A 115,343-nucleotide genomic window follows, 5' to 3' on the forward strand; every position below is an offset into this window, starting at 1 on the left:
CCTTCATCGAAGGCATTAAAATTATCAAATTGGCTCCCTTGTTGGCGTCCAATGATAATTCGATTAATTAACGTAGCAGCGTAAATATAAAGAATAGCAGAAGAATTAATCTGTGTTGTATGAAAAATATAGGCCACACCGCCTAAAATAGCAGCCACAAAAACAAAGAAAAAACCACGTTGTAACACTGCCATCATCGTGCTCATATGCACTAAAATAAATTCGAACAGCAGAATCAACACCATATTGTAAACAACTTCAACCCCCGACCAATCGGGGAAAAACCATAAAGACAATAAAAAACCGATATAAAAAATAGTTAAGCCGTGATCCACTAACTCAGGTAAAAAACTCATCATTCCTTGCTGTTTGTCTGATGCAACAAAATGACGTTTCCCTTTCGCTGTAAATGATGTCGAGCGTTTATTGGCATGTTTTCTATTTCTGATCTTCCTTGCCACAATATTACTTCTCTTTTTTTTGGTAAATAGAGTGCCCTTTACACAAAAAATGCATTAGGCAGGCCATAAATAACGGCATTCCAAAGTAAAGAACACCAAAAGCAAAAGCCACATGAGGTTTTTCTGGAAATTCACCGCCTGAAGAAATACTGGAATAATAATCAATGGACCTTAAATACTCTGGCGTTAATCCACCATAAGGAACAAGAAAAGACAAAATAATTACAAAGAAAATACAAAACATGAAATTTAATGCCATCAAAGCCGAATAGCCCATATTTTCTCCGCGTTCTTGTTCTGTACGACTACTGATACCAAAAAGCATTCGGTTCGCCACAGTAGCACTATACAAGTATAAGATTAGCGGAGAGTCACCTAATACTGCCATATTAATTGCTAATGCAAATAAACCATATAGCAACGCAAATAGCATTAATATCCGCCAATCACGAAATACCGCCATAAATACACCGGAGTGAACTAAAATAAATTCAAAGATCAGGATCAGCGTTAGGTTATAGATAATTTCCACCGTGTAATACTCAGGAAAAAACCACACTGATAAAATAAAGCCAACATAGAAAAGAGAGAAACCATAATTAATTAGCTTTGAAAAAACGCGAATAAGACTAAAAGAATGTGAACTTTCTTGCACACTTTTTACTGCTGGTTCTTTTGGGAAAAAACCTTGGTTTTTATTTGTTTTGGTTTCCACTTGTCCATTCCCTGACGACTTCGCCATTATCTTACTCCGTTTTCAACAATATATTTTTTCTTTATAAGCTACTTGATAATACAAATAATAAACAGTGCATTAAATCTGAATAACAAACTTAGCGTAAGAACAACTGTAATAAATTAAGACAAGATGACATGGAATGAACCTCCATGCCATTAATGAAAAATTACCTATTGTGATTAAACCAATTTGGCAATTAATGTATCTAAGTCACCTTGCAGGAAATTCACTGGTGGGATTTCAATCACAGTATAAGCACCCGCAGCTTGCTTCATGGTAGCTCGAGCAGCAGAAACCATAAACTGTGAGGTTAACGCCGGGTTATTAATGCGCATTGAGTATTCAAATAACTGATTATGTGTTGCCCCTGAAACCCCTTTGTGGGTCATATGAACGCCATGACCAACATCTTTTAGTGCATCAATACTATCGACTTGGCGAATATGCGTCTCATCTGATGAAAAATAACTATCCGCTTTAATGGCTTGAGCCACATCATCAAACTTTGCACCCGCTTCAAGTTCAATGTATACCATGCGGCGGTGAACCCCTGTTCCCAACGGAATAGTCACAGATAGAGCATCTTTTACCCCATCAATGGCTTTGGCTGCCACACTGTGCCCCATGCTCATACCGGGACCAAAGTTAGTATAAGTCACACCTTTTGGCGCCATAGCTAACATTAAAGTACGCATGATAGAATCTGAGCCGGGGTCCCAGCCAGCAGAGACAACCGCCACACTATTATGCTGTTTAGCCACGTCATCTAAACGGTGTTTTAACGCCACAATATCTGAGTGAACATCAAAGCTATCAACAGTATTAATCCCCTTGGCCAGTATTTTTTCTGCTAATGGCGCGATCGCACGCGTTGGCGAACACAGTAGAGCAACATCTACCTTCCCTAGCTTTTCAATATCATCAACCACTTTATAAGCGGAAAGTTCAGCAGGAATATCTTGTGTATTACGACGCACGATGCCAACCAGCTCAAAATCTTCAGCGGCTAGAACAGCTTCTAGTGCATAGCGACCAATATTGCCATAGCCCACTATTGCTGCTTTAATTTTTGTCATTTTTACTCCTATACAGTTCTGATGTTGCTTATTAATTAATTTATAGCGAAATTAAATCTAACAGAATAAGTAAAAGTAAACAAAACATTAGCTTTATTCAGATGGAAGCATTTTAACCCTATTTTCATTGTTGGAATCCATGTAGAATTAGCGGTTCAGAATACTTTCCCAAATACTTATGAATATAAAGGTTCTCAATGCATCAATCCGATGTGACTGAGCGATCACTCTTTTCGCTCAGCTGGCCAATTTTTATCGATATTTTTCTCCATTTGGCCACTTTATTAATTAATACCTATATGGTCAGCCACGTTTCTACTGCCTATTTAGCTGCAATGGGTGTAGGTAACCAAGTGTTTGACCTTTTTATTACTATTTTTAACTTTATTAGTGTGGGGTGCAGTGTTGTTATTGCTCAATATTTAGGGGCTGGACGCCGTGAAAAGGCAAGCCAAGCGATCCATATTTCTATCGCATTTAACTTTATTCTTGGCTTTTCTAGTGCCCTCGTCGCTTTATTTTTTGGTTACAGTATTTTAACCATTATGAATATGCCATCACATTTGATGGCTGACGGTTATACTTATTTACGTATTTTAGGTATTTGCTTAATACCTGAAGCCATTTCCATTATTTTAGCCGCATGCTTGCGGGTTTATGGAAAGGCTCAGCCAGCCATGTGGGTTACATTGATTGCCAACGTAATTACTGTTTTTGGAAATATTATTGTACTTTATGGTTTCTTTGGCTTACCTCAATACGGTCTTGAAGGCGTTGCATGGTCGACAGTTGTCGGTCGTGTTGTTGCCGTGATCCTACTCTTTTGCCTGCTGTTTTATGGCCTACGTATCAAATTTGTGCCGATAATGTTGGTCCACTGGTCACGTAAAATGCTGGGCAAAATCTTGCATATTGGTCTCCCCTCTGCAGGGGAAAACCTTGTCTGGATCCTACACTTTATGACGGCTTCTGCCTTTATTGGTTTAATGGGCGAAACCTCACTAGCAGCGCAGACACTCTATTTTCAATTATCCTTATTTATCATGCTATTTGGTATTTCTATCAGTATTGGTAATGAAATTATGGTTGGTCACCTTGTTGGTGCAAAACGTTTTGAAGATGCCTTTAATCGGGGAGTGAAAAGCCTCAAGATGGGGTTCTACGTCACTATTGGTGTGGTGATCGCCTTTTGGTTATTACGTGACCCTATCCTAAATAACATTACTGATGACCAAGGTATTATTGAACTACTATTGCCACTGTTCTTACTGTCTGTCTTTTTAGAACCAGGTAGGACCATTAATATTGTGATGGTGAATGCATTACGCGCATCAGGAGATGCCCGTTTTCCACTGTGCACTGCAATTATCTTTATGTGGGGTGTCGCTATTCCGTTAGGTTATTTCTTAGGCATTAAAATGGAAATGGGCTTACTCGGTATTTGGCTCGGTTTCTTCGCCGATGAATGGTTACGTGGTTTAACCAATGCATGGCGCTGGCGTTCACGCAAATGGCAAAGCAAACGCCTAGACCTTGAAAGTTAGTAACCTACTATGATCACTTTGTCTTGCTCATTTTTAAGCAGCAGGGCAAAGTGAGCGAGTTCAACATTGGGAAAATTTATTCTTTATAAATTAAATTAGGGAAAATTTTTCTCTTTGCATCTTATATCCCCCCAAACATAGCGAAGTTTTTCTCCAGCGTGTTGTTTAAAATAACAAAATCAAAAAAGATTTTATTAAGGGGGACTTGCCATGCATGCTCAATCACAACCATTACTTTGGCAATATTTTATCAATGCGGTAAAACAAGAAGTCAAGCCAGCCTTAGGTTGTACTGAGCCAATTTCATTGGCATATGCAGCGGCTAAAGCGGCGTCCCTCCTTGATGGGCAAGTTATTCGTGTTTGTGCCTTCGTTTCACCAAACTTAATGAAAAATGGTATGGGTGTCACCATTCCTGGAACCGGTATGGTGGGTTTGCCTATCGCAGCAGCATTAGGCGCCATTGGCGGTGATGCAGAAGCGGGTTTAGAAGTTCTAAAATCCGCATCAGCGCAGGCCATTGCGCTAAGTAAAACGATGTTAGAACAAGGAGCTATCACCGTTGATATTAAACATCCATGCAGTGACGTTATATATTCAGAAGCAACGGTGTATACACAAACGGGTTCAGCTACCGTTATTATTGCGGGTTCTCACACAAATATCGTTAAAATCATTCATAACCAGCAAATATGCTTCGATGCTACATTAAACAAACCTCAATCCGATGATGCTGCTGACTGTGCAGCAGATGTTGCCCTTCCCCCTGTCACCGCGAAGTCAGTTTATCAATTTGCGACCCAAGCACCACTGGAAGATATTCGTTTCATCTTAGAAGCCGCACATTTAAATGAAGCGTTATCTCAAGAAGGGCTACGTAATGTCTATGGTTTACATATTGGTAAAACACTGCAAACTCAACGTGACCGTGGCTTGCTGTCAAAAGATCTAATGTCAGAAATTATGATCCGCACCTCCGCAGCCTCTGATGCGCGTATGGGAGGGGCCGTTTTACCCGCGATGAGCAACTCAGGTTCGGGTAACCAAGGTATTGCCGCAACCATGCCTGTTGTTGTCACCGCCGATTATTTACAGTCCTCTGAGGAGCAACTGGCTCGTGCATTAATGTTGTCGCACCTAATGGCAATTTACATCCATAATCAACTCCCAGCCCTGTCGGCGCTATGTGCAGCAACTACCGCTGCAATGGGTGCTGCCGCGGGGATAGCCTGGTTATTAGAATCCCGCTATGAAGTTGTCGCTATGGCAATTTCTAGCATGATTGGCGATGTCAGTGGGATGATTTGCGACGGTGCATCAAACAGTTGTGCAATGAAAGTTTCCACGAGTGCAAGTGCAGCCTATAAAGCCGTACTCATGGCGTTAGATAATAGCTGTGTCAAAGGGTCTGATGGGATTGTTTCTGACGATGTTGACCAATCTATCGCTAATTTATGCTCACTTGCTGCTGGTTCAATGAAATATACGGATGTGCAAATCATTGAGATTATGGCTGCTAAAGCACGTTAATTCTTCATCTTGAACGCTGATGGTACCTTAAAGTTCATTGCTCCCCATCAGCGCTAATGACTTTTCGTTGAAATAAACCGCTTTAAATCCGTTTTTCAGCCATGCTTTATTTGGCTTCTAATGCCGCAAATTTTTCACGGATCATCGCTTCAGGAAGGTCGATGCCAATAAAGACTAACACACTGCTACGTTGTTCACCCTCTTCCCAATCTCTATCCCAATCTGCACTATAAAGACGCTGAACCCCTTGAAATAAGAGCCGCTTAGGTTCATCCTTAATGGATAAAATACCTTTATACCGCAATAGATTATCAGCAAAACTGAGCAACAAATCTTCCATCACTTGGGAAACTTCCATCAGTTCAACAGGGTAATCAAATTCAAGTACAATCGACCCCACCTCGTTTTGTTGTTTAGGTGCAAAACGGAAAGTAGGTTGTTTCACATTCAGTGTTGAATCGAGTAAAAAACCTTCAATATCTAATAATAAATTTAAATTGATGTCCCCATGAATAACAGGGTAAATCGGAGCTCTCGCATTGATCCGTTGTAGGCGTTCAATTAAAGCTTCAGTATTCGGCTCAATATCTGTTTTGGTGAGTAAAATGCGGTCAGCATAACCAATTTGCGCTTGAGCAATAGCAAAATCATTCAGTTGTTTCTCTGCATGAACGGCATCCACTAAAGTAATAATACCATCTAACAAATAACGTTCACACAATACCTCATGGGAAAAAAACGTCTGAGTAATTGGCCCTGGATCTGCCATGCCAGTACATTCAATCACTAAACGGTCAAAGTCTAATTTCCCACTATCCAACCCATCTAATAGGTCTAATAATGCATTTTCTAATTCATTGGAACGACTGCAACAAATACATCCATTACTTAATGTGGTAATTTGTGTCGCTCGATCGCCAATTAATGCATTATCGATAGGCACTTCACCAAATTCATTTTCAATCACCGCTATTTTATGGCCATGCTCTGTATGAAGAATATGACTAAGGAGTGTCGTTTTACCTGCACCGAGAAAACCGGTTAAAATTGTGACATTAATTGGTTTCATTATTACCCCCACCGCATTCATTTACCGAAGTAATCATTAACAGCAGCGAAACCCGCCTTTGCCACTGCCACCATATCGTGCATCCTGCCTTTCACGAAAAAACTCGTTATACGTCATCACCGGTTTATCGGAATGATTATCTTTCATATGCTGCACATAAGTATCATAGTCAGGGATACCGATTAACATACGCGCAGCTTGCCCAAGGTACTTACCTGTTTTGCCGAGGTTTCCAAACATCAGTCTCTCCAATGTAAATGCCCTACATTATGAATACACAATGTAGGGCGACCTTTCAGTTGCCGAGTACCTTTCGGTAACTCAGCATGATTGAAGGGTGACTTAATGTGAAGATGAAACTTTCACGCCCTCTTTCGGTACAGGAACATAAGGTGTTTCTTTATCTGTACGCTGCGGATTTTTGTGTGCTTTCATCCCGACGCGGATACCATAGAAAATGATACCGTAAACAACCACTAAGAATAGAACACTCAAGCCAGCATTGGTGTAGTTATTAATAATAATGTGATTCATATTAGTAATTTCTTGTGCCGTTAATTCCGCACCACCCGCTGCAATCTTATCTTTATAAGATTTAGCTAAATACATGAAGCCTTCTAATTGTGGATTATCACTGAATAGTTTCAGACCTAGCGCCCAAGTAGTACAGATTAATAACCATACTGCTGGTAATACGGTAACCATTATATATTTACTGCGCTTCATCTTAATCAGAACAACTGTACTTAAGACTAATGCAACCGCAGCTAACATCTGGTTGGAGATACCGAACAATGGCCATAAGCTCTTAACACCACCCAGAGGGTCAACAACGCCTTGATACAGTAAGTAACCCCATAGACCAACACACCCTGCGGTACCGATAATACCCGCAACCAATGAGTCCGTTTTCTTCAGGAATGGAACAAAGTTACCTAACAAATCTTGCAGCATAAAGCGGCCAGAACGAGTTCCTGCATCAAGTGCAGTTAAGATAAACAGCGCTTCAAACAAGATCCCAAAGTGATACCAGAAGCCCATATTTGCCGCTGGCATAATTTCATGGAATACAAATGCAATACCGACAGCTAAAGTTGGCGCACCACCCGCACGGTTCAAAACAGACGGCTCACCAATATCTTTCGCCGTTTGCATAATTTGTTCAGGTGAAATTACGAAGCCCCAAGAGCTGACTGTTGCCGCCGCATGAACAGAAACATCTTTCAGTTGAGCCATAATAGCTGCGCCGTCAGGCCCACCGAGTTCGTGCAAGTTAGGCATTGTAATACCTAAAGCCGCTGGCGGTGTATTCATAGCAAAATACAGACCAGGCTCGATAATTGAAGCAGCAACCAGCGCCATAACAGCAACGAAAGATTCCATTAACATGGCACCATAACCGATATAGCGCGCATCTTTTTCGTTTGCTAATAATTTCGGAGTTGTTCCCGAAGAAATTAATGCGTGGAAACCAGATACGGCACCACATGCAATGGTAATGAACAAGAATGGGAATAATGTTCCTTTCCAAACTGGGCCAGTTCCATCAACGAATTGTGTTACTGCTGGCATTTTCAGTTCAGGGTTAAGAATAACAATACCGATGGCTAAACCCACGATGACCCCAATTTTTAAGAAGGTCGCTAAATAGTCACGTGGCGCTAAAATTAACCAAACAGGTAATAATGCAGAAATGAATGCATAGCCAACTAATGCATAAGTAATAGTTGTATCTTTAAAGGTCAGTGCAGGTCCCCAATATGGGTCATGAGCAATCACCCCACCGAACCAGATTGATGCGACAAGTAATACAATACCAATAACCGAAACTTCACCCACACGTCCCGGCCGGATATATCGCATATATATCCCCATAAACAATGCGATTGGTACTGTAGAACAAACAGTGAATACCCCCCATGGACTTTCCGCTAGAGCTTTCACCACAATCAATGCTAATACAGCAAGAATAATGATCATAATAAGGAAGCAACCAAAAAGTGCTAGAGTACCAGGGATTGGCCCCAACTCTTCCTTAACGATCTCCCCTAATGATGCCCCATTACGGCGTGAAGAAATAAACAACACCATAAAGTCTTGCACCGCGCCCGCAAGCACAACCCCGGCCAATAACCATAACGTACCGGGTAAATAACCAACTTGAGCAGCAAGCACCGGTCCAACTAATGGCCCCGCCCCTGCAATTGCGGCAAAGTGGTGACCAAAAAGAACGTTTTTATTTGTTGGTACATAATTTAATCCATCATTATTAATGACGGCGGGTGTTGCACGAGTTTCATCCAACTTCATCACTTTTTTAGCGATGTATAAACTGTAATATCGATATGCAATGAGATAGACCGCTACAGAAGCAACAACTATCCATAGCGCACTGATGTGCTCGCCACGTCTAAGCGCGACTACACCTAAACAGACTGCACCAATAATTCCAAGGATCATCCACGGAATATGCTTTAAAATGCCATTTTTGTTCATAGAACACCCTTCTGAGGTAAAACGAACATGCCTTTGATTTTGTATTTACCATCAGTGAAAAATGGATAACTATTTATTGCTAGCGTGTCATTCATCACTGATGATTTTTTATTGGCAGTGGTTGAACGGTAAAAATAAAAATGAGTTCTGCCATGGGGTCTATGGTAATAAATTATACGCCGTCATTGTTTAAAGTTATGCTAAGCGGTGTTATACAGACTTAAGCGGTTTATTTTTTGCTGTGAATGGTTTTTAGGGGGGGTAAACAAGATAAAAACTGTGATCTAAATAACAATTACAATTAGTTTTCAATTAGTTAATTACTATAAATTAATTAACTAAAATGAGTATTATTGTAAATAAATGGCAAATAAAACGTAAAAACAGCCAATCATTCGTAATTAATGTGTTTAAATATCAAAACACGTTACTAGTGAGTAATTGTTGTCCATTTACCACCTGTCCACCAATTGTGCTCGCCATCCGTTTGTGTTTCACAACCAATACCGACTTTCGCTTTCCCACCTTTAAAAGGGTAAGCACAATCATAAATAGCATCGAATACAATTTTCCCTGTGACTTCGTCTGCAAAACCTATTTTGTTCCCTTTACGAAACCGATATAACCCCTCTTGAGGTTCATCAGGCCAATTATCAAAATAATAAAGTTGATAAACCTCATCCCCCTTCTTATCGACCACAACTAACCCCTTATTCGGTAGTTTGCGTAAGCAATATTGAAAATAAGATTGGTTGTCAAAACACTGAATATTGTCTTTCTCACCAGAAACCCATAAACGAAATTGTTCATCAAGACCTTGCCCAACAGACAAAAAAGAGACAAAAACTAATGAAAGAACACTTATAAAATAATGCATCATGGTTTTCCCTTGTTTTAAGTCAGCCTGTATCAATTGTTCTTTATGATAATCAGACACTATCGCTTAGTGATTTCACTTATACACTAGATACTATAACGAGTATCTCCCCGTGTGAAACTCAGAATAAACAGAAATAGCAAATTTTTATAAGAATAATCCCAGAGAGAAAATAGAAAAAACATTGTTTTCACATTTCCCCCTATTTCGATGAGGCTAACAACTATCTTCTTTTAATTAATGGTGTTCTATGTACGTTACTAAAAAATGATCAAGATTAATTTAAGTGTTAATAGAAAATCAATAAAAGGTATTTTTATCACACCTCGTAGTTATTCGTAACATTTAGCCCGCATACGCATCTTGTGTGTTATTTTTAGCGACAAATTATGTACAAATATTAATTTCGGTATTTATATCTGAATAAACTCAACAATGAACGCATTCTTGGTATATAACACTGAAATACCTCTCTAAATATCAGTTAAGTTACATATAAAACACATAACTTATTGATATCAGATGAAAATAACAATTTGAAAACTATTTGAAAACCATAAAAATGGATTTCCCACCGGTTTGACAACCTATATGAGTAGAATTAATATTATCCACGAACTCTGGTAGACAAGAGTTAATTAAATAGACATAAAGATATTTTAAAATTAAGTTTTTAACCCTAAGCTAATTTAATTTTTTATTAAATAGCCAAATAAATGTATTTATTTTTTGGATTTAATAATGAGATAAATCATATTAAATCTTCATTAATAAAATAAAAACTTAATCTGTAATTCTAAAATTTATATACCCATTAATTTAATCTTTAAATTAAGACGTTCTCACATACTTAGGAATGATTATTATGAAATTGAATAAACTTGCTTTAGTTGGTGCATTCGCGGTTGCTACTCTTTCTTCTCAAGCTTTTGCTGCACAAGATGCAACTGTTAACTTTAATGCACGTTTAGTTGCTGCAACTTGTGATATCAGCGCTTCTAAAGATTTAGTTAGCTTAGGTACACACTCAACTGAAAACCTAGACACAACTAAAGCATTATCTGAAGCAAACTTTAACTTAGTTTTAAATAACTGTACTAAAGTTTATGACGATTCTGCAAACCAAACTGCTGATGCAACGACTGTTTCTATCTTAGCAACAGGTGAAGCATTAACTGGTCACTCAGATATGTTTGCTGACGCTCAAGCATCACAAATCGGTGTTAAATTAGCTGCTGGTAAAGCAAAAACTGAAGTTAAACCTAACATTGCAACTGAAATTACTGACCTGAAAATAACCGGTAAAAATGACTACATCATCCCAGTTGTTGCTGGTCTGTACGCAACGGCTTCTGATGCTGTCGCACAAAACTTAAATGTGCCAGTAACATTCAGCGTAGCATACGACTAATCACCGTCGTGCGTTAATTTAGCTAGTAAAGCAGGCAGTTATTTATTACTGCCTGCAAATTATAAGAGAAAAAAAAGAATGCTAAAATTAAAATCCTTACTTTTTATCTTATTTGCTTTTTCGTTTTCTTCTCAAGCGGGTGTCGGTTTAAGTCAAACCCGTATTGTTATTGATGAAGCAACAAACTCTGCTTACTGCACGAAATGAAGACAGTAAATCGTATTTAGTCGCCAGTTTTATTACACAAAAATTAGATAGCAAAACACCTTCTGAAGGTTACTTTGTCATTACGCCTTCTATTTTTAAATTAGCGCCAAAACAACGTAATATTATTAAAATAAAAGCGCTCACACACAAGTTTCCAAAAGATCGTGAAAGTATGTATTACTTTCACTCAAGAAATGTCCCTGAATCCGATAAAGCGGATGGGGTAAAAGTCGGGTTAGAAAGTGTTATTAAAATTTTCTATCGACCGGCTAATCTGCCGATGCAGCAAGAAGAAGCATTTAAAGGCATCAAAACTAAAAGTACCTTCCAATGGCGTTAAGGTAGTCAATAACTCGCCTTAATATATCAATTTGGCTGGTTTATCTGTTAATAACAAAGCGATTAAGCTTAATAAACAAAATAATGTTATTGCCCCATTTGCTGAAATGAACTTTGTTTCTCAATCAAAAGTGGGCGCTGTTAAGTGGGCTGTTATCAACGACCTTGGAGGATACAATGAATATCATGGGACTGTTGAGTAAAGGGATATTAGCGCTAAGTGTCATTGTATTCTCAGGCTCAATTATTGCTCAGAATGGGCAAATACAGTTCAAAACCAAAATCATAAAAGGAACTTGTGAGTTTGATGATAACAGTGAGTTAGATAAATATATTGATTTTAATAAAAGTGGAATGCTAACAGCATCTGATGTTGACGAAAGCTCAATTAATCAACCGATAAAAACTGAAAGTTTTTCTTATACCATTACTTGTCAGAATTTCCCGGCAGGTACTGAAAAGAAAATTAAAATAAAATCTAAATCGGCCGCATCAACAACATTTAATAATGGTATTTTTTTTGGATTAGCAGATACAACTAAAACGGGTTTTTTACTTGAATCCTGCGACAATAACAACCAAAATTGTCAGGCGGTGAAAGATGAAGGGATTTCCACATTTCCTTCCACAACCAGCGATTCAATTGTTGTGAATTACCAAGTTAGCCTTGTCAAACGAGAGAATAACGTTAAGCCAGGCGATGCTAATGCTGCGGTTACTTTTGAATATTATCAGGATTAAGAGCCATGAAAAAAATAAAACAGGGGTTACTGACTTTTTTAATGCTCCTCATGCATTACCCCGTGATGGCGGCAGATGATTACAAAGTAGAATACCAATTTTCTGTTTTATTTTTAGCTAAGACCTGTGAAATTGATGTCCCAAATGAAATTATATTTGGTAATGCATCTGGTGTCACAACCGTCAGTGAAATTAAAAAGGATACGGTGGCAAAGAATTTCTCGATTGGTTTAAGAAATTGTACTACGACGGATCAAAAAACGGCGGCGGTTTATTTAGCATCAGGTAATACATTAAATGGCAGCAAAAACTTCTTCAATGATAACCCAAATGGTGTCATCGGTGTTCAGTTATTAGAAGGAAATCGGGTTATTGATGTTAATCAGAACTCATTATTAAAGCCAGATGCAGCCTCAATAATTTGGGATAATATTCAAAGTGTCAGTGAAACAAAAATGGTGACAGCCAAATTACGTTGCGCTGAAAGCAATTGCAACCCTAGCGATGGTGATTTCTCTGCAACATTAACTATTGGCTATTATGCCGATTAATATATAGATAACATTTATTGAATATAACCATTTATAATTATATTTCATTATAAATTTCCATTAAGAAATAATCTTGTTATTAATAATAAATTAAAATAGAAAATAGATTTTAACTCGACATTAATTTCTATTTTAAATATCCATATCGCCTTAAATCGATTAAATAAACAAAAAAACTATTTAGCGAAACAAATGAAGTTCACTCGCAAGCTGGAAAAATAGAATGGCGATTTACCGATGAATATTTAATGGAATTACCTCCTCAATCCATAGAATAAACATCGATTGAAACATAAATAACAAGAATAAATAACGAAAGGTGATGCAGTGAAAGGGATAAAAATAAAATTAATTGCATTAGAGGTCTTTATTTGTTGCTATGCAATGGCCCCCTCTTTTATGCATGCCGAATCGTATTTTGACCCCGGCCTATTAATGCACGGCAGTGGGATAGACGTTTCTCAACTCGATTTAAATGACTTTGCGGATAACAATACATTAACGCCCGGCGTCTATGACGTGGTCGTTAATGTTAACATGATCCCGTCAGGGGAATTTAATCTCGCATTTGAAAAACAGCAAGATGGTCATGTTGCCCCCGTCTTTACAGTCGGCGAACTGAAAAAACTGGGTGTTAATACGGCATCTCTGCCCAAGTTAAGAGATTTGAGTGAAGACACGAAGATTGAAAACTTATCCAGTTACATTGCCGATGCTGCCATCACCTTTGATGTACAAACGCTGACGGTGAATTTATCCGTCCCTCAAATTGCCATGGTGCCAAACTTTGCAGGCTATGTACCGCCTGAATTGCGCGATGATGGTGTTACTGCGTTAGTGATGGACTATGTCTTTAACTACAGTAATAACCGCCAACTGGGCAAATATCACCAAAAAGCAGGAACCAGTGATTCTCTGTTTAGTAATATCAATGCAGGGATCAACATGGGGCCATGGCGCCTAAGAACGAGCTATTTATATAACTACAGTAAAAGCAGTGGGTCTTCCAGCACAAGTGACTCCAACTTTTCCAATACTTATATCTATCGCACCATTAATGCGATTAAATCAACGCTAAAAGCCGGGGAAATCTCGACCGGTGGGAATATTTTTGACGCCATTCCTATGAAAGGCGCCACGCTAAAATCAAACCCTCAGCTTGACCCTAGCAGTATGCAAGGGTTTGCACCTATAGTGGAAGGGGTGGCGAACACCAATGCGACTGTCACCGTGCGCCAGAACGGCAGTGTGGTCTACCAAACTTTTGTGGCGCCTGGGCGTTTTATTATTCGTGACATCCCTGCCAGCGGCTTAGCCGGGGACATGGAAGTCACGGTTGAAGAAGAAAATGGCAAACAAACTGTTTTCACTCAGGCTTATTCCTCGCTGCCAATGATGGAGCGCCAAGGCGCTTATAATTATGAAATTTCCGCGGGTCGTTACAATGGCGGAATTGCCGTGGACTCTGAGCGGAAAAACTTTACGCTTGGTTCCTTCAGCATCGGGCTACCACATAACATTACCACCTATGGTGGGGTGTTAGTTTCTAATGGGTATAACTCCTTTGTGGGTGGGGTCGGCTTATCGTTGGGTGTATTAGGGGCGTTATCTACCGATATTACCCACTCGGATGCTCGATTTTCAGGGAAAAGCCTCAAAGGGCAATCCTATCGTATCCGTTACTCAAAAAGTTTGTTGTCAACAGGGACCTCATTTGACTTAACGGCATTACGTTATACCTCTGAGAACTTCTATTCGTTCTCAGATTACAATAATGCCGGTTATGCGATTAAAGATGACTTAGCGCCTTGGACGGGAGCGCGTCAACGTTATAGTTTCCAAACCTCAATTAACCAATCTTTTGACTCTTATGGTTCCCTTTCTTTAAGAGCGTCAAAAAATACTTATTGGGGCGGCCAAAACTCAAATACCTCGGTTGGGATGTCTTATAACAATAACTATAAAGGGGTTTCTTATAGTCTCAGTTATATGGTTGACCGCGTGAAGAGCTATAACAATACTTGGCCTGAGAACCGCGTGGTTTCCTTTGATGTGTCTGTGCCGCTCAGCTTATTGACGAACAGTGAAATGGCACAAACCATGAGCGCGCGTTATGGGGTCAGTGTAGATCAGCACGGTGAAACTCGTCATCAAGTAGGGTTAACTGGTAGCGCGATGAATAGCCGCTTTAGTTATGGTCTTTATCAGAACTATGACAGTTATAATAACAATTACGGGGGAAGCCTGAATGGGACTTACTCCGCGAATAATGCAACATTATCAGCTGGTTACAGCTATTCAGATATGAGTCGCTCAATGAACGGTACCCTAAGTGGCGGTGTAGTTGCGCATTCAGATGGGGTCACATTATCGCCAAACGTGGGGGATACGATTGCGATTATCACCGCAGAGGGGGCAAAAGGGGCGTCATTATCCTCTGGCGCGCAATTTGACCGCTTTGGGAATGCCATTATTCCTCAGTTATCCAGTAACACGGCTAACCAAATTGCGGTTAATGTGAACACATTACCGGATGATACGACCTTTAAAGACACCTCGATGATGGTATATCCAACGGAAGGGGCGGTTATTAAGCGTAAGTTTAAAACCAAAATTGGTTATCAAGCGATTATTAATCTGAAAGCCACGGGGAAAATCCCACCTTTTGGGGCGATCGCGACGTTAGTATCAGAAGACGATGAAAACGATATCAATACCGGAATTGTGGGTTCAAATGGCCAACTTTACATGAGTGGGTTACCAAATACTGGTCGTATTAACGTTAAATGGGGTGGTCAATCGGGTCAGTGTACCATTAACTATTCTGCATTAGACACGATTGCAGTTACTGCAGATTCGCCAGTAAGAACTTTAACGGCGGAATGCCAGTAGTCGCCTAAAATAAAAAAGTATAACCTAATGCAACAATTAAATTCTTTTTTAAAATTATGCAGGTACCGTCATATTAGTGCAAGCTTATGACTTATACCATTTATCAGAGAGATAACCACTGCTGCTTTACAACAAAATTTTTTCTTGAATAACCCTTCGTTATCATTTTAATTCTTAATAGTTAAAAGCTCATTCATATAATGTGAATGAGCTCTTTTTATTAGAAATCAACCTGATACTTTAACTTTATCAGCCGCAGTCTTAGCCATTTCCAATGCTTGTTCAATAGAATCAGCAACAGCTAAAGCAACCCCGAGTCGACGAGTTCCTGCAATTTCAGGTTTACCAAATAAACGTAACTGGATATCCGACCCAAATGCAGTATCAATATGACCAAATACCACATCGCTGCTATGCAATTCAGGTAAAATAACCGCAGAAGCACTTGGCCCATATTGACGAATTGCGCCTATTGGGTACCCTAGGAAAGCCCGAACATGTAAGGCAAATTCAGATAAATTTTGTGAAATTAACGTCACCATTCCTGTATCGTGAGGGCGAGGTGAGACTTCATTAAAAATGATCTCATCTGCGCACACAAATAACTCAACACCAAATACCCCATAGCCTCCCAATGCGCTAACTATTTTTTGGGCAACCTCTTGTGCTTTCCTCAATGCAATATCACTCATTTGTTGAGGTTGCCAAGACTCACGATAATCCCCTTTCTCTTGGCGATGACCAACAGGAGCACAAAAATGAATGCCATCAACTGCACTGACTGTTAACAAGGTGATCTCAAAATCAAAATTAACCATTTTTTCAACAATAACGCGGCCCTGTCCCGTGCGCCCACCTTGTTGAGAATATTCCCATGCTTGTTCTAATTCTGCTGCCGAGCGGATAACACTCTGCCCTTTTCCTGACGAACTCATGACTGGTTTTACAATACAAGGAAAACCGATTTTCTCTGCTGCAGTAATAAAATCCGCTTTATTTTCAACAAATCGGTAATCAGAGGTCGGTAAATGAAGTGTTTCCGCTGCCAAGCGACGTACCCCTTCTCTGTCCATGGTAAGAAAAACGGCTTTCGCAGATGGCACGACTCTTTGCCCTTGTTCTTCCAGTTCAACTAAGGTTTTTGTCGCAATAGCTTCAATTTCAGGGACAATAAAATCAGGTTTTTCTAAGGCAACAAGCTGTTTTAATGCTTCGCCATTAAGCATGTTAATTGTGTAACTGCGGTGAGCAATGTGCATAGCTGGCGCATTATCGTATCTATCAACAGCAATCACCTCAATGCCTAAACGTTGGCATTCAATAGCGACTTCCTTACCCAGTTCACCCGCCCCAAGCAACATGACTTTGGTTGCTGAAGCGCACAGCGCAGTACCCAATTGATTCATGATTAATGACCTTATCCGCAAAAATAATAAATGTGATTATATACGCAATCGTTTGCTTTTACTATCAGAGGAAACAAAGTTCATGAATGCTGAGCCTAGTATCTAGCCTAATGGTGTCTTATCACGCCCAGTAATAAAGGGATCTTTATGAGAGAACTTAGTATATTGCTTGCGCAAAATCGCTAAAATACAGAACATCAAACCAATCCATATTAATGAGAAGCTGACACCTTTTACCCAATCAAATAGCTCATTAAATAAAAATACCGCAAGTAAAAATTGGATTGTGGGTTCTATATACTGTGCTAAACCAATTACAGTCAATGAAGTTCTTTTAATTGCAGCCGTGAAAAATAGCAATGGGATAATCGTTACCGGAGCCGCTAGCATATAAAGAATTTTAACTTGCCAATCCCCTTCTGCTACCGCACTTAAACCATTTGAGTTTAACCACCAAGTTATTCCTATTGCTATTGGCAATAACCAAAGAGCTTCTAAAAATAAAGAAGTAATGACATCAAACCGAATAAATTTACGTATTAATCCATATATCGCAAATGCGCTCCCCATCACTAACGCTAGAATAGGTAGTTCGCCATACTGCCATATTTGATAACCGACACCGGCACATATAAAAATAACGGCCATTTTTTCAGAAAAGACAAGTCGCTCTCTGAGAAAGATAACCCCGAGTAAAATTGAAAATAAAGGGTTAATAAAATATCCCAAACTTGCCGCTAGAACTTGTCCATGAGTTAACGCATAAGTGAATGCAGTCCATGAAATAGCCATAATCGATGAGCTAAAGAAACATAAAACAATTGATTTTTTGTCAGCCCAGACTTGGCCCCATAAAGATTTATTCTTAATAATTAAACGAATAAAAAAAAGTATTGGTACTGACCAAATAAGACGTTCAGCAAGTAGTTCTAAAGGTTCGGCGCCAGGAAGTAAACGGTAAAATAACGGTGTTATACCCCATAGAATATAAGAAAAAATGGCAAGAGCCACTCCTGAACGCAGCAACATAGTTTACCCGCAATAAAAACTAATTAAGTGAAATTAGCTTCGTATCATACGCCAAAATATAGAAAATAAAACTGATTGCACCTCCAATATTGGTCGATTTATATCGAAGTAAATATAAATAAAAGTGGATTAGGCAACCATCTTCTATTTACCTTCCATATAGATACTTTTCAAAGGATTTCTCTTTGGGATAATAGTGGTTGCTGTTGTATAAATTCGATTAATTCTTGTTGCGTTGGCGCTGCTGAAATCGCCCCTTTTTTAGTCGTTGCCAAAGCTCCACAAGCTGACGCTTGAGAAATAATTTTCATTAAGCTGTCGCCAGTATTTGACAAACCATATTGAGAAACTCCCGCAAGTAAACCCGCCATAAAAGCATCGCCAGCCCCTGTTGTATCAATGCTATCAACTAAATAGGCACTAACTGCTATAGATGTGTAGGACGTAAATACTTGGCAACCTTTAGCGCCTTGAGTGACTATTTTTAAACTGGCAGGATACTTTTGTAATTTAGAAATCGCATCATCAAAACAGCTCTCCTTTGTTAGCCACAATAATTCATCATCCGATAGTTTTAAAATATCTGCTTGCGTTGCAAAAGTATCGATAACACAATGCATTTCATCGGGATCAGCCCACATTTGTGGGCGAATATTGATATCAAAACTCAGTAATCCCCCTGTTTGCTGTATATTTTTTATTGCTGTTGATAACGATGCCCGACAGGTTTCATGTACCAATGCTAATGAGCAAAAGTGCAAAATATCATTACCAAATTTAGGTAAGTTTTTTGCAGTTAAAAATTGATCTGCTGAAGGGGAAACTAAAAAAGAAAATTCACGTTCACCATTTTCATGTAATGATACTAAAACGGTACTCGTTTTATATTTGTCATCAAACTCCATCGCACTGGTATCCACTCCTAGTTCAAATAAGGTTTTCTGCATAAAATGCCCAAAAGCCTCTTCCCCTACCCTGCCAATAAAACCACTGTTTTGCCCTAAACGTGCAACGCCAGCGGCGACATTAACGGGGGCTCCACCAGCACAAGCTTCATATTGCATCCCTTTAAGGGGGAGCAAATCAATTACTGCATCGCCTAAAGCCCAGACTTTCATCATATCTCCTTTACTGACTACGTGTTTTTATTATCTATTAATGAATATATACATTACCTACTAATGAAATTTTCACTAGCAAACTGTTAACGTTAACATTAGTATAAATACATCATTAAAGAAACGCACGAGTTATCTCATCTTATTTATCCATTTCGGTATGGGGAAATAACTAAGGAAGCACAATGAAAAATCAACTTGAATTAGCGAATAACACCATTCAAACATCAAGAAAAAACCTAGATTTTCAATTCTATCCTCAATATCATCTCGCTCCTTTTGCTGGCTGGATGAATGACCCAAATGGGTTGATTTATCACCAAGGTCAATATCATGCTTTTTATCAACATCATCCATTTAGCGCTAGCTGGGGGCCTATGCATTGGGGGCATGCAACAAGTACTGATATGGTCCACTGGCAGCACCAACCTATTGCATTAGCACCTAGTGAAGAGTATGACCGTGATGGCTGTTTTTCGGGTTCCGCAGTTAGCCATAACGGTGAACTCTATCTGTTCTACACGGGTCATATTTGGTTGGGTAATCAAGGTGATGACAGCCAAATTATTCAGTCTCAATGCGTTGCGATTAGTACAGATGGTATTCATTTTGAAAAAAAAGGAGTTGTCATTCCGCCAATTGAAGGGTTTATGCATTTCCGTGATCCAAAAGTTTGGCAGCAAAACAATAAGTGGTGGATGGTGGTCGGTGCAAGAGATCCCCATAATCATGGTCAAATACTCTTATTTAGCACTTCAGACTTATTAAATTGGGATCAAAACTACCAAGTGCTGGCTAAAACTGATGATAAGGGTGTTTATATGTGGGAATGCCCTGATTTTTTTCCTCTAGGGAAACATTTTATTGCTTTATTTTCACCTCAAGGGAAAAAAGCTGAAAAGTACCAATATCGTAATCTTTTTCAAAATGGTTATTTAGTCGGGAATTGGTCACCAAACTCCCCTTATACAATTACTCACCAATTTACCGAATTAGATTTTGGGCAGGATTTTTACGCACCACAAACTTTTTTATCGAAAGATGGTCGCCGTATTGCAATAGCTTGGATGGATATGTGGGAAAGTCATATGCCATCCCAAAAAGATGGGTGGTCAGGTTGTTTTACTTTACCCAGAGAGCTTACTCTTAATGAACAAGGCAAAATTATTTCTAGACCTATTGAAGAATTAAAGTCTTTACGGCAATCCACTACGCACTTATCCACAATAAATTTAGAAAAGAACACAACGGTTTTAGTGAATGAAGATGCCTCCAGTTGTGAACTAGAACTTATTTGGGATTTACAACAGAGCCCCGCGGAGAAATTTGGTTTTTGGATTGGTTACGGAGTGCAATTTTATATTGATAACCAAAACCAACGATTAACCTTAATGCGCCATTATCCTGAATATACAATTAGTGATAGCCGCAGTGTTCCATTACCTGAAACCCAGCAGCTAAAAATACATGCTTTTGTTGACCGCTCCAGTCTTGAAATATTCATTAATGATGGTGACATTAATTTTAGTTGCCGTATCTACCCACATGAGGGGGAGCGAGATTTAAAACTATTTGCAATAAATAACCAAGCAAAGTTAGAGAAAGCAACCTATTGGCATCTCGAAAAGGCTATCGTATAAGTAGAGAAGTTCTGTTGGAAATATTAAGAAGCTGTTACTACACCACTAGCCAACAACCTCTTGAAATAGCTAAATATTTTCATATTAAAATGAGTTACGTTCTAACAAGTCGCATGCAACGTATTGAACCCCATCTAACTGGCGTTCTTCTATAATATGTAAAGCGGCTTGTTGCCCCAATTGATAATGCGGTAATACCACAGTGCTTAATGGTGGGTAAAATAATTCCCCAACACCAATCATATTATCATAACCAAGCACCGCAATATCTTGAGGGATGCGTAATCCACGGCTAAGCAACACTTGATATGCTAAGAATGCAATGCGGTCGTTTCCACAAATGACGACATCAAAATCTGGTTTCTTATTTTTAAAGTGGCGATTGATTAAATTTATAACATCCAAATAATGTTCATCACCTAGTTCTAAATGATATTGTTTTAAAGATTGTTTAGGTAAATTAGCATTATTCCACGCCGCCTCAACTGCTTCACTGCGAATTTTCCCAGCCAATGTTTCTTGTGGGATATAAAGACACAATGGATGGCGATATCCCTTATCAATTAAACGCTCAACTGCATTATATTGGCCATTAAAATCATCTGGTATATAGGCCGGAAATTTATTTTCTTTATCTACACAATTAGCTAAAACAAGACGGTTATTATGTAGCGTTTCTGGAATAGAGACTTCTCGAAGCCCCATTGTGGTATAAATAATACCATCAGGACGTTGGGACAATAGTTGGCGAACCGCTCTTTCGCTGTCTTCACTTGATGTGATATTAACCACAAAACTGCTCCAACCAAATTGCCTTGCTGTTTGTTCTATTGAAAGGATCATTTCTACTGAAAATGGAGTTGTCGCTGTGTCGAGCGCTAAAACACCTACTGTAGAAATTTTTGAACTTTTCCCCCTTATCTTCCGAGCAGAAAAATCTGGGACATAATTAAGTGACTCAATAGCTTGTTGAACCTGTTTCAATGTTTCAGGTTTGAGTAAGCCAGGGCTATTAATTGCCCTTGATACCGTCATCAATGAAACATTTGCTAGTCGCGCTACATCTTTTAAAGAAGCCATTAAGTATATTCACTCATTAAAAAAGGTCGAGGATAAATTTTAGCATGTTAGATATAAAAAGCACCCACTGTTAATCAATCTAAAACAAGTATAAATACTTAACAGAACTTCGCTCAGCCCCACATTTTAAACTTTTTATGATTAGCTATTTGCGATATTATTGGAAGAACTTATAAATTTTTTATATATTTTGTTAGGGAAAAAACTCGTTAAACAAGTAAAACCACCTAATATGTTACATAACATTAATCGAATCTTACGCATTGACACAAACTTTAACCATTGTTTCTATTTTTATATTAAATTTAACTAGATGATATTTTTAATATAAATTAAGGTCAGTAATACATTAATAAAAAGAACAACGATCAGTAGAAAATATTACCGTGAAATTCATTTTTCGGTTTATTTATCTACGTATTTTATCAAATTAATATGAATATCAAATCAGTTTAACAGGAGTATGGTGATGAATAACACCATTCACGTAATCATAGATAGTGATAATGTCTTTAAGAATAAGCTGAAATTAATGATGGAATCTTTTGGTTTTATCTTTAAATTTTATAATAACGAAGAAACATTTATGAGTAATTATACTTACCCTTTCGAGAGCAATGTGAAAGAATGTATTTTATTATTCTTAAATAATGATGAGAACCGTATTAATAGATTAAACAATATAAGTAGCAATTTCGGTATTGTGCCATTTATTGTTCTTACTGAAGAGCCTTCTATCAATCTGTGTCGCGAAAGCTTTAAATCTGGAGCTTTTGATTTTTTCCCTTTTCCTTTCAAAGATATTGAAATTTTGAATGCTATTAGTAATGCAACAGAACTGTTCGTCTCTATGCATGAAGAGCACAAAAAATATACCTACCTATCTGATAAGTTTGCTCGCCTCTCGACTAGAGAAAGAGAAATCATGGATATGATATTAGAAGGTAATACGAGTAAAGAAACGGCAGAAAAACTCTCTTTATCACCTAGAACTGTAGAGGTTCATCGCTCTAATATTTATACAAAACTAGGTATTAAATCACTTCCTCAGCTTATTCAAGAATACGACTATATCAATACCTATCCTAAACATATTTAATCTATATGATATGTTTCCTTTCTTATGTAAATTATTATTTCTGATGGTTTAATATTAAACCATCAGAAATTCTCTCCCTTAAAAATGATTAATCTATATAATCTAAGATAAATATAGATTAAAATCCTGTATATTTAAAAATAATAACTAAAATTCATAAATTACAGAAAAAATACAAATACACTATATTTGACTAAAGAGCCACTTAAGTTAATTAATAATTTCAGTCGTAATGATAACCTTCCGAATTTATCTAATAAGATGATAGAATTAAGCTTTATTAAGCTACTGTTCAAAAATATTTTATATAACATATTTTTATGAAATCTGTTGCTTTTTGCTAACAATTCCTTCGAGCGAAAATATAAAAAAATAAGGCTTTTTACAACATACATACCTCATCTACTTCGTCATAATGAGCTTACTTTTTCATTTCTCTTTATTCCAATACATCTGATAGCAGTACAGAGAGGTAAGCCAAATCTGCCTTTCCATACGACCGATCACAATATTGGCTAATTCTTTTGCGCTTCACTATTTTTATGGCTCATGACTGGCCATAAGAGTAGTCAGAAGCGCACTCTTTTTGACTTTATGCAGTGATACAACTAGGCTATAGATTACTTATATTCTTTAATATTGATCTCATATTGTTTTAGCTTACGCCACAGCGTTGTTCTCCCCATATTGAGCACCTGATGCATCTGTTGGATTTTACCTTTACAGGCTTGCGCGACTTCAATAATCAATTCTTTTTCAACAGATTGAATATCCATGTTAGCAAAACGTTGTTCCCCTTTCGCTTCATACGGTATTTTCTGCAAATAATAGTGACACTTTAGTTTTTCACTTGCTTCTCTAGCAAGAGATTGAGCTAGCGCGAGCAGAAGATTACCGTTATCTCCAACGGTTGAAAAAGCCACGATCAGGAATAGTTCATCGGTAGGCCAATATACAGGGGCTAAATAATAGAATGTACCATGTAACTCAATTGGGCTGGCAAATAACCTTGTTCTCGCACCTTCAGTCATATCCCCTAATAATAGGTTTGCAATTTCAAAAGCGCCTTTCGATTCATTACTTAGCCATAGCGTTTCGCCCTGCGTGCTAATGCATGAAACATCGATGTTGAAATTATATAATGGCGATAATCCATCCATGATGGTCCCACTAACAAGGTCCATCATAAAATCATAATCAATTGAATTATAATGATTAAATTTATTCGATATTGCTGTTGGAAATATTAAATGAGCCGACATAGTCATCCTTATTCTTCGATAAGAGTTATTTGATTATGTCAATTTCCCATTTAATTTTTATATTCTAGATCAAGTTATTTATTGATAGTTTTTTCACCATTGATCTACATCAATTTACCACCCGCAATCGAATAGTTCGCCATCAATGAATAAAAATAGCCTGCTTTTTTTATCTTTAAGCAGGCTATAAAATGTACTAATCAATAAGTTATTAATCGGTAACTATCGAGCCCCATAAATCATATTCATCAGCATGTTCGACCTTAACTTTAACAATATCACCGGCCTTAACATTAAACTCACCATTTAGATAAACCATACCATCGATTTCAGGTGCATCTGCCATACTACGCCCAACAGCCCCTTCATCATCAACTTCGTCAATAATCACTAAAATTGTACTGTCAATTTTATCTTGTAAACGCTGCGTTGAAATTTGTTGTTGTAATTGCATAAAACGATGGTAGCGCTCTTCTTTAATTTCTTCAGGTACTTGATCCTCAAGCTCATTCGCTTTCGCACCTTCTACTGGGCTATATTTAAAGCACCCGACTCTATCTAGCTTAGCTTCAGCTAAGAAATCCAATAGCATTTGGAAATCTTCCTCGGTTTCCCCTGGAAAGCCAACAATAAAAGTCGAACGCAACGTTAACTCAGGGCAAACTTCTCGCCAACGCTTAATCCGTTCCAATGTCCTTTCCACTGCCCCAGGACGTTTCATTAATTTGAGGATTTTTGGACTAGCATGTTGCAAAGGTATATCCAAATAAGGTAATACCTTTCCTTCAGCCATCAATGGGATCACGTCATCAACATGTGGATATGGATACACATAATGTAAACGCACCCATACCCCCATAGAAGCAAGTTGTTCACATAAACCAACCATGCTGGTTTTTACTGGCTGCCCATCCCAAAACCCCGTTCTATGTTTAACATCAACACCGTACGCAGAAGTATCTTGTGAAATCACGAGTAATTCTTTTACGCCAGATGCAACTAAACGCTTCGCTTCATTTAATACATCACCAATTGGACGACTATCTAAATCCCCTCTCATTGAAGGAATAATACAAAAAGTACAGCGATGATTGCACCCTTCCGAAATTTTTAAATAAGCATAATGTTTAGGCGTTAGTTTAACCCCTTGTTCGGGAACTAAGCTAAAGAAAGGGTCATGTTCTGGTTTAGGGACATAGTGATGAACATGGTTTAGTACTTGTTCATAGCTATGTGGGCCTGTGATTTCTAAGACTTTTGGATGAACTTCACGAATTTGATTTTCTTTTGCGCCGAGGCACCCAGTCACTATAACTTTGCCGTTTTCGTTTAACGCCTCACCAATCGCCTCTAACGATTCTTGTACTGCGCTATCGATAAAACCACAGGTATTGACGATGACTAAATCTGCATCATCGTAACTTGGCACCACTTGGTAGCCATCTGTGCGTAACTCAGTCAAAATACGTTCTGAATCAACTAGGTTTTTCGGGCAACCAAGGGAAACGAAGCCAATTTTAGGCACCGAATTAGTATTTTGCGACATAACTCACTTCTTTTATTATTTTAGAAAAATGGGCGAAATTTTACCTGAAGAAGAAAAGGAATTGTATAAATTTTTAGCGATAATAATGAATTTTTAAAGCTAAAAGAGCCAATCAGAATAGCCCTTTTAACTAGAAAATAAATTGCACTAACGATTGATTGAACGGGCAATTCGCGAGTAAGTATGCCTAACACCACGGATCACAATACCATAATTTAAAATATTTTCTGGTAATGCAATTCCGTTGTAGCCCGAATCGCCAATATGATGTAAATCAGTCCCTGCCATTTTACACATTAACGCAATTTGCCTAATCGTTTGTAAGTCAGCTCCCTCTTGGGAGGTTCCAATTGCTGTCATTGTCATAACCCCTTGAGAATGGCAATAACCAACCATTTTTTGTACAAATTCTAATGAAATCCCAGGGACGGTACCGGGCGCTGGTAATAAAATAATGTCAGCACCACTGGCAATAAATGCCCGAATATCATCTTCCGTAATTAATTGTTCAGCAGAAGCATTCAAAACACCCGCTGCATGCATTTTCCCTGTAATAAGAACAATATCTTCGCCTACCACGGCTTTAAGCTCTTTAAGGCTTTGGTTAATTTCTTCATTGGTAACACCGTTCCCGGGGTTGCCCGTTAGAACAATAATATCAGCCCCCATTTCTTTTAATTTCAGTGCATTTTTTACTGTTGCCAAGCGCCCTTCCGATATTTTCCACTGTGCATCTTGCGTTGGGTTATTAAACCCTGCTGGAACTGGTTCGAGGTTCACACCGATCGCCCGACCCGTTAAATGCTTAAGAGTGCGAATCACCGCCTCAGGAGCCGTTCCTTCTGGTAACCCTTGTAGAATAGGTTGATTAACATCAAAAACATTTAACAGCAAAATATCAGCACCTTGACTCGCGGCTAGCTCCGCATTCGTGACTGTCATTAATACGGGTTGAATAGTGCCAATGGTTTCAGAAACCAATAGCCGCCCCTCACTGGCCTTAATTGACTCTAATAGCGTCTTTTTACTTAGCTTGGCAATCTCTGAGGCTGAACAATCAAGATAACGTTTTTGCATAGTTGTCCCTTTCTTTATCAATCAAAAGAATTTATTAAAAGAACTTTAACTAATTTCATAACAATCAGCGAAATATATCATGTATAAAATTATAAACTGCCTAATAGAACACATTATGAATAAGTTATTTTTTTAAGAATAATAACTTTTTCTAACATATAGATTTTTATAAAAAAAGTGTACTTTTACCCTTTTAATGCCTATTCCATTTAAAATTACTGCTTGTTTTTTACCAATAGTAATGATTATCATTACGACTCAATATTACTTATGGTAAGGACGAAATAATGAAACTCGCATACAAAGCTGCTGTTTCGGGTCTCACGCTATTTTCAATCGCTGCATTCGCTCAAGAATATCCACTTGGCCACCCAGTGATCAAAAATGGAATGGAAATCCAAGGGGTCTATTTACAACCCATCACAATGGATACTGAAGAAGGTCACCATGCAATGTCTCATTTACCCGCAGACAAAGCAGATGTTCATTTAGAAGCTGATATCCATGCTGTTGAAGATAATCCGAATGGCTTCGCCGAAGGCGATTGGGTCCCTTACCTAACAATCGAATATTCCGTTACAAAACTTGGTGATAAACCACAAACGCAAACAGGTACGTTTATGCCAATGGTAGCGAGTGATGGCCCTCACTATGGGGAAAACATCAAATTAGACGGTAATGGTAAATATCGTGTGGTCTACAAAATTTATCCACCTTCACACAATAAAGATGTTGCCTTTGGTCGCCATATTGATAAAGAAACAGGTGTCGCTCCTTGGTTCCAGCCCTTTGAAGTCTCTTGGGACTTTGACTACGCGGGTATTGGTCGTAAAGGTAGTTACTAATTTCTCACCAAATTAGTTAAGGGCTTAACCGGGGAATCTTTTCCACGCAAGCCCTTTTTTATTTGCGCTTAAAATGGATAAGCCAAGATGAAAACAATACTGAGCTTTATACTGCTTATTGCTTGCACTATTACGCCGCAATATTCACTTGCGGCAGAAAAATTCACAGTCGAATTAGAAATGAAAAATGGAGACCTCATTCCTCGAGTGCTCGAAGTCCCCGCCAAAACAATTATTCGCATTAAAATCACAAATACGGGTACAGAACCTGCTGAATTTGAAAGTATTCAATTGAGAAAAGAAAAAGTTTTAGCGCCAGGCGCAAGTTCTGTTGTTGTCATTGCGCCGCTAAAACCAGGTACTTATAGCTTCTTCGATGACTTTCACCTTTCTCACCCGAAAGGCGAGATCATTGCTAAATAAAAGGATGTAACATGGGGCAAGTTCTCTTTGTTGTGTGGCGAGAAAGTTTTGAAGCGCTTTTAGTTATCGGTATCATCTATGCGTGGATAAAACGTCACCCTGATGCTCGTAATGGCATGAAATACCTATGGGGGGGCGTTGCCCTTGGGCTAGCAATGTCCATATTGCTTGCACTGCTTATCTATGGCGTATTTAACGTCCTCGATGATACAGGCCAATCATTGTTTATGATCTTTATGGAATTACTTGCCTGTGTTCTTATCGTCCAAATGGTTTATTGGATGAATAAACACGGTAGTTCTATGAAAGCAGAAATTGAGTCGGGGATTAACCGCAATGCTGCACACCATAACTGGTGGGGAGCTTCACTCATTATCGCCATCGCAATTGCCCGTGAAGGGAGTGAAATTGTGGTATTCCTTTCTAGTTTTATTATGTCATTAACAACCAATAATGCATCTGAATTCTTTATCGAAGTCGCTGGCGGAATCGCAATTGCTGCCCTGACCCTTTACGCTTTTTTATTGACCAATCGCTTAATCTCTTGGGCTATATTTTTCAAAGTTACAGGGGTGATCCTACTTTTCCTTGCATTATCACTTCTACTAAAAGGGGTGGAAGAAAGTGCTAACCTGCTGATTGAGTATGATTTTGCTATCCCCGAGTTTTTAATTTATCCCGCTTGGGATACTACCGCTTTACTGGATGATTCAGGTATTGCGGGGAATTTTATTTCCTCTTTCTTTGCCTATCGCTCACAACCGATATGGCTAAGTGTAATAACCTTTATTCTCTATTGGGTAATTGTGATACCGCTATTTGCAAGGAGCAAAAAAAATGTGCAGCTTGCTAAGGTATAAATTCAAATGGTTATTTTTTAGCTTAATATTAGGGGTCGTTGTTCCTTCATTAAGTTATGGCAAAGCACTAAGGTCCCCAGTACAGACTGGGGATAACATCATTATTGCTAAAGGGGATATCCCCACTCCAGAGAAATACCAAGATTCAATCCATACCTACATGAATTTTATCACTGCTGAATTAGCAGAAATGGTTATCCAGCTAGAGTTACTACAGCAAAATTTACAACAAGGGAAGCTATCGGCAGCTCAACACGCTTACATCATAGCCCATCAACACTACGAGACTGTTCGTCCAATTATAGTGTTATTCGGTAACACAGATAGAACCATTAACCCTAGGGCAGATTATTTTCTCGATAAAGAAAAAGACTATCGCTTTACTGGGTTTCATCTTGTTGAATACCAATTATTTGCTGCAAAAAATCCAACACAAGCATTAGCGGCTAATGAAGAGTTACTCATTAAAGGGCGCGATTTGCATAAACGAGTCACAACAGAAACTATTGAGATCCCTAAATTAGTACAGGCTTCCGCTGACTTTATTGAAATGATCCTAGAAACAAAATTAGAGGGTAAAGAAAATATCTACAGCTTATCTGATTTAACCGATATTGCTGCTAACTTAAAAGGTTCGCAAGAAATCATCAACGTTATTCAACCTTTTATTGAAAAGAATACACTTAAGCAATTACAAAAAAATACTCTACGGATCAATAAAATCATGCAGCCATATTATATGGCTGATAGCACATATCAACCTTATAGCCAGCTAAAACAACAAGACAAAATGGCACTTTATTCATTACTCACTCAACAAGCCGAAACTTTAGCAAAGTTACGGGCTCAGCTCGATGTTGATGTTTACTATAAATATTAAGGCATAAATTTATGCAAGCTAAACCTAGAAGTATTTTGCAAGCAACAGGAATGTCACGAAGAAATGCATTAAAAGCTTTCGCTATTGGTAGCGCGGTTTTAACTATTCCAACTTTAAAAGCTAAAGAAAAATTCGCTGATTGCCAACCCACTTACAATAAAGCGGTTAATTATCTTGGAGAACACCAAGCCGGTGTATTAACACCCGAGCCTAAAAATGCCTCATTTATCGCTTTCAATATTACGTCGAATACTGTTGAAGAACTACAAACTATTTTCGCTTTGTTAACCGAGCGCATTGCATACCTTACCCAACCACAAACAATGCCTTCAACAGAAAATGATAAAATGCCTCCAGCTGAGTCCGGTATTCTCGGGACACATTTGCAACCTGACCTACTCACTATCACTGTGGCCCTAGGAAACTCCCTTTTTGATAACCGATTTGGTCTCAACAAAATTAAACCTAAATACCTCAGTGAAATGACGAGTTTCCCTAACGATAGGCTAGAGAAAAAATGGTGTGGTGGGGACTTTTTACTACAAATATGTGCCAACAGCCAAGAAAGTGTTATTTATGCATTAAGGGATATTTTACGCCATGTATCTCCCTATTGCTTCCCATTATGGAAAATTGACGGCTTCTTACCTGCACGAGATATCGACAATCACTCGACTCCAATTAACTTGTTCGGTTTTAAGGATGGAACGGGCAATGCCCCCTCTTCTGACACATCATTGATGAATAAACTGATTTGGATAACAGATGGAAGTAAAGAACCTTCTTGGTGTGATGGCGGTACATACCAAGCCGTGCGCTTAATACGCTTCAATCTTGAATTTTGGGATAGAACGCCATTAGAAGATCAAGAAAACGATTTTGGACGTCATAAAGACTCCGGAGCACCAATAGGGATGAAAAATGAACATGATGATCCAGCCTTTGAAAAAGACCCACATGGCGATCGTATATTGTTTGACTCTCATATGCGCCGTGCTGAGCCTCGTAATCCTGAACGTTATACTGCCAAGCTTAGGCGCAGAAGTTACAGCTATTCTTTAGGCTTAACAGAGTCTGGTGCTCTAGATATGGGGCTAATCTTTGTATCTTTTCAACAAAATTTAAAAACGGGTTTTATTGATACTCAAAAACGTCTCAATGGTGAACCCCTAGAGAGATACATAAAGCCTTTCGGTGGTGGGTACTACTTCGTCTTGCCGGGGGTAAAAAATTCACAAGGTTATCTTGCTGAAAAAATGTTTACAGCATTAAAACAAACCAAATAAAGTGATTTAACTCTCCTATCATGTAAAAGGCCCCTCAGTAGTTAGACAATCAATTACTGAGGGGCTTTTACCATTTACAATTAATATTCTTAATCACTAGCCATTGGCTATATCACCTAAATATTATCTACTCATCACTGTTGTTTAGGCTTTACTGCATTTATTATTTTTGGCGTTCCTTCACATCCGCTTCAACTTCCTGTTTCCAATCCTCTGATATTGGTGCAGACATCTGCTTTGATTCAACCGCTTTATTGACAGCACGATAAGCTTTATCATATCCCGTACCATCTTGGACATACCCCGTCGCATTAGCACCTTTAATGCCAATGTTTTCAGCTTCAGAAATTGCGTCAATATTTGCACCTAAGAAAATAAAATCCCATTTATCTTCCGTTTCCGCTGATTTAATCATCGCTTTAATTTTAGCTTGAGAATATTTACGACTGCTATTTTCTTGACCATCCGTAATAATGATAAATAGAACATTATTATTTTTAGTCACTTTTCTATTTTCACGCATTTTTTCGATGCCTTCCCCAATTGCGTCTAATAGTGCGGTATAACCGCCAACTGGGTAATCATCCAGCGTTAAATTAGCTACTTTATCAATAGGTTCCCTATTGTAGAGCAGGCTTGTTTTATCATTAAATAGCAGTGTCGTAATGTAAGTTTTGGCTTTTTTGTCTCTATTTTCAGCAAGAACACTGTTATAGCCGCCAATAGTATCTGATTCGAAACCAGACATTGATCCACTTTTATCGAGAATAAAAACGAGATCTAAAACATCAGGTTCTTTCTTAATTTCGACAACTGATTTGCTACTTGCAACAGTAGTGAACAACAATAAAAATGCTGCTGATATAACAGCAAAAACAGATTGCTTTGATAGGTTCATTGCCGAGTTCCTTGGTATGGTTGATATAAAGACTTCCATATCCAATGTCTCTTTTCCTACTATTATTTCAAATAAGATTACTCTGCTTACTTAATAAGCATTTTCTTAATTCAGAATGAGACGAACCATTACTAAATAATCAGCTCTTATGTGTAGAAATATCACTGTAATTAGAATAAGTTAAATTTACCTTACCCAAATACCATTTTCCCTGAGTAAATTAATTTGTTGGATAAATTCATTATATTTCACATTTTCAGAAACGGTATTAGATGCAGAACTCTGCGCATATTCATGAACTAATTCAGTTGTCGCTTGATAGAATTCTTCATTCAGTTTTTTATGTATATCAGCATCATCAGAATCTTTCAGCTTTGCAACCAATTTTACTAGTTTTTCTGCTTTTAATTGCACATTAGCATTAGCAAAATCAGCGGTGGGTTCTACATACATAAAATCTATATTCACGGAATCTAAAAAAACATGATGATTTTTCTGAGGTAATAGGTTTTTGTTATATTCATTTTTTATATATTGTATTAATTCAAGCTTATCAAAGCACTTAGATTTAATATTCCCATCTAAATTATCGTCATAAAGGGTAATTGACTCAGGAAATGCTTCCCCTACAGGGTAACTACATCTAAATATATTTGCATCAATGATCGTGGCATTTGAGCTTCGAATAGGCATTTCTAACTCATGACCATTAATGGTCACAGGGTAACTAGCAGGCTGAAACCTATTTTCTTTACCATCAACCGCATACACTTCAGATAAAGTATAATAAACAAACTGATTTGGGTTAATAATCCCACCTGAATTATTTTCAAAAACAAAAAAGTCAGTTATATGCCCTTTTTCATCTTCTAAGTGATGTAACCCACTAGAAATTAGAATAACCCCTTTCCCATCCGGTAAAATATCATAAGCTTTACCATCTAACTTAAAGGTCATTGTATCTGTACTAGGGTTAGTGTAATAGAATTTACCTTTTCCATCTAACGCCTGAAAATCATCACAAGCAGAAATAGATATGACTGCGGCAATAAACCAAATAATTTTTAGGATGATTTTCATAATATTATTTCCAAATGATAATTTTATAGTTATTCTAAATAATCAGAATGTTACACCTGAATGAGGGGGGTTATCTCTCACTTTAAATATTACCAGCAATGCTAACAGTATATTATTAATTGATATTGATAAAAATAACTTTACGATAAGTGCTTTAACTAACTAATTTACTGTTAACTATCTATTTTGTTGCAATCAACACCCTAAAATAGTTTAAATATTATCCATTATGACCACGTAATACTTTTAATAATACTTGATAAACATCCTCCATCATTGGTGTAAGAGGCTGATTATTACGTATTAAAGCGACTGTACGAGTTAATTCAGGCTGCTGAAGTTGTAATACTTTCAGTTCAGGGTCACGTAAATGAACAGTATAAAGTTGAGGTAGGATGGCAATAGCTAGTTTAGAACGAACTAAACCATATAGAGTTTCAATATAATCAACTTGATAACGAATATTTAATTTGAGCCGATGGCTTTCTACTGTTGCAGCAACTAAACGTTGAATATTCCCTTTAGAAAATACAGCAATGTCGCGATTATTCAGTAATTTCCAAGGTAAATGAAATTCATTGTTCGCTAACCTGTCATCATGATGAATAACAGCAACAAAAGGGTCATCTTGTAATGGGGAAATACTCAGCTCTTGTGGAACTGAACTGTCTAGAACCCCTATGCCAAAATCAACTTCATGATTAATTATCTGGTTCACGAGTGAGTCATTAGTTTGATCATAAAACTCGGTTTTTAATCTAGGAAATAATTGGTTTAATTGTTCAGGAACAGATGGAAATACTAATGAACTCACAGAAGGAACAAGCCCTATACGCACTATACCATCACCACCATCCTCGATGATTTTTTGAATATCACTAAATGCACGATGCGACACACTGAGGATTTGCTGTGCATGAGGTAAAATAGCAGCACCTAGTTCCGTTAATGTGACTGATGATGCCGTTCGATTAATTAGCTTTCCACCTAAAACAGATTCAATTTGCCGTAAAGCACTACTAAGTGCAGGCTGACTTACAGCTAAACGATTAGCTGTTTCAGTAAAATGACGCAGCTTTGCCAAAGTGACAAAATACTGTAATTGTTTGAGCGTCAGTGCCGGCAGCCGTTGCCAAGGTTCTGTCATAATCGTTAATTGTCTGCAGATTGAATAATCATGGAATATTCATCCTATCATAACCTTCTCTTATAGCCTGATAAATTTTATCATCTTGGCAAACGTTTGCCTTGCTCATAAAGTAGCAACCATAAATCATATAAATGGTATTTTTATGAACATAACAGAGCAAACTCGGCGTAATGCTATTCAAGCCGCAAAAGGCAATATTCCTTTTGACCTTTTACTCACACAAGCCAATATCGTTGATATGGTAACAGGCGAGATACGCTCCGCAGATATCGGTATCGTAGATAATTTGATTGCAAGTGTCCACCCAACAGGTTCACGCACTGATGCAAAAGAAGTTCATGATTTATCGGGTTATTTTATTTCACCTGGGTTAATTGACACTCACGTCCATTTAGAAAGTTCTCACCTTCCACCAGCTCGTTATGCAGAAATCGTTCTAACTCAAGGGACAACTGCCGTCTTTTGGGACCCCCATGAACTTGCTAATGTATTAGGATTAGAGGGAGTCCGCTATGCAATTGACTCTAGTCGTAATTTACCTTTAGACGTTATGGTTGCTGCACCATCATCCGTCCCATCTACGCCAGGGTTGGAAATGTCGGGGGCAGATTTCGCAGGCAAAGAAATGTCAACTATGCTTAGTTGGCCTGAAGTGCGGGGGGTCGCCGAGGTTATGGATATGCATGGCGTACTCAATGGCAGCGAAAAAATGGAGGAAGTGCTGAATGCAGGGCTCCAATCCGGTAAATTAATAGAAGGGCATGCTCGAGGGTTAAAAGGTGCCGAATTACAGGCTTACCTCGCCGCAGGCGTTACTTCAGACCATGAGTTAACTTCCGCAGATGACGCGCTGGAAAAACTCAGAGCGGGCCTTACTTTAGAAATTCGAGGCTCCCATCCCTACTTACTCCCTGACATTGTGAATGCACTGAGATCATTGCCCCATTTATCATCGCAAATCACAGTCTGTACCGACGATGTTCCACCCGATATGCTGATAGAAAAAGGTGGTATTATCGCTTTACTCAACCTATTGATTGAATATGGCATGCCAGCAACTGATGCACTGCGCTTTGCAACACTCAATGCGGCTATTCGCTTACAACGTAATGACCTTGGTTTAATTGCCGCAGGCAGAAAAGCTAACTTCGTACTCTTTGACTCACTGACAACGTTAAAAGCACAAGCCGTTTATGTAGCAGGTAAAAAAATTGCAGAAAAAGGCAAATTAATACATGCCATTAGTTCTCCATCAGATATTTTACCACCTCGAGATACTATGCATCTTTCCCCAATTACCGCGGATGATTGCCAACTTAAAATTGATGGAGTGAATAACGGAATAGCTAGATTGCGGCATATCCATGGCGCCCGCTTTACTCAATGGGGAGAAGTTGATGTGCAAGTTACTAATGGCATAGTACAACTTCCTGATAATTTTAGTTTTATTCGCGTTCAGCACCGCCATGGGCGTCATGATGCACGACCACAGATTGCCCTGCTCGAAGGTTGGGGTGAATTACGCGGCGCCATCGCTACTAGCTATTCACATGACTCTCATAACCTTGTCGTGCTCGGTCGTGACCCACAGGATATGGCGATTGCCGCCAATTTATTGATAGAAAGCGGTGGAGGCATGGCCTTAGTCCAAAATGGACAAATTTTAGCCCATGTAGCTATGCCAATTGCGGGCATGTTATCGGATTTACCCGCCTCAGAACTCGCCGAGCAGTTCCGTCAATTACGTGAGTTAAGCCATAAAATTGCTGACTGGGAACCGCCTTATCGTGTTTTCAAAGCGATAGAAGGAACTTGTCTAGCCTGTAATGCAGGGCCACATTTAACCGACTTAGGATTAACAGATGGAACAACACGTCAACTTGTTGATGCCGTTCTTCATTTTTCCGAGCACTAATGACTAAAAATACGAATATACCAAAAATAATGACAGGAGAGCCTATTAATGGCTGAAAATTCAATAAATACGCCAACATCAGGGAGTTGGTTAGAAAAACGCTTCGCATTAAAAGAACGCGGAAGTTCAATTAAAACTGAGTGTTTATCGGGTATCACGGGCTTTTTAGCTGCCGCTTATCTATTGGTGGTAATTCCTGGTTTATTAGCCGCGGGTGGAATGGATAAAGGCGCTGCAACAACAGGGACCATTATTGTCTTTGTGCTTGCCAGCTTATTAATGGCTTTTTATGCAAATTTACCTTTTATTGTGGGTCCTGGAATTGGCGGGTCGGTACTCGTTGGTATTACCCTAGCGGGCAGCGAAGGAATAGATTGGCAAATAGGGTTAGGTATTGCGTGCTGGTCTGGTATTTTATTTTTTCTGTTAACCAAATTCGGCTTACGTGAAGTAGTAACTCGTTCAGTACCCCAATCAATTAAACTCGGATTAACTGCATCAATTGGGCTTTTTGTTGCTGTATTAGGCTTTCGCAATGCTGGGCTAGTATTAGCCAATCCAAAAACTAATGCATTAATGTTAGGTGATTTCCTTTCACCGGGTGCTTTAGTTGCCCTTGCAGGTTTTTTTGTCGCTATCGCATTACAAGCGCGTAAAATTCCCGGTGGAATATTATGGGCCATTTTATTTGCGACTATTTTAGGTATTCCATTTGGTGTCACAAAACTACCTGAAAGTTTTATTGGTGTTCCTCATTCTATCGCACCAGTTCTTGGGCAAGTTGATTTAATTGGTGCGTTGAATATTGCATTTTTACCCTTCTTATTTGTCTTTTTTGCTGCTGAATTTTTCTCTACCATGGGAACAACATTAGCCGTTGGCGGCGAAGCAGGCCTATTAGATAAAGAAGGTAATATGCCGAATATAAACCGCCCATTTATCGTTGACTCAATCGCAGCAGCATTAGGACCAATGGTCGGCATTCCAGCTGCAACAGCATTAATAGAGTCGTCGGCAGCCGCTGAAGCGGGTGGTAAAACAGGAATGACAGCTCTTGCCGCAGCATTTATGTTTTTATTAATGTTATTATTTACCCCTATTGCATTAATGATCCCAGCACAAGCCACCGCGCCCGCATTAATTTTGATTGGTCTAAATATGTTTAGTGGTCTACGTAAAGTTGATTTAGGCAACTTTACTGATGGGTTACCTGTTTTAATGATGGTGATGATCACCTTAATTGCCAATAGCTTTGGAACAGGGATTGCTGGCGGGTTGTTATTCTATATTTTAATTAAAGCTGTTGCTGGTAAATGGCGCGAGATCCCTATCAGTTTATGGATTCTAGCAGTCCCTCTCGTGTATTATTTCTCAACACTAGTAAAACACTAATACTCACTGAATGATAAAAAGGCCAGAGTTTAAATAATGACGTGAACCCCAGAAATTGGTTACCCAATGACTGGGGTCAGCTCATAATCAGCGGCCTTTTTTAATTAAGCTAACACTAATTTAATACCGCTTGTGCTTCTATTTCTATTAGCCATTCTGGCAATGAAAGGCCTGTCACAATAATCCAAGAAGAGGCGGGAGGCATTTCACCAAACTTTTCTTTTAATGCATTTGTAATAGCAAGCTGCTCTTCGTCACTATCATAACCTGCTTTAATATAGATACGTAACATCACGACATGGGATAAATCCCCACCCGCTTCACGTAATACATGCTCAATATTAATCAGTGACTGAACTGTTTGTTCATACATCCCACCAGTTACAGTCTCTTGTTCAGCATTTACACCAACCTGCCCCGATAAAAATAATTGGCGTGTTCCACTCGTTTCTATTGCTTGGCTAAAGCCATACTGCAAAGAGTTAAATACCGTTTTAGGGTTAATTAATTTTTTTGTCATTTTTTATCCGTTTTAAAATATCAACCAACTGTAAATTATAAAGAAAATTCTATTGAAGTATCTAAGTATCAGACAAATTCTATCTGTTGAAACAAATAACGCATTTAAAGCTACATATATTGATAAAGTTTATTTAAAACTATTCATGACACCGAGTTCCATAAACTTTGCTAGCTTCTGTATTTCAATTTTTTTCTTTATCCAATCAGTTGGGATGCCATTTAAGTAAGCCATTTTGGCACCTATTAGGATGGGTTGTAGTTCATCCGGAACCCGGTTTATGACCCAATCAACGGCTTTATCTTTTGTCACAAACTGCCCAGTTTCCATGGTTTTCCACATTCTAGCCAATGTCAGTAAAACATTTCTCTCATCACTGTCTAAAGATGACAATAAATTAGGGAGAGAATCTAACATCGCTTGCTTTATTTGCTGTTCATTAACAACAGGGAGTTGATATTCTTTTGATTGCCATAAACTAACAGCTTCTTGCTGTGCTTGCGCTAACATCAAAGTAAATTCAGGATCGTAAACTTGACCTTCCAACTGCCCTTGCTCAATACTTTGCCGTAACCATTCCCCATACATTAGTTCACATTTTGCTGGGTATGAAAGAGAGGCTAACTCGCCTGAAACAAAAACAGCTATTTCTAATGGCCGACGCCCTTGAGGATCGCTAGGATAAAGCCCAGAAATTACCATAAAATCAGAAACCAGTAGCGTTCTCTGGTCATGAGTCATTTCTTTATCAATGACAACTAATATATCAATATCACTTGCCGGCTTTAAACCGCCAGACACGCCTGAACCATGAAGATAAACGGCAATCAATGAATCGCAAAGATGCCGTTGTAAAATCGACAATGTTTGCGCTACCTGATATGAATTTTTCATAACGCTCTAAAAACCTTTTTATAATGTTTTCTAACTCCACATGAGTGACGCTAATTTAGCTATTATTGCAATAAAAGATAGGCAAAAATAGCCCCATTCTAGGGACTATTTTTGTTAATTAGATAAGTGGAGGAATAGACGCTAAAATAGGAACTTCAATCACCGTGGGTCCATTACGATTGAATGCTTCTTGGCAGGCTTTTTTGACTTCATCAACGGTTTGAGCCCTTACCGCGCTGCAACCGTATCCTTTACCCAATGCAACTATATCCAGGTTTGGAATATCAAGCCCCGGTACCCCCGGTGTTTTCTCGAGTACCGCAAATGATTTTAAAATCGCATACTCATTATTTTTAGGTATCACAAAAACAATCGGTAAATTATGTTGAGCTGCGCTCCATAAACCCTGAATAGAATATTGCATTGAACCATCACCAATAATTGCCATCACAGGACGATGCCGCCCACTGTCTCTCTCTGCTAGTGCAATACCAACACTCGCGGGTAAATTCCAACCTAACGAACCACTCGCAAATGTATAAAAAGAGTCGGGTAACGTTATCGGCCATTCATGGTGTAACTCGCCTAAATTAGACGGGGATTCTTCAACAAGTACAGTATCTTCTGGGGAAACCTCTCTCAGAGCGCGGAATAACTGAGAGGCACTTAATATTTCCGAAGTGTTCTGAGTCTCTGCTGTAGAATGAGGAGCCATACCATGCGGTTGCTTAACCACTGTTTTAGCCATTTTTCTTGGCATCACCAATTGATGCAACCCTTCCAGCGCTAAAACGGCATCACTTAATAAACTATCACCAACAGGGGCTCTCCCCGCCTCAATAGGGTCATCTGTAATATGCAATAAGCGCATACCATCAGGGATATAGCTTCCCGCAACATAAGGGTAGTAGCGAAAAACGGGTGCACCGACCACAATAGCTAAATCATGACCTTTCAGTTTTTCTGATAATGGCTTTGTCGCAAAAGGCAATCCACCAGCATATAAAGGATGATCCTCAGGAAATGGAGGCCGTTCGGATGCAGGAGCAGACCAGACTGGTACATTGATTTTTTCAGCCAATTGAATAGCCACATCCCACCCTTGTCCCCTTGCAATTGCTGAACCGTAAATCAAAACGGGGTTTTCAGCGTTAGATAAAGCAGTTGCAAATTCCTGTAAACGAAGAGGATCATAACCAATACGCTCCGAAACTGAACGAACAGTTGGCATCGTCATTTGTGTCTCTTTATCCCAGTCATCCAGCGGAATTGATAAAAACACAGGCCCTGCGGGTGGTTGCAACGCCATAGCATAAGCCCGCATAAATGCAGCAGGGACATCTTCAGCACGTACAGGCTGATAGCTCCATTTCACCCACGGTTTCGGAAGTGTTTCGGGTTCGATATTTGTCAGCCAAGGTTCCATTAATAACATTTCTCTCGTTTGGTTGCCGGCAGTAATAATCAATGGTGTCCGGTTCATATAGGCGGTTAATATATTACTCATCGCATTACTTAAACCTGCTGATGTATGTACATTCACCATAGCAACCTTACGCATACCTTGAGCATAACCATCAGCTGCGGCAACAGCCGAAGACTCATGTAAAGTTTGGATGTAACGAAAATCACTCGGGAAATCTTTTAAAAATGTTTCTTCTGTTGAGCCTGGATTACCAAAAACGGTTGTTACACCTAATTTACGTAATAATTCGAATGTTACTTGCCGAATGGTTTTTTTCATTTAAAACACTCCATAAAAATCATCATAACTAAGTGGGCTACCGAGTAATCTTATAAGCCTTGATCAAACTACATTCCCCATTGATTTACATAAGCTTTAGTAATACATCATAGCAAAAATTTTATTCTCACTATATTAAGGAAAAATAAGACTTTAAAATAAAAATGAGTATCAATAATCTTTTATTAACATAAAAAACAAATAGTTAAACTATTAACCTATTATGATAATAATAAAAAGATGCTGAAAAACACTAAATAACAATATACAAACAAAATTAAACTGTGATTTTTGTTAATAATAATGTTATTTATTTAATTCTAAGCCATAAATTTAAAACCGGTATTGTCACTATTTAAAACGCTAATTTTTTGATACAAACCTTATATTATTCATACAGATTACTATTTTGTTTTCTTACTAGTGGCGATTTTCTTTTATGTCACACATCACACTTCTTATCATTCCTTTCGATTATCTCTTTACCTTTCTCAGATAAAAAAACACCTCATTTACACCATTATCATTACGATATAAAAACGGCACAAAAACAAAAAAAACCATAAAAACAAATAATTAGTGATATTCTCACAAAAATACTCAACGACGAAAAAAACAATATCTAAATAGTGTTATAGATCATGGTTAACTAAAAGTTATAGATACCCAAACAAAACTCATTGTTAAACAAAAGTTAAGCAAAGTAATTTAATTTGTCGCTAATGTTAAATAACAACAGTGAAAGTTCTGGTAAACTAACTTGAGGTAAAATAATGATCCTAGATGCCAGCTACACTTTATTAGTCGCTTGTTTGGCGCTATTGATTGGTATGTTTGTCGTTAAATACACACCATTTCTTCAAAAAAACCATATTCCTGAAGCCGTTGTCGGTGGGTTTATTGTTGCCATAATTTTATTAATCGTTGATAAAACAGTAGGTTATTCATTTACTTTCGATGCTTCACTACAAAGCATTCTAATGATCACCTTCTTCTCATCAATTGGGTTAAGTTCAGATTTTTCTCGATTAATAAAAGGAGGGAAACCTCTCGTTTTATTAACCATCGCAGTAACCATTTTGATTACCATTCAAAATACAGTAGGAATGGGAATGGCGGTTTTATTAAATGAAAGCCCATTTATTGGTTTAATTGCGGGGTCAGTGACGTTAACCGGTGGGCATGGTAATGCAGGAGCTTGGGGGCCAATACTGGCTGATAAATACGGTGTCACAGGTGCAGTTGAATTAGCGATGGCTTGCGCTACCCTCGGTTTAGTCTTAGGTGGGTTAATTGGTGGTCCTGTTGCTCGTCATTTATTGAAAAAAGTCACTATTCCAAAAGCCACTGAACTTGAAAAAGAAACAATTATTGAGGCTTTTGAACAACCTAGCGTTAAGCGTAAAATTAATGCAAATAATGTGATTGAGACCATTTCGATGTTAATTATCTGCATCGTCGCTGGTGGATATATCAGTGAATTATTTAAAGATACCGTGTTGCATTTACCTACTTTTGTGTGGTGTTTATTTGTTGGTATTATTATCCGTAATGTATTAACCCATGTATTTAAGCATGAGGTTTTTGAGCCAACAGTTGATGTATTAGGTAGTGTCGCATTATCACTATTTTTAGCCATGGCATTAATGTCACTCAAATTTGGTCAATTAGCGAGTATGGCTGGGCCTGTTTTAATCATCGTTGCCGTACAAACTATGGTTATGGTGCTATTCGCTTGTTTTGTTACCTTTAAGATGATGGGTAAAGATTATGATGCTGTCGTTATTAGTGCAGGGCATTGTGGCTTTGGTATGGGGGCAACCCCTACAGCTATTGCCAATATGCAAACAGTTACCAAAGCTTTTAGCCCATCACATAAAGCCTTTTTAGTTGTTCCAATGGTTGGAGCCTTTATTGTTGATATTGCAAATAGCATCATAATTAAGATCTTTATTGAAATCGGTACTTACTTTACTTAACACGATAGTATAACTTGCGAGCCTATAACAAAAAGCTATAGGCTCGCTTCTCTGTTTCTTTTCAGTTACCCACGTTTCCCCTCAAAGACTATTGAACTTTACTGGTTCCTTTGCGCTAAGAAAAACTTGATTAGCAAAAAATAGAGTAATCGCTCACATTCATCGTAACAACGTGATGACTTATCCGGATTAATTTAAATGATTTCGCTAACATAGTGATATAGCGAAAAATAGTAGGTTTTATACAATGAAATTAAGGCATCTTGATATTTTTTATGCAGTCATGACCTGTGGGTCTTTAACTCGTGCAGCAGAAGTTTTACATATTTCACAACCAGCAGCCAGTAAAGCCTTAAAACATGCAGAGCAACAACTTGGGCTAGTGTTATTTCAGCGGATAAGAGGGAAATTGCTCCCTACTGATGAAGCCAATTTGCTGTTTGAAGAAGCCAAAGAAGTTTATCACAACTTAGAAAAGCTAAGAATTTTAGCACAAAACTTATCACGTAACCCTCAAGGTAAACTTGCTGTAGGGTGTCTCCCCAGCTTGGGGTTAAACCTCGTTCCCGAAGTAACGGCTCTGTTTATAAAAAAACATCCCAATATTAAACTGACCATAGGAACACATCACACAACAGATATTATGCAGTTATTAACTCAGCAAGACTTAGATATTGGCATAGGCTTCAACCTAAGTATTGAAGGTGGGATCACAATGCTGCCGATTGCTAATATTCCGTTGGTCTATGTAGACAGTAAACCACCATCACACTCACCTGTTTCTCTTATCGATATTGATCAACAGCGTTGGATACACCCTGGCTCAGATTCATTGGCTCAATTATTACAAGAACGCCATGAGTTTTTAGAGTCAAACATTAGCGTTCATACTTATCATATGGCAGCTGAATTCGTCCAAGCTGGGTTGGGGTGTAGCATCACCGATATTTTTTCAGCTGAGCATACCTTACCTGAATCAATGATTTACCCTCTCAAAGAAGATTTACAGCTCGCAGTCTCCGTCTTTCATCGTGCGGATAGACCATTAACGAAAGCGGCACAAAATTACGTCAATACATTGGCGTTAACTTTGGAAAAAAGGAATAAAACAGTTAACCAAAAGTTATACTCTGGTAATGAAAACTCAATTGTTTAGTTAACCTATTCACCGTTAAATAATAACTCCTTAGTGATTATTGGTTATAGAATATTATGGCTAAACATGTGGTGATTATCGGTGCCGGTGTGATTGGACTAAGTACCGCATATGCATTAATTAAAGCGGGGCAAACTGTCACGTTAATTGAGTCTGAAACAGATGTTGGAATGCACACCAGTTTTGCAAATGGTGGTCAGCTTAGTTATCGCTATGTGTCCCCACTCGCCGATGCTGGTGTGCCTTTACAAGGTTTGCGTTGGATGGGGAAAAACGACTCGCCTTTAAATTTAAAGATAACCCCGTCTGTGCACCAATGGTCTTGGTTAGCACAATTCACATTAGCTTGTAACCGAAAAACCAATAGAATCAACGGAGACCATCTTTTACGCTTATCATTATTAAGCCAAAATATGATGAATTTATGGCGTCAAAAAGGTGATTTAGGCGATTTTGCGTGGGAAAAATCAGGCAAACTGATTATACACCGTGATTCGAAAAGCTTTCTAAAAGCCAGCGAAACCGCCGATAAACAATTCCAAAAAACATTAACACCCGCTGAAATCATCGAACTGGAACCCTCTTTAAAACATATACAGTCCCAATTAGTCGGTGCCATCTATGCCCCTGATGATGAAAGTGCTGATTGTTATTTGTTCTGTAAAAATCTCTTGCAATATTTGCAAACTCAACCGCAATTTAATCTTTGTTTACAACAATCAGTCCAATATTTCATTAAACAAGATAACCGTATTACAGGCGTAGCGACACACCAGGGAATAATTCAAGCCGATGATTTTATTGTTTGTGCAGGTAACGGCAGTCGTGAATTATTGAAGTCGCTCAAAATTAATGTGCCAATATTAGGTCTTAAAGGGTATAGCTTAAGTGTGAAATATCCACAAACAGAAAATACAGTACCTAAAATTAACGTGACTGATTACGGAAATAAGATTGTCTATGCCAAACTTAATGACCAACTCCGTATTGCTGCCATGGTCGATATTGGATATGACACGGCTGGCTTACGCGAAAATAGAATAAAAGCGCTCAAAAAAATCATAAAAAAAACCTTTCCTGAGCTACCACAAGTTGATAGCGCCGAAAGTTGGTTTGGTTTACGTCCATCAACACCTAAAGGACCCCCAATTTTAGGAAAAACTGCATACCACAATTTGTGGCTAAATATTGGTCACGGAAGTTTAGGTTTCACACTCGCTGCTGGTAGTGCAGAAATATTAACTAAACTTATTACAGAACAAAAACCACCTATTTCTTTAACTGGATTCACGAGGTAACTATGCCCATTAAACGTAATAACCCAAAACCACGCTTAGCTGATAGTGTTGAACATGCAGGCATTGTTTATTTATCAGGGCAGGTACCGAATGATTTAACTGGCGATATTACGCAACAAACTGAAGAAGTTTTTGCGAAAATAGATGCTTTATTAGCAGCAAGCAACAGTGATAAAACCCGTATTTTATCTGCTCAAGTTTGGATTAAAAATATGGCGAGAGACTTTTCCGCCTTTAATGCAGCATGGGAAAATTGGATGCCTGTAGAAAATAGCCCTGCGCGTGCAGCGGTTGAAGCTAATATGGCTCGTGACCAAGTACTTGTTGAGATTATGGTTATTGCTTCCCAGTCCTAATATACTTTAACTGTATACCTCGCTATCAATAAAAACAGTGAGGCCTAAAATTAAAGGCTCACTGTTTTTTCATCCAAGCCATGGTTAGGAAACTTTAGTTTTCAATATCACATGCTATTTAAGCTGTCGTCATCAACTTTTTCTTATCACATACCTGATTAGACAAATTCACCCCATTTTTATAAGCAACAATATCCGCCATAATAGCTAATGCTATCTCAGGGGGGGTTTTGCTCCCAATAGGAATACCAATAGGTGCATGAATACGCTTAATTTCATCGACTGACATACCGCCCGTCTCAACTAAACGCTCTCTTCGACGAGCGCTTGTTCTTACAGAGCCCATTGCACCAATATAGAATGCATCTGTATTTACCGCTTCCATTAATGTCAAATCATCGATCCGCGGGTCATGAGTTAATGAAACTATTGCACTATTAGGAGAACACCCCTTTTCTTCTAAATAACGGGCAGGAAATGCAGGTATGATTTCTATCTGAGAGGGAATCTGCTGTGAAAAACGTGATAACTCATCATTTCTATGATCACAAATAATCACTTCAAAGCCTAAAGTGAGTGCAAAATTAGCACAATAAGCGCCAACTGTTGAAATGCCAGCAATAATCAGTTTTGGGGGAGCTGCAATGTATAATTGAATATCGTGACCATCTCGTTCTATCTGTGTTGAAAACTCAATATCCTTTACCGTATTAATCACTCCGGGCTGCGGCAATGTCACTTTTTTGATAATTGCAGAATAACCCAATAATGCATTTTGAATTTCGATTAGATAATTAAGTGATTTTTCATTATTTGGTAAATATTCTATTAAAACATCTAAACTCCCCTCACAGGGTAAATTTACTTTGGCTTCGATGCCACCTCGCCCATAACGTACGACTTGGCTGCTATCCGTATATTCAGTCTGTTTAATTCGTTGAATAAAGTCTTCCTCAATACAACCTCCAGAAAGCGAGCCTGAATACTGACCATCACTTCTTGCAACCAAAAGAGAACCAGGGCTTCTAGGTGAAGAGCCATAAGTATTCAATACGGTACATAGCCAGATAGGCCCTTCTTTTATCCAAACAACCGCTTGAGAGATAACAGAAACATCTTCACGCAACATATTTGCTCCCTATTTGTTATCAAAACTTGGATAGTCAATGTCCTTAATAACATTTTTATCATTTATATCCATTTCATAAACAACATTATGGTGTAATAGCGATTTTGCACCTTCATCCCCCGTCAATCTAATTAAATCTAAATAGTATTTAGCAGATATCCCCACTGGATGACCAGGGCACCCCTGATATATAGGTCTTACTAATGAATGATATTTTAATTCATTAGCTACACATACAAATAACTCACTATTTATATATGGCATATCCGCCAAATGAATCAACCACCCATCTAAGTGCCACGTTTCTTTAACACCTAATGCGATAGAATCACCCAGCCCATCACTATTTAACAATGAAAATGAAATGTTAAATTGTAAGCAATTATTAATAACATCAACATTATTTGGGCGAGTAACCACATGAATCGGAAGCCCACTACCCATTGAATTATATAAAGTTTTCTCAAAAACTGTTTGCTTATCAAGCACGAGATTTAATTTACTTCCTTTACCTCCAGCCTTTTGAAAACGTTCACTTTTTCCTGCTGCTAATATTAAAATGCCAATATTCATAGGTTACGTTATGTGTATATATATTTATTGCATATCTCATAGATAAGGTATATTCAATAAGATAACAAGCTTTAGTTTTCATTAATTTGCTAATTATTAGTAGTTGAACAATAGTTAAATGGATATAGAATAAATATCAATGCAATTATAAAAATAAAAACACTGATACAGTAAAAATAAGTGTAAGGGTGTATTATGAGCAAAAGCAATGTCGAACTCTCCCGCAGACACTTTCTAAAATGTGCCGTTATTGCTGGGATATCTGTTTATTTAGCGCCTTTGTATAGCCGTGCCTTTGACGTGCTATTCGAGGAAAAAATCCTTCAATCTCCAGATTGGAATCCCGTAGATAAGCAAATAAAATTTCGAATTGATGGCTTTTCCAAAGTTCAAGGAGAAAAAGTATTTGCTCGAGATATACGCGCTCGCGATATCCCTCACTGGCCCAAAAAACAGGGTCATGCATTTCTACTTCGAGTTACTCAAGCCGATAAAATCTATCAAGGTTTTGACCTCAGTCGTCTTAAAGATGGGTTAATGCCTGATCGCCTTGTGACGGCAGCAGATTTAGAAAAAGATGGTGTCGCCTTCCCTGACTTTTATGGTGATGACATGTTGTTACCTACAGGGAAAACCCCCGCATATCTAGGTCAAGCGGTCGCTTTATTGATTTATCATGACTTCGCTAGATTTAACTTCGCGAAAGAAACGCTAAAATTCCGTGATGATATCATTCAATATGGCGCTTATACTGGCCCTCTCGAACGCAATCCTTGGGGAACTTACCGCGGTGTAAGAATTGGCGGAGAAACGCCTTATTCACCAGATGTATACTCTAGTCTAAAAGACATGCCAATTTCCCCTATCGGGATGAAAAAACATCTACCAGTTTGGCCCGAAGGGCGTGAAGGCGGAAAACTGGACGAAGAAGGCATGTTTTATGCTGATGAACTCGCCAAGCAGTTAGAAAACCCACCTGAAGATTGGCTAATTATTAAACGTAACTATTTCTCACAATCTATTGATACCGCAGCACTTGAGCCTGATAATGCTAATGGTTGGTATGATGCAAAAAACCAATCATTCCATTTAGTTATTCCAACTCAATCTCCTCAAGAAGTCGCAGCTTCGCTACCTGAGATGTTGGCAAAATCAAAATTTCCGATTAAACAAATTTTCTTACATCCTTGTTTTACCGTGGGTTATGGTTCCAAAGACCATGCACCATTTCCATACTATGGTGCTATGGCAACACTCTATGGTGATGGTGTACCAATTCGGTTAGCCAATGACCGCTATGAGCAATTTCAATCCAGTATTAAACGCCATGCTTTTGATATGGATTACACGTTAGCCGTTAATAAAAAAACCCACAAAATCGAAGCGCTTTCTGCATCATTCATTGGCGATGGTGGCGGGCGCTGTAACTTTACCCCTTCGGTTGTTATGGTCGGGGCAACTGGCGCCCAAGCAATCTACTACGTCCCTCGTAGTGATCTCTCAGCAGTCGGGATTGCGTCAAGGGCTGTAGATGCTGGCTCAGCTCGTGGCTATGGGACTTTGCAAGCAATGGCTGCCACCGATATGTTGATGGAAGAAGCCGCAAAATTACTGAATGCAGACCCTATAGAGTTTCGAATGAAAAACCTGATTAAATCAGGTATGAAAAATACCCAAGGCGCTATCCCTGGCGGCGCAATTCGTGCCGATGAAGTGCTATCCCGTTGTGCTGAGCACCCCATGTGGCTAGAAAGAGCCAAACGTAAAGCCGACTTTGAAGCAAAAAATAGTGGAAAACTATTTGGCACAGGTATTTCATGCGTACAAAAAGACTTTGGTACAGGAGCTGAATCTTCATTTGCCCGCGTCGAGCTAACTCCTGAAGGTAAAATTGCTATCTATCACAGTGGAGCGGAAATTGGCACAGGTATGTCAACCTCTCAGTCGGTGGTTTGCGCTAAATGGTTAGGTAAACCTGCAGAAGAAGCTCATTTTTCTGTCGTTGATTGGTCTGTATTACCGATGGTTTCGAGTGGTAATCCATTCGCTATGTCACAAGAAGAACAGGAACGCTTAGCACAGAACCCTCTTTGGACACCTAATTATTGTTCACCAGCAAGTGCGAGTAATTCCGCTTATTACTTCACTCAAAGTACGAATGAAGCCGCTCGATTAATATTCGAATATGGTTTATGGCCTGCTGCGATGTCTATTTGGCAAGAAGGTATTGGTAATGGACAAGCCGCTCCTCTCGTTGTTCGACGTGAAGATGCGCGTTGGGTTGAAAATGGCTTAACCGCTAATGGATTAGAAGTACTGAGTTTATCTCGCTTAGTTGAACGAACTTTCCAAATGGGTGGGGTTACAGGCGCCGTTTGCCACGTATTTAACCGCTGGCAATGGGCTGAAGCTGACTTCAAAATTAATGGTGAGACACGTCGTTTATACATTGATGGTCTTTCTTTACGCTTTGCAGATCAAGATTACCAAGTTTGGCATCGTGAAAAAGCCTATTATCCTGACACACAACGTAATAATGCAGGTGTCACCTACTACAGTGCTGTTGCTACACTTTCTGAGCTCTCAATTGATAAGGCAACGGGGCATGTTGAACTTCTAGATCATCATACTGTTGTTGAATGTGGCAACCTTATTGTACCTCAGCTTGTCTCAGGGCAGATCCAAGGTGGACTCGCGATGGGGATAGGCCACGCATTACACGAATATTTACCTCTCTATGAAGATGGACCGGGTAACGGAACATGGAATTTCAACCGTTATCATATGCCGTTAGCCAGTGATGTTGCCGTCTGGAAGCAGACAAATGAAATCCTACCGGGGCTTTCAGAAACAGATCCCCCTAAAGGTGTCGCAGAGGTCGTAATGATCCCTGTCGTTTCATCCATCGTTAACGCCATTGCTGACGCAACAGGACATCACTTCCTGCGCCTGCCAGTTCGCCCTGAAGACATCATAGAGGTAATATCATGAGCATAAATTTCCTTCCTCTCACCCTAACTATCAATGGCCAATCCTATGGACCGATAGATGTCCCTGCTGGCCTAATGATGATTGATTTCTTACATGAATACCTAGACCTAACGGGCTCAAGGCTCGGCTGTGGGCAAGGTATTTGTCACGCTTGTGTCGTGATATTAGACAACCCATCCGGTACAAGTGAAGAAATACGAACCTGCATCACAGGGGCTCATTTTTTTAATAATAAAAGTATTCGCACAATTGAAGGCGCTGCAACTAAAGAAGAAAACGGCGACATTACTTTATCCCCAGTGCAACAAGCTTTTGTTGAACACTTTAGTTTTCAATGCGGTTATTGCACCCCCGGCTTTGTTAATGCTGCAACTATTTTTATTGAGCAACTGCAGAAAAACCCAATTGCCGAAGAAGATTTAGAAGAAGCGATTAAACAAGCCCTTAATAATCATATCTGCCGCTGTACCGGTTATGTGCGTTATTACGAAGCCGTACGCGATGTGGTCCTCAGTACTCCAGGGTTACTCAAGGAGGCCATAAAATGATTAAACGCATTCTATTATGGCTTATAGCCATCATTGTTATCGTTTGGGCTGTGCTGTATTGGTACGAAAGCCGTACATTAGATGGCCCAGTGCAAAAAGTTACCGCGACAGCACAAGAAATCGAACGAGGCCATTACCTTACCCTTGCGAGTGACTGCGCTGCATGCCATACAAGTGCCAATGGCGCACCACTGGCAGGCGGTTTCCCTCTGGATACGCCATTCGGGACAATTTACAGCAGTAACTTAACGCCATCCGCTGATTTCGGTATTGGTCGTTGGACAAAAGACGAGTTCTATACCGCTTTGACTCAGGGTATTTCTCCCCCTAGCAAGCACCTTTATCCGGCCATGCCTTATACCTCTTATAAAGGAATAACGCGTGAAGATTCTGATGCTATTTACAGCTACCTCATGAGCCAACCTGCTGTCGATGTCGCTCCTCCTGAGAACGAACTGCCCTTTCCACTAAACCAACGTATGGCAATGATTGGCTGGAATTTATTGTTTTTTAACGATAAGCCCCTACCAAATAGTTCACAAGGTAGCTCTCCTGAATGGTTGCGAGGAAAGTATTTAGTCAATGTGTTAGAGCACTGCGCTGAATGTCATACTCCAAGAGGAAAACTTGGTGAAATGGATTTAGATAACTTTATGAAAGGTGGGTCTTTAGGCCGTTTTATGGCGCCAGATATTACACCTGAAGCTCTCGCAGCTCGCGGTTGGACAACAAAGGACTTGCAACAATTTTTTATGACCGGTATCGCTCCGCAAGGGTCTGCTTTCAGTGATATGCACCCGGTGATTTATCTTAGCTCACAACATCTCACACCTGAAGATAACAAAGCCATTGCGACCTATTTAATGGGCGACAACCCACCCGCAACTTCACCATTAAATATAGGTGAGGGTTCTCCACAGGGCCACCAAATTTACTTGGAAACTTGCTCTGGCTGCCATTCATACGATGGGGAAGGAAAACCTAATGTCGCTGTTGCGCTAAAAGGTAATTCAACGCTTCGTGATGTAGATAGTACTAATTTAATTAATACCATTTTGGATGGTTTACCTGAACAACCATTCCCAAATAACCAAAACATGCAAAGTATGCCTGGATTTGCAGGCCAACTTACAGATGAGCAAATCAGTGATTTGGTAAATTTCCTTCGGGTCCAATGGGGGGGACAACCCGCAGATGTCACCCCAGATAAAATTAAAGCATTACGTCAGTAACAACTAAAAAGCAGCTATCGAGCTTGTAGCAATATTAACAAGCTCGATAGTTCGCCACCAAATCAGCGCATAACAACCGATTCTATATCATTAAATACATGTTGATTTTATGTATTTATTAATAATATTTCATTTGATTTAATTAAATCATACCCCGATAAAACTCAGTGACTTTATTCAACACTGTCATATTAAGATGACTCTAACAATATTATTCACTTTCTTGAATAAATCCCTTTACTCATTCTTGATATACCTCTATAGATAACCTTACTATTTACATAATTTCTTATCTAACTTACTGAGCAATCTGATATTAATCATCAATTTTAGAATAGATATCATCGAAACAAAATAATATTACTATTAACAATTAAGATGAATTATTTATCTCCATCACTAATAAAATCTCCTAAGAATATAATCAGGGAGCACTAAATGTCGGGACAAATTTCTAGACGCAATTTTATCAAACTCGGAACCATTGCAGGTATTGCTGTTATGGTCGGTAAATTACCTTTTGCTAGTGCAATGGAGCTTGATTCAGATTCTCCCCCAACAGATTGGATCGGTCAAAATGGTAAAGCTCGTTTTCGTTGGGACGGTGTGGAGAAGGTAACAGGACGTAAAAACTTTGCACGCGATTACCGAGCAAAAGATATTCCTGGCTGGCCTAAAAAACAAAGTTATGCCTTTATGTTAAAAGCAACGGAAGTGAATAAAACCTTTGAAGGCATCGACATTTCAATGCTAGGGCCAAATCTACAACCCGATAAAATTGTTTTGCAAGAAGACCTTATACGAGATGGTTTAAATATTCCTCAAGATACTAGTATGGGGAAAGGGTTCTATGGCACCAATATTTTAGTCCCTCTTGGTGAGACGCCCCCTATTATCGGCCACCCTGTTGCCATCTTAATTTATCAGGATTTTGATCATTTTAGTGCTGCACAACGAATGCTACGGTTTGCAACGAACACGGTAAAATACGGTGCCGTCACCGGCCCCAAACCGCCAGCTAACTATGGAGCAGCCCGTTACGTTCGCATTGGGGGTGAAACACCACTTTCCCCTTCCATTTTTTCTCCTTACCAAGATTCAGGAATTAAAGGCGGTTTTGATGGTAATACCCCCATTTGGCCCCCTTATGACCCTAAACATGCACTAACCATTCCACCTGTCATTCGAAAAGATCGCGGGGGTGGTTTTATTCAAGCCTTACACCAAGCAGAAAAACACCCCGATAAACAAGAAAAAGCCATGGATTACGCACGGCAAATTGAGCAAGAGGTCGAAGCTGCAAAACAGGACCCCAATAAATTTGTCATTGAACGCCACGGTTTTTCTCAGTCTATCGACCCCTGTGCTATGGAGCCAGATAACTGTAACACTTGGTATGATGCACAAACCAAAACACTGCATATTTTAACCGCGACACAATCACCTGCTGGTGTAGTAAATGCAGCAGCAGAGTTATCTAAAAACAATAAACACTTTTCAGTCGAGAATATTGTGCTATTAACTGGCTCTACGGTAGGTTATGGCTCAAAAGACTATTCGGTTTTCCCGTTCTATTCTATGGTGGCAAGTTTCTATGCCGATGGGCTACCAGTACGTATGGCAAACGACCGCTATGAACAATTTCAAATGGGGATGAAACGCCATTCCATTGAAATGGATGTCACCATTGTGGGTGATAAAAAAACGGGTAAATTTGATGTATTAAAAGGTACTTATAACTGTAATGGCGGAGGTCGTGAAAACCTTTCCGTTGCCGTATCTCACGTTGCTGTCCGTGGAGCCCAATCGATTTATTATTTCCCTAAATCGGACTTAACAGCCTTAGCAATGGCGACCCCTGCAGTTGAAGCCGGCTCTATGCGTGGTTTTGGGGCATTACAATCTATGGCGGTCACCGAGTTAATGGTCGATGAAATCGCCCATGATCTTAACATTGACCCTATCGAGTTACGCCGCCGTAACGCTATTTTAGAAGGTTATCCAAATACTCAAGGTGGTGTTATTGCAGGCGATCCTCGCAATGTAGAAATGTTAAACCTAGCAGAAAACCACCCAATTTGGGTCGAACGTAATAAAAATAAAGCAGAATATGAAGCAAAAAACCCGGGGAAACTCTACGGTGTTGGTTTTGCTCAAGTACAACAAGTTTACGGCTCAAGTGGCGTTCCTACTATCCTCTCCCTAGAATTTGACGCCAATGGCAAACTCACCATGCGCCATTGTATGCAAGAAATTGGTACTGGCGGCACAACCGCACAACAAGTGATGGTATGGCAGGCGCTGAGTAAAGCCCCTGATGTTGTCGAGTTTGGTGTCACTGAATTTGAGGAGTTCCCCCTTAAAACCAGTTGGGCAGACCAGAAAAAACAAGATGAGTTATCTAAAACTGATCCTTATTGGACGCCCGCTCTTATCCCTGATATGAGCTCATCTAGTGGCGTTTACTACATTGGTTTCGGTACTCGCCAAGCCGGGCATTTTCTATTGGAAAACACACTCTGGCCTGCCGCAAAAAGTATTTGGAGTGAAGGTCCTGGTGGTGGAGCTTTCAATGGCTTAAATGTCGAATTCGCAGATATCCGAGTAGGGCCTGAAGGTATTGGCGGCGGAGGCATGAAACCAATTCCCTTCGACAAACTTGCAAAAAGAGCCCATGAAATGGGGTTAATTACAGGCGTCGCCGTACATGGATACTCAAGCTGGCAATGGGCTCGTGCAGAATTTGATATTCCTACTGTTGGCTTAAAAAACCTCCCTCTTGATGCGATATCTGTACGTTATGGTGATGGTGCATCACAAAAATTGAAAAAACAAATGACAACAGGCGGTTATCATTTCATTAAACGTAATATTGCCTACTACCCGCCGACACAGCGCGCAAAAGCCGACCCGACTACAGTGACGCCCGCATCCTGTTTAGTTGAGCTAAATGTCAATACCATGACTGGCGAAGTCGAGATCATGCGTCACCATATGATTATGGACCCCGGCACTATGATTGTACCTGAATTAGTATCTGGGCAAATCCAAGGTGGCACCGCAATGGGGATTGGTCACGCATTAATGGAAGAGCTCCCGTTATATGAAGATGGCCCCGGTAATGGAACATGGAATTTTAACCGCTATGTTCTGCCTCGAGCTAAAGATGTCGCCGTATGGCAGCAAACCATCGATTACTTACCGCCCCTTTCTGAGACCTCACCACCAAAAGGTATGGCTGAACTTGGAATGATCCCCATCTTACCAGCGACTAGTAATGCATTAACCCACGCTACAGGCAAGCGTTTCTACGAATTCCCGATTACGGTTGATAAAATTAAAAAGGCCCTCTCATGAATATCAAAAATGCCGTTCCGATTATTGAGCGCAAGCCATTAACACTGACCATTAACGGCAAAAAAATTGGTCCTATTGATGTCCCTGTTGGTATGCCAATGATTGAATTTTTACATGAATATTTAGACCTCACTGGTACTCACTTCGGCTGTGGGCAAGGGATCTGCCACGCTTGCACCATCATGGAAATTCAACCCGATGGCTCAACGATTGAAAGCCGCACCTGCATCTTTGGTGCTCATTACTTTAATCATAAAAATATTGTCACCATCGAGGGGCAAGCTAAACTTGATGAACAAGGCAACGTCATTGAATTAACACCAATCCAGCAAGCCTTTATCGAAAACTTCTCTTTCCAATGTGGGTATTGTGCCCCTGGTTTTGTCACTGGCGCGACGGTATTTCTTGATAAGCTCAAGAAACACCCAATTAAACGCGCAGAGCTAGAACATGCAATAGAAGAAGCTCTCAACGAACATATTTGCCGTTGTACCGGCTATGTACGTTATTATGAAGCGGTGAGAAAAGTTGCTCTCGACACCCCCGGCTGTGTAATAGACTAAGGGGAAAGACAATGACTAAATCTAGCTCCATACGTAAAACGTTCTATATCATCATCGTAATATTCATAGCGCTTATGCTTTCTATCCTATTCGGTGCATTTCGAACCTCTAGTATCGCAACTAATATCGATAAACCACTGACCTCAGAAGAAATCGCAAAATTACTGCCTAGAGGCCAAGAATTGGCAACAGCAGGAGACTGTTTTGGTTGTCATTCTTTGCCTGAGGGGCCGCTAGCGGCAGGAGGACGAGCCATTGAAACGCCATTTGGGACCATTTATTCCACCAATATCACCCCCGACAAACAATTCGGCATCGGTAACTATACGCGTGCCGATTTCCATCGAGCATTAAAAGACGGTATTGGCAAAGAAAGAGGGAACCTCTATCCTGCGATGCCTTTTGTCTTTACACATATGACAACATCAGAAGATATTGATGCCTTATATGCTTATGTGATGTCACTTCCTCCCATGGCGGTGCCAAACAAAGAAAATACGGGGGTTTTTGTCCTCCCAGTTCGTCCGTTTATGAACTTTTGGACACTACTGAACTTCCCGAAACGAAATGCACCACATGACCCGCAACGTTCTGCCGAATGGAACCGCGGTGCTTATCTTGTCGAAGGGTTAGCTCACTGTGGCGCCTGTCATTCACCACGTAACCTTATGATGGGCGTAGAGTTTTCACGTTCACTTCAAGGTGGAGAGGAAGCAGGTTTGGCAATTCCTAATATTACTGCCGCAGCACTGTCTAAGCATGGTTATGATACTGCCTCACTAAGCCAATTTTTACTCACAGGTAACGCACCACAAGGCTCTGCTTTTGCAGATATGAGCACTGTCACACACTTTTCCACTAGTCAGATGAAAAAAAGTGATGTCGATGATATGGCTATTTATTTAATGACCGATAAACAAGGAAAAGTACTTGGCAAAAAAGAGCCGCCAGCTCCACTTCCTGAAGCTAATAGCCAACAAATGGCTGATACCGCAGGGACTATGGAGCAAGGGCGTCTGATGTATATGTCGACCTGCGCAGGCTGTCACGGCATCACAGGGGAAGGCGTTCCTAATGGCATTCCAGCCTTAAAAGGTAACGCTATTTTAGCAATGGATAGCCCCGAGACTTTTATAAGTGTGGTATTAACCGGTATCCCGACAACAACGTTCCCTAATGGCCAACGTATGTACGCCATGCCAAGTTTTGCAGATGATTTAACATCACAAGAGATAGCCGATTTAATTTCATGGGCGAGAGCCGAATGGGGAGGACAAAGTAACCCTGTTACCGTTGAGCAAGTTGAAAAGCTGAAAAAGGCAGCGCGATAACCAACAAAGCCCCTTAATACGAACTTAAGGGGCTCAAATTGCCAGTCATAAGGGTGAATTCCCATATTGGATACATTTCTTATCTTGTTTATCGCAACCATGACGAAAGCAATTTACTGCCATATGCATAAAAAACTTAAGGCACCCCGATAAGAACAACTTTTATGGGTTAAGCGCTTCAATTCGTGAGTAAGTTAGCTGCACTTTACACGCTAGCATTACATCCCCCATTCCGGTTCCACCGAGTAATGCATCTGCCTGACGTTGGCACTCACTAACTCTAAATGCAAGGAAATCATCCTGCGATTTTTTTAATGATGTAATCGCCTGTGTCGTCGCAGATGAATTCAACTGTTTTAGATGTGTTTCATTGTCGGTAAGTGCTTGCTTCATTAGCTCATCGGCTTTATCTAATTTACTTTGCAAACAAGCTTGAACCGCAGTTCGTGGAGCATCTGCAATTTGCTCATAGCATTCTTTGAGAGGGCCCTCTGTGACTTTAGTATCTGGGGTAGCATCAGCATAAGAGAATGCCGGTATAGCAATTGCCGTAGCGATAATTAGCGCTTTTGATGTGCTAAATTTCATGAAAACCTCTCAATTCGTATATGAATTAACTTTTTAACTCATTCTAATATTAAGGTCTACACAAGTACCTGATTTATGGATTAGTCTTAGTTATTTTTGTGAACCTATATTTAAGCGATTCTTCGTAATAAATCCATTCTGGATAAAGGTCAGCGCCCATCCATAACCAGTTGATTAACATTAATAAAAAAATATTAGCTGAGATTTATCGTCTACAAATAACCATATACATTAAATTAATTTAGCTAGCAAAGCTAACTCCTTCCTCTAATATAATTCTAAACTAAATTGTTCTTGAATATAAAACAATCATAAGATATTCACCGGATCAACATCCCGAGAGAATACACACATTTCAGAGCTTTTATTTCCCAATACTGTTGCCCCTGCTCATAACCACGTCATACTATAGCGAATTATGCGACATGTACTTTTATCTACATGTTTCCCCCGCCGAACGAATTGCAAAGTTACTTACTCAACTTGAAAAAGACTTTCTTGCCTTGCACATATATAAGACGAGAGAATACCCTGGAAGCTATTACCATCGTACATGTGGAGTTAATTCTGATACATCCGTTTAGGGAGGGAAATGGACGCTTATCGCGTTTACTCGCAGATGTGATGGCGGTACAAGCTGGTTTCCAGCCGTTAGACTATGAAAGTTGGACTCAACACCTCGAACAATACATTGCAGCAATTCACGCAGAGTTAAACCTTAACTATGAACCCATGAAATATTGGGTTAATGAAGCCTTGAAAGCGAACTAAATCGCCAGTTTCAAATACCCAAACTTCTCACGCTTTGCTTTCTGTTCTGCGCGACTAAATCAGGACACTTTTCTTAAGAAGTTTTGTTGCACAGAACAAACAGATACCTGAATAAATCTCAGAAAAAAGTTCGTCCGAAATTTTTACATCTCTGTCTAAATATTGCGAGTCGCATGCCCCTGCAATGGTTTTAACTCGTCACAATACCTTGACTGGGGAGGGTAATGATTAAGCTTGTACTACCATTTTTGGTTAGTGCCACACTGGAGCATTAGGTATTTATTTTTTCCACTCGTTCTCTCATACATCAAGAAAGAGAAAAGTAACACTCTTGACATTCACTTTTTTATATCCAAATAACATTGAAACAGCGATTTTTCTATCTAAAAGAGGGGATTTCAGAACGAAAACCTCCGTTTTCCCAAAACCAATTCCCATTATTATTTGTTCAGGGGCGCTTCTAATGGATGAACCTAAATGTTCATATAACCACTGCTCTGTCATCACTTGTTCTAGCCCAAAGGAAACATCCACTTCGCATATCATCAGGAATAACCGTTATCGTGATTTCTCTTAACTTTTTCGACAGGTTATCAAAAGATAAAAAACATGCTATTTTTTCATATCTAATGTGACAACATCGTCCCCTAAGTTCCATTAAAATTTTGTTTTATAAAGAATTAATCCATCTTTATAAAGTTCATCATAGGTATCCCCTAAACGTTACACTAACGCTTCAATATTCACACTCATTTATAATGATTTGCTTTCCAGCGCGTTTCTAAGCTATCCAACAGCTCAAAAGTAATCTCTTGTGCGAAATCTTTCATCACTGGATGGAAACTAACGATCATGACTATATCCATTCCTAAATATGTCATAACATTTAGTTTGAAAACTTCTGTTTTACCTATGGGAATACCCAAAATGACGTTTTCAGGGGCTTGCCTTATTGGGTTACCAATATGTTCATATAACCAACGGTCAGTCATGGTTTGTTGTAACCCAAAAGGAATTTTATTAGGGAAAATCCATTGATTTCTAACATTATCAGGGATTAAAGTCATAGTAATCTGTGATAATTTTTTCGATGGATTATCGAAAGATAAAAATACATATTCTTTTGTCATCCTCAGACTCAAGTCATCATCTCCAGAATTTCCTTGTGGTTTAGTTTTGTAAGGGATCAGTCCATCGTTATAAAGCTCATCATAGGTATCTCCTAACCGCTGGACTAATGCTTCAATATTCACACTCATTTGTATAATCCTTTTGCTTCGTTTAGTTCATGAATTTTGTCTAGCTTTTCATCCAGTAACTTGCTGTCGTAGCCTTCATTTTCTAGACATTCTCGGTTAGCTGCCCAATTCCGTTCAACCGCTTCCCGTAAGTTTTTAGCATCTAGTTCTTTTCGTCGTAGTGGTGGGCTATCTTCATTATCAATCCAGCTATTATTTCGTCCGCCATAAGTCTCACTGCATTTCTGATGCACCTCTTTTGGAATTGCAATTGAAGCTACCTGATTAATCATTTTATCTAACTGAGTTTTAGTTAACGCTGGGTATTTATCTTTTAAATACAACTTAACAGCAGCTTGAGACGGAAGATGATCGATTTCATACAATCCACTACGCGGACGCCCTTTAAAATTATCGTAATAATCCACCTCCAAATCATCCACCGGATTTTTTTGGAAAAAAACATAAATAGCCGGTACTTCACCTAGCGGATCAACAATGATGTAATCATTAAAATCATATTCTTCTAACGGGATTGATTCAACCCAACCCTTTGATTGTTCTGGTAACGGGCTCGGGGTTAATTCTGGCTTTTGGATTTCGGGTATTGGGTTCGGTAAACTCCAAACTTTTTGCGGCTCTGGAAGTAGCGTAGGAGGCAGATAATTTCCAACACCACCGCCATCATGAATAACCGAGCCTCGCTGCCCGTTATTGAGGCTAAACTTCACCGATTGAAAGGCTAAATCCGGATTGTTAGCTACATCCTGGGCAGTATAATCGTTATATTCCGCCGTATTATTCTGAGTATTCCAAATAAATTGACCTTTAAAATCAGGATCAGAAAAGGTCACTGAGCCATCCTCATGACGCTCAGCAAAACGGACACGAACGCGGTCTAACCCGCTACTTCCATCCACAGCATATCCGACAATTTTCGGGTTTCCACTTTTTTCATCCTCAATCACACGAAAACGAACGCGTGTGGTGACACGCCCTTTTTCTTCCGCAATTTCGCTGAGAAATGCTTCCGACGTGTAATCATACGTGGACACGGTAGATGCTGACCGAGAAAAACCGCCCACAATCACTCGTTTCTCAAATGGGCGGCCTATCACAATCCGGTCAAGTGTCGCATCCCCCACTTTAGGGGAATAAAACATTCCCATTAATGCTACGGTGAGCATATTAGGAGGTACAATCACCTTAGATAATACCTCTAACGTATCTTTAGTCGATGGGGCTGACACCGGTTTTGGTATCACAATTGTAGATGAAGGAACTAGAATAGATTGTGCTGGCGCTAACGATAGTACTCTGGGCTCCATGAAAAAACGTAACTTTGGTACAGTCACATAAACAGTCGTGGTTGATGTTCCTGTATTTGTTCGACCAACGGCACTTCCAATGTATCTGCCTTCTGACATAATGGAACCCTAAATCCTCAGTGATATTTTTTTATAAAGCTATAGTGTATATAGCATCAGTGGTAACCTTTTATCTCACCACCCAGTACTATAAAGCCACCATAGGAATCATTCATTTTCAGATTAACCTATTGTTTATATAGAAAGTCTAATTTTTGGCTATTTTTAAATGCTTAAATAAAATTAACAAAGTATTGATAACATAAATTTGCACAAGTGAGAGTTTAATCACAAAAAAAAGCATTTCACAGCATTAAATGAATTTATTAGATAATACGATTTAGCCCAATTGCAAACTCATAAGCTGCTGACAGTTCACGCAATACATTACCTGCTTGAACCTTAGCGCTTCGTCCATCAATTTCACGCACAAGCTCTATCACATTTTTTCGGGTTACTTCATGAGCCATAAGCTCACCTAAAACACGAACAACATCGGCTTCAAGCATACGACAAACTTCTATTTACCCTTTATTCTTTCTTTAGCCAAAAATCGTTTTACCGTCTTTGCCTTTACGATCTTCGATACGATCAACTAAATAAAGCTCAACAAGTTCTTTTACTGTTAACTGCGTTTTTTTGGCTGTTGCTGTTCCTATTTTTATGCTGTTTTTCTTCTTTTAGCTCAGTGACAGAGCATCCTCCTAATTGATGTAACTGTTTCAACTCTAGTAGTTGAATTCTCACCTCACCCAGCGAGATTTGAGGAAAATTACTGGCTTTTAGCGGTACAAGTTTATGTGTAACTGAGCTACTATAATGGTAGAAAAATATCTTAATGTCTGTTGCACCACAAAATACAGGTAAACCTGTATTTTTACCTTTATCAGCCGCATCTTTACTTTTAGGTTCCCTCTCCTAAATGGCTTCTATTGATAAGGGTTTTGCTGGATGCTTTTGACTCATAAATGTTACCTTGTTTAGCGCTGACTATAAGATAATTAAAGATTTTTAATGAAAAGTGTAGGTTGTCAGTTTTGTTATGCCCATTATACTGTATGGTTAATAACAACCCACATTTTAACCTAGACTTATATACGGGATTCTGTGAGATTTTATAAGATATTATGCGGTCTTATGAAGCAATCAATAAATATAGAATCAAGTTAATTCAACACGTTAATATAGACAACCCAATGACTGATAAGCAAAGTTTCGAATCCCACACCCCCATGATGCAGCAGTATTTAAAACTAAAAGCACAACATTCAGACATACTGCTGTTTTATCGTATGGGTGATTTTTACGAACTCTTCTTCGATGATGCAAAAAAAGCCTCTCAATTATTGGACATCTCGCTCACTAAACGCGGGCAATCTGCGGGGCAACCTATACCAATGGCTGGGGTTCCTCACCATGCCGCCGAAGGCTACTTAGCCAAATTGGTGCAAATGGGTGAGTCTGTCGCAATTTGCGAACAAATTGGCGATCCAGCAACAAGCAAAGGGCCGGTAGAGCGCCAAGTCGTACGCATTGTCACCCCCGGCACCATTACTGATGAAGCTCTTTTAAATGAGCGGCAAGACAACTTACTGGCTGCGGTTTGGCAAGACCCACAAGGTTTTGGTTATGCCACTTTAGATATTACCTCTGGGCGTTTTATTATTAGCGAAATTGCCGACGAAGAAGCACTGCAAGCTGAACTTCAGCGCACTCGCCCTGCTGAGTTACTGTACCCAGAAGACTTCGCTAGCATGTCACTTATTGAACATAATAAAGGGTTACGTCGTCGCCCATTATGGGAATATGAACTTGATACGGCAAAACAGCAGCTTGGCTTACAGTTTGGTACCAAAGACTTAGTCGGGTTTGGCGTCGAAAATGCCCACAGAGCCCTTCGTGCAGCAGGCTGTTTACTGCAATATGTGAAAGATACACAACGTACTTCGTTACCCCACATTCGCAGTATTGTGATGGAAAAACAAAATGATAATGTCATTTTGGATGCAGCAACTCGTCGAAATTTAGAGATCACACAAAACCTAGCCGGCGGTACAGAAAATACCCTTGCCGCAATTTTAGATATGTGTGTCACCCCAATGGGTAGCCGCATGTTAAAACGCTGGCTGCATACACCTTTAAGAAACATTCAAGTCTTGAATAACCGCCAGCAAGCTATTGGGGCTCTACAGGAATGTGGTTTTGAACTGCAACCTTTTTTACGTCAAATTGGGGATTTAGAACGTGTATTGGCCCGTCTTGCGTTACGTTCTGCACGGCCTCGTGACTTAACGCGCATGCGCCATGCTTTCCAACAATACCAAGATATTCATCAAATCTTGGGGCAATCCAATAGCGCCTACTTGCAAGATTTACAACAACGGATTGGCCAATTTGACGAACTACAAGCGTTACTTGAAAGAGCCATTATCGATGCTCCGCCAGTCTTAGTTCGTGATGGCGGCGTCATCGCCCCAGGGTATAACAGTGAACTCGATGAATGGCGTGCACTCGCAGATGGTGCTACAGATTACCTAGATAAACTGGAAATTCGCGAAAGGGAAAAACTGGGGATAGACACACTTAAAGTTGGTTATAACGCGGTGCACGGGTACTATATCCAAGTCAGCCGAGGTCAAAGCCACCTAACTCCAATCCACTATGTTCGTCGTCAAACCCTAAAAAATGCAGAACGCTATATTATTCCTGAATTAAAAGAATATGAAGATAAAGTACTGACATCAAAAGGGAAAGCGTTAGCAATTGAAAAAGCATTATATGATGAGCTATTTGATATGTTACTTCCTCATCTTGCTGAATTACAAACCAGTGCAGAAGCACTAGCTGAGCTAGACGTATTAGCAAACCTTGCTGAACGCGCAGATACTTTAGGCTATGCTTGCCCACAACTCACTGAAAAAGCAGGTATTCAGATTACTGAAGGCCGCCACCCAGTTGTTGAGCAAGTACTGAGTGAACCCTTTATATCTAACCCTCTATCACTGTCACCGCAGCGTCGCCTACTGATCATCACAGGGCCAAATATGGGTGGTAAAAGTACTTATATGCGCCAAACTGCATTGATCACATTGCTAGCCTATATCGGTAGCTTTGTGCCTGCGAGTAAAGCGGTTATTGGTCCAATTGACCGGATCTTTACCCGTGTTGGGGCTTCTGATGACCTTGCTTCTGGCCGCTCAACCTTCATGGTTGAAATGACTGAAACAGCGAATATTCTCCATAATGCAACTGAACATAGTTTAGTATTAATGGATGAAATAGGACGAGGGACTTCCACCTATGATGGGCTTTCACTCGCTTGGGCTTGTGCTGAAAACTTAGTGAATAAAATCAAAGCAATGACATTATTTGCTACCCACTATTTTGAGTTAACTACACTGCCAGAAAAGCTCGAAGGTGCTGTCAACATCCACCTTGATGCCATTGAACACGGTGATACTATTGCCTTTATGCATAATGTCCAAGATGGTGCCGCCAGTAAAAGTTATGGCCTAGCAGTAGCCTCTCTTGCTGGTGTCCCTAAGGATGTCATCAAGCGAGCTAAACAGAAATTGAAAGAACTTGAGGTTATCTCCAATAATGCCAATACCAGCCATGTTGATAGTGCGCAACTTAGCTTCTTAACCACAGAAGAAGCCGAGCCCTCACCCGCACTAGCGGCATTAGACAATATTGACCCGGATAAACTCACACCTCGCCAAGCCCTTGATTGGATTTATCGTTTAAAGGACATGAATATATAACATGAATGAGTATCAACAATTACTGGCGCCAATCCGCCAGTTTTTGCAATGTGAAACACCCGATGCTTGGGTGCAAAAAGCATGTTTACCTGAAAGCTTACCCATTATTTTAAAAGACCACCTATTATGCGAACTAAAAGCCGCGCAAAGTGCCATGTTTTTAATTCGCAAATATGCGGTAGATAAGCAAAGTGCTACTGTATTACTTGAATGGTTTAAACCCTATGAAGCATTCGCTTATGATCGAATTGGCGATATATATACGTTAAAAAATAAAAACCAAATTTCCAAGCAAATACTCGCGAAAAAACAATCGCCTTATAGCCAAGACTTAATTGATAAAATGGTATTGCTTATCAAAGAAGAGCTTCACCATTTTTATCAAGTTCTTGAAATTATGCACCAAAGGAATATTCCCTATGATGGGATAACCGCAGGGCGTTATGCAAAAAGCTTATTTAGCTATATTAGCCCTCATGACCCTAAAACCTTGGTTGATAAACTCATTATTGGTGCTTATATTGAAGCCCGTTCATGTGAACGCTTTGCGAAACTGGCACCTTATTTAGATGAGCAACTGGCTAACTTTTATATTTCATTATTGCGTTCTGAGGCACGTCATTACCAAGATTATTTACACTTAGCGCAATTAATTAGCAAACAGGATATCACTGAACGTATTAATTACTTTGGTATTATTGAAGCTGAACTAATTTCTACCCCTGATGATGATTTTAAGTTTCATAGTGGTGTACCAATCACTTTAACTCGTGCATATTGATATAAAAAAATCCCTATAAACTTTCATCTATAGGGATTTTGAATAACTAACCTAGTTAGTGCTCTACATGTTGAATAATGCTTCTAATGTCAGCTCTTCACCATGTAAAATATCTTTTAACCGCCTTAAACCTTCGACTTGGATCTGACGAACCCTTTCTCGAGTGAGCCCAATTTCGCGCCCAACCTCTTCCAGAGTTTCTGCTTCATAACCTAAAAGCCCAAAACGTCGTGCTAAAACCTCCCTTTGTTTTGGGTTCAATTCAAATAACCATTTAACAATATTCTCTTTTAAATCATTATCTTGAATTGTATTTTCTGGACCTGAATCATTATCATCAGACAATACCTCAAGCAAAGATTTTTCTGAATCCCCTGCAATTGGAGTGTCAACAGACGTAATACGTTCATTTAAGCGCAACATCCGGCTGACATCTTCGACAGGTTTATCTAACTGTTCAGCGATTTCTTCAGGGCTTGGCTCATGGTCCAGCTTTTGGGCTAATTCACGTGCAGTACGAAGGTAAATATTGAGTTCTTTAACGATATGAATAGGAAGGCGAATTGTACGAGTTTGGTTCATGATAGCACGTTCTATCGTTTGACGTATCCACCATGTTGCATATGTCGAAAATCGAAACCCTTTTTCAGGATCGAATTTCTCAACAGCACGGATCAACCCAAGATTCCCTTCCTCGATCAAGTCGAGTAAAGCAAGACCTCGATTATTATAACGGCGAGATATTTTTACAACTAAACGAAGATTACTTTCAATCATGCGTTGACGCGACGCAACATCACCGCGCAATGCACGCCTTGCATAAAAGACTTCTTCTTCAGCTGTAAGGAGCGGTGAGAATCCAATTTCACTGAGATAAATTTGGGTGGCATCCAGAACACGTTGGTTTGTGTTCTGGAGTAAATCCATTTCTTCATCCTGCTCTGAAACTAGATCCTCTTCTTTAAACTGACTCTCATCAAATGCATCATCTAAATTGCTTTCGTCGAGGTCATTATATAACTCGTTAACTTTCAGCGAACTTTGGCTCATCAGTGACTCCTACCCTTGATAATGCGGACAGAATGTCAAAGCATTCCGCCCAGTTTATCGCTGCGGCAAATAGCGCAACGGGTTTACTGATTTTCCCTTGTAACGAATTTCAAAGTGTAATCTAACCGAACTTGTTCCAGTACTACCCATGGTGGCTATTTTTTGACCTTCAGTGACATCCTGTTGATCACGCACAAGCAACGTATCGTTGTGTGCATAGGCACTCAAGTAGTCATCGTTATGTTTTATAATTATTAGATTTCCATATCCACGCAAAGCATTACCTGCGTAAACGACTTTTCCTGGAGCAGCAGCAAGTACAGCTTGACCACGAGAACCTGCAATATCTATCCCTTTGTTCCCGCCTTGAGCATCTGAGAAACTTTCAATCATTTTCCCATCTGCCGGCCAACGCCATTTTATTGACGAATTATTTGTACTACTAGCTGCGGTTGAAGCAGTTGTGGTCGTCGGAGCTGTTGTCGTCGTTGAAACTTGCGTTGCAGGTTTCTTATTATTAGGCAACATCTTACCTGTAGTTTGACCACCACTATTTTCAGGATACGCATTAGTTGTTCGAAGATCAACCGGTTGCTGATGACTATTTGATGAATTTGAGGCTAATTGAGTGCTCGAGTTCACATTTGTGTTACCAATATTAATAACTTGCCCTACATTTAAGCTGTATGGCTCAGGAATATTGTTTCGAGATGCTAACTCACGGAAATCATTACCCGTTATATAAGCAATGTAAAATAGCGTATCACCGCGCTGAACAGTATAACTATTACCGCTATAACTGCCTTTTGGTATATTGCCGTAGTCACGGTTATACACAATACGCCCTTCTCCATTGGTCGTAACAGGCCCTGAAGATGAAGTACGACTAACCGGTTGTGTATTGGTATTACTTGATAAATTTGGGCGTGCAGACGGCATTGCCGTACTCACCCCCGTATTTGATGACGATACGGGTGCCACTCTTTGCGTCGTTGGCTGGCGAGATTGGCTATCATTCACACTGGAAATAGGTGCTGCCGTATGATAAGGCGTGGAACAGCCTGCCAATAGTGCTCCGCTAAATGAAAAGATGACTGCCCATCGAATTCTGCTTATAGGGCTAACAATTTTCATGCTTCTTCTCCCGTGAAGAAAAATCTGACGTGACAATGCAAAATAATGTCAGTAATAGAGATACCATAAAATATTTCACTTATTAAAACAGAAATACAAAATAGTGAACAAGTTAAATATATCAAAAATATAACAATTTGAGATTATGACTCAATAGTTTGAGCCTATTATCCAATTTAAGAGGGTTAAACTATCATATTTAGAATAGTTTTACTGCTATTTGAGTTAATGAAGTATTCGCAATAGTATTTATGTAGACTAATGATACAAAATTACCCAGTGCGGTGATGGATAAATACCATTGCAAATAGATTAAAGAAGGTCACCCGCAACTAATGGAACAAAACGCACTTTCTCGATGACATTAGCATGGTAATCATTACCACGACGGGTAATGAGCTTTAAAGATTGTTCTTTATCTCCAACAGGTAAAACCATCCGCCCACCATCTTTCAATTGCTCCAGTAACATGGTTGGCACTTCAGTCGGCGCAGCTGTCACAATGATAGCATCGAAAGGGCCCTTTGATTGCCACCCTTCCCAACCATCACCATGGCGAGTTGACACATTATGTAAATCAAGCTGTTTTAAACGCCGCTTTGCGGACCATTGCAAACTTTTCACTCGTTCAACAGAGAAAACATGCTCAACTAAATGAGCAAGTACTGCCGTTTGATAGCCAGACCCTGTCCCTATTTCAAGCACCTTGTCATTCGGTGACAAAGACAGCAAGGCGGTCATTTTAGCCACTATGTATGGTTGCGAAATAGTCTGACCATAGCCTATCGGCAATGGAATATTATCGTAGGCTTTATGTGAAAGAGCTTCATCCACAAAGCGTTCTCGAGGCACGAGTGAAATTGCGTCTAATAGGCGCTCATCGTGAATTCCCTGTTGGCGTAATTGAGCCAAAAGATCTTTCATGAGCCCTGTTATCATTTTACTAGCACTCCTGATTTTTCTAGCCATTCTTCCACTAACGTGTGCGTTTTATAGGCTGTTAAGTCAACTTGCAATGGGGTTATCGAAACATAGCCATGTTGTACAGCTTCAAAATCGGTCCCCGGACCAGCATCTCGAATTTCACCAACAGGGCCTAGCCAATACAGCATATTACCTTTCGGGTCTTCTAAGCTATATACCTCAGATGCAGCATGCCGGCTTCCACAGCGAGTCACTTTGATACCTTTAATATCCTCATAAGGAATATCAGGTACGTTGATATTTAAAATATTACCCGCACGCAGAGGGCTCTTTTGCAGCAACATCAAGATATCACATGTTACCCTTGCCGCACTTTCATAATGAGTATCTCCATCTAATGACACGGCAATCGACGGTAAGCCTAAGTGACGCCCCTCAGTAGCCGCAGCGACTGTACCTGAGTAAATCACGTCATCCCCCAAGTTCGGCCCACAATTGATACCTGAGACCACAATATCAGGCCGTGGGCGCACCACTTTATTTACCCCGATATACACACAATCTGTTGGCGTGCCTTCTTGTACCGAAAGGTCACCATTACTTAACGTTTGAATTCTCAAAGGCTTATCTAATGTTAGTGCATTCGACGCACCACTGCGATTGCGGTCTGGGGCAATCACTTGAACATGATAATATTGGCGTAGCGCAGCCGCTAGGGTTTGGATACCCGGTGCATTTACGCCATCGTCATTACTCAATAAAATCTTTAGCATCGACATTATCCTTTGATGTAATTGAAGTTTATTTTTAAGGTCAAGGATATTGTCCTGCCTGTTGTCCTAAAAATTTTTAGTGACCAATAAAATGACACTGAAAAGCATCAGCATCACGTTTATGATATAACACTATTATGTGATTAGGCTAGTTTGCTATTTTATCAGCCCCTCTCATTTTTGCGTCACAATTTCGGCACAGTTATTAGTTAGTATTGGCGACTCTATCCAAATACCAGCCAGTATCTGTTTTTGTTAACGTGACTATTGCAGACCTAACGAAAAAATAAGGTCATTCAAGAACTAAATAATCTGATTAATCAGCGTGAATTGCTCAGCACCCTAGCGTCTAAAATGACGATATTGGACAGCGGGGGAAATACTATTTGAATGCGCTTCAAAAAACTTTAACGCTAAATCGTTAGAACTGATTAAATGGCGTAAATAAGGCGGGGAACTACTCTTTTTCGGAAGGAATATGGGAAATGTACACGTTCTGGAAAGAAAATGCAGCAGGCCAAAACTCATCAATATATTGATACTCAGGGCTATCCAGCCCCTAACATATCACGCGCTGCCTTTACAGTCATAAACAGTCGATTAGGCTGATTCGGCAACGATTTAAAACCATACCCTTCGTACCACTTTTTCGCTTTAGTATTTTTTGCATCAACGATGATCATCGGCACAGGCATGTCCTCAGCTGCCGCTATTATTCTTTTAACAGCATCAATAAGGACGACTCCTCCATACCCCTTATTTTGCTCAGTTAAGTCTACCGCTAAACGGGATATCAAAGCACAATAAACTTCATTTGGGTATAAAGATGCAAGCTTAGGCGGCAATTCAGTTAATGAAACTTTGGTGATGGACAAAGCGTAAAACCCAACTACTTTGTTTGGTAGAGTTGGGTCACTCAACACAAAAGTTCGAGCCACCTCTTTTTTAGCATGTTGATTTGCCGTCTGACCTAAATAATTATTTAGGTCAGACTCTCCGCAATCAAACGCAGCTCTATTATGAATGTTCTTATCAAGCTTTACTATTTCCATTACTAATTAATTCCTTATGTCTTTTAGCCGCCCTTATGAATTTCTCATTCATTTCTGTTGGCTTATCAAGTAATTCAACGAATGCTATAGCATCGCGTTGACACAACTTTAATAGCGCATTTTCAGCTATTAGTTTCTTGGCCTCATTAGCGGCGGCCATCGCTATAAAACTGCTTAACGAACTAAAACCAGATAGGGCTAACGCCGTATCTAAAAGCTCTTTATTTTCTTTAGGCATTCTTATTGTGATTCTTTCGTTTTCGATTTTTTCTTTACTTATCATTTTATTAGTTCGATTTTTCATTACCTTAGTATTCATTATTTTAACTCCAGTAGGATTAGAAATTTTTTTTCGATTAGTCGTTGTCACCTTCCTTTTCGGTCTTATTCACTTCATAGGTTAAAATTAGCACAAATAATTACCGGCGTCAAAATGACGCCATCAAAAAAGTAAGCCGATCACTTAATTAAAAAACGCGAGCCCCCCAAATAAATAACAATTAAATTTACCCTACAATACGCCCTAATCTAAATTACCAATAAAATACAAGGCGGCCATCGCTATCAGTGACGTTATACGCTTTGTCTTTTGGTTTGTGGGATTTTATTTTTATATCCGTATGAGATATCAGTACGAGCCATAAAAAAACAGGACAACTTAAGGTTGTCCTGTTTTTTATGGCTATCAATGGATACCTATGGATACCTATGGATAAAGATTACTCAATAAAATCTTTAGCATCGGCATTATCCTGCCCATTTTGATTGATAATTTCTCTTACTACACTTGTCGCAAAACTACCTGAGTTTAAGAAAAATGTTAGCTTTACTGTCGTGTTATCTAACCATTGCCATTGCAATCCCTGTGGCTTGATAATAACGGCTCTTCTCACCAAAGATGCGCGTTCACTTTTCATTAAAGCCATAAATGGCTGATAATCTTCTAAGCAATGAATTTCAAACCCTAATGCGTCATCTTGCGAACCTAACTCGCCATCACCAGGAAGAGGGGCAGTAATACTTAACTCTGTTGATAACACACGTTCTTGCAGTGTTAATAACTCATCCGAAGTTGCAACAAACCAACTCCCCCGCCCCGTTAGTTGTAATGCATCCCCTAATAGCACTTGATGTACCGTATTATTCGCAATACGTTCACTCGCGATATGGTTAAACATTGCACTGCGAGCCGCAGAAAGATAAAAACTGCGTTTATTCCGCTCACGAACATGAATCTCTTGGTTTGCCCAACGTAATGCTTGGGTCAGATTCTGCCCACCACGACCAAAGCGTTGCTCACCAAAATAATTAGGTACTCCAGATAATGCGACTTTTTCTAAGCGTTGTTCAACATCTTTCGCATCTGAAATATCACGCAAAGTGATTTCAAATTGATTTCCTTTCAAGGAACCAATACGTAATTTCCGTTTTTGCCGTGTAGTGGCAAGCACGCGGCATCCTTCAAGCTGCCATGCAGAAAAATCTGGCGTTTCCTTACCCGGCATTTGTAAACAAAACCACTGCTCAGTCACCGCATGCCTATCTTTTAAACCTGCATAGCTGACAGCTCTAGCTGAAATTTTAGCAAACTTTGCTAATTGCTCAGCAACAAACAGCGTATTACACCCTGTTTTTTCGACACGAACCATGACATGTTCGCCTTCACCATCGAGCTCAAAGCCTAAATCTTCTTTGACAATAAAATCTTCAGGAACACTTTTTAGCGTACCAGAAGACAACGGCTTACCATGCAGGTACTGAACATTCATTGCTTTCATTACTATTATCTTTGACTAAAAGAACAACCGCGGCGCAGGCAATGCCTTCTTTACGCCCCACAAACCCCAACTGCTCCGTCGTCGTGGCTTTCGCATTAACATCATCCATATGACACTCAAGGTCTTCAGCAATATTGACCCGCATTTGAGCAATATGCGGCAACATTTTAGGCGCCTGAGCCATAATGGTAATATCAATATTACCAATACGATAACCTTTAGCACGTACATGACAAAAGGCTTCCCTTAGTAACACACGGCTATCAGCCCCTTTAAATGCAGGGTCAGTATCTGGAAATAATTTACCGATATCTCCTAACGCAGCAGCACCGAGTACTGCGTCAGTTAATGCATGCAATACAACATCACCATCTGAGTGCGCGAGTAGGCCTTGCTCGTAAGGGATGCGCACGCCACCAATGATGATAGGGCCTTCACCACCAAATTTGTGTACGTCAAAACCGTGTCCGATTCTCATTTTTTTTCCTTAATTGTTCATTCTTGAAAGATAAAACTCCGCCAAGGTGAGATCTTCTGGGCGTGTCACTTTTAGATTATCTGCGCGCCCCGGAACTAATACCGGTTGATAACCGCAATATTCAAGTGCAGAGGCTTCGTCTGTGATCACTGCATTTTCTTTCAAGGCTTTACTTAGACAGTCCCGTAATAATAATAGCGGGAAAAATTGTGGTGTCAGCGCATGCCATAGAGCCTCACGTTCAACAGTATGGTCGATTAACTGGCTGGCTTTTAAACTGCGTTTCATGGTGTCACGAACAGGCGCCGCGAGTATCCCACCACAGCAGTTTTGTTCTGTTGTTAATTGAATAATTTTATTTAAATCTGACTGGTGGAGGCAAGGACGAGCAGCATCATGGACTAACACCCAACAATTTGAGAGTTCAGGTTGCGCCGCTAAAAAATTGACACCGGCAAGGACCGAATCTGCACGTTCCTTTCCACCAATAACCGCAGTAATTCGAGGGTTTGTTGAAATAGCTAGCTGCTGAAAATATTCATCTTCTGAGCTTAGTGCAATGATAATATGTTTAACATTATTATTTGCTAGCAATGCACTCAGTGTATGTTCAATGATCGTTTTGCCAGCCACCCGTAGATATTGTTTGGGGCAATCGGCATTCATGCGGCTCCCTATCCCTGCCGCAGGAATTAGCGCAACAATTTGAGGGTCATTGTTTTGTAGGGCTCGGGTTTGTGGGGTATTGTCTGGATTTATCATTATTAGATTCTTACATCAGAAATAATCAGGCTAATGGGCATACCATTTTTGCATCGTTATTATTGTGTGGATTTTTGGTTATTACTTTCTTTAACCACCCGATAAAAAGATTCCCCAGGCTTGATCATCCCAAGCTCACTACGAGCTCGTTCTTCAATCGCATCCTGCCCATCATTTAAATCATTAATTTCCGCAAATAGCTGTTCATTACGCATTTTCAAGCGCGAGTTAACAATTTCCTGAGCAGCAACATCATCTTTGACCTGTACGTAATCATGTATGCCGTTCTTACCTAACCATAAGGAATATTGTAACCATGCTAATATCGCGATTAATAGTAGCGTTAATTTACCCATCTTGCCCCCTGAAATGATTTGCTAATCATCCCATAACTCAACGAATGACGCTACTGTGATACTAAAATAGTGATAAAAAGTCAGAATAAGTCTGGTTTAAATGCACTAAATATTCCCTCTTATTTTACCATTTAATAAAAAAGAGGGATATTTAAAGGCAATTAATAATCCACTTGAATGATTTGATTGCGCAATAATAACGCAATAATTTGAGAAAGGGAGTCTGAAATCGGTTGTTGACCATTAAGCTGTAGCTCCGGATATTGCGGGGCTTCATAGGGGGAGTCAACCCCTGTAAACTGCTTGATTTTACCTTCTCGGGCTTGTTGATATAAACCTTTTGGGTCGCGCTGTTCACAAATACTGACAGGAGTATCCACATACAATTCAAAAAATTGGTTCGGCTCAAATAAATCGCGCACCTTTTGCCGATCATGTTGAAACGGGGAAATAAATGCAGTAGCAACAATTAAGCCTGCATCTACCATTAATTTAGCCACTTCCCCGATCCGCCGGATATTTTCTTGCCGATCCGCTTCGCTAAAACCTAAATCACGACATAACCCGTGGCGAACATTATCACCGTCCAATAAATAGGTTTTATTCCCCATTGAAGCTAATTGATGTTCTATCGCCCCTGCAAGGGTAGATTTCCCTGAACCCGATAACCCTGTAAACCACAATACTGCACCTTTGTGCCCATTATTGCTTTCCCGTAGCTGTCGAGTCACAGCATGTTGATGCCAAACTATATTATTTGCTTTTGTCATCATAGTTATTTTCCACCAAGAACATCACGAGCGCCCCAATGCGGAAAATGACGACGAACTAATTTATTTAATTCAATTTCAAATTCACTAAATTCACTAGTTGGCTCAAAAATAGGGGCTTGTGTCTCGCGAACTAGCCCTGCTCCTACGGTGACATTAGTTAACCGGTCAATCAGGATCATACCGCCAGTATCCGCATTACGCTGATAATTTTCTAACAATAGCGGCTCATCAAAAGAAAACTCCACTAAACCTATTCCATTTAGAGGTAACTCTGTGGCAACTTTTTGCGTTAAATTATTCACATCAACTTGATATTGAATATTTTCAACCTTGGCTCGACTACGCTTACCAGCCACTTTTATATCGAGTTGCTGCCCTTGGACTAAAGGCTGCTCAGACATCCACACAACATCAACTGACGCATGTTGTGTCGCTTGTAAGGTTTCATTTTCTGCAACCAATAAATCACCGCGGCTAATATCAATTTCGTCCGCTAAAACGAGCGTGATAGCCTCCCCCGGAATAGCAAACTCTTGTGGACCAGAAAAAGTCACAATCTGTTTAATTTGAGATGTCGCCCCCGACGGTAAGACTTTAATGTTTTGCCCTACCCGTACAATACCTGACGATAACGTTCCACTGTAGCCTCGAAAATCTAAGTTTGGACGATTAACATACTGCACTGGAAAACGCATTGCCTGTTCTACGGCCTTTTGTTCCACTTGAACATTTTCTAAAATCGATAATAGTGTTTCGCCTTGATACCAAGGTAAGTGATGGCTGCTATTCACAATATTGTCGCCATCAAGCGCTGAAATTGGCACAAACCATACATTCAATTCAACGGGTAATTCTGTTGCAAACTGTTGATAATCCTGTTTGATCTTCTCAAATACAGCTTCGCTGTAACCCACCAGATCCATTTTATTTACGGCGACAACAAGATGGCGTATCCCCAACAAAGTACTGATAAAGCTATGGCGTCGAGTTTGCTCTTGTACCCCTTTTCTCGCATCGATCAACAAAATAGAAAGTGAACATGTTGATGCGCCTGTCGCCATATTACGCGTGTATTGCTCATGACCAGGTGTATCGGCAATAATAAATTTGCGTTTTTCCGTGGAAAAATAGCGATAAGCAACGTCGATGGTGATCCCTTGCTCACGCTCTGCTGCGAGCCCATCAACCAATAACGCAAGATCCAGTTTTTCGCCTTGCGTACCTATACGCTTACTATCACTTTGCAGTGTTGAGAGCTGATCTTGATAAATTTGGCGGGTATCATGTAGTAAACGGCCAATTAAAGTACTTTTGCCATCATCTACATTGCCACAAGTTAAAAAACGTAATAACCCTTTTTGCTGCTGAGCCAGTAAATAAGGTTCCACACCACCTTGCTGCTCAATTTGATGTGCAATTGATTCGTTATAAACGGCCTGTGCCATGATTTTTCTCCTGACCTTGCGTATTGACCCTGACGTTATGTATTAACCTTCCCCACAGGCCTTAAAAATAGCCTTGGCGTTTTTTCAGTTCCATCGATGCTGACTGGTCGCTATCGATTAACCGCCCTTGCCGTTCACTGGTAGTAGAAACCAACATTTCTTCAATAATTTCAGGCAGGGTTTGCGCATTTGATGGTACGGCTCCCGTAAGAGGCCAGCAGCCAAGAGTTCGAAAACGTACTGTTTGCTGGCGAATAACTTCCCCCGTTTGTAAATCAATACGGTCATCATCAACCATCAACAAGGCCCCTTCTCGTTGAATAACAGGCCGCTCTTTTGCAAAATACAATGGAACAATATCGATATTTTCCAAATAGATATATTGCCAAATATCGAGTTCAGTCCAATTTGACAGTGGAAATACACGGATACTTTCACCTTTGTTTATTTGCCCATTGTAATTATGCCAAAGTTCTGGGCGTTGGTTTTTCGGGTCCCAACGGTGAGATCGGTCACGAAAAGAATAGATCCGCTCTTTTGCTCGGGATTTTTCCTCGTCTCGTCGTGCCCCTCCAAATGCCGCATCAAAGCCATATTTATCTAAAGCCTGCTTTAGCCCCTCGGTTTTCATGATATCGGTATGTTTTGCACTGCCATGTACAAATGGGTTAATCCCTAATCTTTCCCCTTCAGGGTTACGATACACCAATAATTCAAAACCATATTTCTGTGCTGTTGCATCACGAAACTCATACATTTCGCGAAATTTCCATCCTGTATCTACATGCAACAAAGGAAAAGGTAATTTCCCAGGGTAAAAAGCTTTCCGAGCTAAATGCAGCATGACAGACGAATCTTTTCCAATAGAATACAGCATCACTGGGTTAGCAAATTCGGCGGCAACCTCTCGAATAATATGAATACTTTCTGCCTCTAACTGCTGTAAGTGAGTCAATGTTTTTTCGTTCACAAGCGCCTCCTAAATTAAGCCAATTCCAGTACAGCACTACGCCAACTGATATCTTCAGTTTGTGTGCCAAACCATGCTAATTGTTTATGTAATGCCGCAACTTCACCTATCACGATCAAAGCGGGTGATGGTGCTTGCTGTGCCAATGTTTCCAGCTCAGATAAACTACCTGTAACTACTTTTTGCTCACGCCTTGTCCCACAACCTACAACAGCGACAGGGGTATCACTCGCTCGCCCAAATTTAATCAGTTGTTCACTAATATTGGCTGCTTTTACTGTGCCCATATAAATTGCTAAGGTTTGTTGACCACGAGCAAGTGCCTGCCAATCCAAATCAGCGCCATTTTCACGACAATGCCCAGTAATAAATGTAATACTCTGAGAGTATTCCCGATGCGTCAGCGGGATCCCTGCATAAGCAGTTGCACCAATCGCCGCGGTCACCCCTGGTACCACTTGAAATGGGACCCCTGCCTGAACAGCAACTTGTAGCTCTTCACCTCCGCGACCAAAAACAAACGGGTCCCCCCCTTTAAGGCGAACAACTTTTTTGCCTTGCTGAGCAAATTTCACGATCAATGCGTTAGTTTCTTCTTGAGAAACACTGTGATTGCCAGCTCGTTTACCCACACAAATTTTGTCGGCATCACGACGTACCAATTCCAGAATTTCCTCACTAACAAGGTGATCATATAAAACCACCTCGGCACTTTGTAAAACACGCAACCCTTTTAACGTAAGTAACCCCGCATCACCGGGCCCGGCTCCTACAAGAATTAACTCACCATGGTTATCGGGTTCATAAAGTTGGCGTTCTAATTGCAACTCTGCTTCGCTTAATTGGCCTTTTTCAACTAGTGATGCAAAGCGCCCACTAAAACTTTTTTCCCAAAAGCGCTTTCTTTCCCGCATATTGACCAGCGTTTCTTTGACTTTACCGCGCCAACGCCCAGCAATTTCAGCCATTTTCCCCAAAGAAGCAGGAAGCATTGTTTCCAATTTTTCTCTCAATAAACGGGCTAAAACGGGTGCTGTTCCCCCAGAGGAAACCGCCACAATCACCGGAGAACGGTCAATAATTGAAGGAACAATAAACGAGCATAAAGGTTGATCATCCACTACATTGACAAAAATTTTTCGCTCATTAGCATCGTAAAAAACGGTTTCATTAAGTTTCGTGTCATCCGTCGCCGCAATCACTAAAAAAGCGTCATCCAATAAAGAAGAGCGATATTCCTCAGCGAACCAAATAAAATGGTTTTGTTGGCACTGAGCTTGTAATTGAGGACATAACGACGGGGAGATAACCACAAGTTGAGCTTGTGCTTTGATGAGCAATTCAGCTTTGCGTGCAGCCACTATGCCACCGCCAATCAACACTACTTTGCGCGTACGCACATCGACAAATAACGGTAAATAATCCATCTTGCTCACCCATCTTTATATAAACTTATTATATGAAATATAAAATTGACTATATGGTGTAAAAGTTAAGGTTTGAAATGCTAAAAAAACATGACTTGTAACTGAAAGGAATAAGCCAAATATTCATTAACTAGCAAAAAATAATGACAAAAAGTATCAAATCAACCAAACTTAACTAAAACTTTATTTTAAATTTAGTTTTATAAAAATTAAGGGACATCTATTTTTTAAATAAAAGTATCCCTTTGTAATTAAACAAATATTTTATCAAATCTATAACTATTTAAACCCTAAACTAAAACCACGAATTGGGTTACGAATAACCCATACTCTAAATAATTCATGTTGTCGCTAGGCGGCAAGTAAATGAGTCGCTAGGAGCATACATAAGTATGTGACTAGTGCGAATGCACGCAGCCAACAACCTTACCGCTTGAATTATGACCAACCCATACTCTAAATAATTCATGTTGTCGCTAGGCGGCAAGTAAATGAGTCGCTAGGAGCATACATAAGTATGTGACTAGTGCGAATACACGCAGCCAACAACCTTACCGCTTGAATTATGACCAACCCATACTCTAAATAATTCATGTTGTCGCTAGGAGCATACATAAGTATGTGACTAGTGCGAATGCACGCAGCCAACAACCCTACCGCTTGAATTAAGACCAACCCATACTCTAAATAATTCATGTTGTCGCTAGGCGGCAAGTAAATGAGTCGCTAGGAGCATACATAAGTATGTGACTAGTGCGAATGCACGCAGCCAACAACCCTACCGCTTGAATTAAGACCAACCCATACTCTAAATAATTCATGTTGTCGCTAGGCGGCAAGTAAATGAGTCGCTAGGAGCATACATAAGTATGTGACTAGTGCGAATGCACGCAGCCAACAACGCGACAGCTTGAATTATGACGAGTATGACGAGTATTTAGTTTTCATGAAGCCCACACTCACGCTTTAAACCAAAGAAACGAGTGTCTTCCTCACTCATCCCTTCCTCCCATTTACGGGTTGTATGGGTATCACCGACTGATAGATATCCCTTTTCCCATAATGGATGGTAAGGTAACTTATACTTTATTAAGTATTCATAAACTTGCTTATTATTCCAATCAATGACAGGTAGGATTTTAAAAATGCCTTTACCAACCCCCAACACTGATAAATTGGCTCGGCTCGTTGATTGCTCACGCCTTAACCCGGAAAACCAACTCTGAGCCTGTAATTCATGTAATGCTCTTTCCATCGGTTCAACTTTATTAAGTTGATTATAACGTTCAATCCCTTCAATACCTTGCGTCCAAAGCTGCCCATAAATCGCTTCTTGCCACGCAGGGGTTCGCTGAGCTCGATATACTTGTAAATTCAAATTTAGTGTACTGCTTAGGTGCTCAATAAATTGATAGGTCTCGGGAAACAAATAGCCTGTATCCGTTAAAATGACAGGGATATCAGGTACAATTTGTGTCACCATATGCAGCGTTAACGCTGCTTGTATTCCAAAACTGGAAGACAACACAAATTCTGCTGGCAAATGTTCAAGCGCCCATTCAATACGCTGTATTGCACTCATTTTTTCTAACTGCACGTTGAAGTCAGATAAATACGCCGTTTGCTGAGCTTTATCTAAACTTAATACTGCCGCTAGTTGAAGCTGACTCATACTGCCTCCTGAACCTCATAAAAATCGACAGCAGAATTTACAACTGGCTTTACAACGTCAGTGCGGACTAAAAAGTCTCCAAAACCTTCTTGAGTTAAGCGGTTTTTCGACCAATTACCAATTAATTCATCCAAAATAGCCAAAATTTCAGCACTGCTGATATTTTCGCGGTACATGCGTGGAATTCGCGTTCCAATACGGTTACCACCCAAGTGTAAATTATACCTATCAAGCGCTTTTCCAACTAACCCCACTTCCGCCAGCATTGCTCGACCACATCCGTTTGGGCAGCCTGTAACGCGCAAAACGATATGCTCATCAGCCACTTGATGTGATGCCATAATATTTTCAACGTGGCTAACAAACTCAGGGAGAAAACGTTCCGCTTCAGCCATCGCTAATGGGCAAGTTGGAAAAGAAACACAAGCCATTGAATTTTCACGCTGTGGCGTGATTGCATCACTCATTAACCCATGGGCTTTCGCTATCGCTTCAATCGCCTCTTTTTCACTTTCAGGCACACCAGCAACGATCAGATTTTGGTTCGCTGTTAAACGAAAATCACCTTGGTGAATACGCGCTATTTCCGCAACCCCAGTTTTTAATGGTTTATCCGCTAAATCAATCAACCGGCCATTTTCAATAAACAACGTTAAGTGCCAACGATTATCAACCCCTTTAAGCCAACCAATTTTGTCACCGCGTTCCGTGAATTGATAAGGTCGGATTGGTTCGAAATCCACGCCGGAGCGCCTTTCAACTTCCGCCTTAAAGGTATCGACCCCCACTCGCTCTAAAGTGTATTTAGTTTTCGCGTTTTTACGGTCAGTCCGATTCCCCCAATCACGCTGAGTTGTCACTATCGCTTCTGCAATGGCCAATGTTTTATCTAATGGAATAAAACCAAATTCACTGGCTAAACGTGGAAAGGTCGCAGTATCACCATGAGTCATAGCTAAACCACCACCAACCAACACATTAAAACCAATGAGCTCATCATTTTCAGCAATGGCGATAAAATTCATATCATTAGCATGTAAATCCACATCATTGAGAGGTGGAATAACCACCGATGTTTTAAACTTTCTTGGTAAATAAGTTTGCCCTAAAATAGGTTCTTCATCAGTTGTCACAATTTTTTCTTTATCTAACCAAATTTCAGCATATGCGCTGGTTCTAGGTAAAAGGTGCTCAGAAATTTTCTTTGCCCATTCATAGGCTTGCTGATGTAACTCCGATTGCACTGGGTTAGATGTGCATAGCACATTACGGTTAACGTCATTTGCCGTTGCTAATGCGTCCAAGCCGACATGGCTTAACATTTGGTGTGCAGGTTTCACATCCCCTTTAAGGATGCCGTGGAACTGAAATGTTTGCCGGTTAGTTATGCGCACACTGCCATACAGCGTGTGCTCAGTAGCAAACTTATCAATATCTAACCATTGTTTTGGGGTGATAATTCCCCCCGGTAAGCGGCAACGCAACATCATTGCATGACGTGGCTCAAGTTTTTGTTCTGCACGCTCTGCTCGAATATCACGGTCATCTTGTTGGTACATGCCATGGAAACGGATCAATAAAAAGTTGTCCCCATTAAAACCACCAGTTAAGCCGTTTTTCAAATCTTCCTTAATGGTACCGCGCAAATAGTTACTGTCTTGCTTCATGCGTTCGCTGTCAGCAAGTTTGCCTTCGACGATTAAGGGTTTTTGTTGTTGTTCATTGCTCATTAATAAACATCCCTCTGATAACGGCGCATTACGCGCAGCTCACTTAAAAATTCATCGGCCTCCTCACTATCCATGTTGCCGTATTGACCGATGATATCCAATAATGCCTGCTCTACATCTTTTGCCATACGATTTGCATCACCGCAGACATACAGGTGTGCACCTTCTTGTAACCATTGCCAAACAGCTTCGCCTTGTTCACGAAGTTTGTCCTGCACGTAAACTTTTTCTTTCTGATCTCGCGACCAAGCTAATGAAATTTGGGTTAATAAACCGTCTTTAACATAACGCTGCCATTCAACTTGATAGAGAAAGTCATCAACAAAGTGAGGGTTACCAAAAAACAACCAGTTTTTACCTGTTGCACCGTCGTTATCCCGTTGCTGTAAAAAAGCGCGGAATGGGGCGATGCCTGTTCCAGGACCAATCATAATCACAGGTGTTGTTGGGTCAGCAGGTAGGCGGAAGTTATCATTGTGCTCAATGAAAATGCGCAGTTCATCCCCCTCTTTGAGTCTATCTGCTAAAAAACCCGACGCCCCACCAGTGCGAGGACGCCCATCGATGTCATAACGAACAACACCAACGGTAGCATGTACTTCGTCTTCTGATTCCGCTTGAGATGAGGAAATTGAGTACAATCGAGGCGTTAGTGGGCGTAGTAAATCAACAAATTCTTGAGCACTTGGCTGCGCTGCGGCTTGGCGCACCATATCAACGATCGGCGTCGTTTGCGCGTATTGCAAAATAGCTTGTTTATCGCTAATTAATGACAGCAACTCATCATCTTTAGATAGTTGTGCATATTTCTCGACAATTACATGAGTATTTTGTGTCAGTTCTAATTGATAAATCAGTGCATCACGTAAAGAGTGCCGCTGCGAGCCAATAAAGACCTCTTCATCCCCTTGTAACCAAAGTAAAGCCACCAGCTCATCAACTAATTCGGGGTCATTATCAAACCACACCCCCAGCGAATCCCCCGGTAGATAACGTAAACCAGAGTCACCTAAATCAATTTCAATATGACGAACATCTTTTTGTGAATCCCGCCCTGTAATTTTTTGATTACTGAGTAACGTGGCGGTTAAAGGTGCTGTTTTGGTATAAGGCGATGAGTGAATTTCATTCACACTTCCCGCTTGAGCTGTTAATAATTGACTATCAGTTTGTGCCGGAACTCGTGCCTTTAAGATTTGAGTGAGGTTTTCAACCCATTCATCTGCAATGGATTGATATTCGACATCTGCATCGACTCTCTCAATCAATGACGTTGCGCCTAATAATGCCAATTGGGAATCAAAGTCTTTGCCCGCTTGGCAAAATTTTTCATACGATGAATCGCCTAAAGCAAAAACGGCATAACTGGTTTGTGCCAAATTCGGTGCTTTTTTCGAATAAAGGTATTTATATAATGCGACAGCTTCTTCTGCTGGCTCCCCTTCCCCTTGAGTTGATGCCACAACAACCAGCACTTTCTCTTGGTTTATTTGCTTAAACTTATAGTCACCCGCATTCACTAGATTCACGTTAATTTTTTCGCTAATTAAACGTTCTCTGAGTTGCTCTGATAGGCGGCGTGCATTACCCGTTTGTGAGGCTGAAATAATCGTAACGGTTTCCTGCGCAGCGACTGGCGCACTCGTTGACATGTCAACAGGGGCATTTTGATTTACCATCCCCCATAAATAACCGGAAAGCCAAGCGAGTTGATGTGATGAAAAATCATCAACAACTGTCTGCAAACGTGTTAATTGCTCAACAGATATTGGCAGCGCCGCTAATGGCGGCTGTTTTTTTGTCATTATCCTGTAACCCCAGCGTAGTTCATTTTTGAATTTTAAAAAACAATGCTATGTCACTCACCCAGAAAATACCCACAACAGACTGTTCGCTCATTTACCTAAATAATTAAACTAGTAAAGCAAAAAATACCGCTGTACTTAGAATAAGTAGGGTATGCGATTAGGTTATAACAACCATCAATAGCGGGATAAGAAACTATAGCCATAAATAATAACTAAAAAGCCTAAAGCAATTAGCAGATGGATCATATCCATAAAAGCGGTTAGTAATAATTTGGCAAATAAAGACATTTTTAGCTAAAAATACAGTACAATGCGCTGTTTATTAACAATAAGGAATGATATATGAGCACAACAATCTATAAGGATTTTACGTTCGAAGCTGCACACAAACTTCCCCATGTCCCCGCTGGTCATAAGTGTGGTCGTCTGCATGGGCATTCTTTCATGGTGCGTTTAGAAATTACTGGGGAAGTTGATAAACAGAGTGGTTGGATTATTGATTTTGCTGATGTGAAAGCGGTATTTAAGCCTATTTGGGAACAACTAGACCATCATTATTTAAATGAGATCAAAGGGCTAGAAAACCCAACAAGTGAAGTATTAGCACAATGGATTTGGCAACAAACTAAACCACATTTACCTTTATTAAGTGCAGTCACCGTTAAAGAAACTTGCAATGCAGGCTGCGTTTATCGCGGGCAGGCTTAAAAATACAAGTTCTAAAAAGGTAATAGTATTTCCCGTAACTATTTTGATAGCTGGGTAAAAATAAAATTCATTTATATAGGGATACAAGCCCCTCAGGCTGCTGGTTTAGTGGCAAGCCTAATCGGTTTTGAAAATAAATGAGGGGCAAAAATCTCTATATCCTTCTCTTCGACTTATCGCTAATTATACAGTAAATAATAATCCCCCCCAGATAAAGCACTCCCTAACACACCATATGAAAAGCTTTCCAACCGCTATCAAGTGGCAGTGGTTAGTCTGGTATCAAGACCTAAGATTAAGGTAAGAAGAGTTGCCGCTAAAGTATAAGCAAGAAGTGAAGCAAGAAGTGAAGCAACCACGGGCATTTTCTATCTTCGCAAAAAATGAAGTCACTGAAAAGTTTACATTTTTGCAACAATATAAATAAAAAGAGGCCATTGACGGCTATTTTAAGTTTTCTGGCATAAAGAACATAAAAACTTTAATTTGACATAGTGCATCAAATTATAACCTGATCTATTATTTACCATTATTTACTTTTAATAAGGCAGGGAAAATGAATCTATTTCAACAAACACCCAAATCCAGAAGACGTTATGGATTAGCAGCATTTATCGGTTTAATCGCAGGTATTGTCTCATCGTTTGTCAAATGGGGCGCTGAAGTTCCATTACCGCCAAGAAGCCCAACAGATATGTTCAACGCGGCTTGCTCGCCTGAAACTCTGATCCGCGCAGCAGAACAAATTGACTGCTCACGTAATTTTCTAAATCCACCTTATATTTTCTTAAGAGATTGGTTAGGAATTGCAGACCCTAATTCTGCGGTTTACACCTTTGCAGGGCACGTGTTTAATTCAGTGGGTGTTACTCACATCCTATTTTCTATCGTGTTTGCTGTCGGATATTGCATTGTTGCTGAAATATTCCCTAAAATTAAGCTATGGCAAGGGTTATTAGCGGGTGCACTGGCGCAATTATTTGTCCATATGATTTCATTCCCTCTTATGGGGCTCACCCCTCCACTTTTCGACCTTCCATGGTACGAGAATGTTTCAGAAATATTTGGCCATTTAATTTGGTTTTGGTCTATTGAGATTATTCGTCGTGACTTACGTAACCGTATTACTCACGAGCCCGATCCTGAAGTGCCGTTAAACCAACCATTTAGATAATGTTAAAGCCCCCAATGATTGTTTTTCAACTATTGGGGGTCGATGCAAAGTCATCGTTATTTTTTTATTATTGAATATCCAAATACTTATGCGTTTGAATCGATAAACGCCAATTACGCTGTATACAAGTGTCAATACACAATTTCGTTGCTGTCGCCTTTTGGCTAATCGGTTGTAATGCAACGATAGGTGGAGCATCCACAGTACGTAATGCTAAAATTCTTTCAAGCGCTTCAATATCTTTTTCTCGCGCAACTGGGTGCTTAATTTCATTAGCCCTATCCACCGCTTGGCTAAGTACTTTCAATCCGCCTTTCATACCTACTTTTGGTGATACCGTCACCCAAGTCTCTTCTGTGCATTGAACTGGGTAAGTCCCACTCGTTTCAATTTGGCATTGATACCCTTGCTTCTCCAAAGCCTCGGTCAATGATGTTAAATCATAAATACAAGGTTCTCCGCCCGTGATCACAATATGTTTCGCGGTAAAACCACTTTTTTGCATCAATTGGACCAACCCATCCGCATCAGACATCGCCCACCAATCACTATCTTGTGTTTTCAATGCAATATCGCCCAAAGTGGTTTCTTTTGTAGCTTCCTTATCCCAAGTTTGTTTAGTGTCACACCAACTGCAACCAACAGGGCAGCCCTGCAAACGAATAAATACTGCTGGGACACCAGTGAAAACACCTTCCCCCTGTATTGTTTGGAAGATTTCATTAATTGGGTACTTCATACTGCTCCTAGAATAATCCATTTAGCGCATATTATATTGCAGATATCTATCTCACGGGCAATGCACTTTGTGATAATGTAATCACCTTGCGTTCAGGAAAGTACATCAATTAAATCAACGAAACCGAAACTATATTCGGTACAATATATTAAAACAAAGTCAATGACAGGAAAAGACATGCAAAGTAGTGAACAAAATCAACTCAGAAAGGGGCTGAGTGTTCGGCACATTCGCTTTATGGCCTTAGGCTCAGCGATTGGTACAGGGCTGTTTTACGGTTCAGCATCAGCCATTCAGGCTGCTGGGCCTGCAGTATTACTTGCCTATATGTTAGGCGGTGCAGCCGTGTTTATGGTAATGCGTGCCCTCGGTGAAATGGCGGTGCATAACCCCGTCCCAGGCTCTTTCTCTCACTATGCAAGTCATTATATGGGCCCTCTAGCTGGCTTTCTCACTGGCTGGAACTATGTATTTGAAATGCTGGTTGTCTGCTTAGCTGATATTACCGCCTTCGGGATGTACATGGGGTTCTGGTTCCCACATGTCGACCAGTGGGTATGGGTATTAAGTATCGTACTATTTATTAGTGCGCTCAATTTATGTCATGTCAAAATCTTTGGCGAAATGGAATTCTGGCTTTCTATCATAAAAGTCAGTGCCATCATTGGTATGATAGTTGGTGGTGCATTCTTAATGTTCTATGGTTTTGGTCAAGAAACCAACCACGAAGTTGGGCTACAAAATCTGTGGGAACACGGTGGTTTCATGCCAAACGGCATTGAGGGGGTCATCGCCTCTTTAGCTATCGTCATGTTTGCGTTTGGCGGTATTGAAGTCATTGGTATTACCGCAAGTGAAGCCCAGAATCCAGAAAAAACCATTCCTAAAGCCATCAATGCTGTACCTATTCGCATATTACTATTTTATGGTTTAACACTATTTATACTGATGTGTATTTACCCATGGAATCAAATCGGCCAAAACGGTAGTCCATTTGTACAAATTTTCGATAGCTTAGGTATTCAATCAGCAGCCAATATCTTGAATATTGTCGTTATCACCGCCGCAATTTCTGCGATTAACAGTGATATTTTTGGTGCTGGCCGCATGATGTACGGCATGGCTCAAGATGGGCAAGCGCCAAAAGTCTTTACCAAACTAACAAAAAGTGGTGTTCCATGGGTAACTGTACTGGTTATGTCTGTCGTAATGTTATTGGGCGTTTACCTTAACTACCTATTACCAGAAAAAATCTTCGTGATTATTGCATCTATTGCAACCTTCGCGACCGTCTGGGTATGGCTTATGATCTTACTATCTCATGTTGCTATGCGCCGAAAAATGAGCCAAGAAGAAGTAAAACAACTAAAATTTCCAGTACCTTTCTGGCCTGTAGGCCCTGCTCTCACTATTGCATTCATGGTGTTTGTTATCGCATTGCTAGGCTTCTTTAAAGATACTCAGGTCGCATTAATCGTCGGCTTTGTTTGGGTTGCTTTACTCAGTATTGCTTTCTTTATTATGCGTTCTTACCAAAAGCGCTAACCTAAAAATATAATAGCCCTATATTTATTCCATATAGGGCTATTTTTTATTATGACTCAATAGCTTGACGAATATCGTCTATTAACTCATCCACGTTTTCTAAACCAATAGAAAGCCGAATCAACCCATCGCTAATACCATATTTCAACCTTTCTTCTCGAGTATAGGTCGAGTGGGTCATGCTAGCAGGGTGTTGAGCTAATGACTCACAATCTCCCAAACTCACCGCTCTTGAAAATAGCTTGAGGCGGTTCAAAAACAGTTTGCCGGCTTCGATTCCGCCTTTTAACTCGCAGGCAATAATCCCCCCAGCTAACTTCATTTGTCTTTGAGCTAATTGGTATTGTTCAAAGTTCGGTAATCCTGGATACATTATTGACTTTATCTGCGGATGAGACTGCAAATATTCAGCAATTTTATGCGTATTTTGAACAATCCGTTCCATACGAACAGGTAGCGTTTTCACCCCTCTAAGAATTAAATTCGCATCATGAGGAGATAAGCATGCCCCCGTCATGTCTTTCAATCCAACTAACCTTACTTGTTTCGCATACTCAGCGGAAGTCGCTATTGCCCCACCCATTGCATCCCCATGACCATTCATATATTTAGTCAAAGAATGAATAACAATATCAGCACCAAGTGTAATTGGCTTTTGGATATAAGGCGTACAGTATGTATTATCGACAGCCACCAATACTTTTTTTCGATGAGCAATTTCACTCACGGCTGCAATATCAACTAAGCGCATATTTGGGTTAGCCGGTGATTCGAAAAATATTATCCGAGTTTTATCAGTGATCGCTTTAGCCACATTATTTGGATCGCTCATATCAATATGACGCACTTTTACACCAAATCGAGCTAATCCATGATGAAAAAAAGCATAGGTACAACCGTAAACGGTTAAGTCCACTAGTAGTTCATCACCAGGGTTTAATAATGTCCAAAAAGTCGCTGTAATCGCCCCCATACCTGAAGAGAACACAACAGCAGCCTCTGCCTCCTCAAGAGAAGCGATCCTATTTTCTAGTAAAGTTAGCGTCGGGTTATTAATCCGAGTATAAATATACCCCTCTTTTTCACCACTAAAATAGGCACCTCCCTCTTCCACACTTTTAAATACATAAGTTGATGTTTGATAAATGGGTGCTGCTAATGAACCTAAATGTTGGTTTGCATCATAATGGCTATGAATTGCCCGTGTATCAAAAGAACTTTTTATATCTAAACTCATACCACCTCCTAAAAATCACCCTCCTTGGGATTGAGATAATCGAGATCCGACAATTTGCAAAGTCCGTAAAACCGTACTAATTCCACGTAATGTGTCAGGATCTTTTAATAAAGCATACACTGAACGAAAATTTGGGTTTTTACTATCATATACACCTTCCATTTTAGCCATGTTATATGCTGTACCTAATTCCCATACAGGAACCAAAGTATCTTCAAATGAATTTGACAATCTTTCTACTGTACTGTTATCTAAGATATCAATAAGGTCAGAAACTAATGACAGTAAATCAACAATATTATCTAAGCGATTTAATTGTAATAATGGTGCTAATTTTTCAGCAAGATGATTACCTGATTCTGAGCTAAGTAGCTCAACAAGCTTACTTTGAGTTTCATTATTCGACATTTTAAATTCCTCATTAAACTAAGCCACGAATAGCTGCCCAATAGATACCCCTATTGAAGCCATTTCTCAGTAACCCTCCTAATTTAGTTGGAGGAGTCGGAATAACATCGTGTTTATAATCATATTGCAAAGGCATTCCTGCTGTTAACCCCATTTGAGCAACTGCCTGAACTCGTCCATCATATATAGCCGCCGGATAACCATAAATTAATTCACCACAAATGTTATCTGCAATAATTGCAGCTTGGTTATGGCAACTGCCTCCTGCTTTACTAATCGGTAAATCAACGGTATCCCCTATAACATAAACACCGTCTATACCATATACTTGCATAGTTTCATGGTCTGTAGGTAACCATCCCTCACCATTATTGTGTTCACTTAATCCTGTATTAATTACTGCTTCTACTGCGGTGATTGGCGGCGTACTAATCAATAAATCAAAAGGCTGTTCATCCCCTTCTTTTGAGTATGCAATTTTTTTATCGGGATCGACTTTATTTAATGTAAATCCCCTCTGTGCTTGAATATTTTTAATAGTAAATATTTCTGGAATAACTTCACAAACAGGCTGCTGCATAAATAAACAGTTACGTAATAATTGTGACACGGTTGGGTAGGTATAAACTATTTCAATATTATCCCTAACCCGGCGTTTACGTAAGAACTCATCAATCATCAGTGTTGTCTCCATAGGAGCAATGCCACACTGGTGAGGTACATTCGGCGTTTCAGGAAAAGAAACTGTAATAAAAATACGACCTTTTTCAATTTTACTAAGTTGGTCTGCTAATTTACGAGAAGCATCATAGGCATAAAAGTGATTACCAATATCTTTTAGCCCTTCAATTCGTTCAGGTTTAGGTACACAACCTGTCGCAACCACTAAATAATCATAATAGTATTTTTTATTATTTATTGAATATAATTCTTTATCTTTAAAATTAAATGAATCTACTTTATCAATAACTAATTCAATTTCAGGTCTCAATAATTCACGCTCTGGACGACTTAACTCATCTTTAAAAAACATATTGAAAGCCACATACATAAATGCCGGCTTATAATAGTGTATAGGGTTATCTGTTATTAAGGTTATTTTTATTTTTTTCGAAAAAATTTCTTTATTAAGTTTTCTAGCTAAAATATTAGCTAGCATGGTACCACCTGTACCACCACCCACAATAACTATATTTTTCATGGCATTTAATCCTTAAGAAATAAAACAACTCGACAAATAAATCGCTTATCACCGTGCTTTACACTTAATAAATATAGTTTAATTCCAATAATAACTTATACAATAAATTGCACATAATTTAAAAAATAACAAGAAAAACTAATTACTTTCATATATTAAATAATATTATCCGATAAATTCAGATGTTATTAATTGACTGTTTATTTAAATAAACAGTCATCAGTGTCACTAACCATTTGATAAAAAAATGCTAATACGAGTAGTGCCCTACAATCTTCCACTTAAATAGCACGTCTTCTGCCACTTGCCCATAACCAATGTTATGCATTACCAAATACCGTTGGCTATCAGGTAGCTTAATAGTGGTCACAATTCCAATATGCGGTCGACCATCATCTAAACGCCACGAAACAATATCACCTGGAAAGTAATCTTGCCCATTATTGGTAATTTGTTTTACAGTAGCTTTTCGTGTAAAAAAACGTTCTAAATTAGGGACGCGTCGATGATCAATATTTCTATCTGGCTTGCGTAAACCCCAAATACGCTGACTTGGATATTGATTAAAATTAGTTTTAATATCTTCATGTAATAATTTTTGTAAATCAATTCCGATCTTCCGATAACTACGGATAATCACATCAGAACACACCCCATAATTTTCAGGGACATCACCATTAGGATATTCAATCTGACGATAAGCCGGATCATAAATAACCAAACGGGGTAGTAGTTCTGCTTGTTTCGCTAACTCGATATTATTTTTTCCCATAACATGGTATGCACAAAATAATAAGGCTATAGGTAATAATCGCTTCAATGAACTATCTCCAGCTATAGTTGATAATAAAATCTACAATAGTTTCAGAGATAAATAAGGTGGGAAACTCTTAAAAAGATCTTACTTAAGCAAATCAAATTGAGTGATGATTGGATTATGGTCAGAAGCATCTGTTTGTAACACTCGACTTTCTTTAAGCTTCAAACCTCTATAAAACATAAAATCTAATGGCCGACCAAAAGCTTTTGTCCGTAAATCTAAATTATAGGTAACTTCTTTTAAGCCAACAGAACGAATAAAGCGTTTTAGTGCATTAATTCGCTGACGACTCCATGCGTTAAAATCACCAGCAAGGAGTACCGGCCCCATATGCTTACTAATATGCGTTCCAAGCTTATTTAGTTGCTTAGTGTAGACATCTACCCCAAAACTAAAATTAATTGCGTGCACATTCGCTACCATCAATTGCTTACCATTCGGTAATGGATAAACCGTAATCAAAGCTGATTTTGCTAAACGTAATAAAGGCTCTTTCTCCCTCAATGGGCAGCAATAAATTGGATGTGATGTTGCCAATGTCATTACACCCGCAGGATGAGGAGAAAAAGGTAAAGCAGGGACTTGGTCAGCGATCAATTGATGTGAAGCAGCAAAAGAAATTAACTCTGGGGACATTTGAGCTTCTTGCAGTAAGATTAGTTTTCTATCGACCACTAACTCACGTAGCATTATTTTCCAATTTGGACGCTGCTGTTTATATATGTTCCAAGTAACGACATCTAAGGTTTCCCCAGCAGCAAATAACGGCATACCAATTGGAAGGGATTCCCCTAACATATGTACAGGTGTAGGTTGAATACGTTTTGCAGGTTCACCTGCAATATATCGAACAGAATAAGTTCTTTTCGCCACGTCTCATATCCCTACATTGCAATGAAATAATCAATACCCTATTACAGCTTGATAAGATATCGCCTACCAGTATATCAAATCAGGCGCATCTTATCTTATCAAATTTGTAGTTTGTACTATTGCGAGGGGTCAACTCGAGACTAAACAATAATACTTATCGCAATCAGGCTACACCGCCTACTAGCTCAATCCCTCAGTGGACTACTGATTACCTTATCACCTTTAACGATAAACACACGATGTAGGCCTCTCTCCCTAAATTGCGTGATTTCGGTTTCCCCAAACGCAAAAAAGCCACCCAATGGGTGGCTTTCTCACTAATTTAATGTCTGGCAGTTCCCTACTCTCACATGGGGAGACCCCACACTACCATCGGCGCTACGGCGTTTCACTGCTGAGTTCGGCATGGGGTCAGGTGGGACCACCGCGCTATTGCCGCCAGACAAATTCGGTTTGTTCCCGTTTAGCGCATTTCGTCACTAAACCAGAACTGCAATCTTGAACAAGCTGCCATGTCCCTCGCCTCTCGGCTTCTCACGCTCATTGAATCAACCTCATCTCTCAATCTCTAAAACACCTTCGGTGTTGTCAGGTTAAGCCTCACGGTTCATTAGTATTGGTTAGCTCAACATATCGCTATGCTTACACACCCAACCTATCAACGTCTTAGTCTTAAACGTTCCTTTAGGACCCTTAAAGGGTCAGGGAAGACTCATCTCAAGGCAAGTTTCCCGCTTAGATGCTTTCAGCGGTTATCTCTTCCGCACTTAGCTACCGGGCAATGCCATTGGCATGACAACCCGAACACCAGTGGTGCGTCCACTCCGGTCCTCTCGTACTAGGAGCAGCCCCTTTCAATCTTCCAACGCCCACGGCAGATAGGGACCGAACTGTCTCACGACGTTCTAAACCCAGCTCGCGTACCACTTTAAACGGCGAACAGCCGTACCCTTGGGACCTACTTCAGCCCCAGGATGTGATGAGCCGACATCGAGGTGCCAAACACCGCCGTCGATATGAACTCTTGGGCGGTATCAGCCTGTTATCCCCGGAGTACCTTTTATCCGTTGAGCGATGGCCCTTCCATTCAGAACCACCGGATCACTAAGACCTACTTTCGTACCTGCTCGAGCCGTCACTCTCGCAGTCAAGCTGGCTTATGCCTTTGCACTAACCGCATGATGTCCGACCATGCTTAGCCAACCTTCGTGCTCCTCCGTTACTCTTTGGGAGGAGACCGCCCCAGTCAAACTACCCACCAGACACTGTCCGCACCCCGGATAACGGGGCAACGTTAGAACATCAAACATTAAAGGGTGGTATTTCAAGGTTGGCTCCATGCAGACTGGCGTCCACACTTCAAAGCCTCCCACCTATCCTACACATCAAGGCTCAATGTTCAGTGTCAAGCTATAGTAAAGGTTCACGGGGTCTTTCCGTCTTGCCGCGGGTACACTGCATCTTCACAGCGAGTTCAATTTCACTGAGTCTCGGGTGGAGACAGCCTGGCCATCATTACGCCATTCGTGCAGGTCGGAACTTACCCGACAAGGAATTTCGCTACCTTAGGACCGTTATAGTTACGGCCGCCGTTTACTGGGGCTTCGATCAAGAGCTTCTCCTTACGGATAACCCCATCAATTAACCTTCCAGCACCGGGCAGGCGTCACACCGTATACGTCCACTTTCGTGTTTGCACAGTGCTGTGTTTTTAATAAACAGTTGCAGCCAGCTGGTATCTGCGACTGGCTTCAGCTCCATGGGTAAACCACTTCACCTAGCGCCAGCGTGCCTTCTCCCGAAGTTACGGCACCATTTTGCCTAGTTCCTTCACCCGAGTTCTCTCAAGCGCCTGAGTATTCTCTACCTGACCACCTGTGTCGGTTTGGGGTACGATTAATGATAATCTAGAGCTTAGAGGCTTTTCCTGGAAGCGGGGCATGAGCTACTTCGCCACCGTAGTGACTCGTCATCAGACCTCAGCATATAGTGAACCGGATTTGCCTAATTCACCTGCCTACATCCTTAAACCGGGACAACCGTCGCCCGGCCAGCCTAGCCTTCTCCGTCCCCCCATCGCAATTATCACCAGTACGGGAATATTAACCCGTTTCCCATCGACTACGCATTTCTGCCTCGCCTTAGGGGTCGACTCACCCTGCCCCGATTAACGTTGGACAGGAACCCTTGGTCTTCCGGCGTGCGGGTTTTTCACCCGCATTATCGTTACTTATGTCAGCATTCGCACTTCTGATACCTCCAGCATACCTCACAGTACACCTTCACAGGCTTACAGAACGCTCCCCTACCCAACAATATTTACATATCGCTGCCGCAGCTTCGGTGCATAGTTTAGCCCCGTTACATCTTCCGCGCAGGCCGACTCGACCAGTGAGCTATTACGCTTTCTTTAAATGATGGCTGCTTCTAAGCCAACATCCTGGCTGTCTGAGCCTTCCCACTTCGTTTCCCACTTAACTATGACTTTGGGACCTTAGCTGGCGGTCTGGGTTGTTTCCCTCTTCACGACGAACGTTAGCACCCGCCGTGTGTCTCCCGTGATAACATTCTTCGGTATTCGTAGTTTGCATCGAGTTGGTAAGTCGGGATGACCCCCTAGTCGAAACAGTGCTCTACCCCCGAAGATGAGTTCACGAGGCGCTACCTAAATAGCTTTCGGGGAGAACCAGCTATCTCCCGGTTTGATTGGCCTTTCACCCCCAGCCACAAGTCATCCGCTAATTTTTCAACATTAGTCGGTTCGGTCCTCCAGTTAGTGTTACCCAACCTTCAACCTGCCCATGGCTAGATCACCGGGTTTCGGGTCTATACCCTGCAACTCATTCGCCCAGTTAAGACTCGGTTTCCCTACGGCTCCCCTATACGGTTAACCTTGCTACAGAATATAAGTCGCTGACCCATTATACAAAAGGTACGCAGTCACCCTGATAAATCAAGGCTCCCACTGCTTGTACGTACACGGTTTCAGGTTCTATTTCACTCCCCTCGCCGGGGTTCTTTTCGCCTTTCCCTCACGGTACTGGTTCACTATCGGTCAATCAGGAGTATTTAGCCTTGGAGGATGGTCCCCCCATATTCAGACAGGATAACACGTGTCCCGCCCTACTCGTCGAGTTCACAACACTAATATCTTCAGATACGGGGCTATCACCCTTTACTGCCGGACTTTCCAGACCGTTCTCCTGATACTAATGCTGATTAAGACTCTGGGCTGCTCCCCGTTCGCTCGCCGCTACTAGGGGAATCTCGGTTGATTTCTTTTCCTCGGGGTACTGAGATGTTTCAGTTCCCCCGGTTCGCTTCGTTTGACTATGATTGACTATCAAACGATAGTGCAACGGATTGCACTGGGTTTCCCCATTCGGAAATCGTCGGGTATAACGGTTCATATCACCTTACCGACGCTTATCGCAGATTAGCACGTCCTTCATCGCCTCTGATTGCCTAGGCATCCACCGTGTACGCTTAGTCGCTTAACCTCACAACCCGAAGATGTCTTCTTATCGGACGACACTTAACGTCATGGCTGTGCGTGGTGAACTTCTTCGTTGGGTAGTGCTCGCAATGCTCACGTACTATTGTACGCTGCGCTTGCTGTGCGCTAGCCGCCTTGAATTTCACACTGCTCGCTCATGCCACTCGTTTGTGTGTTTGAAAAACACTTCAAGTTGAGATTTTTGAGAGACTCTCACATTGTTTAAGCGATAAACAATGTGCGTTGTTTTCAATTTTCAGCTTGTTCCAGATTGTTAAAGAGCATAATTATTCGCAATAGACTATTTGACTAATCTATTCTGAATAATCAGAAAAATTTATGGTGGAGCTAAGCGGGATCGAACCGCTGACCTCCTGCGTGCAAGGCAGGCGCTCTCCCAGCTGAGCTATAGCCCCATAAAGGTAATTTCAGTATCAATGATAAATAATAAAATTTATACTTCTCGCTTTTAGTATGCTTAAAGTTACCAATTTTGTTTAGTCTAGGCGCGGATTGGCGAAGTTTACTTTTGGGTAAACGAGCTAATCTGCAACAACGAATAAACAAAATTTGGTAGGCCTGAGTGGACTTGAACCACCGACCTCACCCTTATCAGGGGTGCGCTCTAACCACCTGAGCTACAAGCCTATTGATACTGCTACTCTATTTCATCAGACAATCTGTGTGAGCACTTCACAAAAACACTTCAATGGTAAGGAGGTGATCCAACCGCAGGTTCCCCTACGGTTACCTTGTTACGACTTCACCCCAGTCATGAATCACAAAGTGGTAAGCGCCCTCCCGAAGGTTAAGCTACCTACTTCTTTTGCAACCCACTCCCATGGTGTGACGGGCGGTGTGTACAAGGCCCGGGAACGTATTCACCGTAGCATTCTGATCTACGATTACTAGCGATTCCGACTTCATGGAGTCGAGTTGCAGACTCCAATCCGGACTACGACGTACTTTATGAGTTCCGCTTGCTCTCGCGAGGTTGCTTCTCTTTGTATACGCCATTGTAGCACGTGTGTAGCCCTACTCGTAAGGGCCATGATGACTTGACGTCATCCCCACCTTCCTCCGGTTTATCACCGGCAGTCTCCTTTGAGTTCCCGACCGAATCGCTGGCAACAAAGGATAAGGGTTGCGCTCGTTGCGGGACTTAACCCAACATTTCACAACACGAGCTGACGACAGCCATGCAGCACCTGTCTCAGAGTTCCCGAAGGCACCAAAGCATCTCTGCTAAGTTCTCTGGATGTCAAGAGTAGGTAAGGTTCTTCGCGTTGCATCGAATTAAACCACATGCTCCACCGCTTGTGCGGGCCCCCGTCAATTCATTTGAGTTTTAACCTTGCGGCCGTACTCCCCAGGCGGTCGATTTAACGCGTTAGCTCCGAAAGCCACTCCTCAAGGGAACAACCTTCAAATCGACATCGTTTACAGCGTGGACTACCAGGGTATCTAATCCTGTTTGCTCCCCACGCTTTCGCACCTGAGCGTCAGTCTTTGTCCAGGGGGCCGCCTTCGCCACCGGTATTCCTCCACATCTCTACGCATTTCACCGCTACACATGGAATTCTACCCCCCTCTACAAGACTCTAGCTGACCAGTCTTAGATGCCATTCCCAGGTTAAGCCCGGGGATTTCACATCTAACTTAATCAACCGCCTGCGTGCGCTTTACGCCCAGTAATTCCGATTAACGCTTGCACCCTCCGTATTACCGCGGCTGCTGGCACGGAGTTAGCCGGTGCTTCTTCTGTCGGTAACGTCAATCGTTGATGATATTAGCATCAACGCCTTCCTCCCGACTGAAAGTACTTTACAACCCTAAGGCCTTCTTCATACACGCGGCATGGCTGCATCAGGCTTGCGCCCATTGTGCAATATTCCCCACTGCTGCCTCCCGTAGGAGTCTGGGCCGTGTCTCAGTCCCAGTGTGGCTGATCATCCTCTCAGACCAGCTAGGGATCGTCGCCTAGGTGAGCCATTACCCCACCTACTAGCTAATCCCATATGGGTTCATCCGATAGCGCAAGGACCGAAGTTCCCCTGCTTTGCTCCTAAGAGATTATGCGGTATTAGCCACCGTTTCCAGTGGTTATCCCCCTCTATCGGGCAGATCCCCATACATTACTCACCCGTCCGCCGCTCGTCAGCGGGAAGCAAGCTTCCCCTGTTACCGCTCGACTTGCATGTGTTAGGCCTGCCGCCAGCGTTCAATCTGAGCCATGATCAAACTCTTCAATTAAAAGTAGCTTGATGCTCAAAGAATGTCTTACTGACCGTAACGTTTTTTTGTTCGGCTAACGTTGTCGGCTTCACATCGCTTCCCCTCGCCGTACCTAAGTACTGTCTCGGGTTATCTCTGCTTGCCTTCGCGTTATCCTTCCAAAATAAGCGTTACTACCTTATTTCATATATATGAATTAACGTGTTAGTCACTCTTCAAGACTTAAAATCAAATATTTTTTTGATAGTGTCCTGTGAGTGCCCACACAGATTGTCTGATAAATTGTTAAAGAGCGTTGCGACTAAATCTGTTTGATTTTCGACTTCGAGGTCGTTGTCGCGAGGAGCCGTATAATACGTTTTCCTCTGTGAGAGTCAAGCAATTTTTTGCTTTTTCTTTTCAGAATCTCTCGCTGCCGTTTCAGTGTTCATCGCGCTTTGCGTTGTCTTGTTCCCGGTCAGTGGTGGCGCATTATAGGGAGTCAGAAAAATCTGGCAACCCTTTTTTTGCATTTTTTTTCTGACTGCTTACTTATCACTCAAAACGACTATTTTTTGATTCTTTTTAGGGCTTCTGGTAACTCAGCAATACTATTAATGACAATATCTGCATTCTCCATAACCTCATCAGTGACCTGCTCACCACTTTTCACTAACACAGTGGTACCAACTTTAGCCGCTTTTCCCGCTAGTATATCCGCGAGTTTGTCGCCAACCATAATAGAAGCAGCCATATCTATATTTAAGAATGATTGCGCATCTAGTAACATCCCTGGCTTTGGTTTGCGGCAGTTGCAGTCTTGGCGATACTCTTCAATTTCCGCTTCGATATGATGAGGACAAAAATAGATACCATCTAAGTCAACACCGCGGTCGGCTAACGACCAATCCATCCACTCTGTTAGCTGCATAAACTGGTCCTCGGTATAAATACCACGGCCTATGCCAGATTGATTAGTTACAATGACTAATGCATAACCCATTTTTTTTAATTCTAACATCGCTTCAATCGAGCCTTCGATAAATTCAAAGTCATCGATTTTATGAACATAGCCATGATCGATATTGATTGTTCCATCTCTGTCTAAAAAGACTGCGGGGGTCCCGTTACTCACCGATTTGCTCCTCAAATTTAATATCTTTTTAGTATCTCATGAAAAGAAAAGAAATGAGAATAGAATAAATAGAACAATCTTTATTGACTTAGACGTCTAGACGCCTTAACATCCAACAATATTAGATACACTATCTAAAAAAACAATTCAGATAAAAGTTAGAAAATATAAATGATAAAGCTCTCAAATATTAATAAGGTTTTCCAGCAAGGAAACCGTAACATTCAAGCGCTGACTGACATTAGCTTGCATGTTCCTGCTGGTCAGATATATGGCGTAATAGGCGCATCAGGTGCAGGTAAAAGTACACTTATACGTTGCGTAAACATGCTCGAACGCCCTACTTCAGGCCAAGTCGTCGTTGATGGGCAAGATTTAACAGCAATGACAGAAAAAACGTTGACGAGAGCACGCCGTGGCATCGGCATGATTTTCCAACATTTTAACTTATTATCTTCACGTACTGTTTTTGATAATGTGGCGCTTCCTTTAGAGCTTGATAATACGCCTAAGGAAAAAATTAATGAGCGCGTTAATGAATTACTCGAACTGGTTGGTTTAACCGACAAGAAAGATAGTTATCCTGCTAATCTTTCTGGAGGGCAAAAACAACGCGTTGCTATTGCGCGAGCCTTAGCAAACTCCCCCAAAGTTCTATTGTGTGATGAAGCGACCAGTGCATTAGACCCTGCGACAACACGCTCTATCCTTGAGTTATTAAAGGATATTAATCGTCGTTTAGGATTAACTATCTTATTAATTACCCATGAAATGGATGTGGTAAAACGCATCTGTGACCAAGTTGCAGTCATCAGCGGTGGTCAGTTAATCGAGAAAGATAAAGTCAGTGAAGTGTTTTCTCATCCGAAAACACCGGTTGCCCAAGCATTTATTCAGTCAACATTAGTGATTGATATTCCAGATGACTATAAAGCTCGTTTAAAAGCTGAATCAGGCAGTGATTTATCGCCATTAGTGAAATTAGAATTTACAGGGCAATCTGTTGATGCTCCTTTAATTTCCATGGCTGTACGCAAGTTCGATATAGATATTAATATATTGAGCTCCCAAATCGACTACGCAGGCGGCGTTAAGTTTGGTGTAATGTTAGCTGAACTACATGGCATCAATGGTGGAGTAGAATCCACAATTACATTTTTAAAAGAACACCATGTCAAAGTAGAGGTTTTGGGTTATGTCTGAGGGAATGATTTCACTACTTATAACAGGAACGATTGATACTATCATTATGACTTTCGTATCAGCGATCCTCGGTTTTTTATTAGGTGTACCGACAGGTGTTTTACTTTATGTCACTCGCCGTGGGCAAGTGATGGAAAATACAGCTCTTTATAGTGTAATTTCAGCGGTAGTGAACGTATTCCGTTCAATCCCGTTTATCATTCTATTAGTATGGATTAGCCCATTCACTAAATTCTTGGTTGGTTCGGCCATTGGTATTGAAGGCGCTATTGTTCCATTGACAGTTGGCGCAATTCCCTTTATTGCTCGTATGGTTGAAAATACATTATTAGAAGTACCAAGTGGTTTGATTGAAGCTTCAAGGGCTATGGGGGCAACACCGCTACAGATTATTCGTAAAATATTGTTACCTGAATCATTACCGGGGATTATCAACGCAGCAACTATCACATTAATTATGTTAGTCGGCTACTCAGCAATGGGCGGTGCTGTGGGTTCTGGTGGTTTAGGGCAAATTGCAATGCAATATGGGTATTACACCTACAATCCATTAGTGATGAATACCGTACTTGTTTTGTTAATCATTTTAGTTTTCATCATTCAATACACTGGTGAATACTTAATGAAAAAAGTATCACATCGATAGTAAGTAAAATAGCTGCGCCGTTAGGGTGCTTATAAAGTCCGTTTTAAAGGGGTATATCAATGTCTATTAAATTAAAATCTATCGCAGTTGTCGGCGCGCTATTAGGCACTCTAGTTCTCACAGGTTGTGGTGAGAAAGAAAAAGATGCCAACAGCATTAAAGTTGGTGTGATCATGGGCAAAGAGTTAGAAGTTGCTGAGGTTGCACAAAAAGTTGCTAAAGAAAAGTATGGCTTAAATGTTGAATTAGTTTCATTTAATGACTTCGTTTTACCTAATGAAGCATTAAGCAAAGGCGATATTGATGCTAACGCATTTCAACACAAACCGTACCTTGATCAACAAATTAAAGATCGTAACTATAAATTAGTTCCTGTGGGCAATACTTTTATTTACCCAATTGCAGCTTATTCTAAAAAAATTAAATCAGTTGATGAATTAGCCGATGGTTCACAAATTGCGCTACCTAATGACCCGACTAACTTAGGCCGCTCTCTACTATTGTTACAACAGCAAGGTTTGATCAAATTAAAAGAGGGCACAGGTTTAATGCCTACTGTTCTGGATGTGGTTGAGAACCCAAAAAACCTGAAATTTGTTGAATTAGAAGCACCTCAATTACCACGAGCTTTGGATGACCAAAAAATTGCTCTAGCCATTATCAATACCACTTGGGCAAGTAGCGCAACACCAAAATTAACACCAGCAAAAGATGGTTTATTCGTTGAAGACAAAGATTCTCCATATGTGAATGTTATTGTTGCCCGTGAAGATAATAAAGATAGCGAAAATGTGAAGAAATTTATCCAAGCATATCAATCGGATGAAGTATCTAACAAAGCTAATGAAGTCTTTGATGGTGGTGCAGTTAAAGGCTGGTAATCTTTTTTATTATTAAAAAAACGATTAAAATACTAGGTGGCGTAATGCCATCTAGTATTTTTTGCAATTTATAGACTACAAAACATAGCAACTTAATTTTAGTAACCATATAAGAAAGGTATAACTTATGAGACTGTTATTGCTCACCTTGGTGGCTTTTACGCTAGTCGGGTGTGGAATTAACCAATACACAAGTCCAGGGCAAAACAAAGGTTTCACTAGTATGAAATTGTCTAAACCTGTACCTCGTGTCACAGAACCAGACACCGCAAATGTCAAATTAATGAATAGCCCTGAAGAGCTGTTAGGCATGCCTTTCAAAGACTTAGGTGTTGTTTCTGGGGAATCTTGCCGTGAAAGTGTTCAAAGCCCTCCGGCAAATCTAAACACAGCAAAAAACAGCATGTTAACCCAAGCTGCTTATATTGCCGCCGATGCAGTGCTTTTACATCAATGCCAAACAATGACCTCACCGGGCTGTTATCAGGCAACCATTTGTGAAGGCAGTGCATTACAAATTGTTGAATAATAAATCAATGCAATCTTTTCAATTTAATGTTATTGGCCATATTGAATCACCTTATAAAGAAAAGTTTGCCATCCCGCGCCAGCCTGGACTCGTTCTAGGCGGTGTAGGACGCCTACATTTACACCCGCCTTATAATGACCCAAACACTGTTCGAGGGCTCAAGCAATTTAGCCATATTTGGGTTTTATTTATTTTTCATCAAACGATGGAAGGCGGTTGGAAGCCTTTAGTTCGTCCGCCGCGCCTTGGTGGTAACCAGAAAATGGGGGTTTTTGCGACGCGTTCAACTTTTAGACCAAACCCTATCGGTATGTCACTTGTTGAATTAAAAGGGATAACGGAAAAAGATAATCAAGTTATCCTTGACCTAGGTAGCCTTGATTTACTTGATGGTACGCCAGTGATTGATATTAAGCCTTATTTGCCCTTCGCTGAAGCGTTACCAGAAGCCATTGCAGGATACGCACAAGAGGCGCCTACAGACGATATGCAGGTTATATTTACTGTACAAGCCCAACAGGAATTAAATCTCTATCAAAGACAATACCCTAAATTGAAGCAATTTATTGAACAAGTACTAATGCAAGACCCTCGTCCTGCTTATAAAAAACAATCTACTGAAATTCGTGACTACGCTGTCCATTTATTAGATTTTAATATTCGCTGGCGAGTAATTCGTGGTGTGACTGAAGTATTCGCTATTGAACCGTATGAAAAAACGCGTTAACCCCTTTTGGCAAATGTCAGTCACTGGTAGACTAGCTCTCTATATACCTTGGTAAGCAAACGACTTATCATAATTTGTTGTTCTAATGGAACCTATACAATGCGTACTAGCAAATATCTGCTCTCAACTCTAAAAGAGACCCCTGCGGATGCAGAAGTTATCAGCCATCAGCTGATGCTGCGTGCAGGAATGATCCGTAAACTTGCTTCTGGTCTGTATGACTGGTTACCCACTGGCGTGCGTGTACTACGAAAAGTAGAAACCATTGTTCGTGAAGAAATGGAAAATGCAGGTGCTATCGAGGTATCTTTACCCGTAGTTCAACCGGCAGATTTATGGCAAGAAAGTGGGCGTTGGGAACAGTATGGTCCTGAATTGCTACGTTTTGTTGACCGTGGTGAACGGCCTTTCGTTCTAGGCCCAACTCATGAAGAAGTCATTACTGATTTAATACGTAATGAAATCACCTCTTATAAACAACTGCCTTTGAATTTATTCCAAATTCAAACTAAATTCCGTGACGAAGTTCGCCCACGCTTTGGTGTCATGCGTTCACGTGAATTTATCATGAAAGATGCATATTCGTTCCACATCAATCAAGAATCGTTACAAGAAACTTACGATGCGATGTACGAAGCGTATAGCAAAATTTTCACTCGCATTGGCTTTGACTTCCGTGCAGTCCAAGCGGATACCGGCTCAATTGGTGGTAGCGCTTCTCACGAATTCCAAGTACTTGCGAAAAGTGGTGAAGACGACGTTGTTTTCTCAACGGAATCTGATTTTGCTGCAAACATTGAATTTGCTGAAGCAGTTGCACCTACGGCACCACGTGGAGCAGCAACAGAAGAAATGCGTTTAGTCGATACTCCAAATGCAAAAACTATTGCTGAGTTGGTCGAACAATTCCATTTACCTATTGAAAAGACAGTTAAAACATTAATTGTTCACGCCAAAAAAGATTCTGGTCATACATTGGTCGCGTTGTTAATCCGTGGTGATCATGAGCTTAATGAAATTAAAGCGGAAAAACACCCTTTAGTTGCGAGCCCACTAGAGTTTGCTTCTGAAGAAGAAATTAGAAATGCGGTAAATGCAGGTCCGGGTTCTTTAGGCCCTGTTAATATGCCATTACCTATCGTTATCGACCGTAGTGTTGCAATAATGAGCGACTTTGGCGCGGGTGCGAATATTGATGGTAAACACTATTTTGGTATTAACTGGGAACGTGATCTACCGACTCCTGACACTTTTGATCTGCGTAATGTCGTTAATGGTGACCCAAGCCCAGATGGTAAAGGGGTGCTACAAATTAAACGTGGTATCGAGGTCGGTCATATTTTCCAATTAGGGACTAAATACTCTGAAGCGATGAAAGCTTCTGTCCAAAATGAAGAAGGCCATAATCAAATCGTGACAATGGGTTGTTATGGTATTGGTGTAACTCGTATCGTTGCAGCAGCTATTGAACAAAGCCACGATGAGCGTGGGATCATTTGGCCGGATGCGATTGCACCATTCCAAGTTGCAATTTTGCCAATGAATATGCATAAATCTTACCGCGTTAAAGAAGTTGCAGAAAAACTGTATGCTGATTTAAAAGCCAACGGTATTGATGTTATTTTTGATGACCGTAAAGAGCGCCCTGGTGTGATGTTTGCCGATATGGAATTAATTGGTGTGCCATACACCATTGTTATTGGTGATCGTAATTTAGACAATAACCAAGTTGAATACAAATCTCGTCGCAGTGATGACAAAGACTTGGTTGGTCTAGACAATGTGGTTAGCTTCTTAAAAGAAAAGTTAGCAGCTCGTTTAGTTAAATAACCAAAACAATAAAAAGCCCCCAGCCATTGGTTCTCCAACTATAGGGGGCTTTTTTTAAATATCTCGATATGAACCAATTTTAAAGCCACGCTCTAAGATCCGCATCTTTAAATTCTCTGAGGTCAGCACTTCTAATTCATTCAACCGTGGATAGGCATAATTGCTTTTTAATAAAGCATTATCAATAAATGCAGGATGACTCATTATCTCAATGGAGCGATTTCCATGTAGTTTCGCTTCGTCTAAAATCTGCAAAAATAATGACTCACTAATTTTATCACCATAAAACTCACTACTAAAAGAATCAGTGCTAGCAACTTGATATGACAAAGGCGGCCAATTTTTTTCTAATTGACGATCAACTCGCAATGCAATACCTTTTTCCTGTGCAAAGTTAACAATGATAGGAAAGACCCCTTCTATCATATGCACATGGTGATGGCTATCTATGTGACTAGGCTTTCGACCGAAAACCTCAATAAATTTCTGGTATTGCTGATTTAGCTCTTCTTCAATTTCATTTAATGGCAATTCATTTGTGTCTATATCCCACAACCATTTACCAAGCAAACCATCACGACACAAAGATGGCATCGATGAAAAAGGTTTGCCCGCGGTCAAAACAAAATGCATACCTACCGCTAAATTAGGGTAATCATGACTTAATTTTGCGGCATCCGATATCGCAGGCATATTCATCATAGCCGTAGTTGAATGAACAACTCCATTTCGATGGGATTCAATGATCCCATAGTTTACAGCGCGACATAATCCAAAATCATCAGCATTAACAATAAGTAATGAAGACATAGTATTTCCCTTAACCCTGTATATAATCGCCCTATTTACTTTCCTGCTCTAATTTTTTTATCACTTCATCAAAGTTAGGCAGGTATTTTTTATGAGCAATTAACAATTCTTTTGAAATTAAACGAGCATCTTTATCAGAGTGAATTAATGGATTTAGATTCATAGCCAATAAGACATCATTAAAATCACCATTGGTTGCAGCTCTACTTGTTGCTATTTCAAAGTTTTTCAATGTATAAATTAACCCTAGTACCTTATCATCGAAATGCGTAATTCTTGGATGAGGCATAGCACCATCACGTCCAAGTATACAGGTCATTTCTACAGTCCAATCGCTTGGAATATTATCAATATGGCCATGGTGTGGGATATTTACATAGTGCTCTGTCTTTTTATCATTGTAGATTGCATTTATCACTTCACAGGCAGCATCCGAATAATATGCTCCCCCCCGCAGTTCTAATTCCTTAGGTTTAACATCGAGGGATGGGTTTTTATAAAGTTCGAAAAGTTGATGCTCAACTTTTTGCACAATTTGTGCTCGAGCCCCACCTTTATAATATTCGCCAAGCTCTATTGCTAACATTTCTTTAGGTTTAAAATAGTATAATAAATACGAGCAAGGGATTAGATTTAAGCCTCTAATTAACCCTTCTTCAAAGGCTAGGTCAGTAATGTTTTTTACTGAATTTGCGCTTAATGTCCCTGCAGCAATTCCTTCTAATAGTTCATCAAAGCGTGATACACCATTTACAATAACATCTTTGATAAAAACCATATGGTTTAAACCAAATAGATCTATTGATAACGCATCTTTTTCAGATAGTTGCAAAACATCTGTAATAAACATTTTCATACCGATTGGAATATTACAGACACCAATGAAGCGTTTAAAATCAGTATGACGATATACTGCTTCTGTCACCATACCTGCTGGGTTGGTAAAATTAATCACCCATGCATTTGGGCAAATCTCTTCAACATCTTTAATAATATCGAAAATAACAGGAATGGTACGTAACCCTTTAAATAACCCACCAGCACCGTTAGTTTCTTGCCCTAAATAACCATGTTTTAACGGAATTGACTCATCCAGCTCACGCGCTTTTAATTGACCAACCCTTAATTGAGTCGTAACAAAATCAGCATCTATTAATGCTTCTCTTCGATCTAATGTTTTATATAATTTTAAAGGGACTCCTGCATGTTTAACCATACGCTCACATAAGTTAAAAATAATATCTAACTTTTCTTTCCCTTCTTCAACATCAACTAACCATAATTCCGTAATAGGTAATTCGTGATACCGCTTAATAAAACCTTCTAACAATTCAGGTGTATAGCTACTACCACCGCCAATAGTGACAACTTTTAATTTCTGAGTCATATTAACCTCATTGAACCTTATAAAATGAATATAGAAAAGCACACCATCTTTATCAAAAGATGGTTATGCTTGAGTTTTCTTAAAAGAAAAATTAACTTAAATAAAAAATTAACCCACCATTTTTTGCTCAACACTAAATAGATTTTTTCTATAATCACTTGGTGTTAATGATGTTAACTCTTTAAATTTTTTCACAAATAAACTGGGGCTACTATACCCTGATTCAAATGCAATATCAGTAATTGAATAATTAGTTATTTCAAGCTGTTTTTTAGCAAAATTAATTCTTATATCATTAATAATTTGCATCGGCGTTTTGCCATAATATCGTTTTGTTGCGCGAGTTAAATACTCTTGTGATTTGCCAGTAATTGTTATCATATTTTGCAACGCACTTTCACTAAACATCGCGATATCATGCATTTCTTCCAATGTACTTTTTAACCATTGGGGGGCATCATCCCGCATACTTTTCTCACGAAAATGGCGTAACCGATTAACTACGTTAAATGTAACTAATTCAATAAATTCATTAAATTCGCTATCGCGGAAGTTCAATGATGCGATTACCGATTCGATATAAGCCATAAATTCATTTTTTAATTGGTAGCTTTGTGATGCAACAAAGCAATTTGGTAATAATGGCAGATAATGCTTATCGAAAAATGCTTTGCTAATTCCGACATTTAATATTCGTGTAGGACCAAAGTCATAAGCACTTTCATGGTAGGAGCCAATTGGTAGAAATACAAAATCCCCACGCTCTAATAAAACTTTTTTTCCATTTATAATTTGATAACAACGACCAGTTAGAACAATCATATATTCATAATAATCGTGTTGATGCAGTCCACTTGCACTCTCAACTTTATTATAAATAAAGACATGAAAGGTTTTATTATTAAAAAGTTCACTTTCTTGAACCAGTTTAATCTCAGCATTAGTGTCGGTTCTATTCATCAGTGTCTGCATCATGAGCCTCTCTCTAATGATTTATTTTTTCATGTAACTCAATTAATTCTGTAATTAATTCACGGGCTAACATAGCATTCATTAAGTGATCTTGAGCATGAACAAGAACTAAACTCACTTTGATTCTCCCTTCTCCCATATCACTTTCAATCAATTGAGTTTGTACTTTATGAGCTTCATTTAATGAAGAATGAGACTGCTCCATTAAATTTTTCGCTGTCACGAAATCACCCGCTTTGGCTTTTTTCAGCGCGGTGTAGGCTAAACTTCGAGCTTGCCCCGCATTAATAATTAACCCCATGACAACTTCTTCTAGTTCATTGCTTGCGTCTTCTTGGATATCATCAAGTTCAAACATATTTTTATCTCGACTTAAATGGGAGGAGCAAGCTCCTCCATATTTTAAAACTTCAGTGCATTCGCAATATCTTCTTCACTTTCTTCTTCATCTATCGTGTTTTGGGCTTTATTCGAAATGACCACAAACGGTAGATAAACAAGAACAGCAACACCAAGGTTGAATAAGGCAAGTAATAAGGCAGCAATACTTCCATTAGTGTTAAAGAAAGCAGCCAAACCTGTTGGCATCGTCCACGGAGCAATATTTGTTACCGGTGGGATGATCCCTAAAGAATATGCTGCCACCATTATTCCTGCCAATAATGGCTGAATCAAAATAAAGGGGATAAACATCACAGGATTCATAATGATCGGTAAACCAAAAATAATAGGCTCATTAATTTGGAAGATACCTGCAGGTAAAGCTAACTTAGCAACTTGGCGATGATCAGCACGACGTGAAGCAATAAAAATTGCAATAATCAGACCTAATGTCGCCCCTGTTCCACCTAAAAACACATAGGAGTCAAGCATAGGCTTCACCCACATATGGAAGGATTTACCAGCTGCAATTGCTGCGTCAACTGAGCCATACTCTGCATATAAAGAAACGTTTTCTAATGCCCAAGGCGTCATAATACCGCTATCTAACGCCGTTAATGCTAATGAACCATGGATACCAAAAAACCACAGCAGCGACGTAAAGACCACATAAGCCCATCCAACCACATTTCCCATCGATGCTAAAGGCGTTGAAACACTATCCATGATAATTTGATGAAAATTAGTGCTAATCCCCGTTAGCGCCCATGACACTATTCCCATAATAGATAAGATAATAAAACCAGGAATAAGTGCAGAAAACGAACGTGAAACTGATGGCGGAACGCTATCTGGTAATTTGATAACCCAATTACGGCGGACAATAAAAGTGAACATTTCAGCGACGACTAATCCTAAAATAATCCCTGAAATGATATTTGCTCCACCCAACCAATTCGCCCCAACGGCATAGGCACCATTTACATCATAAGGTGTTACTGTCATAAAAGAAGCTATAGCAAGTAACCCTGCGGCTAGCGGGTCAACTTTGCGTTCTTCTGCTAATGCCATGGCAATAAAGAAAGGGGCCATTAGAGACATAATACCTAGTGTCCCATTATAAACATTTCCCCCTATCACTTTAAAACCGTTTAATGTTTCGATTGTTGAAGGTTCTAATCGAACACCTAAAGAATAAAAAAACGACCCTGTATCAAAACTAAGAAAAACATTATTAATTAGTACAAACATAGCCCCAACGAGTGTTAGAGGCATTATTCTAATAAAACCATTCTTTATTGCATTAACATGAGGCTGCTTTCCCAATCGAACCGCGAATGGAAGGAGTACCTTTTCAAGCGAAGTGATAACAAGACTCATAAAAATACCCTCAATTTTTTGAGTATGCTCCATTCTTAATTAGCTAAAGATCGTATTAGCACCAATATCGATGGAGTTATTATGTAATAGAGGTAGTTAGTAGCGCTCTAATATTAACCTGCTGTTTGGTTTTTAATGATTGCCACGGCCGCTTTTAACACTCCTAATCCATCAACCTTGCCGTACAAAAGTGAGTCAATCACCTCAACGGGTTTGTTCGGCAATAATTTTTGAATATCAGATTGCATCCAAGCAATTTGCGGCCCAAGTAATACCAAATCAGCATCGACAACTTTTTCTGCTGCTAAGCTTTCAGGGAAAGCTTCAATGTTGACTGGTACATCATATTTCTCTGCCTGTTGCCTCATTTTGTTAACTAGCAGTGAGGTAGACATCCCCGCAGAACAAAATAAATAGATATTTTTTTTCTTCATTCCTTATCCTTAGATTCGTTCTATCTTTTAATTACCGCTGTAATTTATAAGTTTTTTTGCAGACTTACAGCATTTACTAACACTACAAACTAAAAATAAAAATTCTTTCTAGTTGAATGAAGTATACGTACTTCCCCTAGTTTTCGATATTTCAATGTCATCAAGAATTGTCTCTCATTGACCAATCGTTATGACCCCCCTCACATTTATACAAATATTTTGCGTTAATAAAAAAGTTATATTGATATCAAAAAAGCAAAGGCTGGTGAATATATTGATAAATCGAAGGGATTTTGGCTGATATTTTAGATAGTTAATAAAAGAAAAAGGCTCAATATAACTATTGAGCCTTTAATAGAAATGGATGTACTAAGATTAGTTACAAGAAGCAGATTTATCGAAATTGATGTTACCTGTAGGAACTAATGCAGGATCAAATTGACCATCTTCCATTGATGGACGAACAGTATAATAACCTTCTAACTCAACATACACCGGTGTTCCACCATCAACACCTGTTTCACTATATGCTTTTTCTAATTCAATACCTGATGCTGAATATTGGCGCCCACTTTCACATTCAGTGAACACAGCAGCGTCCGCCATATAACGGTACTGACCTATTTTTTTGCTTGGCTTAACTTTCTCTAACGTATAATTCATTTGCGATTCAATCGGATTACCTTCTAAATCAAGTAAAGTAACCGACTTCCCATCCGCAGCTTGAGAGAAATAAGTATTCTCACCTTTTGGGTTAGTTGTGCGTAATTTGTTATCTTCAATAGCCCATTTACCTGAATCATGGAAAGCACTATCGCCATCCTTTGTTCCTAAATAGATCAATTGCTCAACATAGCTGCCATCTTGGTTAACTAATAAGGTTGCTTCAATACCAGAACAGTCTGCACAAGGTAGTACACCTGTGTAAACATTATCTACTGGTGATGATTCTGTATTTTTTGCAACTGTCTGACAGCCAGCTAACGTGACAGCCCCAACAGCCATTAATACTAACATTAGTGATTTTTTCATTATAATACCCTTAAAATCATACATTTTTATTCGTTAACCGATTTCTCAATCATAACATTTCAAAACTTAAAAAAACGGCAGGGATAAGAAAATTCGGACATTACTGATAAAATACGTTATGAATTAATTTAATGAATAAGAATTGTCTTTTTCCTCTAGCTACGATTATAGTTATTAAATTTACTGTGCTATTATCGTAGCAAGCGCTTTTTTGCTTGATACAACATGTTCAAGGCGGCAATAACCGCCACTAACACAGTGGTGAGGGAATATGTCTACAGATACTGAATATCAACCTATCAATTGTGATGATTACGAATATCTAGAAATTGCATGCCAACGTCAATTAAAGTTACAGATAAAACTTAATGACGGCGAGAATATTGAAGGGCAGGCCAGTGATTTGCTCCTGCGAAAAAAAGTCGAGTACCTGATTGTTGAAACGCATGAAGGAACCAAGGAACTACGACTGGATTGCATAAACTCCTTCAGTCATCCAGAAATCGGCACAATTGTTGTCGACCACTCTCACTAATACTCACATTATTGAGTCCTTCTATCCCCCCTTATGATAATCACAGTCATAAGGGGTTTCTCTTTATAACAGCGCCTTAAATACACTGCCTTGCTGCCAATCAATCGCTATCCCTAATTGTGTCTCATCAGCCAGCCCTTCAGGCGTAATAAAACAACCTACAGCCGTGATAAGCTGGTCATTATAATAAACTAGAGGCACTCGCTCACGCATCCACGGAGCAATCCCCAGTTCTTGCCATAGCTTTTTGCTACTTCTTGAACGATGGCGACCCACGATATTCAATGTGCCTTGCAACCCAAAGCGAATAGTTGCTGTTTCATGAGGCAACGGAGGGCGTATTTGCCCTTGCCCAGCCATAACATGAAGTACACCAAGAGATTCTGGCAATTCAAATGGTTTTGGATAATGCCATTGAAACTGCTTGTTCGCTAAACTATTAATACGCTTAATAACCCATAATGCCCCTTGGTACCGACGAACTTCAAATTGGCCTAATCGGCAAATTGGGTCGGCATCTTGTCGAGCTAAAGCAACTTCTTGCCAAATTCGTTCTAATTGGTTAAAAGGTGGCATCGGGAGTTGATGCAAACCTATCCAACGGCGGATTAATGCATTACGCTTTGATAATGAACAATCTTGTAGGTCATCAATAAATAGCCCACCTCGATAATCCATCATGCCTTCTAGCGTTTCCTTCAATAATTCATCAAGTAACGTTTCTTGTTCAGCACATAAAGCTGCGCTGCGAGCAACAGCATGCGGAAAGTGCGGCCAACGTTCTGTTAATGCAGGCATGATATGTAGACGAAGAAAATTCCTATCATAGCGATCATCTTGGTTACTATCGTCCTCAACCCACGCAAGTTGGTTTTCCTGCATGTAAGTTTCTAACTCAACACGTGGCGTTGAAAGTAACGGGCGCAATAGCCACGTAGCCCCACTCAAAGCAAGAAATGGTAACGATTCAGGCATAGATGATAACCCTGCGGGGCCACTGCCTCTCTTAAGCGCCAACATAAATGTTTCTGCTTGGTCATCAAGATGCTGTGCCGTCACTAGGATTTCATTTGCCATTAACTCTTCACGGTAAGCTTGATACCGCGCATCGCGTGCGGCTGCTTCAACCCCTTTTTGGCTGGGGTCAACCGTCACATGTCGGCAAATAAAAGGGATATCCCACTGTGAGCATAACTGAGCACAATGTTGTTCCCACGCATCCGCTTTATGGTTTAGCCCATGATGAATATGTATTGCGCGGATACTCAATGTAGGAAGGTGAGTTTGCCGAATTTGAAAAAGGGCATGCAATAACACCGTTGAGTCAATGCCGCCACTAAAGCCCACCAATAGCTGCTCAAAACCCTGTATTTTATTTAAAATACGCTCAATGATGATATTTGATTGCTGCACTATTAGCCTACCCTTATTCACGATTTCTGACTTTCCCTTTTATACCAACACATAAAACACCTGAAATGACCACAAGCAACACCCCTATGATATAGGCGATTTCAAACGGATCACTTAAAATTAATACCAACCACAGCACCGATAGTACAGGGGACAAAAACACGACAGAGGCGATTTTTGCCGAATGGCCCGTATTCATTGCTTTAAACCATAGAATATACGAAACGCCGTTGATTAAAATACCATTAATCAGTGTTGGCCAAAAAGCAGCTTTTGAGGGTAACTGTACTTCGCTAAACAGTAGCAGTAGCACAAGCGAGGTCAGTGTGGAGAAGATAAATAGCCATACTGTACTGATATAAGGGTCGATCGAATATTGCCGAGAAAAAACGGACATTAGCGCAAAACAAAAAGCACCACTAAAGACTAATAATAGCGCCGTTGGGTTTTCTACATGCAGCTGAGTAATTTGCCCCTTGGTAAAGGTAATTATCACGGCAATAAACCCAATAATAATGCCAACTATTTGCCTACCCGCTAACTTATCCTTTAATAATACCACTGACAGCAAAATAATAATTAATGGCCAACTGTACTGAATAACTAAGACTGCAATTCCATTTTCGATGGAATAACCGTAATACAATAGTAAGTAGAACAAACAATCCAAAAAACCAAGAATAAACACTTTTTTTATCGTGTTTCTAGGTAAAATAAACAGCTTACTCACTTTATAGCCAGAACCTAAAGCAACAATCACGACAGATATTGCTGATATCAAATTAGACCAAAATAGAAACTGAAAACTATCCATTCCAGCTTGCCCTAAACGGGAAACAATAGGAATAAAGCTCCATATCAATACACAAGCCAAAGCGTACATTAGGTAATTATATTGTCTCACTTTAGTTCCTATCTATTGTTCTTCTTAGCAGATAACCGAATGGCAATTTAGACCTTAACTTATCGGTTATATTAGAAAATAAAAAACGGGAGCAAGCAAAAGCAAACTCCCGTTTTTTTAACTAATTAACGACTCGCAATTAGCAGTAACCGTATTCCATTAAACGTTGGTAACGACGGTTTTTCAACGCTTCCGCGTCTAATAACTCTAATTCGTTAAGGTCTTCAGTGAGGCGAGCTTTTAAATGCTCTGCAATCTCATCATAATTACGATGAGCACCACCTAAAGGTTCAGCCACAACATTATCAATTAGTTTCAATTCTTTCAGACGAGGTGCGGTGATCCCCATCGCCTCAGCCGCTAATGGGGCTTTATCAGCGCTTTTCCACAGAATGGATGCGCAGCCTTCCGGCGAAATAACAGAATAAGTACTGTATTGCAACATGTTGACTTTATCGCCAACACCGATTGCCAGTGCCCCACCTGAACCACCTTCAC

101 protein-coding genes, 2 tRNA genes and 3 rRNA genes (2 of these 106 only partly in view) are annotated in these 115,343 nt (G+C 40.0%); 40 read left to right on the forward strand and 66 right to left on the reverse strand.

Going from position 1 to position 115,343, the window contains the following annotated elements; translation table 11 throughout:
- The 3 genes from P3L56_RS15975 to P3L56_RS15985 all read right to left on the reverse strand — a co-directional run.
- Positions 1-461: the 5' portion of a hypothetical protein gene (locus P3L56_RS15975; protein ID WP_198860874.1), read on the reverse strand. Its footprint begins 235 nt before the window's first position; only the first 461 of its 696 coding nucleotides appear in the window; its start codon is at positions 459-461; the stop codon falls past the left edge of the window.
- A gap of 4 nt (positions 462-465) precedes the next feature.
- Positions 466-1,203, reverse strand: coding sequence for a hypothetical protein (locus P3L56_RS15980; RefSeq protein ID WP_042848231.1), 738 nt, complete (start codon positions 1,201-1,203; stop codon positions 466-468).
- A 176-nt stretch (positions 1,204-1,379) separates the two neighbouring features.
- The gene (locus tag P3L56_RS15985) at positions 1,380-2,276 is read right to left on the reverse strand and encodes a diaminopimelate dehydrogenase (protein ID WP_042848233.1); all 897 of its coding nucleotides are present in this window, start codon (positions 2,274-2,276) and stop codon (positions 1,380-1,382) included.
- A 197-nt stretch (positions 2,277-2,473) separates the two neighbouring features.
- Between P3L56_RS15985 and P3L56_RS15990 the strand changes: the two genes are divergently transcribed.
- Positions 2,474-3,820 (forward strand): MATE family efflux transporter, encoded by a 1,347-nt coding sequence (locus P3L56_RS15990; RefSeq protein ID WP_042848235.1) that lies wholly within the window; start codon positions 2,474-2,476, stop codon positions 3,818-3,820.
- A 210-nt stretch (positions 3,821-4,030) separates the two neighbouring features.
- Positions 4,031-5,350, forward strand: a complete 1,320-nt coding sequence (locus P3L56_RS15995) for a serine dehydratase subunit alpha family protein (protein WP_198860875.1) — start codon at positions 4,031-4,033, stop codon at positions 5,348-5,350.
- A 106-nt stretch (positions 5,351-5,456) separates the two neighbouring features.
- Here the strand turns inward: P3L56_RS15995 and yjiA are convergent, their stop codons facing one another.
- From yjiA to P3L56_RS16015, 4 genes are all read right to left on the reverse strand, one after another.
- Positions 5,457-6,419, reverse strand: coding sequence for a GTPase (yjiA, locus tag P3L56_RS16000; RefSeq protein WP_048608108.1), 963 nt, complete (start codon positions 6,417-6,419; stop codon positions 5,457-5,459).
- A 36-nt stretch (positions 6,420-6,455) separates the two neighbouring features.
- The gene (locus tag P3L56_RS16005) at positions 6,456-6,659 is read right to left on the reverse strand and encodes a YbdD/YjiX family protein (protein WP_042848243.1); all 204 of its coding nucleotides are present in this window, start codon (positions 6,657-6,659) and stop codon (positions 6,456-6,458) included.
- A 102-nt stretch (positions 6,660-6,761) separates the two neighbouring features.
- Entirely contained in the window at positions 6,762-8,915 is a 2,154-nt protein-coding gene (locus P3L56_RS16010) for a carbon starvation CstA family protein (RefSeq protein WP_042848244.1), read from the reverse strand.
- Positions 8,916-9,345: 430 nt separating this feature from the next.
- Positions 9,346-9,795 (reverse strand): WG repeat-containing protein, encoded by a 450-nt coding sequence (locus P3L56_RS16015; RefSeq protein ID WP_166686041.1) that lies wholly within the window; start codon positions 9,793-9,795, stop codon positions 9,346-9,348.
- Between the two features lie 862 nt (positions 9,796-10,657).
- Here P3L56_RS16015 and P3L56_RS16020 point away from each other — a divergent pair.
- From P3L56_RS16020 to P3L56_RS16045, 6 genes are all read left to right on the forward strand, one after another.
- Entirely contained in the window at positions 10,658-11,203 is a 546-nt protein-coding gene (locus P3L56_RS16020; RefSeq protein ID WP_166686150.1) for a fimbrial protein, read from the forward strand.
- A gap of 172 nt (positions 11,204-11,375) precedes the next feature.
- A complete protein-coding gene (locus P3L56_RS16025) occupies positions 11,376-11,750 on the forward strand; it encodes a molecular chaperone (RefSeq protein ID WP_316927682.1) in 375 nt (124 codons plus the stop codon).
- 31 nt (positions 11,751-11,781) lie between these two features.
- Positions 11,782-11,952 (forward strand): hypothetical protein, encoded by a 171-nt coding sequence (locus P3L56_RS16030; protein ID WP_316927683.1) that lies wholly within the window; start codon positions 11,782-11,784, stop codon positions 11,950-11,952.
- Positions 11,927-12,490, forward strand: coding sequence for a hypothetical protein (locus tag P3L56_RS16035; protein WP_316927684.1), 564 nt, complete (start codon positions 11,927-11,929; stop codon positions 12,488-12,490). The genes P3L56_RS16030 and P3L56_RS16035 overlap by 26 nt, the downstream gene beginning before the upstream one ends.
- 5 nt (positions 12,491-12,495) lie before the next feature.
- The gene (locus P3L56_RS16040; protein WP_316927685.1) at positions 12,496-13,041 is read left to right on the forward strand and encodes a fimbrial protein; all 546 of its coding nucleotides are present in this window, start codon (positions 12,496-12,498) and stop codon (positions 13,039-13,041) included.
- 327 nt (positions 13,042-13,368) lie between these two features.
- Positions 13,369-15,933 carry a fimbria/pilus outer membrane usher protein gene (locus P3L56_RS16045; RefSeq protein WP_316927686.1) on the forward strand — a complete coding sequence of 855 codons (2,565 nt, stop codon included), beginning with the start codon at positions 13,369-13,371 and terminating at the stop codon, positions 15,931-15,933.
- Between the two features lie 227 nt (positions 15,934-16,160).
- On the opposite strand, the gene purT is transcribed toward P3L56_RS16045, so the two are convergent.
- The 3 genes from purT to P3L56_RS16060 all read right to left on the reverse strand — a co-directional run bounded on the left by purT (position 16,161) and on the right by P3L56_RS16060 (position 19,486).
- Positions 16,161-17,339 (reverse strand): formate-dependent phosphoribosylglycinamide formyltransferase, encoded by a 1,179-nt coding sequence (purT, locus tag P3L56_RS16050; RefSeq protein WP_210831884.1) that lies wholly within the window; start codon positions 17,337-17,339, stop codon positions 16,161-16,163.
- Between the two features lie 102 nt (positions 17,340-17,441).
- Complete coding sequence (gene rarD, locus P3L56_RS16055) at positions 17,442-18,368, reverse strand: EamA family transporter RarD (RefSeq protein ID WP_042848890.1); 927 nt, start codon at positions 18,366-18,368, stop codon at positions 17,442-17,444.
- 170 nt (positions 18,369-18,538) lie between these two features.
- Complete coding sequence (locus tag P3L56_RS16060) at positions 18,539-19,486, reverse strand: aminoimidazole riboside kinase (RefSeq protein WP_042848892.1); 948 nt, start codon at positions 19,484-19,486, stop codon at positions 18,539-18,541.
- Positions 19,487-19,671: 185 nt separating this feature from the next.
- Between P3L56_RS16060 and P3L56_RS16065 the strand changes: the two genes are divergently transcribed.
- On the forward strand, positions 19,672-21,126 hold the full coding sequence (locus P3L56_RS16065) for a glycoside hydrolase family 32 protein (protein WP_166685840.1): 1,455 nt from the start codon (positions 19,672-19,674) through the stop codon (positions 21,124-21,126).
- An 84-nt stretch (positions 21,127-21,210) separates the two neighbouring features.
- Here P3L56_RS16065 and P3L56_RS16070 read toward each other — a convergent pair whose 3' ends face one another.
- Positions 21,211-22,206 carry a LacI family DNA-binding transcriptional regulator gene (locus tag P3L56_RS16070; RefSeq protein WP_166685841.1) on the reverse strand — a complete coding sequence of 332 codons (996 nt, stop codon included), beginning with the start codon at positions 22,204-22,206 and terminating at the stop codon, positions 21,211-21,213.
- A 469-nt stretch (positions 22,207-22,675) separates the two neighbouring features.
- Between P3L56_RS16070 and P3L56_RS16075 the strand changes: the two genes are divergently transcribed.
- Positions 22,676-23,305 (forward strand): response regulator transcription factor, encoded by a 630-nt coding sequence (locus P3L56_RS16075; protein WP_166685842.1) that lies wholly within the window; start codon positions 22,676-22,678, stop codon positions 23,303-23,305.
- A 620-nt stretch (positions 23,306-23,925) separates the two neighbouring features.
- Here P3L56_RS16075 and P3L56_RS16080 read toward each other — a convergent pair.
- From P3L56_RS16080 to P3L56_RS16090, 3 genes are all read right to left on the reverse strand, one after another.
- Positions 23,926-24,567, reverse strand: coding sequence for a helix-turn-helix domain-containing protein (locus tag P3L56_RS16080; protein WP_129467157.1), 642 nt, complete (start codon positions 24,565-24,567; stop codon positions 23,926-23,928).
- Between the two features lie 211 nt (positions 24,568-24,778).
- On the reverse strand, positions 24,779-26,113 hold the full coding sequence (gene rimO / locus P3L56_RS16085) for a 30S ribosomal protein S12 methylthiotransferase RimO (protein ID WP_042848896.1): 1,335 nt from the start codon (positions 26,111-26,113) through the stop codon (positions 24,779-24,781).
- A gap of 147 nt (positions 26,114-26,260) precedes the next feature.
- The gene (locus P3L56_RS16090) at positions 26,261-27,190 is read right to left on the reverse strand and encodes a PEP phosphonomutase (protein ID WP_042848897.1); all 930 of its coding nucleotides are present in this window, start codon (positions 27,188-27,190) and stop codon (positions 26,261-26,263) included.
- A gap of 287 nt (positions 27,191-27,477) precedes the next feature.
- Here P3L56_RS16090 and P3L56_RS16095 point away from each other — a divergent pair, with 287 nt between their 5' ends.
- The 5 genes from P3L56_RS16095 to efeB all read left to right on the forward strand — a co-directional run bounded on the left by P3L56_RS16095 (position 27,478) and on the right by efeB (position 31,484).
- On the forward strand, positions 27,478-28,035 hold the full coding sequence (locus tag P3L56_RS16095; protein ID WP_042848899.1) for an iron transporter: 558 nt from the start codon (positions 27,478-27,480) through the stop codon (positions 28,033-28,035).
- Between the two features lie 87 nt (positions 28,036-28,122).
- A complete protein-coding gene (locus P3L56_RS16100; protein WP_042848900.1) occupies positions 28,123-28,458 on the forward strand; it encodes a cupredoxin domain-containing protein in 336 nt (111 codons plus the stop codon).
- Positions 28,459-28,469: 11 nt separating this feature from the next.
- A complete protein-coding gene (locus P3L56_RS16105; protein ID WP_042848952.1) occupies positions 28,470-29,318 on the forward strand; it encodes an FTR1 family protein in 849 nt (282 codons plus the stop codon).
- Positions 29,296-30,198, forward strand: coding sequence for an EfeM/EfeO family lipoprotein (locus P3L56_RS16110; protein WP_166685845.1), 903 nt, complete (start codon positions 29,296-29,298; stop codon positions 30,196-30,198). Before P3L56_RS16105 ends, P3L56_RS16110 begins: the two co-directional genes overlap by 23 nt.
- Before the next feature lie 11 nt (positions 30,199-30,209).
- Entirely contained in the window at positions 30,210-31,484 is a 1,275-nt protein-coding gene (efeB, locus tag P3L56_RS16115) for an iron uptake transporter deferrochelatase/peroxidase subunit (protein WP_129467153.1), read from the forward strand.
- Positions 31,485-31,647: 163 nt separating this feature from the next.
- Here the strand turns inward: efeB and P3L56_RS16120 are convergent, their stop codons facing one another.
- From P3L56_RS16120 to P3L56_RS16130, 3 genes are all read right to left on the reverse strand, one after another.
- A complete protein-coding gene (locus P3L56_RS16120; RefSeq protein ID WP_131680838.1) occupies positions 31,648-32,382 on the reverse strand; it encodes a vWA domain-containing protein in 735 nt (244 codons plus the stop codon).
- A gap of 186 nt (positions 32,383-32,568) precedes the next feature.
- The gene (locus P3L56_RS16125; protein ID WP_198860881.1) at positions 32,569-33,462 is read right to left on the reverse strand and encodes a hypothetical protein; all 894 of its coding nucleotides are present in this window, start codon (positions 33,460-33,462) and stop codon (positions 32,569-32,571) included.
- A 220-nt stretch (positions 33,463-33,682) separates the two neighbouring features.
- On the reverse strand, positions 33,683-34,609 hold the full coding sequence (locus tag P3L56_RS16130; protein ID WP_181468714.1) for a LysR family transcriptional regulator: 927 nt from the start codon (positions 34,607-34,609) through the stop codon (positions 33,683-33,685).
- A 145-nt stretch (positions 34,610-34,754) separates the two neighbouring features.
- Here P3L56_RS16130 and P3L56_RS16135 point away from each other — a divergent pair, with 145 nt between their 5' ends.
- Together P3L56_RS16135 and P3L56_RS16140 are read left to right on the forward strand one after the other, a co-directional pair.
- The gene (locus P3L56_RS16135; RefSeq protein WP_105880874.1) at positions 34,755-36,527 is read left to right on the forward strand and encodes an adenine deaminase; all 1,773 of its coding nucleotides are present in this window, start codon (positions 34,755-34,757) and stop codon (positions 36,525-36,527) included.
- A gap of 48 nt (positions 36,528-36,575) precedes the next feature.
- Positions 36,576-37,919 carry an NCS2 family permease gene (locus tag P3L56_RS16140; RefSeq protein WP_042848905.1) on the forward strand — a complete coding sequence of 448 codons (1,344 nt, stop codon included), beginning with the start codon at positions 36,576-36,578 and terminating at the stop codon, positions 37,917-37,919.
- 115 nt (positions 37,920-38,034) lie between these two features.
- Here P3L56_RS16140 and P3L56_RS16145 read toward each other — a convergent pair whose 3' ends face one another.
- The 3 genes from P3L56_RS16145 to mdlC all read right to left on the reverse strand — a co-directional run bounded on the left by P3L56_RS16145 (position 38,035) and on the right by mdlC (position 41,077).
- The gene (locus P3L56_RS16145) at positions 38,035-38,439 is read right to left on the reverse strand and encodes a RidA family protein (protein WP_042848906.1); all 405 of its coding nucleotides are present in this window, start codon (positions 38,437-38,439) and stop codon (positions 38,035-38,037) included.
- Between the two features lie 129 nt (positions 38,440-38,568).
- A complete protein-coding gene (locus tag P3L56_RS16150) occupies positions 38,569-39,333 on the reverse strand; it encodes an aminoglycoside adenylyltransferase family protein (protein WP_129467149.1) in 765 nt (254 codons plus the stop codon).
- Between the two features lie 118 nt (positions 39,334-39,451).
- On the reverse strand, positions 39,452-41,077 hold the full coding sequence (gene mdlC / locus P3L56_RS16155) for a benzoylformate decarboxylase (protein ID WP_166685850.1): 1,626 nt from the start codon (positions 41,075-41,077) through the stop codon (positions 39,452-39,454).
- A gap of 773 nt (positions 41,078-41,850) precedes the next feature.
- On the opposite strand from mdlC, the gene gltS reads away from it, so the two are divergent.
- From gltS to P3L56_RS16175, 4 genes are all read left to right on the forward strand, one after another.
- Entirely contained in the window at positions 41,851-43,056 is a 1,206-nt protein-coding gene (gltS, locus tag P3L56_RS16160) for a sodium/glutamate symporter (protein WP_042848909.1), read from the forward strand.
- A 247-nt stretch (positions 43,057-43,303) separates the two neighbouring features.
- Positions 43,304-44,212, forward strand: coding sequence for a LysR family transcriptional regulator (locus P3L56_RS16165; protein ID WP_129467147.1), 909 nt, complete (start codon positions 43,304-43,306; stop codon positions 44,210-44,212).
- A gap of 56 nt (positions 44,213-44,268) precedes the next feature.
- Entirely contained in the window at positions 44,269-45,510 is a 1,242-nt protein-coding gene (locus P3L56_RS16170; RefSeq protein WP_210831905.1) for a D-amino acid dehydrogenase, read from the forward strand.
- A gap of 2 nt (positions 45,511-45,512) precedes the next feature.
- Positions 45,513-45,866, forward strand: a complete 354-nt coding sequence (locus P3L56_RS16175; RefSeq protein ID WP_042848912.1) for a RidA family protein — start codon at positions 45,513-45,515, stop codon at positions 45,864-45,866.
- A 118-nt stretch (positions 45,867-45,984) separates the two neighbouring features.
- On the opposite strand, the gene P3L56_RS16180 is transcribed toward P3L56_RS16175, so the two are convergent.
- Together P3L56_RS16180 and P3L56_RS16185 are read right to left on the reverse strand one after the other, a co-directional pair.
- Positions 45,985-46,995 (reverse strand): XdhC family protein, encoded by a 1,011-nt coding sequence (locus P3L56_RS16180; protein WP_198860883.1) that lies wholly within the window; start codon positions 46,993-46,995, stop codon positions 45,985-45,987.
- A gap of 9 nt (positions 46,996-47,004) precedes the next feature.
- A complete protein-coding gene (locus P3L56_RS16185) occupies positions 47,005-47,568 on the reverse strand; it encodes an NTP transferase domain-containing protein (RefSeq protein ID WP_042848914.1) in 564 nt (187 codons plus the stop codon).
- 195 nt (positions 47,569-47,763) lie between these two features.
- Here P3L56_RS16185 and P3L56_RS16190 point away from each other — a divergent pair, with 195 nt between their 5' ends.
- From P3L56_RS16190 to P3L56_RS16215, 6 genes are all read left to right on the forward strand, one after another.
- Positions 47,764-50,559, forward strand: coding sequence for a xanthine dehydrogenase family protein molybdopterin-binding subunit (locus tag P3L56_RS16190; RefSeq protein WP_048608130.1), 2,796 nt, complete (start codon positions 47,764-47,766; stop codon positions 50,557-50,559).
- A complete protein-coding gene (locus tag P3L56_RS16195) occupies positions 50,556-51,107 on the forward strand; it encodes a (2Fe-2S)-binding protein (protein WP_129467145.1) in 552 nt (183 codons plus the stop codon). The genes P3L56_RS16190 and P3L56_RS16195 overlap by 4 nt, the downstream gene beginning before the upstream one ends.
- Entirely contained in the window at positions 51,104-52,339 is a 1,236-nt protein-coding gene (locus P3L56_RS16200; RefSeq protein WP_042848917.1) for a cytochrome c, read from the forward strand. Before P3L56_RS16195 ends, P3L56_RS16200 begins: the two co-directional genes overlap by 4 nt.
- A gap of 438 nt (positions 52,340-52,777) precedes the next feature.
- Complete coding sequence (locus tag P3L56_RS16205) at positions 52,778-55,696, forward strand: xanthine dehydrogenase family protein molybdopterin-binding subunit (RefSeq protein ID WP_272686247.1); 2,919 nt, start codon at positions 52,778-52,780, stop codon at positions 55,694-55,696.
- Positions 55,693-56,259: a (2Fe-2S)-binding protein gene (locus tag P3L56_RS16210; protein WP_042848919.1), complete on the forward strand. Its 567-nt coding sequence runs from the start codon at positions 55,693-55,695 to the stop codon at positions 56,257-56,259. The genes P3L56_RS16205 and P3L56_RS16210 overlap by 4 nt, the downstream gene beginning before the upstream one ends.
- A gap of 11 nt (positions 56,260-56,270) precedes the next feature.
- Positions 56,271-57,590, forward strand: a complete 1,320-nt coding sequence (locus P3L56_RS16215) for a cytochrome c (RefSeq protein ID WP_233102468.1) — start codon at positions 56,271-56,273, stop codon at positions 57,588-57,590.
- Positions 57,591-57,752: 162 nt separating this feature from the next.
- Here the strand turns inward: P3L56_RS16215 and umoC are convergent, their stop codons facing one another.
- Complete coding sequence (umoC, locus tag P3L56_RS16220) at positions 57,753-58,178, reverse strand: lysozyme inhibitor LprI family protein (RefSeq protein WP_048608137.1); 426 nt, start codon at positions 58,176-58,178, stop codon at positions 57,753-57,755.
- Positions 58,179-58,676: 498 nt separating this feature from the next.
- Here umoC and P3L56_RS16225 point away from each other — a divergent pair, with 498 nt between their 5' ends.
- A complete protein-coding gene (locus P3L56_RS16225; RefSeq protein ID WP_336432166.1) occupies positions 58,677-58,949 on the forward strand; it encodes a Fic family protein in 273 nt (90 codons plus the stop codon).
- 300 nt (positions 58,950-59,249) lie between these two features.
- Here the strand turns inward: P3L56_RS16225 and P3L56_RS16230 are convergent, their stop codons facing one another.
- The 4 genes from P3L56_RS16230 to P3L56_RS16245 form a co-directional block, all read right to left on the reverse strand.
- Positions 59,250-59,495, reverse strand: coding sequence for a DUF6392 family protein (locus P3L56_RS16230; protein ID WP_233102469.1), 246 nt, complete (start codon positions 59,493-59,495; stop codon positions 59,250-59,252).
- A 203-nt stretch (positions 59,496-59,698) separates the two neighbouring features.
- Positions 59,699-60,208: a DUF6392 family protein gene (locus P3L56_RS16235; protein ID WP_048608139.1), complete on the reverse strand. Its 510-nt coding sequence runs from the start codon at positions 60,206-60,208 to the stop codon at positions 59,699-59,701.
- The gene (locus P3L56_RS16240) at positions 60,205-61,614 is read right to left on the reverse strand and encodes an S-type pyocin domain-containing protein (RefSeq protein ID WP_198860886.1); all 1,410 of its coding nucleotides are present in this window, start codon (positions 61,612-61,614) and stop codon (positions 60,205-60,207) included. Before P3L56_RS16240 ends, P3L56_RS16235 begins: the two co-directional genes overlap by 4 nt.
- A gap of 266 nt (positions 61,615-61,880) precedes the next feature.
- Positions 61,881-62,063, reverse strand: a complete 183-nt coding sequence (locus P3L56_RS16245; RefSeq protein WP_198860887.1) for a hypothetical protein — start codon at positions 62,061-62,063, stop codon at positions 61,881-61,883.
- Positions 62,064-62,750: 687 nt separating this feature from the next.
- Here P3L56_RS16245 and mutS point away from each other — a divergent pair.
- Together mutS and miaE are read left to right on the forward strand one after the other, a co-directional pair.
- Positions 62,751-65,318: a DNA mismatch repair protein MutS gene (mutS, locus tag P3L56_RS16250; RefSeq protein WP_198860888.1), complete on the forward strand. Its 2,568-nt coding sequence runs from the start codon at positions 62,751-62,753 to the stop codon at positions 65,316-65,318.
- 1 nt (position 65,319) lies between these two features.
- Complete coding sequence (gene miaE, locus P3L56_RS16255) at positions 65,320-66,099, forward strand: tRNA isopentenyl-2-thiomethyl-A-37 hydroxylase MiaE (RefSeq protein ID WP_042848923.1); 780 nt, start codon at positions 65,320-65,322, stop codon at positions 66,097-66,099.
- Positions 66,100-66,162: 63 nt separating this feature from the next.
- On the opposite strand, the gene rpoS is transcribed toward miaE, so the two are convergent.
- The 17 genes from rpoS to cysJ form a co-directional block, all read right to left on the reverse strand.
- Positions 66,163-67,149: an RNA polymerase sigma factor RpoS gene (gene rpoS, locus P3L56_RS16260; protein ID WP_129467095.1), complete on the reverse strand. Its 987-nt coding sequence runs from the start codon at positions 67,147-67,149 to the stop codon at positions 66,163-66,165.
- 54 nt (positions 67,150-67,203) lie between these two features.
- Positions 67,204-68,283 (reverse strand): murein hydrolase activator NlpD, encoded by a 1,080-nt coding sequence (gene nlpD / locus P3L56_RS16265; protein WP_048608194.1) that lies wholly within the window; start codon positions 68,281-68,283, stop codon positions 67,204-67,206.
- Between the two features lie 312 nt (positions 68,284-68,595).
- Entirely contained in the window at positions 68,596-69,222 is a 627-nt protein-coding gene (locus P3L56_RS16270; protein WP_042848927.1) for a protein-L-isoaspartate(D-aspartate) O-methyltransferase, read from the reverse strand.
- Positions 69,219-69,980 (reverse strand): 5'/3'-nucleotidase SurE, encoded by a 762-nt coding sequence (surE, locus tag P3L56_RS16275; protein ID WP_042848928.1) that lies wholly within the window; start codon positions 69,978-69,980, stop codon positions 69,219-69,221. The genes P3L56_RS16270 and surE overlap by 4 nt, the downstream gene beginning before the upstream one ends.
- A gap of 548 nt (positions 69,981-70,528) precedes the next feature.
- A complete protein-coding gene (locus tag P3L56_RS16280) occupies positions 70,529-71,032 on the reverse strand; it encodes a GNAT family N-acetyltransferase (protein WP_198860889.1) in 504 nt (167 codons plus the stop codon).
- A complete protein-coding gene (locus P3L56_RS16285) occupies positions 71,013-71,351 on the reverse strand; it encodes a DUF1778 domain-containing protein (RefSeq protein ID WP_226619145.1) in 339 nt (112 codons plus the stop codon). Before P3L56_RS16285 ends, P3L56_RS16280 begins: the two co-directional genes overlap by 20 nt.
- Before the next feature lie 400 nt (positions 71,352-71,751).
- Entirely contained in the window at positions 71,752-72,810 is a 1,059-nt protein-coding gene (gene truD / locus P3L56_RS16290) for a tRNA pseudouridine(13) synthase TruD (RefSeq protein ID WP_071548560.1), read from the reverse strand.
- The gene (gene ispF, locus P3L56_RS16295) at positions 72,776-73,288 is read right to left on the reverse strand and encodes a 2-C-methyl-D-erythritol 2,4-cyclodiphosphate synthase (RefSeq protein WP_042848930.1); all 513 of its coding nucleotides are present in this window, start codon (positions 73,286-73,288) and stop codon (positions 72,776-72,778) included. Before ispF ends, truD begins: the two co-directional genes overlap by 35 nt.
- Positions 73,289-73,297: 9 nt before the next feature.
- Positions 73,298-74,050, reverse strand: coding sequence for a 2-C-methyl-D-erythritol 4-phosphate cytidylyltransferase (ispD, locus tag P3L56_RS16300; RefSeq protein ID WP_071548561.1), 753 nt, complete (start codon positions 74,048-74,050; stop codon positions 73,298-73,300).
- 59 nt (positions 74,051-74,109) lie between these two features.
- Positions 74,110-74,406: a cell division protein FtsB gene (gene ftsB, locus P3L56_RS16305; RefSeq protein ID WP_042848932.1), complete on the reverse strand. Its 297-nt coding sequence runs from the start codon at positions 74,404-74,406 to the stop codon at positions 74,110-74,112.
- Between the two features lie 161 nt (positions 74,407-74,567).
- Positions 74,568-75,176, reverse strand: a complete 609-nt coding sequence (cysC, locus tag P3L56_RS16310) for an adenylyl-sulfate kinase (protein WP_094301238.1) — start codon at positions 75,174-75,176, stop codon at positions 74,568-74,570.
- A 5-nt stretch (positions 75,177-75,181) separates the two neighbouring features.
- Positions 75,182-76,624, reverse strand: coding sequence for a sulfate adenylyltransferase subunit CysN (cysN, locus tag P3L56_RS16315; RefSeq protein ID WP_042848935.1), 1,443 nt, complete (start codon positions 76,622-76,624; stop codon positions 75,182-75,184).
- A 61-nt stretch (positions 76,625-76,685) separates the two neighbouring features.
- Positions 76,686-77,594: a sulfate adenylyltransferase subunit CysD gene (cysD, locus tag P3L56_RS16320; RefSeq protein WP_042848936.1), complete on the reverse strand. Its 909-nt coding sequence runs from the start codon at positions 77,592-77,594 to the stop codon at positions 76,686-76,688.
- Between the two features lie 14 nt (positions 77,595-77,608).
- The gene (cysG, locus tag P3L56_RS16325) at positions 77,609-79,021 is read right to left on the reverse strand and encodes a siroheme synthase CysG (RefSeq protein ID WP_048608198.1); all 1,413 of its coding nucleotides are present in this window, start codon (positions 79,019-79,021) and stop codon (positions 77,609-77,611) included.
- 937 nt (positions 79,022-79,958) lie between these two features.
- Positions 79,959-80,693, reverse strand: coding sequence for a phosphoadenylyl-sulfate reductase (locus P3L56_RS16330; protein WP_048608205.1), 735 nt, complete (start codon positions 80,691-80,693; stop codon positions 79,959-79,961).
- Complete coding sequence (gene cysI / locus P3L56_RS16335; RefSeq protein ID WP_048608207.1) at positions 80,690-82,423, reverse strand: assimilatory sulfite reductase (NADPH) hemoprotein subunit; 1,734 nt, start codon at positions 82,421-82,423, stop codon at positions 80,690-80,692. The genes P3L56_RS16330 and cysI overlap by 4 nt, the downstream gene beginning before the upstream one ends.
- A complete protein-coding gene (gene cysJ / locus P3L56_RS16340) occupies positions 82,423-84,228 on the reverse strand; it encodes an NADPH-dependent assimilatory sulfite reductase flavoprotein subunit (RefSeq protein WP_131680847.1) in 1,806 nt (601 codons plus the stop codon). The genes cysI and cysJ overlap by 1 nt, the downstream gene beginning before the upstream one ends.
- A gap of 345 nt (positions 84,229-84,573) precedes the next feature.
- Between cysJ and queD the strand changes: the two genes are divergently transcribed.
- Positions 84,574-84,939 (forward strand): 6-carboxytetrahydropterin synthase QueD, encoded by a 366-nt coding sequence (gene queD, locus P3L56_RS16345; RefSeq protein ID WP_042848941.1) that lies wholly within the window; start codon positions 84,574-84,576, stop codon positions 84,937-84,939.
- Positions 84,940-85,495: 556 nt separating this feature from the next.
- Positions 85,496-86,113 carry a YagU family protein gene (locus P3L56_RS16350; RefSeq protein WP_042848942.1) on the forward strand — a complete coding sequence of 206 codons (618 nt, stop codon included), beginning with the start codon at positions 85,496-85,498 and terminating at the stop codon, positions 86,111-86,113.
- 67 nt (positions 86,114-86,180) lie between these two features.
- Here P3L56_RS16350 and queE read toward each other — a convergent pair whose 3' ends face one another.
- The gene (gene queE, locus P3L56_RS16355; RefSeq protein WP_198860890.1) at positions 86,181-86,852 is read right to left on the reverse strand and encodes a 7-carboxy-7-deazaguanine synthase QueE; all 672 of its coding nucleotides are present in this window, start codon (positions 86,850-86,852) and stop codon (positions 86,181-86,183) included.
- Between the two features lie 177 nt (positions 86,853-87,029).
- On the opposite strand from queE, the gene P3L56_RS16360 reads away from it, so the two are divergent.
- Positions 87,030-88,397 (forward strand): amino acid permease, encoded by a 1,368-nt coding sequence (locus P3L56_RS16360; protein WP_042848944.1) that lies wholly within the window; start codon positions 87,030-87,032, stop codon positions 88,395-88,397.
- Positions 88,398-88,446: 49 nt separating this feature from the next.
- On the opposite strand, the gene megL is transcribed toward P3L56_RS16360, so the two are convergent.
- The 11 genes from megL to gmhB all read right to left on the reverse strand — a co-directional run bounded on the left by megL (position 88,447) and on the right by gmhB (position 99,781).
- Positions 88,447-89,634, reverse strand: a complete 1,188-nt coding sequence (gene megL / locus P3L56_RS16365) for a methionine gamma-lyase (RefSeq protein ID WP_042848945.1) — start codon at positions 89,632-89,634, stop codon at positions 88,447-88,449.
- Positions 89,635-89,649: 15 nt separating this feature from the next.
- Positions 89,650-90,042 (reverse strand): hypothetical protein, encoded by a 393-nt coding sequence (locus P3L56_RS16370; RefSeq protein ID WP_048608213.1) that lies wholly within the window; start codon positions 90,040-90,042, stop codon positions 89,650-89,652.
- Positions 90,043-90,055: 13 nt separating this feature from the next.
- Positions 90,056-91,243 carry an FAD/NAD(P)-binding oxidoreductase gene (locus tag P3L56_RS16375; protein WP_166686030.1) on the reverse strand — a complete coding sequence of 396 codons (1,188 nt, stop codon included), beginning with the start codon at positions 91,241-91,243 and terminating at the stop codon, positions 90,056-90,058.
- A 250-nt stretch (positions 91,244-91,493) separates the two neighbouring features.
- Positions 91,494-92,015 (reverse strand): DUF1287 domain-containing protein, encoded by a 522-nt coding sequence (locus P3L56_RS16380; RefSeq protein ID WP_094301239.1) that lies wholly within the window; start codon positions 92,013-92,015, stop codon positions 91,494-91,496.
- A gap of 129 nt (positions 92,016-92,144) precedes the next feature.
- Positions 92,145-92,936, reverse strand: coding sequence for an endonuclease/exonuclease/phosphatase family protein (locus P3L56_RS16385; protein WP_042848949.1), 792 nt, complete (start codon positions 92,934-92,936; stop codon positions 92,145-92,147).
- A gap of 327 nt (positions 92,937-93,263) precedes the next feature.
- Positions 93,264-93,379: ribosomal RNA gene (gene rrf / locus P3L56_RS16390) — 5S ribosomal RNA — on the reverse strand.
- A 146-nt stretch (positions 93,380-93,525) separates the two neighbouring features.
- Positions 93,526-96,436, reverse strand: a 23S ribosomal RNA gene (locus P3L56_RS16395).
- 336 nt (positions 96,437-96,772) lie between these two features.
- Positions 96,773-96,848, reverse strand: a tRNA-Ala gene (locus P3L56_RS16400).
- Positions 96,849-97,003: 155 nt separating this feature from the next.
- Positions 97,004-97,080, reverse strand: a tRNA-Ile gene (locus P3L56_RS16405).
- Between the two features lie 65 nt (positions 97,081-97,145).
- A 16S ribosomal RNA gene (locus P3L56_RS16410) occupies positions 97,146-98,685 on the reverse strand.
- The 16S, 23S and 5S rRNA genes sit together here with 2 tRNA genes alongside, the layout of an rRNA operon.
- 529 nt (positions 98,686-99,214) lie before the next feature.
- Positions 99,215-99,781, reverse strand: a complete 567-nt coding sequence (gene gmhB, locus P3L56_RS16415) for a D-glycero-beta-D-manno-heptose 1,7-bisphosphate 7-phosphatase (protein ID WP_198860891.1) — start codon at positions 99,779-99,781, stop codon at positions 99,215-99,217.
- A gap of 171 nt (positions 99,782-99,952) precedes the next feature.
- Between gmhB and metN the strand changes: the two genes are divergently transcribed.
- The 6 genes from metN to proS all read left to right on the forward strand — a co-directional run bounded on the left by metN (position 99,953) and on the right by proS (position 105,597).
- Positions 99,953-100,984, forward strand: a complete 1,032-nt coding sequence (gene metN, locus P3L56_RS16420) for a methionine ABC transporter ATP-binding protein MetN (RefSeq protein ID WP_042848958.1) — start codon at positions 99,953-99,955, stop codon at positions 100,982-100,984.
- Entirely contained in the window at positions 100,977-101,630 is a 654-nt protein-coding gene (metI, locus tag P3L56_RS16425) for a methionine ABC transporter permease MetI (RefSeq protein ID WP_042848959.1), read from the forward strand. Before metN ends, metI begins: the two co-directional genes overlap by 8 nt.
- Positions 101,631-101,689: 59 nt before the next feature.
- Entirely contained in the window at positions 101,690-102,511 is an 822-nt protein-coding gene (locus P3L56_RS16430; protein WP_048606331.1) for a MetQ/NlpA family lipoprotein, read from the forward strand.
- A gap of 127 nt (positions 102,512-102,638) precedes the next feature.
- The gene (gene rcsF / locus P3L56_RS16435) at positions 102,639-103,040 is read left to right on the forward strand and encodes an Rcs stress response system protein RcsF (RefSeq protein WP_198860892.1); all 402 of its coding nucleotides are present in this window, start codon (positions 102,639-102,641) and stop codon (positions 103,038-103,040) included.
- A gap of 7 nt (positions 103,041-103,047) precedes the next feature.
- A complete protein-coding gene (gene tsaA, locus P3L56_RS16440) occupies positions 103,048-103,767 on the forward strand; it encodes a tRNA (N6-threonylcarbamoyladenosine(37)-N6)-methyltransferase TrmO (RefSeq protein WP_042848962.1) in 720 nt (239 codons plus the stop codon).
- Positions 103,768-103,866: 99 nt separating this feature from the next.
- Positions 103,867-105,597, forward strand: a complete 1,731-nt coding sequence (gene proS, locus P3L56_RS16445; protein ID WP_048606330.1) for a proline--tRNA ligase — start codon at positions 103,867-103,869, stop codon at positions 105,595-105,597.
- 54 nt (positions 105,598-105,651) lie between these two features.
- Here proS and chbG read toward each other — a convergent pair whose 3' ends face one another.
- The 7 genes from chbG to nlpE form a co-directional block, all read right to left on the reverse strand.
- Complete coding sequence (chbG, locus tag P3L56_RS16450; protein WP_048606326.1) at positions 105,652-106,407, reverse strand: chitin disaccharide deacetylase; 756 nt, start codon at positions 106,405-106,407, stop codon at positions 105,652-105,654.
- Positions 106,408-106,438: 31 nt separating this feature from the next.
- Positions 106,439-107,794, reverse strand: coding sequence for a 6-phospho-beta-glucosidase (locus P3L56_RS16455; RefSeq protein WP_198861462.1), 1,356 nt, complete (start codon positions 107,792-107,794; stop codon positions 106,439-106,441).
- Between the two features lie 108 nt (positions 107,795-107,902).
- Positions 107,903-108,769, reverse strand: a complete 867-nt coding sequence (gene chbR, locus P3L56_RS16460; RefSeq protein ID WP_080750946.1) for a transcriptional regulator ChbR — start codon at positions 108,767-108,769, stop codon at positions 107,903-107,905.
- Positions 108,770-108,779: 10 nt separating this feature from the next.
- Positions 108,780-109,124, reverse strand: coding sequence for a PTS N,N'-diacetylchitobiose transporter subunit IIA (gene chbA, locus P3L56_RS16465; protein ID WP_048606324.1), 345 nt, complete (start codon positions 109,122-109,124; stop codon positions 108,780-108,782).
- Between the two features lie 44 nt (positions 109,125-109,168).
- Positions 109,169-110,527 carry a PTS N,N'-diacetylchitobiose transporter subunit IIC gene (gene chbC / locus P3L56_RS16470; protein WP_272686213.1) on the reverse strand — a complete coding sequence of 453 codons (1,359 nt, stop codon included), beginning with the start codon at positions 110,525-110,527 and terminating at the stop codon, positions 109,169-109,171.
- Positions 110,528-110,640: 113 nt separating this feature from the next.
- The gene (locus P3L56_RS16475; RefSeq protein ID WP_272686212.1) at positions 110,641-110,961 is read right to left on the reverse strand and encodes a PTS sugar transporter subunit IIB; all 321 of its coding nucleotides are present in this window, start codon (positions 110,959-110,961) and stop codon (positions 110,641-110,643) included.
- A 375-nt stretch (positions 110,962-111,336) separates the two neighbouring features.
- Entirely contained in the window at positions 111,337-111,993 is a 657-nt protein-coding gene (gene nlpE / locus P3L56_RS16480) for an envelope stress response activation lipoprotein NlpE (protein WP_048606323.1), read from the reverse strand.
- Between the two features lie 271 nt (positions 111,994-112,264).
- On the opposite strand from nlpE, the gene rof reads away from it, so the two are divergent.
- Complete coding sequence (gene rof, locus P3L56_RS16485) at positions 112,265-112,528, forward strand: Rho-binding antiterminator (protein WP_042848970.1); 264 nt, start codon at positions 112,265-112,267, stop codon at positions 112,526-112,528.
- Positions 112,529-112,591: 63 nt separating this feature from the next.
- Here the strand turns inward: rof and tilS are convergent, their stop codons facing one another.
- From tilS to accA, 3 genes are all read right to left on the reverse strand, one after another.
- Positions 112,592-113,941, reverse strand: coding sequence for a tRNA lysidine(34) synthetase TilS (tilS, locus tag P3L56_RS16490; protein ID WP_410480074.1), 1,350 nt, complete (start codon positions 113,939-113,941; stop codon positions 112,592-112,594).
- Between the two features lie 13 nt (positions 113,942-113,954).
- On the reverse strand, positions 113,955-114,845 hold the full coding sequence (locus tag P3L56_RS16495) for a DMT family transporter (RefSeq protein WP_198860893.1): 891 nt from the start codon (positions 114,843-114,845) through the stop codon (positions 113,955-113,957).
- A 139-nt stretch (positions 114,846-114,984) separates the two neighbouring features.
- Positions 114,985-115,343, reverse strand: the 3' portion of a protein-coding gene (gene accA / locus P3L56_RS16500; RefSeq protein ID WP_042848972.1) for an acetyl-CoA carboxylase carboxyl transferase subunit alpha. Its footprint extends 601 nt past the window's final position; the window shows 359 of its 960 coding nt (coding positions 602-960); its start codon lies off the right edge, out of view — the gene reads right to left on this strand; it ends in the stop codon at positions 114,985-114,987.

Source organism: Providencia sp. PROV024 (assembly GCF_032709665.1).
Classification (GTDB): Bacteria; Pseudomonadota; Gammaproteobacteria; order Enterobacterales; family Enterobacteriaceae; genus Providencia; species Providencia huashanensis.

What these genes read in the sequence shown, in the direction of transcription:
- P3L56_RS16205 (WP_272686247.1), top strand. Translation starts at nt 52,778, where the DNA reads ATGTCGGGACAAATTTCTAGACGCAATTTTATCAAACTCGGAACCATT.
- P3L56_RS16350 (WP_042848942.1), top strand. Translation starts at nt 85,496, where the DNA reads ATGAATCTATTTCAACAAACACCCAAATCCAGAAGACGTTATGGATTA.
- proS (WP_048606330.1), top strand. Translation starts at nt 103,867, where the DNA reads ATGCGTACTAGCAAATATCTGCTCTCAACTCTAAAAGAGACCCCTGCG.
- P3L56_RS16285 (WP_226619145.1), bottom strand. Translation starts at nt 71,351, where the DNA reads ATGAATACTAAGGTAATGAAAAATCGAACTAATAAAATGATAAGTAAA.
- P3L56_RS16475 (WP_272686212.1), bottom strand. Translation starts at nt 110,961, where the DNA reads ATGAAGAAAAAAAATATCTATTTATTTTGTTCTGCGGGGATGTCTACC.
- megL (WP_042848945.1), bottom strand. Translation starts at nt 89,634, where the DNA reads ATGAGTTTAGATATAAAAAGTTCTTTTGATACACGGGCAATTCATAGC.
- P3L56_RS16210 (WP_042848919.1), top strand. Translation starts at nt 55,693, where the DNA reads ATGAATATCAAAAATGCCGTTCCGATTATTGAGCGCAAGCCATTAACA.
- P3L56_RS16170 (WP_210831905.1), top strand. Translation starts at nt 44,269, where the DNA reads ATGGCTAAACATGTGGTGATTATCGGTGCCGGTGTGATTGGACTAAGT.
- nlpD (WP_048608194.1), bottom strand. Translation starts at nt 68,283, where the DNA reads ATGAAAATTGTTAGCCCTATAAGCAGAATTCGATGGGCAGTCATCTTT.
- P3L56_RS16065 (WP_166685840.1), top strand. Translation starts at nt 19,672, where the DNA reads ATGAAAAATCAACTTGAATTAGCGAATAACACCATTCAAACATCAAGA.
- cysN (WP_042848935.1), bottom strand. Translation starts at nt 76,624, where the DNA reads ATGGCACAGGCCGTTTATAACGAATCAATTGCACATCAAATTGAGCAG.
- P3L56_RS15990 (WP_042848235.1), top strand. Translation starts at nt 2,474, where the DNA reads ATGCATCAATCCGATGTGACTGAGCGATCACTCTTTTCGCTCAGCTGG.
- P3L56_RS16145 (WP_042848906.1), bottom strand. Translation starts at nt 38,439, where the DNA reads ATGACAAAAAAATTAATTAACCCTAAAACGGTATTTAACTCTTTGCAG.
- ftsB (WP_042848932.1), bottom strand. Translation starts at nt 74,406, where the DNA reads ATGGGTAAATTAACGCTACTATTAATCGCGATATTAGCATGGTTACAA.
- cysG (WP_048608198.1), bottom strand. Translation starts at nt 79,021, where the DNA reads ATGGATTATTTACCGTTATTTGTCGATGTGCGTACGCGCAAAGTAGTG.
- P3L56_RS15980 (WP_042848231.1), bottom strand. Translation starts at nt 1,203, where the DNA reads ATGGCGAAGTCGTCAGGGAATGGACAAGTGGAAACCAAAACAAATAAA.
- P3L56_RS15985 (WP_042848233.1), bottom strand. Translation starts at nt 2,276, where the DNA reads ATGACAAAAATTAAAGCAGCAATAGTGGGCTATGGCAATATTGGTCGC.
- P3L56_RS16130 (WP_181468714.1), bottom strand. Translation starts at nt 34,609, where the DNA reads ATGACAGAACCTTGGCAACGGCTGCCGGCACTGACGCTCAAACAATTA.
- P3L56_RS16455 (WP_198861462.1), bottom strand. Translation starts at nt 107,794, where the DNA reads ATGACTCAGAAATTAAAAGTTGTCACTATTGGCGGTGGTAGTAGCTAT.
- gltS (WP_042848909.1), top strand. Translation starts at nt 41,851, where the DNA reads ATGATCCTAGATGCCAGCTACACTTTATTAGTCGCTTGTTTGGCGCTA.
- P3L56_RS16090 (WP_042848897.1), bottom strand. Translation starts at nt 27,190, where the DNA reads ATGCAAAAACGTTATCTTGATTGTTCAGCCTCAGAGATTGCCAAGCTA.
- P3L56_RS16035 (WP_316927684.1), top strand. Translation starts at nt 11,927, where the DNA reads ATGAATATCATGGGACTGTTGAGTAAAGGGATATTAGCGCTAAGTGTC.
- surE (WP_042848928.1), bottom strand. Translation starts at nt 69,980, where the DNA reads ATGCTAAAGATTTTATTGAGTAATGACGATGGCGTAAATGCACCGGGT.
- P3L56_RS16150 (WP_129467149.1), bottom strand. Translation starts at nt 39,333, where the DNA reads ATGAAAAATTCATATCAGGTAGCGCAAACATTGTCGATTTTACAACGG.
- P3L56_RS16180 (WP_198860883.1), bottom strand. Translation starts at nt 46,995, where the DNA reads ATGTTGCGTGAAGATGTTTCTGTTATCTCTCAAGCGGTTGTTTGGATA.
- efeB (WP_129467153.1), top strand. Translation starts at nt 30,210, where the DNA reads ATGCAAGCTAAACCTAGAAGTATTTTGCAAGCAACAGGAATGTCACGA.
- P3L56_RS16430 (WP_048606331.1), top strand. Translation starts at nt 101,690, where the DNA reads ATGTCTATTAAATTAAAATCTATCGCAGTTGTCGGCGCGCTATTAGGC.
- P3L56_RS16370 (WP_048608213.1), bottom strand. Translation starts at nt 90,042, where the DNA reads ATGTCGAATAATGAAACTCAAAGTAAGCTTGTTGAGCTACTTAGCTCA.
- P3L56_RS16020 (WP_166686150.1), top strand. Translation starts at nt 10,658, where the DNA reads ATGAAATTGAATAAACTTGCTTTAGTTGGTGCATTCGCGGTTGCTACT.
- P3L56_RS16190 (WP_048608130.1), top strand. Translation starts at nt 47,764, where the DNA reads ATGAGCAAAAGCAATGTCGAACTCTCCCGCAGACACTTTCTAAAATGT.
- mutS (WP_198860888.1), top strand. Translation starts at nt 62,751, where the DNA reads ATGACTGATAAGCAAAGTTTCGAATCCCACACCCCCATGATGCAGCAG.
- queD (WP_042848941.1), top strand. Translation starts at nt 84,574, where the DNA reads ATGAGCACAACAATCTATAAGGATTTTACGTTCGAAGCTGCACACAAA.
- P3L56_RS16280 (WP_198860889.1), bottom strand. Translation starts at nt 71,032, where the DNA reads ATGGAAATAGTAAAGCTTGATAAGAACATTCATAATAGAGCTGCGTTT.
- queE (WP_198860890.1), bottom strand. Translation starts at nt 86,852, where the DNA reads ATGAAGTACCCAATTAATGAAATCTTCCAAACAATACAGGGGGAAGGT.
- P3L56_RS16330 (WP_048608205.1), bottom strand. Translation starts at nt 80,693, where the DNA reads ATGAGTCAGCTTCAACTAGCGGCAGTATTAAGTTTAGATAAAGCTCAG.
- metI (WP_042848959.1), top strand. Translation starts at nt 100,977, where the DNA reads ATGTCTGAGGGAATGATTTCACTACTTATAACAGGAACGATTGATACT.
- P3L56_RS16120 (WP_131680838.1), bottom strand. Translation starts at nt 32,382, where the DNA reads ATGAACCTATCAAAGCAATCTGTTTTTGCTGTTATATCAGCAGCATTT.
- P3L56_RS16140 (WP_042848905.1), top strand. Translation starts at nt 36,576, where the DNA reads ATGGCTGAAAATTCAATAAATACGCCAACATCAGGGAGTTGGTTAGAA.
- P3L56_RS16175 (WP_042848912.1), top strand. Translation starts at nt 45,513, where the DNA reads ATGCCCATTAAACGTAATAACCCAAAACCACGCTTAGCTGATAGTGTT.
- umoC (WP_048608137.1), bottom strand. Translation starts at nt 58,178, where the DNA reads ATGAAATTTAGCACATCAAAAGCGCTAATTATCGCTACGGCAATTGCT.
- P3L56_RS16095 (WP_042848899.1), top strand. Translation starts at nt 27,478, where the DNA reads ATGAAACTCGCATACAAAGCTGCTGTTTCGGGTCTCACGCTATTTTCA.
- P3L56_RS16005 (WP_042848243.1), bottom strand. Translation starts at nt 6,659, where the DNA reads ATGTTTGGAAACCTCGGCAAAACAGGTAAGTACCTTGGGCAAGCTGCG.
- P3L56_RS16245 (WP_198860887.1), bottom strand. Translation starts at nt 62,063, where the DNA reads ATGCTTGAAGCCGATGTTGTTCGTGTTTTAGGTGAGCTTATGGCTCAT.
- P3L56_RS16025 (WP_316927682.1), top strand. Translation starts at nt 11,376, where the DNA reads ATGAAGCAACAAACTCTGCTTACTGCACGAAATGAAGACAGTAAATCG.
- P3L56_RS16240 (WP_198860886.1), bottom strand. Translation starts at nt 61,614, where the DNA reads ATGTCAGAAGGCAGATACATTGGAAGTGCCGTTGGTCGAACAAATACA.
- nlpE (WP_048606323.1), bottom strand. Translation starts at nt 111,993, where the DNA reads ATGAAAAAATCACTAATGTTAGTATTAATGGCTGTTGGGGCTGTCACG.
- chbG (WP_048606326.1), bottom strand. Translation starts at nt 106,407, where the DNA reads ATGTCTTCATTACTTATTGTTAATGCTGATGATTTTGGATTATGTCGC.
- cysJ (WP_131680847.1), bottom strand. Translation starts at nt 84,228, where the DNA reads ATGACAAAAAAACAGCCGCCATTAGCGGCGCTGCCAATATCTGTTGAG.
- P3L56_RS16080 (WP_129467157.1), bottom strand. Translation starts at nt 24,567, where the DNA reads ATGTCGGCTCATTTAATATTTCCAACAGCAATATCGAATAAATTTAAT.
- P3L56_RS16100 (WP_042848900.1), top strand. Translation starts at nt 28,123, where the DNA reads ATGAAAACAATACTGAGCTTTATACTGCTTATTGCTTGCACTATTACG.
- rarD (WP_042848890.1), bottom strand. Translation starts at nt 18,368, where the DNA reads ATGTTGCTGCGTTCAGGAGTGGCTCTTGCCATTTTTTCTTATATTCTA.
- chbA (WP_048606324.1), bottom strand. Translation starts at nt 109,124, where the DNA reads ATGTTTGAACTTGATGATATCCAAGAAGACGCAAGCAATGAACTAGAA.
- ispF (WP_042848930.1), bottom strand. Translation starts at nt 73,288, where the DNA reads ATGAGAATCGGACACGGTTTTGACGTACACAAATTTGGTGGTGAAGGC.
- metN (WP_042848958.1), top strand. Translation starts at nt 99,953, where the DNA reads ATGATAAAGCTCTCAAATATTAATAAGGTTTTCCAGCAAGGAAACCGT.
- truD (WP_071548560.1), bottom strand. Translation starts at nt 72,810, where the DNA reads ATGAAAGCAATGAATGTTCAGTACCTGCATGGTAAGCCGTTGTCTTCT.
- P3L56_RS16235 (WP_048608139.1), bottom strand. Translation starts at nt 60,208, where the DNA reads ATGAGTGTGAATATTGAAGCATTAGTCCAGCGGTTAGGAGATACCTAT.
- P3L56_RS16135 (WP_105880874.1), top strand. Translation starts at nt 34,755, where the DNA reads ATGAACATAACAGAGCAAACTCGGCGTAATGCTATTCAAGCCGCAAAA.
- P3L56_RS16375 (WP_166686030.1), bottom strand. Translation starts at nt 91,243, where the DNA reads ATGAAAAATATAGTTATTGTGGGTGGTGGTACAGGTGGTACCATGCTA.
- cysI (WP_048608207.1), bottom strand. Translation starts at nt 82,423, where the DNA reads ATGAGCAATGAACAACAACAAAAACCCTTAATCGTCGAAGGCAAACTT.
- P3L56_RS16015 (WP_166686041.1), bottom strand. Translation starts at nt 9,795, where the DNA reads ATGATGCATTATTTTATAAGTGTTCTTTCATTAGTTTTTGTCTCTTTT.
- P3L56_RS16075 (WP_166685842.1), top strand. Translation starts at nt 22,676, where the DNA reads ATGAATAACACCATTCACGTAATCATAGATAGTGATAATGTCTTTAAG.
- ispD (WP_071548561.1), bottom strand. Translation starts at nt 74,050, where the DNA reads ATGATAAATCCAGACAATACCCCACAAACCCGAGCCCTACAAAACAAT.
- P3L56_RS16010 (WP_042848244.1), bottom strand. Translation starts at nt 8,915, where the DNA reads ATGAACAAAAATGGCATTTTAAAGCATATTCCGTGGATGATCCTTGGA.
- P3L56_RS16215 (WP_233102468.1), top strand. Translation starts at nt 56,271, where the DNA reads ATGACTAAATCTAGCTCCATACGTAAAACGTTCTATATCATCATCGTA.
- P3L56_RS16380 (WP_094301239.1), bottom strand. Translation starts at nt 92,015, where the DNA reads ATGGGAAAAAATAATATCGAGTTAGCGAAACAAGCAGAACTACTACCC.
- P3L56_RS16040 (WP_316927685.1), top strand. Translation starts at nt 12,496, where the DNA reads ATGAAAAAAATAAAACAGGGGTTACTGACTTTTTTAATGCTCCTCATG.
- rcsF (WP_198860892.1), top strand. Translation starts at nt 102,639, where the DNA reads ATGAGACTGTTATTGCTCACCTTGGTGGCTTTTACGCTAGTCGGGTGT.
- rof (WP_042848970.1), top strand. Translation starts at nt 112,265, where the DNA reads ATGTCTACAGATACTGAATATCAACCTATCAATTGTGATGATTACGAA.
- P3L56_RS16270 (WP_042848927.1), bottom strand. Translation starts at nt 69,222, where the DNA reads ATGATAACAGGGCTCATGAAAGATCTTTTGGCTCAATTACGCCAACAG.
- P3L56_RS16230 (WP_233102469.1), bottom strand. Translation starts at nt 59,495, where the DNA reads ATGATATGCGAAGTGGATGTTTCCTTTGGGCTAGAACAAGTGATGACA.
- P3L56_RS16105 (WP_042848952.1), top strand. Translation starts at nt 28,470, where the DNA reads ATGGGGCAAGTTCTCTTTGTTGTGTGGCGAGAAAGTTTTGAAGCGCTT.
- rimO (WP_042848896.1), bottom strand. Translation starts at nt 26,113, where the DNA reads ATGTCGCAAAATACTAATTCGGTGCCTAAAATTGGCTTCGTTTCCCTT.
- purT (WP_210831884.1), bottom strand. Translation starts at nt 17,339, where the DNA reads ATGAATCAATTGGGTACTGCGCTGTGCGCTTCAGCAACCAAAGTCATG.
- chbR (WP_080750946.1), bottom strand. Translation starts at nt 108,769, where the DNA reads ATGATGCAGACACTGATGAATAGAACCGACACTAATGCTGAGATTAAA.
- P3L56_RS16195 (WP_129467145.1), top strand. Translation starts at nt 50,556, where the DNA reads ATGAGCATAAATTTCCTTCCTCTCACCCTAACTATCAATGGCCAATCC.
- tsaA (WP_042848962.1), top strand. Translation starts at nt 103,048, where the DNA reads ATGCAATCTTTTCAATTTAATGTTATTGGCCATATTGAATCACCTTAT.
- chbC (WP_272686213.1), bottom strand. Translation starts at nt 110,527, where the DNA reads ATGAGTCTTGTTATCACTTCGCTTGAAAAGGTACTCCTTCCATTCGCG.
- P3L56_RS15995 (WP_198860875.1), top strand. Translation starts at nt 4,031, where the DNA reads ATGCATGCTCAATCACAACCATTACTTTGGCAATATTTTATCAATGCG.
- P3L56_RS16060 (WP_042848892.1), bottom strand. Translation starts at nt 19,486, where the DNA reads ATGAAAGTCTGGGCTTTAGGCGATGCAGTAATTGATTTGCTCCCCCTT.
- rpoS (WP_129467095.1), bottom strand. Translation starts at nt 67,149, where the DNA reads ATGAGCCAAAGTTCGCTGAAAGTTAACGAGTTATATAATGACCTCGAC.
- P3L56_RS16125 (WP_198860881.1), bottom strand. Translation starts at nt 33,462, where the DNA reads ATGAAAATCATCCTAAAAATTATTTGGTTTATTGCCGCAGTCATATCT.
- P3L56_RS16200 (WP_042848917.1), top strand. Translation starts at nt 51,104, where the DNA reads ATGATTAAACGCATTCTATTATGGCTTATAGCCATCATTGTTATCGTT.
- cysC (WP_094301238.1), bottom strand. Translation starts at nt 75,176, where the DNA reads ATGACAAAAGCAAATAATATAGTTTGGCATCAACATGCTGTGACTCGA.
- P3L56_RS16110 (WP_166685845.1), top strand. Translation starts at nt 29,296, where the DNA reads ATGTGCAGCTTGCTAAGGTATAAATTCAAATGGTTATTTTTTAGCTTA.
- miaE (WP_042848923.1), top strand. Translation starts at nt 65,320, where the DNA reads ATGAATGAGTATCAACAATTACTGGCGCCAATCCGCCAGTTTTTGCAA.
- P3L56_RS16360 (WP_042848944.1), top strand. Translation starts at nt 87,030, where the DNA reads ATGCAAAGTAGTGAACAAAATCAACTCAGAAAGGGGCTGAGTGTTCGG.
- yjiA (WP_048608108.1), bottom strand. Translation starts at nt 6,419, where the DNA reads ATGAAACCAATTAATGTCACAATTTTAACCGGTTTTCTCGGTGCAGGT.
- mdlC (WP_166685850.1), bottom strand. Translation starts at nt 41,077, where the DNA reads ATGAAAAAAACCATTCGGCAAGTAACATTCGAATTATTACGTAAATTA.
- P3L56_RS16070 (WP_166685841.1), bottom strand. Translation starts at nt 22,206, where the DNA reads ATGGCTTCTTTAAAAGATGTAGCGCGACTAGCAAATGTTTCATTGATG.
- P3L56_RS16185 (WP_042848914.1), bottom strand. Translation starts at nt 47,568, where the DNA reads ATGAATATTGGCATTTTAATATTAGCAGCAGGAAAAAGTGAACGTTTT.
- P3L56_RS16165 (WP_129467147.1), top strand. Translation starts at nt 43,304, where the DNA reads ATGAAATTAAGGCATCTTGATATTTTTTATGCAGTCATGACCTGTGGG.